Source organism: Roseobacter sp., assembly GCF_045106495.1.
GTDB lineage: Bacteria > Pseudomonadota > Alphaproteobacteria > Rhodobacterales > Rhodobacteraceae > Roseobacter.
In genome coordinates, this window is the sequence record NZ_JBGCEQ010000031.1 from 56996 (window position 1) to 139695 (window position 82700).

At 53.3% G+C, this 82700-nt stretch carries 77 protein-coding genes (1 of these 77 cut by a window edge); 42 read left to right on the plus strand and 35 right to left on the minus strand.

The genetic code is table 11. The features are described 5' to 3' along the window. Both AB8B75_RS17690 and AB8B75_RS17695 read left to right on the plus strand, forming a co-directional pair. Positions 1-1371, plus strand: partial view of an aldehyde dehydrogenase family protein gene (locus tag AB8B75_RS17690; RefSeq protein ID WP_405364134.1) — the 3' portion only. The gene continues 3 nt to the left of window position 1, outside the view; only the last 1371 of its 1374 coding nucleotides appear in the window; the start codon falls outside the window, past its left edge; it ends in the stop codon at positions 1369-1371. A 4-nt stretch (positions 1372-1375) separates the two neighbouring features. Next, entirely contained in the window at positions 1376-2539 is a 1164-nt protein-coding gene (locus AB8B75_RS17695; protein ID WP_405364135.1) for an iron-containing alcohol dehydrogenase, read from the plus strand. Here AB8B75_RS17695 and AB8B75_RS17700 read toward each other — a convergent pair. Further along, positions 2536-3285, minus strand: a complete 750-nt coding sequence (locus tag AB8B75_RS17700) for a sulfite exporter TauE/SafE family protein (protein WP_405364136.1) — start codon at positions 3283-3285, stop codon at positions 2536-2538. The genes AB8B75_RS17695 and AB8B75_RS17700 overlap by 4 nt on opposite strands. A gap of 134 nt (positions 3286-3419) precedes the next feature. Between AB8B75_RS17700 and AB8B75_RS17705 the strand changes: the two genes are divergently transcribed. Next, complete coding sequence (locus AB8B75_RS17705) at positions 3420-3821, plus strand: rhodanese-like domain-containing protein (protein ID WP_405364137.1); 402 nt, start codon at positions 3420-3422, stop codon at positions 3819-3821. Positions 3822-3860: 39 nt separating this feature from the next. Here the strand turns inward: AB8B75_RS17705 and AB8B75_RS17710 are convergent, their stop codons facing one another. After that, a complete protein-coding gene (locus AB8B75_RS17710; protein WP_405364138.1) occupies positions 3861-4958 on the minus strand; it encodes a LacI family DNA-binding transcriptional regulator in 1098 nt (365 codons plus the stop codon). Between the two features lie 196 nt (positions 4959-5154). Between AB8B75_RS17710 and AB8B75_RS17715 the strand changes: the two genes are divergently transcribed. The 5 genes from AB8B75_RS17715 (at position 5155) to AB8B75_RS17735 (ending at position 10207) form a co-directional block, all read left to right on the plus strand. Beyond that, positions 5155-6237, plus strand: a complete 1083-nt coding sequence (locus tag AB8B75_RS17715; RefSeq protein ID WP_405364139.1) for an ABC transporter ATP-binding protein — start codon at positions 5155-5157, stop codon at positions 6235-6237. Between the two features lie 33 nt (positions 6238-6270). Further along, positions 6271-7608 (plus strand): extracellular solute-binding protein, encoded by a 1338-nt coding sequence (locus AB8B75_RS17720; protein WP_405364140.1) that lies wholly within the window; start codon positions 6271-6273, stop codon positions 7606-7608. A gap of 72 nt (positions 7609-7680) precedes the next feature. After that, entirely contained in the window at positions 7681-8598 is a 918-nt protein-coding gene (locus AB8B75_RS17725; protein ID WP_405364141.1) for a carbohydrate ABC transporter permease, read from the plus strand. Beyond that, the gene (locus tag AB8B75_RS17730; protein ID WP_405364142.1) at positions 8598-9470 is read left to right on the plus strand and encodes a carbohydrate ABC transporter permease; all 873 of its coding nucleotides are present in this window, start codon (positions 8598-8600) and stop codon (positions 9468-9470) included. Before AB8B75_RS17725 ends, AB8B75_RS17730 begins: the two co-directional genes overlap by 1 nt. Continuing rightward, positions 9470-10207 carry a cytochrome b561 domain-containing protein gene (locus AB8B75_RS17735; RefSeq protein WP_405364143.1) on the plus strand — a complete coding sequence of 246 codons (738 nt, stop codon included), beginning with the start codon at positions 9470-9472 and terminating at the stop codon, positions 10205-10207. Before AB8B75_RS17730 ends, AB8B75_RS17735 begins: the two co-directional genes overlap by 1 nt. On the opposite strand, the gene AB8B75_RS17740 is transcribed toward AB8B75_RS17735, so the two are convergent. Beyond that, a complete protein-coding gene (locus AB8B75_RS17740; RefSeq protein ID WP_405364144.1) occupies positions 10181-10597 on the minus strand; it encodes a heme-binding protein in 417 nt (138 codons plus the stop codon). The two genes, AB8B75_RS17735 and AB8B75_RS17740, sit on opposite strands and share 27 nt — an antisense overlap. Before the next feature lie 194 nt (positions 10598-10791). On the opposite strand from AB8B75_RS17740, the gene AB8B75_RS17745 reads away from it, so the two are divergent. Then, complete coding sequence (locus AB8B75_RS17745; RefSeq protein WP_405364145.1) at positions 10792-12165, plus strand: endonuclease/exonuclease/phosphatase family protein; 1374 nt, start codon at positions 10792-10794, stop codon at positions 12163-12165. A gap of 338 nt (positions 12166-12503) precedes the next feature. Beyond that, positions 12504-12932, plus strand: a complete 429-nt coding sequence (locus AB8B75_RS17750) for a response regulator (RefSeq protein ID WP_405364146.1) — start codon at positions 12504-12506, stop codon at positions 12930-12932. Between the two features lie 222 nt (positions 12933-13154). Here the strand turns inward: AB8B75_RS17750 and AB8B75_RS17755 are convergent, their stop codons facing one another. Then, the gene (locus AB8B75_RS17755) at positions 13155-14150 is read right to left on the minus strand and encodes a glutathione S-transferase family protein (protein ID WP_405364213.1); all 996 of its coding nucleotides are present in this window, start codon (positions 14148-14150) and stop codon (positions 13155-13157) included. A gap of 213 nt (positions 14151-14363) precedes the next feature. After that, positions 14364-15278 (minus strand): hydrogen peroxide-inducible genes activator, encoded by a 915-nt coding sequence (locus AB8B75_RS17760; protein WP_405364147.1) that lies wholly within the window; start codon positions 15276-15278, stop codon positions 14364-14366. A gap of 107 nt (positions 15279-15385) precedes the next feature. Between AB8B75_RS17760 and katG the strand changes: the two genes are divergently transcribed. Together katG and AB8B75_RS17770 are read left to right on the plus strand one after the other, a co-directional pair. Further along, positions 15386-17563, plus strand: coding sequence for a catalase/peroxidase HPI (gene katG / locus AB8B75_RS17765; RefSeq protein WP_405364148.1), 2178 nt, complete (start codon positions 15386-15388; stop codon positions 17561-17563). A gap of 107 nt (positions 17564-17670) precedes the next feature. Next, on the plus strand, positions 17671-18036 hold the full coding sequence (locus AB8B75_RS17770) for a DUF983 domain-containing protein (protein ID WP_405364149.1): 366 nt from the start codon (positions 17671-17673) through the stop codon (positions 18034-18036). Positions 18037-18087: 51 nt separating this feature from the next. Here the strand turns inward: AB8B75_RS17770 and AB8B75_RS17775 are convergent, their stop codons facing one another. From AB8B75_RS17775 to AB8B75_RS17795, 5 genes are all read right to left on the minus strand, one after another. Next, complete coding sequence (locus AB8B75_RS17775; RefSeq protein ID WP_405364150.1) at positions 18088-18726, minus strand: 2-hydroxychromene-2-carboxylate isomerase; 639 nt, start codon at positions 18724-18726, stop codon at positions 18088-18090. A gap of 88 nt (positions 18727-18814) precedes the next feature. After that, entirely contained in the window at positions 18815-19333 is a 519-nt protein-coding gene (locus tag AB8B75_RS17780; RefSeq protein WP_405364151.1) for an OsmC family protein, read from the minus strand. Positions 19334-19392: 59 nt separating this feature from the next. Continuing rightward, on the minus strand, positions 19393-19857 hold the full coding sequence (locus AB8B75_RS17785) for a CoA-binding protein (RefSeq protein WP_405364152.1): 465 nt from the start codon (positions 19855-19857) through the stop codon (positions 19393-19395). 2 nt (positions 19858-19859) lie between these two features. After that, positions 19860-20228, minus strand: a complete 369-nt coding sequence (locus tag AB8B75_RS17790; RefSeq protein WP_405364153.1) for a 2Fe-2S iron-sulfur cluster-binding protein — start codon at positions 20226-20228, stop codon at positions 19860-19862. Further along, the gene (locus tag AB8B75_RS17795; RefSeq protein ID WP_405364154.1) at positions 20225-21580 is read right to left on the minus strand and encodes a selenium-binding family protein; all 1356 of its coding nucleotides are present in this window, start codon (positions 21578-21580) and stop codon (positions 20225-20227) included. Before AB8B75_RS17795 ends, AB8B75_RS17790 begins: the two co-directional genes overlap by 4 nt. Before the next feature lie 72 nt (positions 21581-21652). Here AB8B75_RS17795 and AB8B75_RS17800 point away from each other — a divergent pair, with 72 nt between their 5' ends. Together AB8B75_RS17800 and AB8B75_RS17805 are read left to right on the plus strand one after the other, a co-directional pair. Continuing rightward, the gene (locus AB8B75_RS17800) at positions 21653-22423 is read left to right on the plus strand and encodes an IclR family transcriptional regulator (protein ID WP_405364155.1); all 771 of its coding nucleotides are present in this window, start codon (positions 21653-21655) and stop codon (positions 22421-22423) included. Between the two features lie 35 nt (positions 22424-22458). Then, complete coding sequence (locus AB8B75_RS17805; RefSeq protein ID WP_405364156.1) at positions 22459-22857, plus strand: rhodanese-like domain-containing protein; 399 nt, start codon at positions 22459-22461, stop codon at positions 22855-22857. 240 nt (positions 22858-23097) lie between these two features. Here AB8B75_RS17805 and AB8B75_RS17810 read toward each other — a convergent pair whose 3' ends face one another. Next, positions 23098-23865 carry a PaaX family transcriptional regulator C-terminal domain-containing protein gene (locus AB8B75_RS17810; RefSeq protein ID WP_405364157.1) on the minus strand — a complete coding sequence of 256 codons (768 nt, stop codon included), beginning with the start codon at positions 23863-23865 and terminating at the stop codon, positions 23098-23100. A gap of 38 nt (positions 23866-23903) precedes the next feature. After that, complete coding sequence (gene paaZ, locus AB8B75_RS17815; RefSeq protein ID WP_405364158.1) at positions 23904-25940, minus strand: phenylacetic acid degradation bifunctional protein PaaZ; 2037 nt, start codon at positions 25938-25940, stop codon at positions 23904-23906. 535 nt (positions 25941-26475) lie between these two features. On the opposite strand from paaZ, the gene paaI reads away from it, so the two are divergent. The 3 genes from paaI to AB8B75_RS17830 are packed head-to-tail and all read left to right on the plus strand — an operon-like array spanning position 26476 to position 28817. Further along, a complete protein-coding gene (gene paaI / locus AB8B75_RS17820) occupies positions 26476-26910 on the plus strand; it encodes a hydroxyphenylacetyl-CoA thioesterase PaaI (protein ID WP_405364159.1) in 435 nt (144 codons plus the stop codon). Next, positions 26907-28217 (plus strand): phenylacetate--CoA ligase PaaK, encoded by a 1311-nt coding sequence (gene paaK, locus AB8B75_RS17825; protein WP_405364160.1) that lies wholly within the window; start codon positions 26907-26909, stop codon positions 28215-28217. Before paaI ends, paaK begins: the two co-directional genes overlap by 4 nt. A gap of 3 nt (positions 28218-28220) precedes the next feature. Beyond that, entirely contained in the window at positions 28221-28817 is a 597-nt protein-coding gene (locus tag AB8B75_RS17830) for a TetR/AcrR family transcriptional regulator (RefSeq protein ID WP_405364161.1), read from the plus strand. A 275-nt stretch (positions 28818-29092) separates the two neighbouring features. Here AB8B75_RS17830 and AB8B75_RS17835 read toward each other — a convergent pair whose 3' ends face one another. From AB8B75_RS17835 to pcaF, 7 genes are read right to left on the minus strand one after another with little or no spacing between them, the layout of a single operon-like run. Next, positions 29093-30169 (minus strand): 2Fe-2S iron-sulfur cluster-binding protein, encoded by a 1077-nt coding sequence (locus AB8B75_RS17835; protein ID WP_405364162.1) that lies wholly within the window; start codon positions 30167-30169, stop codon positions 29093-29095. Then, positions 30148-30540 carry a hypothetical protein gene (locus AB8B75_RS17840; RefSeq protein WP_405364163.1) on the minus strand — a complete coding sequence of 131 codons (393 nt, stop codon included), beginning with the start codon at positions 30538-30540 and terminating at the stop codon, positions 30148-30150. The genes AB8B75_RS17835 and AB8B75_RS17840 overlap by 22 nt, the downstream gene beginning before the upstream one ends. Positions 30541-30554: 14 nt before the next feature. Continuing rightward, the gene (gene paaD / locus AB8B75_RS17845; RefSeq protein ID WP_405364164.1) at positions 30555-31013 is read right to left on the minus strand and encodes a 1,2-phenylacetyl-CoA epoxidase subunit PaaD; all 459 of its coding nucleotides are present in this window, start codon (positions 31011-31013) and stop codon (positions 30555-30557) included. 2 nt (positions 31014-31015) lie between these two features. Beyond that, the gene (gene paaC / locus AB8B75_RS17850) at positions 31016-31777 is read right to left on the minus strand and encodes a 1,2-phenylacetyl-CoA epoxidase subunit PaaC (RefSeq protein ID WP_405364165.1); all 762 of its coding nucleotides are present in this window, start codon (positions 31775-31777) and stop codon (positions 31016-31018) included. Then, positions 31777-32085 (minus strand): 1,2-phenylacetyl-CoA epoxidase subunit PaaB, encoded by a 309-nt coding sequence (paaB, locus tag AB8B75_RS17855; protein ID WP_405364166.1) that lies wholly within the window; start codon positions 32083-32085, stop codon positions 31777-31779. Before paaB ends, paaC begins: the two co-directional genes overlap by 1 nt. Continuing rightward, positions 32082-33059, minus strand: coding sequence for a 1,2-phenylacetyl-CoA epoxidase subunit PaaA (paaA, locus tag AB8B75_RS17860; protein WP_405364167.1), 978 nt, complete (start codon positions 33057-33059; stop codon positions 32082-32084). The genes paaB and paaA overlap by 4 nt, the downstream gene beginning before the upstream one ends. A 13-nt stretch (positions 33060-33072) precedes the next feature. Next, positions 33073-34275 (minus strand): 3-oxoadipyl-CoA thiolase, encoded by a 1203-nt coding sequence (pcaF, locus tag AB8B75_RS17865; RefSeq protein WP_405364168.1) that lies wholly within the window; start codon positions 34273-34275, stop codon positions 33073-33075. A 196-nt stretch (positions 34276-34471) separates the two neighbouring features. Between pcaF and AB8B75_RS17870 the strand changes: the two genes are divergently transcribed. The 9 genes from AB8B75_RS17870 to AB8B75_RS17910 all read left to right on the plus strand — a co-directional run bounded on the left by AB8B75_RS17870 (position 34472) and on the right by AB8B75_RS17910 (position 45596). Further along, a complete protein-coding gene (locus tag AB8B75_RS17870) occupies positions 34472-35503 on the plus strand; it encodes a TRAP transporter substrate-binding protein (protein ID WP_405364169.1) in 1032 nt (343 codons plus the stop codon). A 66-nt stretch (positions 35504-35569) separates the two neighbouring features. After that, the gene (locus tag AB8B75_RS17875; RefSeq protein ID WP_405364170.1) at positions 35570-36130 is read left to right on the plus strand and encodes a TRAP transporter small permease; all 561 of its coding nucleotides are present in this window, start codon (positions 35570-35572) and stop codon (positions 36128-36130) included. Next, on the plus strand, positions 36100-37623 hold the full coding sequence (locus AB8B75_RS17880) for a TRAP transporter large permease (protein ID WP_405364171.1): 1524 nt from the start codon (positions 36100-36102) through the stop codon (positions 37621-37623). Before AB8B75_RS17875 ends, AB8B75_RS17880 begins: the two co-directional genes overlap by 31 nt. Before the next feature lie 642 nt (positions 37624-38265). Further along, the gene (locus AB8B75_RS17885) at positions 38266-39078 is read left to right on the plus strand and encodes an alpha/beta fold hydrolase (protein ID WP_405364172.1); all 813 of its coding nucleotides are present in this window, start codon (positions 38266-38268) and stop codon (positions 39076-39078) included. Beyond that, on the plus strand, positions 39078-39479 hold the full coding sequence (locus AB8B75_RS17890) for a DUF309 domain-containing protein (RefSeq protein ID WP_405364173.1): 402 nt from the start codon (positions 39078-39080) through the stop codon (positions 39477-39479). Before AB8B75_RS17885 ends, AB8B75_RS17890 begins: the two co-directional genes overlap by 1 nt. A gap of 140 nt (positions 39480-39619) precedes the next feature. Continuing rightward, positions 39620-41281, plus strand: coding sequence for a 2,3-epoxybenzoyl-CoA dihydrolase (gene boxC / locus AB8B75_RS17895; protein ID WP_405364174.1), 1662 nt, complete (start codon positions 39620-39622; stop codon positions 41279-41281). 29 nt (positions 41282-41310) lie between these two features. Continuing rightward, positions 41311-42762, plus strand: a complete 1452-nt coding sequence (gene boxB, locus AB8B75_RS17900; RefSeq protein ID WP_405364175.1) for a benzoyl-CoA 2,3-epoxidase subunit BoxB — start codon at positions 41311-41313, stop codon at positions 42760-42762. 223 nt (positions 42763-42985) lie between these two features. Next, the gene (boxA, locus tag AB8B75_RS17905; RefSeq protein ID WP_405364176.1) at positions 42986-44176 is read left to right on the plus strand and encodes a benzoyl-CoA 2,3-epoxidase subunit BoxA; all 1191 of its coding nucleotides are present in this window, start codon (positions 42986-42988) and stop codon (positions 44174-44176) included. Between the two features lie 481 nt (positions 44177-44657). Next, entirely contained in the window at positions 44658-45596 is a 939-nt protein-coding gene (locus AB8B75_RS17910) for a helix-turn-helix transcriptional regulator (RefSeq protein WP_405364177.1), read from the plus strand. A gap of 694 nt (positions 45597-46290) precedes the next feature. Here the strand turns inward: AB8B75_RS17910 and AB8B75_RS17915 are convergent. The 3 genes from AB8B75_RS17915 to AB8B75_RS17925 form a co-directional block, all read right to left on the minus strand. Further along, positions 46291-48219: a putative bifunctional diguanylate cyclase/phosphodiesterase gene (locus AB8B75_RS17915; protein ID WP_405364178.1), complete on the minus strand. Its 1929-nt coding sequence runs from the start codon at positions 48217-48219 to the stop codon at positions 46291-46293. Between the two features lie 667 nt (positions 48220-48886). Further along, positions 48887-50227 (minus strand): aspartate aminotransferase family protein, encoded by a 1341-nt coding sequence (locus tag AB8B75_RS17920; RefSeq protein WP_405364179.1) that lies wholly within the window; start codon positions 50225-50227, stop codon positions 48887-48889. Continuing rightward, a complete protein-coding gene (locus tag AB8B75_RS17925) occupies positions 50224-50472 on the minus strand; it encodes a hypothetical protein (protein ID WP_405364180.1) in 249 nt (82 codons plus the stop codon). Before AB8B75_RS17925 ends, AB8B75_RS17920 begins: the two co-directional genes overlap by 4 nt. On the opposite strand from AB8B75_RS17925, the gene AB8B75_RS17930 reads away from it, so the two are divergent. The 5 genes from AB8B75_RS17930 to AB8B75_RS17950 all read left to right on the plus strand — a co-directional run bounded on the left by AB8B75_RS17930 (position 50472) and on the right by AB8B75_RS17950 (position 57588). After that, positions 50472-51494: a MurR/RpiR family transcriptional regulator gene (locus tag AB8B75_RS17930; RefSeq protein WP_405364181.1), complete on the plus strand. Its 1023-nt coding sequence runs from the start codon at positions 50472-50474 to the stop codon at positions 51492-51494. The genes AB8B75_RS17925 and AB8B75_RS17930 overlap by 1 nt on opposite strands. A gap of 81 nt (positions 51495-51575) precedes the next feature. Beyond that, positions 51576-52547 (plus strand): TAXI family TRAP transporter solute-binding subunit, encoded by a 972-nt coding sequence (locus AB8B75_RS17935; RefSeq protein ID WP_405364182.1) that lies wholly within the window; start codon positions 51576-51578, stop codon positions 52545-52547. 95 nt (positions 52548-52642) lie between these two features. Next, positions 52643-55288 (plus strand): TRAP transporter permease, encoded by a 2646-nt coding sequence (locus AB8B75_RS17940; protein ID WP_405364183.1) that lies wholly within the window; start codon positions 52643-52645, stop codon positions 55286-55288. Between the two features lie 12 nt (positions 55289-55300). Further along, positions 55301-55717 carry a universal stress protein gene (locus AB8B75_RS17945; RefSeq protein ID WP_405364184.1) on the plus strand — a complete coding sequence of 139 codons (417 nt, stop codon included), beginning with the start codon at positions 55301-55303 and terminating at the stop codon, positions 55715-55717. A 338-nt stretch (positions 55718-56055) separates the two neighbouring features. Continuing rightward, complete coding sequence (locus tag AB8B75_RS17950; protein WP_405364185.1) at positions 56056-57588, plus strand: cryptochrome/photolyase family protein; 1533 nt, start codon at positions 56056-56058, stop codon at positions 57586-57588. Positions 57589-57802: 214 nt separating this feature from the next. On the opposite strand, the gene AB8B75_RS17955 is transcribed toward AB8B75_RS17950, so the two are convergent. From AB8B75_RS17955 to AB8B75_RS17995, 9 genes are all read right to left on the minus strand, one after another. Continuing rightward, positions 57803-58612 (minus strand): hypothetical protein, encoded by an 810-nt coding sequence (locus tag AB8B75_RS17955; RefSeq protein WP_405364186.1) that lies wholly within the window; start codon positions 58610-58612, stop codon positions 57803-57805. Between the two features lie 107 nt (positions 58613-58719). Then, on the minus strand, positions 58720-59058 hold the full coding sequence (locus AB8B75_RS17960; RefSeq protein ID WP_405364187.1) for a c-type cytochrome: 339 nt from the start codon (positions 59056-59058) through the stop codon (positions 58720-58722). A gap of 8 nt (positions 59059-59066) precedes the next feature. Continuing rightward, entirely contained in the window at positions 59067-60722 is a 1656-nt protein-coding gene (locus AB8B75_RS17965) for a PQQ-dependent dehydrogenase, methanol/ethanol family (RefSeq protein WP_405364188.1), read from the minus strand. Between the two features lie 42 nt (positions 60723-60764). Continuing rightward, on the minus strand, positions 60765-62423 hold the full coding sequence (locus AB8B75_RS17970; protein WP_405364189.1) for an AMP-binding protein: 1659 nt from the start codon (positions 62421-62423) through the stop codon (positions 60765-60767). A 44-nt stretch (positions 62424-62467) separates the two neighbouring features. Further along, positions 62468-62749: a hypothetical protein gene (locus AB8B75_RS17975; RefSeq protein WP_405364190.1), complete on the minus strand. Its 282-nt coding sequence runs from the start codon at positions 62747-62749 to the stop codon at positions 62468-62470. A 92-nt stretch (positions 62750-62841) separates the two neighbouring features. Continuing rightward, on the minus strand, positions 62842-64479 hold the full coding sequence (locus AB8B75_RS17980; protein WP_405364191.1) for an acyl-CoA synthetase: 1638 nt from the start codon (positions 64477-64479) through the stop codon (positions 62842-62844). A gap of 14 nt (positions 64480-64493) precedes the next feature. Continuing rightward, entirely contained in the window at positions 64494-65636 is a 1143-nt protein-coding gene (locus AB8B75_RS17985) for an acyl-CoA dehydrogenase family protein (RefSeq protein ID WP_405364192.1), read from the minus strand. A 4-nt stretch (positions 65637-65640) separates the two neighbouring features. Further along, the gene (locus AB8B75_RS17990) at positions 65641-66777 is read right to left on the minus strand and encodes an acetyl-CoA C-acyltransferase (RefSeq protein WP_405364214.1); all 1137 of its coding nucleotides are present in this window, start codon (positions 66775-66777) and stop codon (positions 65641-65643) included. A gap of 20 nt (positions 66778-66797) precedes the next feature. Further along, entirely contained in the window at positions 66798-67202 is a 405-nt protein-coding gene (locus AB8B75_RS17995; protein ID WP_405364193.1) for a hypothetical protein, read from the minus strand. A 68-nt stretch (positions 67203-67270) separates the two neighbouring features. Between AB8B75_RS17995 and AB8B75_RS18000 the strand changes: the two genes are divergently transcribed. Next, entirely contained in the window at positions 67271-68263 is a 993-nt protein-coding gene (locus AB8B75_RS18000) for an AraC family transcriptional regulator (RefSeq protein ID WP_405364194.1), read from the plus strand. 135 nt (positions 68264-68398) lie between these two features. Here AB8B75_RS18000 and AB8B75_RS18005 read toward each other — a convergent pair whose 3' ends face one another. Both AB8B75_RS18005 and AB8B75_RS18010 read right to left on the minus strand, forming a co-directional pair. Next, complete coding sequence (locus AB8B75_RS18005) at positions 68399-68719, minus strand: c-type cytochrome (RefSeq protein ID WP_405364195.1); 321 nt, start codon at positions 68717-68719, stop codon at positions 68399-68401. A 56-nt stretch (positions 68720-68775) separates the two neighbouring features. Then, positions 68776-70014, minus strand: a complete 1239-nt coding sequence (locus AB8B75_RS18010) for a PQQ-dependent sugar dehydrogenase (protein WP_405364196.1) — start codon at positions 70012-70014, stop codon at positions 68776-68778. A gap of 589 nt (positions 70015-70603) precedes the next feature. Here AB8B75_RS18010 and AB8B75_RS18015 point away from each other — a divergent pair. From AB8B75_RS18015 to AB8B75_RS18055, 9 genes are all read left to right on the plus strand, one after another. After that, positions 70604-70897, plus strand: a complete 294-nt coding sequence (locus AB8B75_RS18015; RefSeq protein WP_405364197.1) for a ribbon-helix-helix domain-containing protein — start codon at positions 70604-70606, stop codon at positions 70895-70897. A gap of 109 nt (positions 70898-71006) precedes the next feature. Continuing rightward, positions 71007-71402 carry a VOC family protein gene (locus tag AB8B75_RS18020; protein WP_405364198.1) on the plus strand — a complete coding sequence of 132 codons (396 nt, stop codon included), beginning with the start codon at positions 71007-71009 and terminating at the stop codon, positions 71400-71402. 18 nt (positions 71403-71420) lie between these two features. After that, positions 71421-71945 carry a twin-arginine translocation signal domain-containing protein gene (locus AB8B75_RS18025; protein ID WP_405364199.1) on the plus strand — a complete coding sequence of 175 codons (525 nt, stop codon included), beginning with the start codon at positions 71421-71423 and terminating at the stop codon, positions 71943-71945. Between the two features lie 15 nt (positions 71946-71960). Beyond that, complete coding sequence (locus AB8B75_RS18030; RefSeq protein ID WP_405364200.1) at positions 71961-73532, plus strand: GMC family oxidoreductase; 1572 nt, start codon at positions 71961-71963, stop codon at positions 73530-73532. Positions 73533-73969: 437 nt separating this feature from the next. Next, positions 73970-75262 carry an alpha/beta hydrolase gene (locus AB8B75_RS18035; protein WP_405364201.1) on the plus strand — a complete coding sequence of 431 codons (1293 nt, stop codon included), beginning with the start codon at positions 73970-73972 and terminating at the stop codon, positions 75260-75262. A 558-nt stretch (positions 75263-75820) separates the two neighbouring features. Next, entirely contained in the window at positions 75821-75976 is a 156-nt protein-coding gene (pufB, locus tag AB8B75_RS18040; protein ID WP_405364202.1) for a light-harvesting antenna LH1, beta subunit, read from the plus strand. A 12-nt stretch (positions 75977-75988) separates the two neighbouring features. After that, positions 75989-76336 (plus strand): light-harvesting protein, encoded by a 348-nt coding sequence (locus tag AB8B75_RS18045; RefSeq protein WP_405364203.1) that lies wholly within the window; start codon positions 75989-75991, stop codon positions 76334-76336. A 106-nt stretch (positions 76337-76442) separates the two neighbouring features. Next, positions 76443-77870, plus strand: coding sequence for a PucC family protein (locus AB8B75_RS18050; RefSeq protein WP_405364204.1), 1428 nt, complete (start codon positions 76443-76445; stop codon positions 77868-77870). Next, a complete protein-coding gene (locus tag AB8B75_RS18055) occupies positions 77867-78961 on the plus strand; it encodes a PucR family transcriptional regulator (protein ID WP_405364205.1) in 1095 nt (364 codons plus the stop codon). The genes AB8B75_RS18050 and AB8B75_RS18055 overlap by 4 nt, the downstream gene beginning before the upstream one ends. A gap of 388 nt (positions 78962-79349) precedes the next feature. On the opposite strand, the gene AB8B75_RS18060 is transcribed toward AB8B75_RS18055, so the two are convergent. Further along, positions 79350-80906 carry a winged helix-turn-helix domain-containing protein gene (locus AB8B75_RS18060; protein WP_405364206.1) on the minus strand — a complete coding sequence of 519 codons (1557 nt, stop codon included), beginning with the start codon at positions 80904-80906 and terminating at the stop codon, positions 79350-79352. Positions 80907-81511: 605 nt separating this feature from the next. Further along, positions 81512-81892 carry an XRE family transcriptional regulator gene (locus AB8B75_RS18065; RefSeq protein ID WP_405364207.1) on the minus strand — a complete coding sequence of 127 codons (381 nt, stop codon included), beginning with the start codon at positions 81890-81892 and terminating at the stop codon, positions 81512-81514. Between the two features lie 82 nt (positions 81893-81974). Here AB8B75_RS18065 and AB8B75_RS18070 point away from each other — a divergent pair. Beyond that, a partial coding sequence (locus AB8B75_RS18070) for a recombinase family protein (protein WP_405364208.1) occupies positions 81975-82700 on the plus strand: 726 nt, incomplete at its 3' end.

An 82700-nucleotide genomic window follows, 5' to 3' on the forward strand; every position in this document is an offset into this window, starting at 1 on the left:
ACCATCACCTGCGTTTCTCCAATCGATGGATCGGTTTATGTCACACGGCAGACACTGAATGAATTTGAAGCCGCGCAAGCTGTGGCAAAGGGGAAGGCGGCTCAAATTGCCTGGGCGGCGCGCCCCTTGGAAGAGCGCATTGCGCTGGTGTTGCAGGCCGTGGCCAACATTGGTGCGATGAACGACGAGATCGTTCCCGAACTGGCTTGGCAAATGGGACGACCCATTCGTTACGGCGGCGAGTTTGGTGGATTTAACGAGCGCGCTCTTTACATGGCTGAAATTGCCCAAGAAGCGCTTGCGGACATCAAAGTCGAGGATAGCATTAATTTCAAAAGGCTGATCAAGCGGGTGCCGCATGGGTTGGTGCTGGTTGTTGCGCCGTGGAATTACCCGTTTATGACGGCAATAAATACAGTTGCGCCCGCTTTGATCGCGGGCAACTCAGTGTTGCTGAAACACGCCAGTCAGACACCGCTGGTGGGCGAACGTCTGGCGCAGGCTTTCGCAGATGCAGGTGTGCCCGAAGACGTGTTCCAAAACGTTTTCCTCGATCACAAAACGACGTCTGCGTTGATCGCGGACAGGGCTTTTGGCTTTGTGAATTTCACGGGGTCTGTCGCGGGGGGCAAAGCCATGGAAGCTGCGGCACAGGGGACCTTTACCGGTTTGGGGCTGGAACTCGGCGGCAAGGACCCCGGATACGTGATGGAAGACGCAGATTTGGATGCTGCGGTGGACACACTGATCGATGGGGCGATGTTCAATTCTGGCCAATGCTGTTGTGGAATCGAGAGGATTTACGTGGCGCAGAGCTTGTTTGATGGCTTTGTGGAAAAAGCAGTGAAGATCGTTGAGGGCTACAAACTCGGAGATCCGCTTGATCCAGAGACAACTTTGGGCCCGATGGCGCAGGCGAGGTTTGCCGACCTGGTCCGCAGCCAGACTGCCGATGCGGTCGCAGCCGGAGCCAAAGCGTTGATTGACCCCGCAGGTTTCCCGCGGGATGGCGGGGCCTATATGATGCCGCAGATTCTGGTCAATGTGGATCATTCCATGCGCGTGATGCGTGAAGAAAGCTTTGGGCCGGTAGTGGGTATCATGCCTGTCAAAAATGACGCGGAAGCCATTCGCCTGATGAATGACAGCGATTATGGTCTGACTGCCTCCCTTTGGACGCAGGATACGAACCGCGCAGAAGCCATAGGCGATGCGATTGAAACAGGTACGGTCTTCATGAACCGCGCCGATTATCTTGATCCGGGCTTGTGCTGGACCGGTTGCAAGGATACGGGCCGGGGTGGCGGATTATCGGTGATTGGCTACCATAATCTGACGCGTCCAAAATCATTTCATCTAAAGAAGGCCTGACCTGATGTCTCTCTCTGCTAACTGGTCCTATCCAACAGCCGTACGATTTGGCGCTGGTCGTATCTCTGAAATCGCGGAGGCCTGTGCTGCGGCCGGGATGTCCAAGCCCTTGATGGTCACGGACAAGGGTCTGGCGGACTTGCCGATCACGGGTGCAACACTTGAGCTTTTGACCGCAGCAGGTCTCGGGCGTGCGCTTTTCTCAGACGTTGACCCGAACCCGACAGAGATCAATGTCGAAGAGGGTGTTCAGGCTTTTCGAGATGGCGGGCATGACGGTGTTGTGGCCTTTGGTGGCGGGTCAGGTCTCGATCTGGGCAAAATGATCGCTTTCATGGCCGGTCAGTCCCGTCCGTTGTGGGATTTCGAAGATATCGACGATTGGTGGACGCGGGCGGATGCGGACGCGATTGCGCCCATTGTCGCCGTGCCTACAACTGCCGGAACAGGATCAGAAGTTGGACGCGCGAGCGTCATCACGAATTCGGAAACCCACGAGAAAAAGATTATCTTTCACCCCAAGTTATTGCCCGCCGTGGTGATTTGTGACGCAGAATTGACTGTTGGGATGCCGCAGATGATTACCGCTGGCACGGGTATGGATGCCTTTGCGCATTGCTTGGAAGCTTACTGTTCGCCGCATTACCACCCGATGAGCCAGGGCATCGCTCTGGAAGGTATGCGCCTGGTCAAAGACAACCTTGTCGCGGCTTATGAGGATGGCACAAACCTAAAAGCGCGCGCGCATATGATGTCTGCTGCGGCTATGGGAGCCACGGCGTTCCAAAAAGGTCTGGGCGCAATTCATGCGCTGTCCCATCCCATTGGCGCTGTGCATCATACGCATCACGGCACCACAAACGCGGTTGTGATGCAGCCGGTGCTGATGTTCAACCGCCCGAAGGTGCGAAAACACCTTGCACGCGCGGCCAATTACCTCAGCATTTCCGGCGGTTTTGACGGGTTTTACAACTTTGTCGGCGAGATAAATGCCAAATTGAACATCCCTGCAAACCTGACCGAGCTAGGCGTGACGAACCCAGATATCGGCGCGCTGGTGGCATCGGCACTGAGAGACCCAAGCTGCGGTGGCAATCCGATGAAAATGTCCGAAAAGAACACCACCGATTTGTTGGAAAGTTGTTTTGCACCGCCTGCAGGGGACTAGCTGTACCAGATCGCCCGACGGATCAAGTTGACGCCCATCAGTACGAAAATGATAAGAATGGCGTTTCGAAAGGCACCTCCCGACATTCGATTGCGCAGCACCTCGCCCGCTGAAAAACCGATCAGCGTCGGGATCAGCATTATGGCGGACGCACCCGCGAGCGGACCCGTCATAAAACCCAACTGAATATAGGCGAGGCACAGCGGCAGGCTGCCCACAAAGATCAAAAAGCCGGCTGCGCGGACAAACTCATCTTTGTCGACCTGTTTTGCAGCCAGATACATGGCGAGCGGTGCACCCCATCCGGCGGTCATGCCACCGACAATGCCGGTAAACAGACCAAAGCCCACTTGAGCTGCCGGGTCATATCGCGCAGGTAAAGGCGGTACCATGCGTTTCCAACTGACGGCGACGAAAAGCAAAATGACGGCACCAAGGACGGCCAGCAGGACACGGTCGCCGGCGTTTTGAGTCGCGAAAGTGGTCAGTGTTACCCCACCCAAAAGAACAAATGCGAAGACGGAATACCGACGTACAGTCCGCCTGAGCCCGCCTGCACGAAAAACCTGCCAAGCGTTTGACCCAATCATTGGGAACAAAACAAGAGAAATGGCGGTCCGTGGATCGAGAAACAGGGTCATGATCGCAATGGCCGCCGTGGGCATGCCGATCCCTGCCAGCCCTTTGACGGCACCTGAGAAAAGGAATGCAGCACCTGCCACGAGTAGAGTGGTTGTATAGTCCAACGGGTTCTTTCTGCGCTGAGGGTGCCGTTGCAATCTCCTATACGTGCGGCTCAAGTCAATCAAATGCCCTTTTCGTTGCCGTTGGCCATAGCCTGTGCCACCTTGAACCAACCCGCAACCGCATTGGAGCCACCATGCCCTCTTTGAAAATCAGTTCCGCGCAAATGGTGGCAGAGGCCCGCGCCCGTATCGAGGAAATAGAGACCCAGGACCTGATCGCTATGCTGGAAGATCCGAATGTGATTGTGGTCGACATCCGCGATATCCGCGAACGGCAGCGCAGCGGCTTTATCCCGGGCAGTTTTCATGCACCGCGTGGGATGATCGAGTTCTGGGTGGATCCTGATAGCCCGTATTTCAAAGAGGTTTTTGCACAAGACAAAAAATTTGTGTTTCACTGTGCATCTGGTTGGCGGTCCGCACTTACAACGGCGACGTTGCAGGACATGGGGTTTGAAGCCTCGCATCTGAAAGAGGGTTTCTCTACCTGGGAAAAGCTTGGCGGCCCGGTGACCTATTCCGAGCCCAAAGAATAGCGGATCAAGCTGTTATCATGAGCAGCCAGATTTTGAGGCTTACAAGTTCTGCAAACCCGCATCCGCCCAACGGTGAACCGACAGTGTTTGACCACCGGCTTGATCCTTAAGCCGGTCGTCATCGGTCTGGGGGCGGGTGGTTTGTCCCGGCTGCAGTTCGAGTGGCAAGACGATGCTTTGTTCTGTCGGGACGCCATTGATCCTTGCAAGTAGATTGCGCGCGCCGGTGATCCCCATCAAGCGGCGCAATGTGCGTACTGTTGTCAATTTTATTGGCAATACGGACCCTAGGTCCAACCCATTGAAACCAACGACGCCGATGTCTTCTGGTACGGAAAGACCTTGGGCCTGGCAGCACATCAAGCCGCCGAACGCCATGTGGTCATTCAAATAGCATATGATGTCTGGCGCATGTTCGGCGAGCAGGGTTTTGGTGCCTTCGAAACCGGTTACGAAGGCATTGCCCAAGAGCGGGCGGGAGGCCAAAACAGGTGTTGATCGTTGTTGCGAAAAGACATGTCGGATGCCCGCCAATCGGGCGTCAGCGCGTTTGTCATGTCCGCGGGGGGTGCTGACAAAGGCGGGCCGCTGATAGCCCATTTCAATGGCGTGCTCACCGATCAGACGGCCCGCTTCGAAATGATCAATGCCAACACAGATGTCGATTGGGTCGTCGGTATGGTCCCAGATTTCAAGAACTGGAATAGGAGAGGCTTTGAGCAGCTCGCGGGTTTCCGGGTGATGATCAGTGCCGGTCAAGATAATGGCTGCAGGCTGCCAAGACAAAAGGCGGCGTATCCAATTGAGCTCTGCCGTGCTGTCGTACTCGGTTGTATCGATCACGCTGGAATACCCTGCAGTATCGAAAGTCTGGCGCATGCCGTTCAAGATTTCTGCAAAGACATCGGCAGCAAAGGTGGGCAGTGAAATTCCGATCAGATTTGAGTTGGCTACAGCAAGAGAACGCGCGGCGCTATTGGGCATGTATTTCATTTGCCGTGCGATCTTGAGAATCTCTGCGCGCTTTTTTTCGGATACTCCTTCCACGCCGCGAATTGCACGCGAAACGCTCATGATGCTGACGTTGGCTTTTTGTGCGACATCTTCGATTTTGGTTGGCTTTGATTGTTGTGACATGCCTTCGTGTGCTTCCTACTCAATTTTTTGAAAATTCGGATTCTATATATTTTTCATGCACTAATACGCCATTGACGTTAACGTTAACGTAGTTTTCGATTTTTGTCCTTCCTGAAATTCACAGTCGGATGCACTGTTGTCCCAGTCAAGTGTGCGCCTGAATCGCGTTTTTGACTGTGCTTTTGGGGGGGGTCGCGTGCCGAAAATTATCTTTGACCAAGTTGCAAAGAGCTATGGTGCAGTCGAGGTTTTGCCGCCATTTGATTTGTCGTTGGATGATGGAGAATTCACGGTACTGGTGGGCCCTTCCGGGTGCGGGAAATCTACCACTTTGCGCATGCTCGCCGGGCTTGAAACCCTATCGGGTGGTGAGATCTATTTCGATGAAAAACCCATCAGCAGGCTCGATCCCAAGGAACGCGATCTCGCGATGGTGTTTCAGGACTACGCACTTTACCCCCACATGAACATCGCCAAAAACATGTCTTTCGCGCTGCGTTTGGCTCGGGTGTCTAAACCCGAAATCGAAGCAAAAGTTCAGCGTGTTGCTGAAATGTTGAATATAGCACATCTTTTGGACCGCAAACCGGCCGAACTGTCTGGAGGCCAGCGCCAACGCGTCGCAATGGGGCGTGCGTTGGTGCGGGACGCAGGAACATTTCTGTTTGATGAACCGCTATCAAACCTTGATGCAAAGTTGCGTGGCAAGATGCGTGCGGAACTGGCAGAAATGCGGGATACCATTGACAAAAATATGGTCTACGTGACGCATGACCAAGTCGAAGCTATGACGCTTGGCGACCGCATTGTCGTGATGAGCGACGGCTTCATTCAACAACAGGGATCGCCTGAAGAGCTGTTCAAAGCGCCTGCAAACAAGTTCGTTGCAGGCTTCATCGGGTCACCAACAATGAACTTTGTTGATGGTGAGCTTGTCGAAGAAAACGATACACTCTGGGTACGTGGTGACGGGTTTCACTTGCCGCTTGATCCTGAAACCGGCGCACGCCTTAAAAACGCTGCGGTCCGTGGCATAACGCTGGGGTTGCGCCCGTCCAGTTTCACCACCGACATGACAAAAGGCGCACCCATTGAATTGCGTGTCGTCGTCTCAGAATACCTCGGGGCGCAATCGGTGCTGGTGACACGGTGTGGCGACGCAGATGTGTTGGTCGAAACCCAAAGCGCGGCACCGGTCAAGGCGGGTATTGTGCAGACCTTCGGGGTGCTGACCAACGAACTAATGATTTTCGACAAAACGTCAGGGCTCAGGCTCTGACATCCAAGGAATAGCATCAGGGAGGACTGACAAATGCTATCACTCAAAACGATCCTGACGGGAGCCGCGGTTTCTGTCTCCTGCGCAGGCATGACGCTTGCAGACGGTCACGGCGGGCCTTATGCGCCCTACGCGGGCACCACGCTTGTGATCAACGTCCCGGCACATCCGCACTACAATGCGATGATGAAAGTGCTGCCGGAGTTCACCAAAGAAACCGGCATTGAGGTCGAAGTGGACCAGTTGCAGTACCTTAAGATGCGCGAGCGCCAGACCTTGGAGCTGACCAAGGATGAAGGCGATTATGACATGATTGCCTATGTGGTTTTCTCAAAAGCGGATTATGTCTTTGCCGACCAGTTGGAAAACCTTGCGCGTTTTTTCATGAATCCGAAACTGGCAGATCCCGCTTATGATGCGGAAGATCTGATTGACGGTTATGTGGCCAACATCGGAATTGCTGGTGGTAAGAAAGGCTACCTGCCGGGCGCCACGGGCTCTCTGTTTGGCATTCCGTTCGGGTCAGAGACCTCGGTCTTGGCCTATCGTAAGGATGTCTTTGAAAAGCACGGTATTGCCACGCCGGAAACCTATGACCAGCTTCTTGACGCGGCCTGCAAAATCCCGGAACTGGAACCAGGAATGGGTGGCATGGCGTCGCGGGCAGCCTCCGGCCACCAAGCCAGCCACGCGTTCCTGTTGCACCTGGCGCCACTGGGCGGGCGTGTATTTGACGACGCATGGGAGCCAATCATCAACAATGAGGCGGGTGTCGCCGCAGCCAACGCGCTGAAAACCATCGTTGATTGCGGACCCGAAGGCTCACAGACATTTGGTCCAGCCGAAGCTGCTGCAGCCTTCAGCCAAGGCCAGGCCGCCATGTTCATGGACTCTATTGCCTTTGCAGCAGGATTTGAGGATCCGAGTAAGTCAAAAGTGGCAGGTAACGTTGGTTATGCCCTGCATCCGGAAGGGGTGCGTCGCGGATCGCAAACAGGCGGATTTGGTATAGCCATCCCTAGGAATGCGGAAAACAAGGAAGCCGCATTCCTCTTGATGCAATGGCTGACCTCGAAAAAGGGCGATCTGATGGTTGCCATGGCAGGCGGCAACCCGTCGCGGTTCTCTACGTATGAGAATGCCGAGTTGAATGCGAAATACCCATATTCCGCAACCTTCGGTGAAGCTCTCAAACACGCAGACCCTGACTGGCGTCCAATCATCCCGACATGGGGAAAGATCAACGCGGACATCGGTACAACCATGAGCCAGGTTCTGACTGAGGGGCTGGACCCGCAGGAAGCTTTGGATGGTGTGGCCGAGCGTGCAAAAGCCATCATGGATGAAGCCGGCTACTACACCTGGCAGTAAGCGTTCCGGATCAAACACGGGTCGGGCGGCAAGATGTCGCCCGATGCCCTAAAACCCTTGGACACCAGAGTTATGCAAAGCGCGAACGTCAATCGGCTCACGCCCTATCTGTTCCTTGCTCCTGCGGCCATCATCATGGCAATCGCACTGCTCTACCCCATCGGTTACATGGTCTATGCCAGTTTTCTTGACTGGAACCCGAGCCAGCGGATCGGTGAGGCGGAGTTTGTTGGTCTGCGGAACTACGCCAACCTGCTCGGCGACGCGAGCTTTCTGGAAAGCTTCTGGGTCACAATCAAATTTGCCGCCGTCGTTGTGACGCTCGAAATGCTGCTCGGTGTTGGCCTTGCTTTGCTGCTCGACCGCAACATCCGGGGCATGTCTCTATTGCGCACATTGTTCATCCTGCCAATGATGATCGCGCCCATCGTCGTTGGTCTGATGTGGCGTTATATGTACCACCCGACCGTCGGCATTTTTAACCGCACGCTGAAGTCCATGGGGCTTGAGCCAGTGCCTTGGCTTTCGAACGGCGATTGGGCTTTTGCCTCTGTTGTGATTGCAGATGTGTGGCAGTGGACGCCCTTTATTTTCATTCTCTCACTTGCCGCCCTGCAATCGTTGCCCCAATCGGCGATGGAAGCTTCACGCATTGACGGGGCAACAGGTTGGCAGCAGGTGATCTACATCAAGCTGCCTTTGATGCTGCCGGTCCTGATCGTGACGCTGCTCTTACGCCTGATTGACGCCTTCAAAGTGCTCGAAGTCATCCTCGTATTGACCAACGGTGGCCCGGGGCTGTCCACGGAAATCCTGTCGCTGCGCATTTCGCGAACGGCTTCCGAATTCCGAGAGTTGGGAGAGGCTGCAGCAATGTCAAACTACCTGCTGATCCTGCTCATGCTGCTGACCTTCGGGATGTTCTTTTACAACAAAGCCATGGAACTCCGCGCTGCACGCTTGCGCAAAGCAGCCGAGGAGGACCTCTGATGTCTGATAAAACTTTCGAACGCCAGAACCCGGCATTTTATGCGCTTCTTGTCGCGTTGGTGGTGATGTCGGTAGGCCCGATCGTGATGATGCTAAGCACATCGCTCAAACTGAATGTCGACATCATGTCCGACGCCTCATCGTTGTTTTTCATGCCGACACTACGCAACTATGAAACCGCGCTTTGCGACTTTCTGTGGTATGAGGCGCCGCATATTGACTATTGCGACAAGACCTTTGGCCGCGCGCTGGTCAACTCACTGATAATTGCTCTTGTGTCGACCGTTCTGACGCTGGTGATTGGCTGTATGGCGGCCTACGCACTGGTAAGGTTCCGGTTCATGGGGCGCGATTCCGTGTCACTGGCAACCTTGGCGATGCGCATGGTTCCTCCTGCAGTTTTGCTGGTACCCGTTTTCGGTATTTGGACCTTCCAGTTCCAGATCGATGGTACGCGTGCCGGGATTATTCTTGTCTATGTCGCGATGAACTTGCCGTTTGTGATCTGGATTTTGCAGAGTTTTATTGTGCAGGTTCCGATCCAGCTGGAAGAGGCCGCGCGCATGGACGGCGCCGGGCCGTTTCAGGTATTTTTCCTGGTTGTACTGCCTTTGATCAAACCTGGGCTTGCAGCCGCTGCGATTTTCACTTTTCGAGTGGCCTGGAACGAATTCTTGCTGGCCAACGCGCTGGCAGATCGAAATTCCCGCACGGTGCCCGTCACCATTGTGAATTCCATGACGGAGTTTGACATCGACTGGGGGGTGATCATGGCAACAGGCATGTTGCTGGCCATTCCACCGATCATATTCACGTTTGTCGCATCGCGCCAGATTATCACTGGTATGACCGCAGGAGCGGTCAAAGGCTGATGTTGAGTTGGCTGCTTGCTCCGATGGACGTAGCGAGCGCGCATGACGTGGGATGGCATCTAAGCTGGCACGCGCGGATCATGGTGCTGGCGTGGGGTGTTCTCGCACCTCTCGGCGTTCTCATCGCCCGTTTCTTCAAGATCATGCCAGGGCAGGATTGGCCGCGCAGGCTTGATCACAATTTTTGGTGGAACACACACCGGTTTTGTCAGTACAGCGCTTGTGTTCTGATGGTGATTGGCGCGGTGATCATCTGGAACGCACCCGCCCTGACCATCAAGCCGGGGCCACATGCTTACTTCGGCTGGACCATTCTTTCACTCGCGGTCGTACAGATTTGCGGGGGCATCTTGCGCGGTACAAAAGGCGGGCCAACAGCACCGGCGCCAGATGGCACGCTGCGCGGCGATCATTTTGACATGACGCCCCGGCGGTTGGCCTTCGAATATGTCCACAAGGTGGCCGGTTACCTAGCTCTGGCTGTGTCAGTCGTCGCAATTCTGACCGGCCTGTGGCAAGCCAATGCACCGAATTGGATGTGGTTGAGCCTGTTGATCTGGTGGTCAGGCTTGACAGTTTCAGGTGTATTTATGCAAACCCGAGGCATGGCCGTGGATACCTATCAGGCGATTTGGGGCCCTGACCCTGCATTGCCAGGCAATCAACGCAAACCCATCGGAATTGGTGTGTCGCGCCGCGCGGATATGGTGTCAGATGTCGGCCCCGATGGCTCTTAAGGCGGCCGTTGCTACGGTAACATCCTGATCGCCTGTACCAGAGCCAATCCCAATACCACCCACACACTCGCCACTAACTAATATGGGCAACCCGCCGGGCAAACCGGTCATATGGCCTTCTGTAGCCATACCAATCGACTGACGAACTGCATCTGGAATGGTTGTGGTGGCTGCGCGGATCGAAGCAGCGGTCAGAGCTTTATTGTGCGCACTTTTGCGGCTGAGAAACTTTGCGCCTGTCATTCGGATCTCACCCAGAACTTCACCACTGGCATCCACGATCACGATACACTGCGGTTGCCCTTGGCTTTGTGCTTCGGCGATGGCCGCAGACAGCATCGTCATTACGGCCTCGTGCGTGAGTATTTTTGACGGCTGGATAAATGACATGACTTCAAGCTCCCGGAGCGGCATTGGTTCGACCGACATTGTGGAGGAGTTTGACGCAGGTAGGAAGAGCCCGCGCAGTGATCATCCCATGACGGAACTATCCAAAGTTGGCGATTTGCCAATTCAATCGTAGCATGTCTCAAAGAAGCGGGGCCGGGCAATGCATTCGGACCTTGTGTACAGGGGGAAGTTCGATGCCGTCTTATCGCCATTTGAGTAAACGCCATCCGGCTGGTTCGGACGCAGAGATTTTGCGCAAGCGCACGATTTCAGGGTTGCGGCGACTGCGCACAGCACTTTCCGCTCATTTTCCGCAAGACATCGACAGGATGACAACGGTTCGAATAGGCACCTGGAACATCCGCGAGTTTGGTAACACCAAGTACGGCGGCAGAGACACCTACGAGCCGCTTTACTATATGGCGGAGATTGTATCCAATTTCGACATTGTTGCCATTCAGGAAGTGCGGGGCAACATGAGTGAATTCCTCGATCTGCTGGAAATCCTGGGACCAGCCTGGGACTATCTGGCCACAGATGTCACCGATGGGCGTGCTGGAAACGGTGAACGCATGGTCTTTGCGTTTAATCGCAATCGAGTGCGTTTCAGAAACATTGCGGGTGAACTGACTTTACCGGATGGCAAAAAAATATTGGCCAGCTTTGGGGAGCGAATCCGGCTGGAAAACGGCATAGCGCTAGAGTTGCCCGATGGCACAGATCTTTCAGGTGTTTACAGGGCGCGGAGCGACAAGAAGAGCAGCGGTGCCGTTAAGCTCGCCGAGGATGTTGATATTGCCTTGCCAGCTGGCACCCGGCTCAATCTGCCCGACGGTAGCGCGCTTGCGGTAACCAGAGGGACCGAAGTAACACGACCGCCCGGCACCAGGGGCCAAGTCACGTTAGATGTGCCGCAAGGCGAAGTTGTTGGGGAAAGTTTTCGACTACGGTTTCCCGGCGCTGCCCTCGACCAAAGCTTCAAACAATTCGCGCGGACGCCTTACTTGGTAAGTTTCCAGGCGGGATGGCTCAAGATTGATCTGGCGACCGTGCATATCTATTTTGGCGATAATTCAGACGAGAAATTGCTAGAGCAACGCAAACGGGAGATCGCTGGCCTGACCGAAGCGCTGGGCAAGCGAGCGGCCAAAGACATGTCAGACAATCCCGAAAGCTCTGTGTTAACGGCCGTACTGGGGGACTTCAACATACTCAGTGCAAAACATGAGACGATGCAGGCGCTGGAAGCCAATGGCTTCGAGGTCCCGGAACAGATACGCGCCATTCCCGGGTCTAATGTCGATAAAGACAAAGCCTATGATCAGATCGCGTTTTGGGAGCCGAAACGCGCGCGGGGTTACACGCGTTTTGAAGTGCGGGGCGCGAATGTTTTCGACTTTTATGAACATGTTTATCGGCTGGATGAGCGCACCACTTACCAGCCGGACCGAAGCGAAGGGTCATATAAGACATGGAGAACCTACAAGATGAGTGACCATCTGCCTATGTGGGTTGAATTGACCAGCGACTTTTCAGATGCGTTTATCGAAGCATGTGACGCGTCCTAGCCGATTTTGGCGGTAATTCAGAATCTCGGAAGCGATTTTTTCCGCAAACCAAATCTGATCTCTGATGCATCGGAATCTCCAGTTTTTTTTTAACTTTGCTTTGATCATCGCAATCTGCAAACCAATCGTGGTGAAGGGCTAGCGTCCCCAATTGGAATGGAACAAAGGAAGGCGAAATTTTGGCGCTTTCACTTGGTGTTGAACCATTTGTCAGCAACATAGCCAAGTGACTCTTGCCAGCTTATTGACCATCTGGAGCTTGTGGAAAAATCGGTCTTTCAATCAATGAGAATTTTTTGCTAACAATAGATCATCTCTGAGTACGTGGAGGAACAGCATTGGCAAAGTTGTTGATGATGGAAGACGATGTTGTTTTCAGCTTCCGATTGAAGAACATGTTGAAATCAGCCGGGCATCAGGTCGAAGTTCGAAGTTCTGCGACGGATGCCATCGAAGAACTATTGAATGAATCCTACGATGTCCTGATCTCCGATGTCATCATCCGCGAAGACGGCAAACTTGTTCCAGATGGCGGCATAAAACTGGTTTCCTGGGTGCGCAACCATGAGGAGATGAAAACACTTCCAATCATTGTGATCACTGGATCTCATAAATATCAAGGAATGCAACACATCCTGACCACTGCCAGGCAAATCGGCGCGAATGCTGGTTTGGAAAAACCATTTGATGATGATGAAATTTTGTCTCTGATCAGTCGACTGTCCGAAACCACTGCGAACGCGCTTCACAAAAATGCGCTTCGATAGTGTTGTCGGTAAAAAAGTGCTCGCATTTGCTCGGCGGCCCCAATTCGCAATAGCTTGGTCTCAATGATGCGGCGCGATACTGTTCCATATCTCACATTCCAACAGATTGGGCGACCAGCAGTATGTCTATTTCTTCTTGGCTTGCGCGAATAAAAACCTTCAATACCGGCTTTCACCGCGATCGAATTGGGCGCTTTGTAGCAATGCCAGGCGCCGAACGGATCACACGGCAGCTGTCTCGCTCAATTTGGCGCGGTCATGTGGTTCGGCGTAGTCAATAACGGGTCCAATGGGTACAACACGTGTCGGGTTCACTGTTTCATGGCTGCCATAGTAGTGCTTTTTTATGTAGGGTATATCGACTGTCTGAGCCACGCCGGGATGCTGGAAAAGGTCGCGCAGATAGCCTGATAAATGCAGGTAGTCCGCGATGCGTTTCATGTTGCATTTGAAGTGGCTTACATAAACTGGATCGAACCGAACAAGCGTTGTGAACAAGCGCCAATCGGCTTCCGTTGGCTTTGATCCCATTATGTAGCGCCGGTTTGCCAAGCGCTCTTCGAGCCAATCAAGTGTCGCAAAAAGAGGCACAACGGCCTCCTCATAAGCGTCTTGTGTGGTGGCAAAGCCTGCCTTGTATACGCCATTGTTGACCGTGTCATAAATTCGGTCGTTTACGGCATCTATTTCGGCGCGTTCAGGTTCCGGGTAGTAGTCACCTGGATTGGCCCCGATCTCGTCAAACGCTGTGTTGAACATGCGAATGATCTCGGCTGACTCGTTCGATACGATTGATTTGGTTGTCTTGTCCCACAATACCGGCACGGTGACGCGCCCGGAATACAGCGGATCGGCTTTGGTGTAGACTTGATGAAGGAAGGCAGAACCATGCAGGTGGTCAACGGTGGCTCCATCACCTGGCGCAAACGTCCAGCCGTTTTCGCCCATGAGCCAATGCACGTTCGACACATCGATCATCGCTTCCAGCCCTTTTAGGGTGCGGAAAATCAAGGTGCGATGAGCCCACGGGCATGCCAGCGAAACATAGAGATGATACCGTCCGGCTTCCGCCTTAAAACCACCTTGCCCACTGGGCCCTGGTGCCCCGTCTGCAGTCACCCAATTGCGGAACTGCGATGGCTTGCGGACAAACCGACCGCGGCTTGACTTTGTTTCATACCATTTGTCGACCCATTTGCCATCCTGAAGAAGTCCCATGATCCGATCTCCGTTATTGGTGAGCCGCAAACTGGCGATCACATCTTCGCGCATGTCCGTCGATTTTGCCGCCGTGATCGCGCGTGCGCTGGCAATGATCGGAACACGGGGAGTGTTGCTCGAAAGATCTGGAAGCTCAAGGCTAACATCCAATGTAAAGCGCCCGGGTATCTACCGAATGCGAGGGCGCTTCCTAGACCTTCCGAACTTGGATCAAGTTTGATGCAATTGCGCGATTTTTTCATGTCCTGTCTGGCGGACAATTGCCGCAAGCTCCATGAGTTGTTTTTCCAAGGGGTTCGTTTTGCGCCAGAGCATACCGATTTGGCGTTTCGGTTTGTTGGACGTAAAGCGCGCTATCGAAACCGGAGCATTATGTGTTTCCAGTGCAACCGCAATCTCCGGGATCAAAGTTAGTCCGAGGCCCGCACTTACCATTTGGACCAACGTTGAGAGCGACGAACCTTCCATCACCAGGCTTGGATCAGAAGGGAGCACGTTGCAGAAAGACAGCGCCTGATCGCGGAAACAATGACCTTCCTCTAAAAGTAATAGCTTCATGTGTTGCAACCGGTCCGGGCTCGGAATAGGTAAGTCTGCATCCTTTTGCGACCTGACGAGCACGAATTCCTCCTCGAAGAGCGCAAACTCGCGCAAAGAGGGTTCCGAGATTGGCAAGGCTGCAATGATAAAATCAAGGCGCGATTGCAACAGGTCTTCAACAAGGGAACGGGTCACAGTCTCGCGGGGCATAAGCTCCAATGCGGGTAAGTGGTCTGACAGTCTTTGGATAATGGTCGGCAATAGGTAGGGCGCTACCGTCGGAATAACGCCCATTCGCAAACTGCCTTTGAGAGGCCCGTCGGAGGAGCGCGCAAGCTCCGAGATTTCCTCGACATCAGCGAGGACTTTGCGCGCTCGCAGCAAGAACTCCTGCCCAAGAGTTGTCAGCCGGATCTGGCGCGCCGTGCGTTCGACCAACGGCGCGCCGAGCAAACCTTCCAATTCTTTGATTTGCACGGATAAGGCCGGTTGAGAGATTGCACAATCCTCTGCCGCTCGACCAAAGTGTCCCATGCGCGCTAAAGCGTCGAAGTATCGGAAGTGTTTAAGCGTGAAGTTTATCATAACCTCAGCGTATCGCAGTTTTAAGTTTTTTCAATTGGAGTTTATCAAATTCAAGACCTATGAAGGGCATATCACCTACCAAATTTCAAACAGGAGGAGTTCCAGCGATGGATGGAAACAGAATGCCAGGACTTGGCGGATGCCCGGTTAATCACGGCGGCAATACGTCAATGGAGAAGCCGGTCACAAAGTGGTGGCCCAATGCTCTGAACCTAGACATCCTGCACCAACACGGTGCCCGCACGAATCCGATGGATGCGGATTACAACCATCGTGAGGCGGTCAAGGCGCTGGATTTCGAAGCTGTAAAGGCAGACGTGACCGCCTTGTTGACAGAAAGTCAGGATTGGTGGCCAGCGGATTGGGGCCACTATGGCGGTTTGATGATCCGCTTGGCGTGGCATTCTGCAGGGTCCTACCGGATGCAGGACGGTCGCGGCGGGGCTGGCTCCGGCAACATTCGCTTTGCGCCGCTGAATTCCTGGCCTGACAACGCGAGCCTGGATAAGGCACGCCGTCTGCTTTGGCCGGTCAAAAAGAAATATGGCAATGCGCTGAGTTGGGCCGACCTGATCATCTTGTCGGGCACCATTGCCTACGATTCGATGGGTCTAAAGACTTTCGGATTCGGGTTTGGTCGTGAAGACATTTGGGGCCCCGAAACGGACGTCTATTGGGGGTCCGAAAATGAATGGCTCGCGCCTTCCGAGAACCGTTACGAAAATCTCGACGATGCGTCCACACTCGACAACCCGCTTGCTGCGGTCCACATGGGTCTCATCTATGTGAACCCCGAAGGTGTGAACGGTCAGCCTGATCCTGCCCGCACGGCCCAGCATGTTCGCGAAACATTTGCGCGTATGGCGATGGACGACGCGGAAACCGCCGCGCTCACTTGCGGCGGTCACACCGTTGGCAAAGCACATGGTGCGCTTGACGGCGACAGCATTGGCGCTGAACCGGAAGCGGCCGGCATCGAAACTCAGGGTCTGGGTTGGACCAATCCGGATCATGCAGGTACCGCATCAAAAACTTTCACGTCAGGCATCGAAGGTGCCTGGACGAAACATCCCACCCAGTTCGACATGGGTTACTTTGACTATCTCTTTGGGTACGAATGGGAACTCACCAAATCCCCGGCAGGTGCGCATCAATGGGCACCGGTGAACATGCCTGACAGTGAAATGCCGGTGGATGCTGGTGACGGGTCTTCACCAAAAATGCCGATGATGACTGACGCGGACATGGCGATGAAAGTTGACCCGATCTACAACGAGATTTGCCAGAAGTTCATGGCAGATCCTGAGTATTTCAAGGATACATTCGCCCGCGCATGGTTCAAGCTGACCCATCGCGATATGGGACCACGTCCCAACTACTACGGCCCCGATGTGCCTGCCGAGGATCTGATCTGGCAAGACCCGATTCCCGCGGGACCTACAGGCTATGATGTTGCAGCGGTGAAAGCGAAAATCACCGATAGCGGCCTGAGCGCATCGGAACTCATTGCCACCGCTTGGGACAGTGCCCGCACTTTCCGCGGCTCAGACAAGCGCGGCGGCGCCAATGGCGCGCGCATTCGGCTGGCACCGCAGAAAGATTGGGTAGGGAATGAACCCACCCGTCTGGCAAAGGTGCTCGGCATTCTGGAACCTATCGCGGCATCGACCGGTGCTTCAATCGCCGATACAATCGTTTTGGGCGGTAATGTCGGCCTGGAGATGGCGATTAAAGCAGGTGGTCAGTCAGTTGAAGTGCCTTTCACGCCGGGCCGTGGTGATGCCGATGAAAGCATGACCGACGTGGATAGTTTTGGGGTTTTGGAGCCGGTCGCTGACGGTTTCCGCAACTGGCAAAAAGAGGCTTATTCGGTTTCTGCAGAAGAGATGATGCTGGACCGCGCGCAGCTTATGGGTCTGACCGCGGCAGAAATGACCGTTTTGCTTGGCGGAATGCGTGTCATCGGTGCCAATCACGGCGATAGCGCTTACGGCCGCTTCACAGATAGTGTTGGTGCGCTGACGCCAGACTTTTTCGTGAACCTCACGGACATGGGGCTCAGCTGGCATCCGCTGGATGATGGAACTTATGAGCTGCGGGATCGTGCGACCGGAGAGACGAAGTGGTCTGCGACCAGCGCGGATCTGGTCTTTGGCTCAAACTCGGTGCTGCGCAGCTATGCAGAGGTTTATGCGCAGGACGACAACAAAGAGAAGTTCGTACGCGATTTCGTTGTAGCTTGGACCAAGGTAATGAACGCAGATCGCTTCGATATGATTGCGTAAAAAGTTTGGTGCGGGCTGCCATCATCGTAGCCCGCACCATTTTTCCAGACACGTATCCTGGTGCTTTTTGAAAACCATCCAGCGTCCCATTTGAAAAGGGGAACCCAATGCAGCCGGAAGCGGAACGAAATACGCAACAGGCGCTTCTTCGTGGCTTTATGCTGAAATGCCCCTCTTGCGGGACGGGAAAGTCGATCCACAGATATCTGAAGGTCAAAGATCGCTGTGATCACTGCGGTCTTGAACTGCATCACGCAAGTGTGGACGACGGGCCTGCATATTTTACTCTGATGATCGTGGTGGCGCTTCTTTTCCCCCTGCTGGCGGTCATCTATACCCAATTTGATCCAGAGCCGCTTGGGGTAGCGATTTCACTGATGTCTTTTGCAACAGCGTTAGCCCTTTGGTTTTTACCTCGTGTCAAAGGCATGTTCATCGGCTTGCAATGGGCCAATCGGCTCTACGGTTTTTGAGGTCATAGGGTATCGCAGTCCCTTGTTGAAAGCGTCTTCCCTTCCAATTTGTTAATCAACGGGTGGGTTGAGCCATCGCGAAGGTTCAAAAGGCCTGTCCAGCGCACGTTCTACCAATTCAAGATGATCCTGGCCGTAAAACGGGTCACCATCGACAATATAGGTTGGTGAGCCAAAGATATTTTGGGTCCGCGCCCAATCGCAGTTATCCCGCAGCTGGCGCTGTATCTGTTCGGATGCCGCGTGCGCCAAAAGCTCTTTCGAATCATGCCCCAAGCCTGCGGCTACCGCTGCGAGCGTGTCGCGATCAGACAGGTCCGCATCGTCGCGCCAATGCGCTTGCAATAAGCCATGTGCCATTTGATCGGTTGCCTCGCCCCTGTTGCCAAGCGCTAGGATCAAACCAGAGGCGAGGCTGTAATCGGTGTCGTGATGGGTCGGTCGGTGCGATAGAATTTCTACCCCGCGGTATGCCGCCCAACGCTCGATTTCGCGGCCAAAGAAGTAGTCTACATGCGCCTGTGTGCGAGCGCGGAAGGGTTGGCTGCCTTGTGCTTCGACGACAGGCGATAGGATGATTGGCCGATGGATCAAAGTGACTGCGTTGGTCGCGCAGAGTCTTTGGAGTTGTGTCGAGCCTAAGTAGGCAAAGGCCGAATGGGCCGAGTAGACATATTCGATCACTGGCATGGCATTTTTCCTGCGGGCAATGGTGAATAACGGTTTCACGCACGTTGCAAGTTGAGCTCAATGGTTGGGGGCTTGTTCTGATGCTTTGCTAAGCCATTTCGATGCTCAGCGGTACAACGCGGCCGAGCGTATGGCCGACGGGTGATGTCGCAATTACCTTTTTGTGAAGGGCCTGCAAGGCCTCATCCGATCCATCGCTATCCATGGACACTTGCACACTGATGTCGCTGAAGCCGGCATTGCCGTCTTTCAGTCCCAGAAACGTATGTAGGTCGAGATTTCCTTCGACTTCAATTTTCATATCCTGGATCGTGATGCCTGCTGCCGTGGCGTTTGCCGCATATCCTACCGCAAGGCAATTGCCCAAAGCGCTCAAGAGTTGCTCGACTGGATTTGGCCCGGTATCCGTGCCGCCCAATTGAGCAGGTTCGTCAGATTTCGACGGTGCGAAATCGCGCACCTGAGCCTCTGACCGAAAGCCGCCATTCCAACGAACATCAGCCCGCCAGGTGGTCTTTGCGACCTGGGGTTCCGATGCAATCTTTTCGGCAAGGCTCGCCACCTTACCTATCTCAACGTTGTTCATCTGCGTGGTCACTGTTGTCATTTACTGTTCCTCCCTATTTTACCGTCAAGACAGCTACCCATGCATCGAGCTGGGACTGTTTAGATTTTCAGATCGAGCCTTGGCTTCCAGAACGGTCGGAAAAGTTCGATCTTTGGGCAGCGGTTCATGACCACTTTTAGCCCAGCCTCCTCTGCCAAAGCGGCGGCGCGTTCATCATAGACGCCGATCTGCCCCCACAGAACCTTTGCGCCTATGGCTATGGCCTGCTCCGCAATGCCATAGAGTTCTTCTTTGCGGCGAAAGACTTCAACCATGTCCACAGGTCGATCAATTTCGCTCAGCGACCGGTATACTTTCAAGCCCCGGATGTCTGTCAACGCAGGGTTCGGGTTGACGGGGATCATGTCATATCCGGTTTCATGCAATACCCGCAGAACCCCGTAACTGAATTTCGTTTTATCGGCGCTGGCACCCACCATTGCGATGGATTTCACCGACTTCAGAATATCTGCCAGATACGCGGGATCGTAGTCGAAAATGTGATCAATGTCTGCTTCGGGCATTGTCAGGTCTCTTTCGGAACGGCAATATTCGCCTTCAGTTCGTGGGGTTTCAGTGGGTCAAGAAACGGGTTGCGATAGAGCTTGTCGTGGCTTTCGACGCCAATTTCGAGCGTACAATCGGTGAGCGGACGTGCGACGCAGAGAATGACATAGCCGTTGTTGATTTGACGATTGTTGAGTGCGACCTGTCTGCGTTGATCGACTTGGCCAGCCGTCAGTTTGGCGGCACAGGTTATGCATCCACCGTACTTGCAACCGTAGGGTAAATCGACCCCTTGCGCGCGCAAACTTTCCAGTAAGGGGCGCCGCGCGTCGACCTGAAACTTGGCGTTTTCGCGGTTGGTGAGCGTTATGGTTCGGTGTTCTGTCACAACCAGATGTCACTTGTGCAATCGCCGCCCGGGTAGCGTGTCTCGTGACAGCGGCTTGGGCCATTGGGCTCTTTGCCAAAGTCGACCATGAAGTCCTTGTTGAGGCTCATGCCGCCGTTCTCCACATCGCAATCGATCATCATCATAACGCCGCCCTTCTCGCAGATCTCTGGATAGAACTGATTGTCCCATGTGGAAAAAAGCGAGGTTGTGACATAGAGGCGTTTGCCGTCGAGGCTCAGCTGGAACATCTGCGGGCCGCCGGCGACCTCGACGCCATTCACAACCGGGGCCTTGCCAAGCAGGCCACCCATGTAGACCTGACCGGTAAGAACCGGCTTGTGCGGGTCTGTGATGTCATATTGGCGCATATCACCATGTAGCCAGTTGTTGAGGTAGAGGTATTTGTCATCCATTGAGACCAGGATCGCCGACATCACGCCAGGGATTGGGATGGGCCATTCCGGGTGCGGTTCGTTGTCCACATCGATGATCTTTTCCCATTCCCATTTGCCTGCCTCGGATTTCCAGAAATGGATCACGTTTGCGCTGAGTGCAGCGCCACAAAAACCATGTGTGCTGTCGGGGTTGTGATGGAATTTCACCTCCAGCGGGATAAGGCCGTCTTCGCCAAGATACAGGCTTTCCACCGGTTCGCGTTTCTCAAAATCCCAGATGTGCAACCTGCGACCGTATTTTAGGTGCCCCACTTCTTCGAGATCGAAGCCGGGCATGAAGGTGTTGGGCGCCGCCCATTCGGAAGAGACCATTACATTGTGCCGGGGCTGGTACCAAAAATCATAACCAAAAGGGATGTCGCCCATAGAGTTTTCCCAGCGACCAATGATCTCGAAATCCTTGTTCATGTGGAGATAGCCGCCCGGCGCCTCGCCCATCGCATCGCCAAGGAAGGAAATAATGATTTCGCAGCCTAGGCAATGTACCGTGTGTGGGCCTGACAGATTGGCCTTGGCCTTGATCTCGGCGCCATCAATTACTTTGTACAGGCGCGGTGCACGCGGGTTGCTGGCTGTGTCGATTACGTGGATGTTGTTTGAACGGACGCCTGGGACCAGTAAGTACTTGCGCGACATGGAACCGTCGTTGTGACATGACGAACAGGCGTTCCAGCCCATATGGTGCAGTTCGTCGCCAATGCCGGGCATTTCCAGGCGGTGGATTACCTGACTGTAGGTGCCGCTGTCCGGGTCTGCATCCACCGTGGCCAAATAGTCAGGCTTTTGAATGCCGGTGCCGGTGTAAATCGCAATCGAATAGAGCAATCTCTCTCGTGGCGCTTTGATTGCTTCTGCGGGGCTTGCGTAGCCCGGACCGCAGCATGTTTCCGCCATTGAGTCTATCGCCCTCCCGCAGTATGTATTTTATTACTTTGCGATAATAATGTTCTTACGGAAAGAGAAAAAGTGTACTTAGAACGCCTTTTGTCAATTGTAGAGGTTGTTGCCGGGTTAGGGGGCTCAGCTGCAATGACGGTGTCGGAGATTGCCGAAGCGACCGGTGTACCCAAGCCCAGCCTCTACCGGCAGGTGAACGATCTGGTGGAAGCAGGTTTGCTGGAACCGCGCGAGAATGGGCGCTATGGGATTGGTATGCGCGCCCGACGTTTATCAGATCAGTTTGTCTCGCCGGACGACGTTAAGCGTCTGGCCTTGCCGTTGCTGAAAAAGGCCGCGCGCGAGATCGGTGTTGCTTTTTTCCTGGCGCGTCTCCGCGGAGCGTCGGTCGATGTCATCCACGCTGAGGTGCCCGTTACTGGCGTCTCCTATCTTCATCCGGGTATCGGCGCGCGACCGTTGCATGCCTGTTCATGCGGCAAGGCAATCGCCGCATTTTGCGAAGGCCACGCATTGACCCAAGTACTTTCTGGCCGTTTGCGGGCTTTTACGGATCATACCAAGACGGACTTAGGGAACATCAGGGATGAATTCCTAACCATACGGGCCCAAGGCTATGCAGAGTGCGTCGAGGAACTGGAACAAGGGATTTGCTCCGTCGCGGCACCGATAAAACGTGCGGACCAACCGGTGGAGTACAGCATTGGCGCCACAGGAACGTTACGCGTGTTCACGCCGTCATTCCGAGCATCGTTGGGTAGTAATCTGGTCGCGGTATGTTCAGAAATGAGCTATCTTTTAGAAGACCAGGACGTTGGCGCAGCGCATCGAGCTGGCTGAGTGGTAAAATTGAACTTCAATACTGGAAACAAACAATGCCTCAAAACATTACAAAAGGCTCAAAGGAGATCGTAAAAGCCGCTCTTGCGGTCGTGCCAGCGATCAACGTGGAAGACGCAGCCAAACTAGTAGGATCTGAAGATCACGTCTTTGTCGATCTGCGCGACGGAACCGAGCAAGTCAAAACAGGCGTGATTCCAGGCGCTATCGCGTCGTCTCGCGGCATGATGGAATTTCACATTGATCCTGAAAGCCCGGCGCACAATCCGGCATTCAACCAGGATAAAACCTATGTTTTCTACTGTGCTTCTGGTGGTCGTTCAGCGCTTGCCGCTGCCGTAGCAATCGATATGGGTCTGACACCAGTTGTCAATTTATCCGGGGGCGTTGCGGCTTGGTCCAAAGCAGGCGGTGATCTGGTGCCGCTTGGGTGAGCAAATCGTCTCAATATTGTTGTTTTGGATGGGGCGTGTGATGCACCATCGACGAGGGTCACTATGACGAAAGTGGCTTACTGGGCGTAAAAATGCCGCCCGAAAGGCTCGAAGAATTGACGGATCACTCTGTGAAGTATGGATCGTGGAGAGGTCGAAAGCCTTTATAGGCGACTGGGATCGTCATTGGGTAGCAGATGCTCACGATGAATCTTACTACCGCGTTCTCCAGGCTGGCCACTAGATCTCGCTTGGGTTGTTTAGGCGGGACAGGTCCGGAGACCCAAGGCAGGCGAGGCAGTGATGCGCCGACCTTTCTGCCTCCATGCCACGCCAATGGGTCGGGAAAAGATGGCGGGGCAACGGCGGTATGCGCAGCGCGACGCGCCGCCACGTATGGACAACAAGAACCCGCATGACAACGATGGACAGGGCCCTTGTTAAGGGGCTTTTTTCCAGACGATTTTCAAGCAAACCCAATTGATGTGCAACAAGATTGGTCTGTTCGATGAATTCCGGAACAAACAGTTTCTCCAACATCCAAATGGGCAGTTCGTCGCAGGCCTTCAAGCGCTTTTGGAAATGGTCAGGATCCATTGTAAGTTGAGATGTGATCGTCAAATTCGTAGCGACCGAATAGCCTTCAACGCCATCACCGGCGCGATGCATCGCGATCCAGGCTGTTTCCGGCAATTCAATCGATTGATAAATTCGCGGGCTTGCAGCGATTGTTTCGCGCCGCCCTAGTTCGGTCAGCTTGTAGATACTGTTGCGACCTTGCCGTTCGTTTTGGAGCCAACCGTCTTTGCGCAAACGATGCAACGCCACGCGAATGGCTTCGGGTTTGACTCCGATTGCCGAAAGAATCTTGTTCAGGGTTTGTGTAGATACCTGGTCCTCATTACTTTGCGCGAGGTCGCCATATAGCGAAACAAGAAGCGACCAGACACGCGGAGGCTGATCATTGGTAAGCAATGAAATCAAATGTTTGAGGTCTGCATCTGCCATAGCAAGTTGTTTAGGGGCCGCCGCAGGAAATGCCAAGATCAGCGGGAATAGGCATTCATTGTCAGCAGCTCGTATTCCGCAACTGTTTCATCGGCCTGATTGGTCAGCGTCGCATGCCAACGTATCTCGCCATAGTCTTGGTTACGCGGTGTCTTCTTCTTGACTGTGAGACGCACTTTTATGCTGTCGCCTGCTTCAACGGGCTTCATGAAGCGCAGATTTTCAAGGCCGGTGTTGGCGAGCACCGGGCCTTCATTCGGTTCGACGAACATGCCCGCTGCGAAGGAGATCAAGAGGTATCCATGGGCAACACGGCCCGGGAAAAACGGGTTTCGCGCCGCGGCCTGTTGATCCATGTGAGCATAGAACTTGTCGCCGGTGAAATGGGCAAATGTCTCAATGTCCTCGGTTGTGATCTGACGCGCGGCGGTTCGGATGGTTTCGCCGATGGCAAGCTCATGGAAGGTGCGGGTGAACGGGTGCGCGGGCCCCTTGATCTCGGTCGCACCGGGCACCCATTTTTGACCGATTGCTGCGATGATGTCAGGGCTGCCCTGAATTGCAGTCCGCTGCATGTAGTGCATCACACCGCGAATCCCGCCCAATTCCTCGCCACCGCCAGCACGACCAGGGCCTCCATGCACCATATGGGGTAACGGGGAGCCGTGACCGGTAGCGTCTTTCATACTGTCGCGGTTATTGAAATAAAGCCGTCCGTGGAAAGAGCCCGCGCCGATAGCAATCGCGCGCGCCACAGCAGGGTCATGGGTGAAAACAGATGCCACAAGCGAACCTGCGCCGCGGTTCACAGTTCGGATCGCATGATCCAGATCGCGGTAACCCATTACAGTGGAAACCGGACCAAAGGCTTCAGTTTCATGAATGCGGGTAGCCTCGTCTGGATTTGCGCAGTGGAACAGCATTGGCGGCAGGAAAGCACCTTTCTCCTTGTCGGCGCCGCTCACTTCGAAGTTGTCCGGGTCACCAAACACGCGCTTGGCTTCTGTCCCAATGATCCGGGCCTTTTCCAGCACATCTCTCTTTTGGGCGTTCGAAACCAGCGCACCCATTTGGGTTCCGTCCGCCTGCGGGTCACCGATGACGGTTTTGGACAGTTTGGCCTTCAAGGCCTCAAGCACGGTGTCAACTTGCGCCTGTGGTGCCAGGATACGGCGAATGGCGGTACATTTTTGGCCTGCTTTTGTCGTTATTTCGCGGACGACTTCCTTGATGAAAATCTCAAATTCAGTCGTGCCAGGTATTGCGTCCGGTCCCAGAACTGAAGCGTTCAAACTGTCTTGTTCTGCTGTGAAGCGGACCGCGTTCTTCTGGATATGCAAGGCCGAACGCAATTTCAACGCCGTGTCAGCGGATCCGGTGAAGCTGACCACGTCCTGACAGGTCAGCTGATCCAGCGTGTTGCCGAGACCGCCCGAAACCAGTTGCAAGGTACCTTCGGGAAGATGGCCACTTTCGATCATTACTCTTACAGCCAGCTCCGTAACGTAGCAGGTCGAGGTCGCGGGTTTGACAATAGCCGGAACGCCAGCAAGCAAGGTAGGGGCCAGCTTTTCGAGCATGCCCCAAACCGGGAAATTGAACGCATTGATATGGACCGCAGCCCCTTGTAGCGGCGTGCAGATATGCTGACCCAAGAAGTTCCCGCCCTTTGACAGAACTTCGACATCACCTTCGAGGTACAAATGTGCGTCAGGTAACTCGCGACGACCTTTGGAGGCGAAGACAAACATGGTGCCGATGCCACCGTCGACGTCGATCATGTGATCGGATTGCGTAGCGCCCGTAGCAAAGCTTAGATTGTAGAGTTGCTGTTTCTGCTCAGTCAGACAAAGCGCCAATGCTTTGATCATACGCGCGCGGTCATGGAAGGTCATCGCACGCAGGGCAGGGCCGCCTGTGTTACGGGCGTAGTCAAGCATTGCAGCGGTATCAAGCGCGTCGTTGCCTGCGCGTGCCATCACCCGTCCGGTGGCGGCATTTTCGATGTCGCGAGCTCCCTTGCCGGGCGCAACCCAGTTTCCGTTTACAAAACTGCGCACGTCCAGAACGCCCATGAACATATCCTCTCGGGAGATTCGTGTTAACAAGTAATATATTGACCGTCCGGTCGGTTTATGCAAGCCTTGCCGCATGCCGATGATACCAACCTGACCCGTGCAAAAAATGCATGCGCAAGACCGCGAACACTGGACGAAAACTATGCTGCACTTTCGAGGCTGCCTGAGCTGCATAGAAAACAGGATACATCTTGCTCGACGTTCGAATTCGGAAATAGCCCGAGGTTTCTGGATGAGGGTTCACCGTTGACCGGGCGCGAACGGGACCATTGCAATGGTCTGGATTCAAGCCGTCGCCATCGTTTGAAGCGGCACTACTTGCTCAACCTGAGAAAAACGGTGCGCGCACTTCACGTGCCTTTGATCCAATCGGGAGTTCGTCTGATCGTCCTCGTCACTAATGCCAGGCGCCCCGGAAATGCACTGAAATGGCGCCGAATTCAAATGAATGGCTTGAAGTGCGAAGCGACGGGCACATGAGCGGGAAAGCGGACTTTCTGAAAGACTGCACAGGCTTTCAAGGGGTAGCGGGATGACGCCAAAAGAAAGGGCTAAGGCTTCTGCGGTGGCTATGTGGGCGGGTGATGGCGCATCCAATTGGATGGGCATGTCTATGGTAGAGGTCGACGAGGGCCGTGCAATTCTGCAGCTAACGGTCGAGCAACACCACTGCAACGGGCACGGTATCTGTCATGGCGGAGTGACTTTTTCTTTGGCCGACAGCGCCTTTGCCTTTGCTTGCAACAGCCGCAATCAGGCGACGGTTGCGCAGCACAATACCATCACTTACATCGCGCCCAGCCGCCTTGGCGACACACTGACTGCAACGGCATGCGAAGTATCTCTGATCGGACGCAACGGGGTCTATGATGTCCAAGTCATCAATCAGGATGGCACGGTAACTGCGGAATTCCGTGGCTTGTCTCGCGCCATCCAAGGCACGCTTTTTGACGAGGTAGACCCATGAAAGATCTGAGCCCAAAACCTGGAGAGCTTGATCCGATTGAAACCGCCAGCCGAGACGAGATCATAGCTCTGCAGATTCGGCGGATGAAATGGTCGGTGCGCCATGCCTATGACAACGTGCCGATGTATCAGGCCCGATTTGATGCCTGTGGCGTCCACCCGGACGATTTGAAAGATCTTAAGGATCTCGCCAAATTTCCGTTCACCTACAAAGATGACCTGCGCAACAATTATCCTTTCGGCCTGCGCGCCGTACCGAAAGACCAGATCGTGCGGCTTCATGCGTCGTCGGGGACCACGGGCAAGCCTACAGTGGTGGTCTACACGGCAAATGATATTGACGTTTGGGCCGACACTCTGGCCCGGTCGTTGCGCGCTTCTGGTTTGCGCAAAGGTGATGTGGTGCACAATGCTTATGGCTATGGCCTGTTCACAGGAGGGCTTGGCGCGCATTACGGCATCGAACGGCTGGGTGCAACGGTCGTACCAATGGGGGGTGGGCAAACCGAAAAGCAAGTAAGTTTGATCACTGATTTTCAGGCTGACGGCATCATGGTGACCCCATCCTATGTGTTCAATATTCTGGAAGAATACCGCAAACAGGGAATGGATCCGCGAGAGTCATCGCTCAAAGTCGGGGTTTTTGGTGCAGAGCCCTGGACCAACGCGATGCGACATGAGATTGAAGCGGCCTTCGACATGCACGCCGTTGATATCTATGGTCTCTCGGAAGTTATGGGGCCGGGTGTGGCCAACGAATGCGTTGAAACCAAAGACGGCCTGCACGTCTGGGAAGATCATTACTACCCCGAGATCATCGATCCGGTGACGGGTGAAGTTCTGGAAGACGGCTCAGAGGGCGAACTGGTTTTCACGACGCTGACCAAAGAAGGCATGCCGATGATACGTTATCGAACTCGCGATCTAACGCGTCTGCTGCCGGGCACCGCGCGTAGTTTGCGTCGAATGGAAAAGATCACCGGGCGCACGGACGACATGATCATTCTGCGTGGCGTAAATGTGTTTCCCACTCAAATTGAAGAGCAGGTCATGGCCACAGATGGTCTGGCGCCCTATTTCCAGATCGAGCTCTATAAGTCAGGTCCGATGGATGCCATGCGCGTGTTGGTCGAGGCGAACCCCGGTGCGACCAGCGATTCAAGCCGACGACATGCGCAAGACGCACTGAGCAAACGGATCAAGGACAAGGTCGGTGTAAGCGCTGAAGTGCGGGTATCTGATCCCGGCGGAGTTGCCCGGAGTGCGGGTAAGGCCGTCCGGGTTATCGACAAGCGAGCGGAAGGGTAGAATTTGGCGCGCACGATCGCAAAGGATTACGATGAAAAACGGGTTCGAATACTAAAAACGGCAGCCAGTGTCTTTGCACGTGAAGGTTTTGCACGCGCCTCGATGAACCAGATTGCCAAGGAATGCGGTATCTCCAAAGCAAACATTTATCACTACTATGATGGCAAAGATGCGCTGTTGTTCGATATTCTTGAAACCTATTTGTCCGAGTTGCGCGACAGGGTCTGCAATCTGCATCTGGGTGGTATCAGCGCGCAGGAAAAACTCCACCGGATCGTTTTCGAAGCGCTGCTCGCCTATGAGGGTATGGACAACGAGCACAAGATCCAGACGGAAGGCATTCCGCTTCTACCGCCCCAACAACAGGATGTTTTACGCGGTTATCAGCGCGATATGGTGAACCTCTTATCAAATGTTTTGAAAGAGAATGCACCTCGTGTTTTTGAAGGCGATAAGGCAAAACTACGGGCGGCGACGATGTCGATTTTTGGCATGCTCAATTGGTTCTACATGTGGAACAGCAAATCCGACAAGCTTGCGCGTGAAAGCTATTCGGAGCTAGTTGCCAAAATGACTTTGAACGGGATCAAAGGGCTTTAGCCCTTACGTCATTGGTGACCATGGCTATGCTGCGTTCGCGATTCAGCGCGCAAATGAGGCCAGCGGAAGCTTGTCGAAAAACGCTATTGCGTCGGTTAGTACGGTCTTCAGCGAATGGGCTCGAGAACTGATAAGGGATGCATCCGGGATGGTTTTACCGCCCTGGAGGGTTCCTTCAGGAATGGGTCGATTGCGCTGCTCACCTTGAATTTAAGAGTGGTTCTCCGACAGATGTGCGGAGAAATTGCATGAAAACAGAGGTGGTGAACTAGCCGTCAGTGCCCGCCACCGTCATAATCGATCGCAACCTTGTCGGTCAGCGCGAAGGATTGACAAGCCAGGATGAAGCCCTGCTCGACTTCATAGTCCTCCAGCGCGTGGTTCGCGGCCATCTCGACCCGGCCCTCTTTGATCCGGCACATACACGTAGAGCAAACACCTGCTTTACAGGCAAAAGGCGCATCGAGCGCGTTTTCCAACACTGCCTCCAGAATTGATGTGTTCTTGTCGGCTGTGAGAGAACGCTTAGCGCCGTCAATTATAACGGTGAGCTCGTAAGTATGGTGTGCGACGTCGCGAGCGGTGCCATTTGCTGGCCTTGCTAACTTACCAGGCTGACCGCTGGCAAAAAGCTCGAACTTGATCTGCTCCTTGTCAAGACCATGAGCTTTCAAAGCCGCAGAAATGCCAAGCATCATCGGTTCGGGCCCGCAGATGAACGCGGTGTCTACCGAGGTCACGTCGACCCATTGTTTGAAAAGCTCGGCGCATTTTTCTTCCGTCACCCGGCCCGTGAATAGGTCGATGTCCTGGCTGTCCTGCTCCAGCACATGGATCACCGCCAGTCGCCCCATATAGTCGTTCTTGAGATCCTCAAGCTCTTCGCGAAACATGATCGTGTTCACGCCCCGGTTGGCATATATTAGCGTAAACGAGCTGCCCGGTTCTTCTGCCAGAACGGTGCGCAGGATTGATAGGACCGGCGTGATACCTGAGCCACCCGCAAAACCGAGGTAGTTCTTGGCTTTACTCGGTTCGATTGCAGCGTGAAAATTGCCGGCCGGCCGCATTGCTTCGAGTGTTTGACCAACGGTCAATTCGGTATTTGCCCAGGTTGAGAAGGCGCCGCCATCCACGCGTTTGATCCCGACTTGTAGGTGGGGCGCACCGCGTTCTACGCAAATCGAGTAGGATCGGCGGATTTCTGTGCCGTCGAAGTCACGCCGGAAAGTCAGGTACTGACCGTGGGTGAAGTCGAAATCCGCACCAGTACCGGGTTGAAGCGTGACAACGACCGCATCCTTGATCGTCTTTTCAATGCCTGTAACGGTCAGTTCATGAAAGCGCGCCAAAACGTTTCTCCATTTTGTTCAAGCATGACGGAACAATTTTGACGTGATGCAACAACGCCATCGGGCAGCTGGGCAGGCTGAAGTTGGTTCGTGCAACCCTTGCTCAACAGGTTCTTTTCGTCGGTCGCGTCTGGTGACATCTTTTCGGTCACCATCAAAAGGGCAGTTTCTGACATGTTGTCGTCAACTTCGCTGGCCGCAACCGCACCAAAGAAGGGCACTGGCGCGCCAATTTGGATATACGGGACCAGATAGCCCACGATGATTGCATCTTGCTGAGCAACTTTCTTTAACAGACCGGTATCGCGCGTTGCTGTCGCTTTGGACGTCGCATCGACAGCAGCTTGCAGGCTGGCGGGTGCATCAAACACGTGCTGTTCCCCACTTAGATACATTTGAAGTAGTCAAAGGGCTCCAGACAGGCGTTGCAGCGCCAGTGGGCCTTGCAGGGTGTCGAACCAAATTGGCTTACAAGCGAGACGTTCCTGTCATGGCATTGCGGACAGCGCTCAGGTCCTCCGGTAATTCGAGGCGGGGCAATGCCATATTCTTCAAGCTTGGCGCGCCCTTTGTCGGAAAGCCAATCGGTTGTCCAGGGCGGAGAAATCTGGGTCTTGATGCGAATATCATTCAAGCCCCGATCACGTAGTGCCGTCTCGATGTCCATGGATATGACACGCGTGGCTGGACAGCCGGAATAAGTCGGAGTTACTGCAACTTCCAGCGTATCCTGATCCCATGCCAGATTGCGCACGATGCCCAGATCCACGACTGAGATTACGGGGATTTCAGGGTCTGGTACGGCATCAAGCCAGGTCCAGATATCGTCGACATCGGGTTTCATCGCTACCAGCTCAAGCCTGGGTAGGCGCGCTGCAGATATTGCATTTGCGACAGCATGTGACCCAGGTGTTCCGTGTGTCTAAAGCCGTTCTTGCCGCCCTTGTGGGCAAATTCGTTTGCGGGCTGGGTCAAAGTCGCTTTGCCAAAAACCTGCGCGTATTTCGCAAAACAATCATCTCTCAACTGCGAAGGTAGAGGGGCGATTCCCTCTTCCTCGACGGCGATGTCCGCCTCATCGTCATGATACATCTCGCCTACGTAGGTCCAAAGCGCATCCAACGCCGATTGCATTCGGTCGTGGCTTTCCTGTGTTCCATCACCAAGGGCGATTACCATCTCGGAGGAGCGGGTAAGATGGTATTGAACTTCCTTGATGGATTTGGCGGCGATCTCGCTGACTTGCGTGTTTGACGAAGACTGCAACTGATCCAATTGGGCGAGATGCCAGGTATCGAACAGGAACTGACGCATCATCGTATGGCCGAAGTCCACGTTGGGACGCTCGACCAGCAAAATGTTCCGGAAATCGATTGCATCGCGGAGCATTGCCAAATCGTCGGCACTCCGGTTCTCGCCTTCGACCTCGCCTGCGAGACCCAGCCACATTTGGGTCTGGCCAATCAAGTCAAGCGCGATATTTGCCAGTGCTATGTCTTCTTCCAGTGCGGGGGCCAGGCCACACCATTCACTGATACGATGACCCAACACCAAGGTGTTGTCGCCCGTGCGACACAAGAACGCGAAGATTTCGTTTTGAGGACCCATCACATCGCTCCTACATCATCTGGAATGTCGAAATAGGTGGGATGCCGGTAGACTTTGGACTGCGACGGTTCATACATCGGACCCTTGTCGGAGGGCGATGATGCTGTGATTTGAGCTGTTGGTAGAACCCAAATGCTCACCCCTTCGTTACGGCGAGTGTAAACATCGCGCGCATTCAGGATTGCCATCTCGGCATTCGCAGCATGGAGCGAGCCCACATGGCGGTGCGCCATCCCGTGTTGACCACGGATGAACACTTCCCAAAGCGGCCATTCACGGCGGGGCGGGGTCTTGGCTTGATCGCTCATTCGGCTGCAACCTTTCGTGCTGCTGTTTTCTCGGCATGGGCCATCAACCCATCACGGACCCATGCTCCCTCATCCCAGGCCTTGTTGCGTGCGGCCATACGGTCGGCGTTGCACGGGCCATTGCCTTGGATAACGTCGTAGAATTCCTGCCAGTCGGGTTGCGAATAGTCATAACCATCCTTTTCCTCATTCCAGGTCAGGTCTTCATCCGGCACAGACAATCCCAGGTATTCAGCTTGCGGGACGGTTGCATCGACGAATTTCTGTCGCAGCTCATCATTGGTGTTCATCTTGATTTTCCAGCGCATGGATTGCGTGGAATGTACTGAATCTTTGTCCGATGGGCCGAACATCATTAATGCGGGATACCAAAATCGGTTGAGCGCATCCTGCGCCATTTTCTTTTGAGAAGGCGCGCCCTTCGACATCTTCATCATAATGTCGAAGCCCTGACGCTGATGAAAGCTCTCCTCTTTGCAGACTCGGATCATCGCGCGGGAGTACGGCCCAAAGGACGTGCGCTGCAATGGCACCTGGTTCATGATCGCGGCGCCATCGACCAGCCAACCCACCGCGCCCATATCAGCCCAGGTGAGCGTCGGGTAATTGAAGATCGAGCTGTATTTCATGCGGCCATCGAGCAGCATTTCGGTCAGTTCATCGCGGCTGACGCCAAGGGTTTCGGCAGCGCAATAGAGGTATAGGCCATGCCCTGCCTCGTCTTGGATCTTGGCCAACAAGATTGCCTTGCGCTCCAACGTGGGCGCGCGGCTTAACCAGTTACCTTCTGGCAGCTGGCCGACGATTTCGGAATGAGCATGCTGCCCGATCTGGCGGATCAGAGTTTTGCGATAGCCCGCAGGCATCCAGTCTTTCGGCTCAATTTTTTCGCCAGCATCGATGCGTGCCTGAAAGGCGGCGAGCTTTTCGGGGTCTTCCTGTGTTGCTTCGGTTTCAACCATTTGGGCATACATGGCTTGTTCTCCTTTAAACGCGTTCCAGGATAAGTGCAGTACCCTGACCGACGCCCACACACATGGTGCACAGCGCATAGCGACCTTTGGTCCGCTGCAACTGATAAGCGGCTGTCAGTACAAGCCGCGCGCCGGACATGCCAAGCGGGTGGCCCATGGCAATCGCGCCGCCATTGGGGTTCACATGGGGCGCATCATCGGCGACACCCAAGCGCCGCAATGTCGCGAGGGCTTGGCTCGCAAAGGCCTCGTTAAGCTCGATCACGTCCATCTGATCAATCGTAAGGCCTGCTCTTTTCAAGACTTTCTCACTGGCCGGAGCAGGCCCTATGCCCATTACGCGGGGTGCGACGCCGACGGATGACATGGCAATGATCCGTGCCATGGGTGCCAAGTTACTGGCTTTGGCTGCTTGTTCCGAGACAATCAACAAGGCGGCAGCCCCGTCGTTGACGCCGGACGCGTTGCCAGCGGTAACGCTCAGGTCAGGGCCATTGATGCCTTTCAGTTTGTTAAGTTTTTCAACTGTGGTGCCCGGGCGCGGGTGTTCATCACCTGCGACGATAATCGGATCACCCTTGCGTTGAGGTACAGAGACGGGGACGATTTCGTCCGTAAAACTTCCGGCTTGCTGGGCGGCAAACCAGCGGTCTTGACTGCGAACGGCAAAGGCATCCTGGTCAACACGGCTGATCGCATCTTCCTCAGCCACATTGTCTGCAGTCTGCGGCATGGAGTCGATGCCGTATTGCGCCTCCATTATTGGGTTCACGAAGCGCCAGCCAATGGTCGTATCATAGAGGGCGTTGGCGCGGTCAAAAGCGCTGTTGGCCTTTGGCATGACAAATGGGGCGCGGCTCATGCTTTCAACGCCGCCTGCAATGGTGACGTCACAATCGCCTGCTTTTATGCTCCGAGCAGCGACACCCACAGCGTCCATTCCACTGGCGCAAAGGCGGTTTACAGTCATAGCTGGAACGGTTTCCGGCAAGCCAGCCAACAAGGCTGCCATACGCGCAACGTTCCGATTATCTTCGCCGGCTTGGTTGGCCGAACCAAAGATTACCTCGTCGATGAGCGATAGGTCCAAAGTCGGATTGCGTTCGACTAAGGCTGCGATCGGTAAAGCTGCCAAGTCGTCTGTGCGGATAGAGGACAAAGCGCCGCCATATCGGCCAATGGGCGTTCGGACACCATCGCATATCAGGGCTTGCACCATGTTCTCCCTAAATTAATCGACCGATCGGTCGATATATGATAACCATAATTCTCACAATAATAGGTTACAGTATGATCATCTGCAAGAAAATGTGTAACTTATGAAAAAAGTGGCGCCGAAGTATAAATGCCTTTGCACTATTATGCAAATCATGCAATATAACGCATAACTAAAGAAGAATGGGAGGAATAATATGATTAATCGAAGGACGCTGATGTACGCCTTGAGTGCCGCCGCGGTCGCAATTGCCGAACCTGCTGCTGCTCAAGAGTTCGAGTTCAACTTGCAAAGTTTCTTACCTGCGCAAGCTACGATTCCCTCAAAGATCGTTGATGTCTGGGCTGATAAGATCGAAGCCGATTCGGAAGGCCGGATCAAGATCAATCGTTACGCATCGATGCAACTTGGTGGCAAGCCGCCTGAATTGCTGGATCAGGTCATTGATGGCGTTACGGATATGACTTGGAACGTGATCGGATATACACCAGGGCGCTTCCCGTCCACCGAAGTGTTTGAACTTCCATTTCTGGTGAACGATGCCAAGCCCGCGTCGGCAGCTTTCTGGACGATGCTGGAAGAAGATATCGCAGAGCGCGAGTTCTCTGACGTCAAGGTTCTGGGCGGCTGGGTTCATGGTCCTGGCGTGATTCACACAAACAAAGAAGTCACGTCACCGTCTGATTTCAACGGCATGAAAATCCGAGGCGCATCCCGTCAGGTAAACACCTTGTTGAGCACGTTGGGTGCTACACCAGTAGGAATGCCCGTGCCTGCCGTTCCAGAAGCTTTGTCCAAAGGCGTTATCGATGGCACCACGATCCCTTGGGAAGTGACTAAGGCGCTAAAGGTTCCCGAGTTGGTCGAGAACCATACCGAGTTCACCGGGCCGATGATGTATACGGTTACCTTTGTGCTGGCCATGAACAAAGGAAAATACGAAGCGCTTCCGGATGATCTCAAGGCGGTCATCGACGAACATTCCGGCATGGCGTTCTCAGTCTTTGCCGGTGAAGTTCAGCAAGCCTACGACGAGCCCGCGCGTGAGATCGCATTGGATCGTGGTAACAACGTTGTCACGCTCGACGCAACACAATCCCAAGCATGGGCAGATGCCGCGCAGCCGGTGTATAAGTCCTGGATTGCCGAAATGAACGAAAACGGCATTGACGGACAGGCGCTGATTGACCGTGCCAAGGCTTTGATGGCAGAAAACTCCGGCTTGTAATTTGATATGGCGCGTCCTGACTGCTAGGGCGTGCCTCCCATGACATGCACGTGTAAGGGAACAGCGGTGCACACTCTAATCGTCCGTCTGGCGCATGTTATGGCTCATTTGGGCGGTCTCGTCCTTTGCCTGTTGATCTTATTGACGTGTCTTTCCATTTCCGGCCGCGTTTTGAATGGTGTTCTACATGGCTGGGTCGAAACACTTGCGCCCGGCTTTGCCGGGTGGGCACTAAATCTTGGAATTGGGCCAATCAACGGCGATTTCGAGATCGTTGAAGCGGGTGTGGCTTTTGCCATCTTTGCTTTCCTGCCGCTTTGCCAATTGACGTCTGGCCATGCGGTTGTGGACGTGTTTACCACGAATCTTTCACCTCGCGTGAACAGGATCTTGCGCATGGTGACAGAGGTGGTCTTTGCGTCAGTGCTGATACTGATTGCGGTTCAGCTTTTTGCCGGGATGCAGTCGAAGTTCAGGTTCGGCGAAAACACCTTCATTCTGCAGTTTCCGGTCTGGTGGGGGTATGCCGCCAGTTTGTTTGCATCCGTCGCCGCGGTCATTGTGGGCGTCTACATGGCGGTCCAGCGCATACGCGAATGCGCGCATGGCAGGGATCTGCTTCCGTGAGTGATTTTGCCATTGGTGTGCTGTCTTTTCCGGCGCTGCTGGCGTTGATTTTTGTTCGGGTGCCCATCGGTCTTGCCATGTTTCTCTCGGGTGTTGTCGGCATCGTTCTGGTGACCGGAAACCTGAACATACCGCTGGGCCGTTTGAAGTCCGAAACCTACACGACGTTTTCCAGCTACTCGCTGTCCATCGTGCCAATGTTTCTGCTGATGGGGTATTTCGCAACGCTGGGCGGTATGTCGACCGCGCTCTTCAAAGCCGCAGAAGGTTTTCTGGGTCACCGAAAAGGCGGCGTTGCCATGGCGGCCGTAGGTGCCTGCGCCGGTTTCGGCGCCATTTGTGGATCTTCACTCGCAACGGCGGCTACCATGGGTCGCGTGGCGTTGCCGGAACTGAAACGCTACGGTTACGCAGGTGGATTTTCTACCGCGACACTTGCAGCTGGTGGTACGCTGGGTATCCTTATCCCGCCATCTGTAGTGCTTGTGATCTACGCAATTCTGACCGAACAGAACATCGCAAAATTGTTCCTCGCGGCCTTCATCCCGGGCATTCTGGCAGCGCTTGGATATGTGATGGCCATTTCGATCTATGTAAGGATCTTTCCGGAAAGCGCAGGCACACGGGATGCAATCCCCTACCGCGAACGGTTTCAATTGTTGTTTGACGTTTGGCCTGTGCTTTTGGTGTTCGCGCTGGTGGTGGGCGGCATTTACGCTGGCTGGTTCACGCCCACCGAGGGCGCGTCGATTGGTGCAGCAGGCACAGGTTTGATTGCGTTCTTTAATGGAGGCCTGACGTGGAATACCCTAAAGGAAAGTTTCACCTCCACGGCAAAATCAACTGCGATGATCTTTTTCATCGTGCTGGGTGCCGGGATATACAATGGCTTTTTGGCGCTCACCAATGTCCCGCAAGAGCTGGCAGACTACGTTCTGGGTCAAGGTTTTAGCCCTTGGATGGTTCTATCCCTGATCTTGGTTTTCTATCTGTTGCTTGGCTGCGTTATGGACAGCTTGAGCATGATATTATTGACAATCCCAATCTTCTTTCCGGTCATTTCGGTTTTGGATTTCGGTCTTGTCGATTTGATTGCAATGCAACATGACGCTGCACGCGAGGCGCTTGCTTCCGCGACTGATCTCGCCCCTGACCTTCGTTCCGAGATCGATGCTTTGATTGCGACAGGATCAGAGATCAGCCGGGATCTTCAGAAAGAAATTGGCATACGTGTGACGCAAGGCATGGCCGATCGTATTGCCTTGGAGAGAACAGCGATCTGGTTTGGTATCCTCGTATTGATCGTTGTAGAGGTTGGTCTGATTACACCGCCCGTCGGGATGAACCTTTTCGTAATTAATGCGATGGATCCGAAAACCCCCATGGTCGATACGTATAAGGCGGTGCTGTTCTTTGTGGGTTCTGACCTGATCCGGGTTGTGATCCTTGTGCTCTTCCCAGCAATTACATTGTTTTTGATCCCCTTTGGTTGACGTCGCTGCGTTGCAGTTAGTGTTCATTCAATTTGCGCAAAGAACGCTCGGGTAACACTTGGATTTGCGAAAGTTAATCGACGCCAGAAGAACGAGCGGATTGCCAGGGCGCTGATTGAATTCAAAGCACTCTGCATTGTCTTGCGACGAATATTGCCGAACACCGGCTTGGTGCGACACGCGAAATTAAGCTGTTGCTCGACGTCGGTGGAAGGTTTCGGGCTTTTCTAGGTTTTCCGGAGCTTTGGCATTTGAAAGCGACCTCATCAAAATTCATTGGTAATTTCAACCAAGCAGTAACACCGTGCAATTGAGTGTTGACCTTGTGCCAGAGCACGAGGCACGAAAAGCAAATGGCCAGGCTGTTCTAACATCTAATCGGGTGCCTCAGCGCTTCATATGTCGAACTTGTAAGTGCTGTTGTCCGGCGCCCGAAGAACGCATTTTTCCAAAACAGGTTGCCGGACAATTTTGATAGCCAGCCGTGCCAGCATCTCGAATTGACCGGCTTATGCGTCGGGCCGTGTTTGACAGATTTTGGCGGAATGAATTTGTTAAATCGCTCACAAGGCATAAAGTGGTGCAATATTTGCAAAAGACACCGAACCGAAAAGACCACCATTCAAAACGGAAAGGCACGGTATGAGTTGGGTAAATTTGGACCGCGTTGAAGCCGATGGCGTTCTGCTAGAATGTGCCACCTTTGGTCCTCCGCCGGGCGATGCGCCGACACTGGTGCTTTTGCACGAAGGATTGGGCTGCATCGCGCTGTGGCGCTCATTTCCAGATGCACTGGTCGAGAAGACGGGATGCGGCGTGTTTGTTTACTCACGGGCTGGTTATGGCCAGTCTGATCCCGCTCTTTTGCCGCGTCCACTGGACTACATGACGCGCGAAGCGATCGAAGAATTGCCCAAAGTGTTGAATGCGGCTGCGATTGGGCGATGTATACTGGTGGGGCATTCGGATGGCGCAACAATCGCTGCGATTTACGCCGGATCGGCTGTGGACGCGCGGGTGCGTGGACTGGTTTTGATGGCGCCTCATTTTTTCACCGAAAAAGTCGGGCTGGCCGAAATCGAAAAAACGCGAGAGCTCTTCAGGGTGAGCGAGCTTGAAGAAAGTATGGCGAAGTATCACCGCGACGCAAAGGCGACATTCCGAGGTTGGACTGACGTTTGGCTGGACTCGGAATTTAAGGATTGGGACGTCAGTGACGTCATCGATTACTTGCGCATCCCAACTCTGGTGATCCAGGGCAAAAACGACCAATATGGGACCACCGCGCAGGTTGAGGAGGTTGCAAACCGCATCTATGCCCCTTGTGATATCGAAATGCTGCCCGATTGTAAGCATTCACCGCATCTTGATCAGCCGAACGTGACCACGTGCTTGATTGCAGGGTTCGCGCAGCGTCTACAGCGGATCGAAAATGAAGTCGTCACAGTTGTATGATGCCCAGCTGGCGGCCGCCCCATGCCTATGTGCCGCGCAAGACGCCCCGCCATCCAGAAGAGCTGTTTGACGACATCAAAGCAACGGCGGACAGGATAGAGCTTTCAGACATTGTGACCTGTCAGGCATGGAAGTCGGGATTGGACTTTTTGGCGGACGGTTACTTTTGGGAAGCCCATGAAGTGCTTGAGGCGGTTTGGTTGGCTTGTCCGCCGAATGCGCCCGAAAAACTGATGGTGCAAGCGGTCATTCAAACCGCAAATGCGAAACTGAAGAAGGTCATGGGCCGGGAAAAGGCCTGTCAGCGGTTAAAGGATGAGGCCCGGAGGCTGAGTCGTGAAGCAGTGTTGCGCGCCAGGAGCCCGGTTCTTGGAATAAACTCCTTAGATGATGTTATATAATGCATAAACTTAGTCGATAATTCTGAAAAAGTTGCCATACAGGGCGTAGTGTGATGCAGTGTAGCGAAATAGTGCAAAAGATAACTGTGCCAATCTCCACTGAGGCAATACATTTGCCAATGTGATCGCAAAGGGCTGCCATGACCAAGGCCATCGACTTTCAAACGGACCCATCCCGCTACCGTCACTGGCGTGTCTCATATGATGGGGCGATTGCAAATCTGATTATGGATGTTGATGAGGATGGGGGTCTCTTTGAGGGGTATCAGCTCAAGCTGAACAGCTACGACCTCGGCGTTGATATCGAGCTTGCCGATATCGTGCAGCGGATGCGCTTTGAGCATCCCGAGGTGAAAGTCGTGGTCATTCAGTCAGGTAAAGAGAGAGTATTCTGTGCTGGAGCAAATATTCGCATGCTTGGTAGCGCGTCACACAGTCATAAAGTGAACTTCTGCAAGTTCACGAACGAGACGCGCAACACTTTCGAAGCCGCTGAACAAGATAGTGGTCAGAAATACATGGCTGCGATCAAGGGGTCTTGTGCCGGCGGTGGCTATGAGCTTGCTCTTGCGTGCAATCATATCTTGTTGACTGACGACTCTGCTTCATCGGTCGCTCTTCCAGAAGCGCCGCTTCTTGCCGTCCTTCCAGGGACAGGTGGTCTGACACGTGTCACTGACAAACGCAAAGTCCGTCGCGACCTTGCGGATGTTTTTTGTTCGGTTGAGGAGGGCGTTAAAGGCAAACGCGCCGTTCAATGGCGACTGGTGGATGAGGTGGTGCCTAACTCCAGGTTCGACCAGGTGGTTCAACAGCGCGCAAAGGAATTCGCCGAAGTTTCGTGCAAAGCCGATGAAGCAATAGGAATTGAACTTGGCCCACTCAGTAAAACGGCCAACGAAGACGGATCCCTTACCTACTCGCTCGTAGAAGTCCTGATTGATCGTAATGCACGAAAAGCAACGATCACTCTGGCGGGGCCAGATGTCGCGGCGCCTGTTGATATGGATGCCTTGGCGGCGCAGGGTGATCAGGCCTATTTGCTGCGCCTCGCGCGGGAATTGGATGACGCTATTTTACATCTGCGATTTAATGAAATGGACGTTGGGCTGTTGGTTTTCCGCACGCAGGGCGATGATGAAGCTGTCTTGGCCCATGATGATGTGTTGTGCAACAACACGGATCACTGGTTGGCCAATGAGGTGCTGGCCTACTGGAAACGCCTGCTCAAGCGTATCGACGTGACTTCGCGGTCAATGGTGGCCTTGGTCGAGCACGGGTCATGCTTTGCGGGTATCCTGGCCGAATTGTTATGGTCGGTAGATCGCACCTATATGATGGAAGATGAGTTCGAAGGCGACAATCGCCCAACTGCTGCTGTGACCGTTTCAAAAACGAACTTCGGCATGATGCCAATGGGAAATGGGCTCACACGGCTTGAGACGCGCTTTTTGGGTACGCCAGACGCCGTGGATGCATCGGAGGCGAAGATCGGCGAACGTCTCGAAGCCGAAGAGTGCGACGCGCTCGGGCTAGTGACCATGATCCTCGACGATACCGATTGGGATGATGAAATCCGTATCTTCATGGAAGAGCGCGCCTCCTTCAGCCCGGACGCCATGACTGGGATGGAAGCGAACCTGCGCTTTGCCGGCCCCGAGACAATGGAGACACGTATCTTTGGACGCCTTACGGCTTGGCAGAACTGGATTTTCAATCGCCCGAACGCGGTTGGGCCCAAGGGTGCTCTGCAGCGTTATGGCACCGGTATGCGTGGTGAGTACAACATGGAGCGGGTCTGACCTGCTCCATAAATTTCGGAGGAGTAAACATGCTTGACCTCATCAATGTGAGCTACGACACGCAAATCCCCAACAATGTGGGGTTGAGCGAAGACCGAAAAGTCTTGAAGGCACTGGAAAAATGGCACCCCGGTTACATTGATTGGTGGAACAAACTGATCCCCCAGAATTTCCAGGACAGCATGGTGTATTTGCGGACTGCCGTCAGCGTGGATCCCAAAGGGTGGGCAAAATTTGACTATGTGAAAATGCCGGAATATCGCTGGGGTATATTACTGGCTCCACAGGCGGAAGACCGGATTATTCCGATGGGTGAGCATAAAGGCGAGAAAGCATGGCAAGAAGTGCCGGGTGAATACCGCAACATGCTCAAACGCTTGATCGTCATTCAGGGTGACACCGAGCCAGGGTCCGTTGAACAGCAGCGCTTTCTCGGTCTGACTGCGCCGTCTCTATACGATATGCGCAACCTTTTTCAGGTCAATGTCGAAGAGGGCCGCCACCTTTGGGCTATGGTTTATCTGCTTCAGAAGTACTTCGGTAAAGATGGCCGTGAAGAAGCAGATGACATGCTTGTTCGCTCATCCGGTTCAGAGGACGCGCCGCGAATGCTCGGGGCCTTCAATGAAGAGACACCCGATTGGTTGTCATTTTTCATGTTCACCTACTTCACCGACCGCGACGGCAAGATGCAGTTGGAGAGCCTTGCGCAATCGGGGTTTGACCCGCTGAGCCGTACTTGCAGATTCATGCTGACTGAAGAAGCGCACCATATGTTTGTGGGCGAAACAGGCGTCAGCCGTGTGATCCAGCGGACCTGTGAGGCGATGAACGAGGCGGGTATCACAGATCCTTATGAAATAGGAAAAGTTCGTGATCTGGGCGTGATTGACCTGCCGACGATCCAGAAAAAACTAAACCTTCACTATTCCCTTTCGCTTGATCTGTTCGGTCAGGAAGTTTCGACCAACGCGGCCAATGCCTTTAATGCAGGTATCAAAGGCCGCTACATGGAGAACAGGATCGATGACGATCACCAGCTGCAAAGCGACAACTATATCGTCAAGAATATCGTTGGAGGTACGATCGTGGATGAAGAGGTCCCGGCCCTGACAGCGATCAACATGCGATTGCGTGACGACTATGTACGCGATGCTTCTGGTGGAATTGGCCGTTGGAACAAGATCGTTCAGAAGGCCGGGATTGAGTTCAAACTGGCTCTACCGCATGAGGCCTTCCACCGACAGATTGGTGTCTTCTCGGCGATCCAGGCCAACCCGGAAGGGGATATCATCCCTCAAGAAAGCTGGGACGCCAAGGTTGAAAACTGGCTGCCAACCAAAGAAGACGGCGCTTACATTGAGTCGCTCATGGTAGCTTGTTATGAGCCCGGTAAGTACGCAGGCTGGATTGCGCCGCCAAGAGTTGGCATCGACAACCAACCGGGCGAGTTCGAATACGTGAAGCTGCATATGGCATAGGCCGTGCAGGCGCCTGGTACCTGCTTGTCTAGTCATGTTGTGAATTCGGAGGAGTCGATGTGAAATCTGCAACCATCATCCTGAAAACGGTTCAGAATCTGCGTGTTGAGGGTGGTTTGCCTCCCGCAAAAACATGTATTGATTGCCCCGGATGCCAAGGTATCTGCGCCGCTCTAATAGACGTCTTTACCCTTCCTGATGTTATACTCCGAAAGGAGGCATGATGAACAAGCCGCGCAAACAGCACCTAATCGATCCAGAGGTCTGCATCCGCTGTTACACTTGCGAGATGACCTGCCCTGAAAACGCCATCGAACATGACGATAACAATGTCGTGGTCAATGCGGATCTTTGCAACTTCTGCATGGACTGTATCCCGGTTTGCCCCACAGGTTCGATTGATGAATGGCGGGTTGTCAGAGATCCTTACTCGCTTGAAGATCAATATGGTTGGGAGGAACTGCCGGAGCAGGGCGTCATTGCGGACGATGCCGGCGATACCAACGTAGAAGCGCTGGAAGATGCCATGGCAACGTTGCTGGCGGATGCCCACAAGGGGGCAGGCGGAAAGACCAAGGCGCCGGCGACGGCCGCAAAACCTACTGTCAACTTATACAACCTTGGTAAGCCCGTCGAGGCGACGGTCCGGGGTAATTTCAAGCTGACTGACGCGGGCGCAGATATAGATGTGCGCCACATCATTCTAGATTTCCAAGGTCATCCAATGCCCGTTTTGGAAGGTCAGTCCATCGGCATCATACCACCTGGTACAGATGTGGATGGTAACGCCCGCTTGCCGCGTCTTTACTCGATTTCCAGTCCGCGCGATGGCGAGCGGTCCGGATACAACAACGTCTCATTGACAGTAAAGCGCGAAGAGAGAGGGATATGTTCGAACTACGTTTGCGATCTGGACAAGGGCGATACGGTAAAGGTCACGGGCCCGTTTGGCGCTACGTTCTTGCTTCCGGAGGATCATGAGGCGCGGATCATGATGATCTGCACTGGCACAGGATCAGCACCCATGCGGGCCTTCACCATGCGGCGGCAACGGGCAGTCGGCGAAAAGAACGGCGGAATGGTGATGTTTTTCGGAGCACGCACACCCGAAACTTTGCCCTATCACGGTCCATTGAAAAGGGTACCTGAAACACTTTTGAAGCAACATCTCGTTTTTAGCAGGGTTGAAGGCGCCGCCAAAGAATACGTTCAGGATCGCATGTTGATCGAACGGAAGGAGGTCGCCCGCTTGCTCCAAGATCCAAAAGGCTATGTTTACATCTGCGGGTTGCGCGGAATGGAGACGGGTGTCGATCAAGCCTTTCAAACCATCGCAGACGATTTCGGGGGCGACTGGGTGTCGATGCGCGACACCATGCGCGAAGATGGGCGGTATCACGTCGAAACCTACTGAGACAGCGGTGTTGAGAGCTTCAGTGTACCAGCACTCTTTCGCTGTCACCTGAGAGTTGGTTCGGTTAGACAACGCTTCTGTCACGAGCTGCCTCTTTTAGGCTGGAGGCGATCCTCGCTTTCAAAAAATCCAACTTTGGGAACGGTTGGTACTGGCCAGTGTTGAAGCTAGGGCCTTTGTAAGACTTGAAATTGCTTCAGGCCCTTTGTGGCTGTCCGTTCTGTGGTGTTTGGCATCCATAGATAGTGAGCCGTAAAACTGCAGCTTCCGACGACAGAAAAATTTTGAATGGCCTGTTATTGGAGAAAACAACTAGTTTCGCTCGCTACCTGTCGCCCATCGAGCACAACCGCACCGGCGGCGATTTGGTTCGTTATGTAGCGTCGCCTACTAAGCATTCGTTCTGGTAGGGTTCTGTGTTCTTTTCTTTTCTGTCAAAGACACTATTGTGCATTATTATACATAAGGGGTCTTTGAAACCATGTCCGAAGTAGTTCGTTTTGGAGGTCGCGCGACCAAGCCAGACATGGTATCCGAGATGGACGAGCGCGTTGCAAATTTGTTGATACAAGTCGGAGAACGCGTTCGCGCCGCACGCGAACGCAAGCGAATTTCACGCAGAATTTTGTCCGAAATTTCCGGCGTTTCGCCTCGATATCTTGCGCAATTGGAAGCGGGCGCAGGCAATATTTCCATCGGACTTCTCACTCGTGTGGCCCACGCGCTTGATATGAAAATCGAGTGGTTTGTCGGAACGGAAAACCCGTGGACGTCAGAAGTCCTGCGCGTCGCTGATCTTTTCTCGGTTGCGGATCAAAACACACGCGCCAAAGTTCTGCACATGTTAAGTGTGAAACCTGCATCTGTCGGCAAATCAGAGCGGGTTTGTTTGATTGGCCTTCGTGGCGCCGGAAAATCAACCCTTGGTGCACTGGCAGCAGATCGATTACAGGTGCCTTTTCTTGAACTAAACAAAGAAATTTCCCACTACGGTGGCATGCCAGTCGACGAAATTATCGCTCTTTACGGTCAGGAAGGATACCGCAAACTGGAAGCAGGTTCTTTGGACCGGGTGGTTGCAAACTATGATCGCATGATTTTGGCTGTTGCAGGTGGCATTGTTGCCGAGCCCGAAACCTACAATAAGCTGCTGTCGCAATTCCATACGATTTGGATAAAGACTAGTCCACAAGAACACATGGATCGAGTGCTTGCGCAGGGGGATGAACGACCCATGGCCGGAAACGCGGATGCTATGGATCAATTGCGCGCCATTCTCAGAAGTCGAGAGGCACTTTATGCAAAAGCGGATGCAGAATTGGACACGTCCCAGCAAACCCAGGACGAGTCCTTGGAAAGGCTTATCGCCATTGTTTCAATACGAGGCTTTGTCTCACAAAATCCAAAAACTCGTATTTGAACTATACTGCAAAACAAGGGCGATAGCGCAAAATAGAGTTGCTTGAGAGCTGCCAAGTCTTTGGGCGAAAACACTAAGTCTTCCGTCAACTTGGAAATCCGCCTTTAATCGCGATTTGGCAGGTTTTTCGTTCAAGGCTTTCTGACGTGCTGGATTATGTAGACGCCGAAACTGCTTCGACACCCGTGGAGTTTCCTGGATCAAAACGTACCTTTGCCGTGGGCGTCTGGGTACTTGGCGCGAAGTCTGCCGAATTAAAACTGCCGGAAGTGAACTTGGATCGGCAAACACTTTCTGGCGGTAATGCTACGCTACAAGCAACGTTTTGCATAAAAAAGTCCACGCCTTGGCAGTGTGTCGAAGGGATAACCGAATTTGGGTTTCCAGTGAGGATTTGTGAGACGTATGCTGTGTCTAGGCCAAATTTTTCTCACCCTCTGCTTGTTCTGGCCGTATCTGGGTGAGAATTCGTTTTGCTTTGTAATTTGTCTAGATTTAGCAGTCCGAAAAAAGGGTCGATGATAGCTTGTCTGACATCTGAGAGAAATCGTATCTCCGTTAGAATGCGGCGTGGATTTTAAATGCGTAGGACTCGTTTGCGCGTACGTGAAAGTTTTGGAACCGAAGTTCTAAACATGTCGTCTCTTGTTTTCCAGCCAATCATTGGCGGTTGGAAAGACCAGAAATTTGACCGTCAGCCGGCTTTGGCAGTCCCTTCGACGATTTCTGAACCATGTTTTTGCAATGTGCTTAAAGGCTCGGGTCTACCATGCAGGTATCCTTGCAACACATCACATCCCAAAGTGGAAAGAAGCTGGGATTGCTCATGCGTTTCTACGCCTTCCGCGGTAATTTTCATGCCAAGTCGCGCGCCGAGCATCACGACAGTCTCGATGATTTCACGGGAGCGTTCAGGATTTTCGTCGAGTGCTGCGACAAATGAGCGGTCAATCTTGAGCCGATCAAACCCGTACTTCCAAAGATAACTCAAACTGGAGAAGCCGGTTCCAAAATCATCCATTGCAATTGCGACACCCATTTCCCTGAGCGTGTCGATCTGCATCTCAATCAACGGGCTGTCTTCCAGTAAAAGCGATTCCGTGATCTCCAGTTCAAGACGCTCGGTCGGGAAGCCTGTTTCCTGCACTGCATTTCGCACGATATTTACGAGTTCGCCGCTCTGGAATTGATTTGATGACAGATTGACGGCCAGCGTCGTTTCTTCGTGCATATCCATCATATCCCGCATGGAGGTACGCATCACCCACGTTCCGATCTCGTCGATCAGACCGAGTTCTTCGGCCAAAGGAATGAACACGCAAGGCGAGATTGGTGTTCCGTCAACATGACTCAGTCGCAGCAACGCTTCGTAGCCAATGACTTCACAAGACTTGCCATCTACCAAAGGCTGATAGTGGATTTTAAAATCAGACGTTTGCGTGGCGTCGCGCAGTCTTTTTTCCAATGCGTGGCGCTCGCGAAGCTCTTCCCCCATTTCCGCTCCATAAACCGCAAAGTCATTTCGGCCCGCGGACTTGACGTGATACAAAGCGGCGTCGGCGTTGCTAAGCACACGTTCCAGTGTTTCGCCTTTTTCAACTACAGCAAGTCCAGCACTCAGGGAGCCATTGAGTTTCACATTCAAGATATCCGTTTGTGCAGAAAAATCCCTCAATATCGCGCGCACCCTCAGCGCTGCTGCTTCTAAGTCGATATCTGAAAATGAAATAACAAATTCGTCGCCGCCAAATCTGGCCAAAAGATCATCAGACCGACAGTTTTTGCGCAAAACCTGAGAGGTATGAACCAAAACTGCGTCGCCTACAGCATGACCGTAGGTGTCATTTACAGTCTTGAACCGATCCAAGTCGATGTAACAAACCACAGACAGACCGCCTTGCTCCAACAGTCGTTCGGACTGTTCAACGAATTCGCGACGGTTGAGCAAGCCGGTCAGGGGGTCGAAATGAGCAAGGAATTCCGCTGCTTTTCGCGAGCGATCAGAAACAATGCGTTGGAGCAGGAAAGCGCCAGCTGGAATCGCGAACAGCAAGGCACAAAAAGTTGTCAGCATGACACCAAAATTTTTGAAACTGTCGACGAAGTAGGATCGCGTTGAAGTCTGATCCACATAGACTTCCACCACCCCTTTTACCGTGCCATCCGAGCTCAGCAGTGGAATATAAGCTTCGGCGTATATGTCCGGGCGATCGGGTTTTTGTGATCCATCATATACGTCCACAATCGGCTTTCCTGTTCGCGCGACCTGCGAAGGTTCAGGGTCAACCAAATCTGAAAGGCCGCCTGGCCCTGAAATATTTGCGTCGTCGGACACCAGAGACAGCCTACCGTCCGCCGTAAAAAGTTTGAATCTGAAGATATCGCCCACGTTGCGGATTTCACGAATGATGCGCTGCTGTTGATCAGTCGGAATCCCGGTTGCGACCAGTGTGTCAAGATCTGGGACACGGGATGCCATGAAGTCCCCCCAGTTTTCTGCTTTGTCGACTGCCTCGCGGACCACCGCGCGTTCGACAGCATGGTTCAGACCTCGGACTGCAATGACGGAGATAGCTCCGAGCGCAAGAATCCCAACCAATATGAATTTGAAATATAGGTTCATCAATAACACTCCCTCGTCAGAAGTCGTTGTATTGAAAGCACTCTAAAATAATCTAAACCAGACGCGGGTGTTACCGAAGAATTTCCACTCAGTGTATAAAAAAATTAGCCGCAATTGACATAAAACTTCGCGGAGATCTTCTACAAATGGCAATATCTATCGGGTCCTCTTTCGCCTTGGTAAGCTCCAAGAAAGTGCGGATTTATGGATTTTACCGCCGAGCTCTGGCGCGCAACACAAAAGACGAAGTCGTAAGGAAGGATCGAGTGGAATGAGGTGACTGTTTCCTGAAGATCGACGGACGAGCAGCAAAACAACGCTTTTTCAAGCCGAATACTCTGTGGAAACTCTCAGCCTTTTTTGCGATACTTTTTGAATCTCTCAAGTGGAATTCCGGCGACCACTCCCCTAGTTGCGAATTGGGCATGTTGAAACAGATGGCACTATCTAGCTTCCAATTTGTTGCGCGCCACAGCCCAAAATCGCGCTATGAACCTAGCCTGGAAATCGCATGCCAAATGGCCAAGCCATGGTCTTGGGCGGTGTTGCTTGCTTTGTGGCCCATATTTCACACGTTCAAAGCTAGGGTTTTCCGTGACGCAGGAGGGTTATTCACGACTCTGCAAACAGCCCACAACGCGGGTTTGCCGTCTTTAATGCGACCGAACTAATAACTCCGTCCGGTACCCGACAATACGGAGAAGAATGTTGCTTCGAGTTTTTCAACCAATTCACTGGAGTGTTGTTCAGAAAACGTGAATGCCGGAGCCAGCAAAACATGATCACCTGTTTTTCCGTCCCGTGTTCCGCTCATCGGGTAGCAAATGAGACCTGCTTCAAAAGCAGCTTTCTTGACCTTGGCCGCAATCCCAAGGCCTGGTTCAAAAGGCGTTTTGGTTTCCCGGTCTTTTACGATCTCAAGGCCAATGAACATGCCACGCCCTCGGATGTCACCAATGTATGGATTTTGCCCAAATGCACCGTTGAGCGCAGCAAAGAGCTGGGCTGAACGTGTGTTTGCAGCTTTCAGCAACTTTCGATCCAGAATGGCATTCACCACCGCTAATCCGGCGGCACATGCCACGGGATGTGCAAGATATGTGTGACCATGTTGGAAAAACCCAGTCCCTGAGCCAATCGTGTCATAGATCGTTTTGGAGCACAGCATCGCGCCAATGGGTTGATATCCGGCACCTAGGCCTTTTGCGATGCACAAAATATCCGGCGAGATACCTTCGGCGTCGCAAGCGAACAAATGACCGGTGCGACCCATTCCGCACATGACTTCATCGAGGATTAAAAGAACGCCATAGGTGTCGCAGATATTCCGAATACGCTTGAAATACCCTTCGACCGCAGGCACGGCGCCCATCGTTGCCCCGACAACGGGTTCTGCGACAAAGGCCATAACCTTGTCAGGTCCGAGCCGTAGTATCTCATCCTCAAGCTCTTGCGCCGCGCGTTGGCCGTAGTCGACGGCGGTCTCATCCGCCTTCCGGTCCACGTATTCATAGCAGGGCGAAATGTGGGTTACATCAATAAGAATGGGTTCGAATTGCGCGCGCCGCCATTGGTTTCCGCCAACGGCCAAAGCGCCGAGTGTGTTGCCGTGATAGCTTTGGCGCCGCGCGATAATGTGGCGGCGTTGAGGCTCGCCGTTTTCGACATGGAATTGGCGGGCAAGCTTAATTGCGGCTTCGACGGCTTCTGAACCTCCGGACACAAAATACACGCGGTCCAAACCGGCGGGCGCATGTTTGATCAACAGATCAGCCAATTCTTCCGCAGGCGCGCTGGTGAAAAAACCAGTGTGCGCAAAGGCTAGTGCCTCTGTTTGTTGTTTGATGGCTTCAATGATCTGCACGTCACCGTGCCCCAAACAAGAGACCGCTGCACCGCCCGATCCGTCAAGGTAATGTTTGCCGTCTTCACCAATGATATAGCAGCCTTCGCTTGCAACCGCCTTTATCGGTGGTGCGTTGATTTGGCGGGGGAATACATGGCTCATGATAAGACCTGACTGAATCCAAGACCTGTTTTGACTGCCGCTTCCCAGAAAGGTTTAAACAGTGATTTCGTTGGAAATTTTGCCGCCTGATGCAACGTGGTTGTTACAAGTTCTACAGACGTATCCCTCTTGCGATGCACGGCGACATGCAGGCAAATTATTGCGAACGCAGTTTGAGCAACGAAGACAGCAAAGTGATGGTCCTCGATGAGCACCTGGCCCTTGGGAGTAGCATTCAATTTCAATGGGCCATCCCGCAGATTTCTCCAAGACTGTACCGCGATTAACGCATGCCCAATTCATTCACTGCGAATTACGTTGGAAGTCAATCGCCTCAGAAAATAACGTATGTTATTTATGCGTGAAGGAGCCGATTCGTATGGACCCAACGTTAAAAGCAGAAACGACGGCTGCGCTTAAACAGAGTATTCCGCAGTATTCTCCACAAATGAAAAGGGCTGCGAAATACATTGTCGATCAACCAGCGGCCTTTGGTTTGGACCCCATTCGCGAAACGGCGCGAAAGGCGCAGGTGAGTACATATACCTTTGTAAAAATAGCAAAAAATCTTGGTTTTTCTAGTTATGAGGAGCTAAGACAGCCTTTTCGACACGCTCTTTTGTCTTCGACAGACGTGCAATCGGACGCGGACTGGCTGCAAGATTTGCGCGCGCAGCCAGAATTTGGTCCGGTTTATGCCAATGCTGCGCAAAATGCCGTGGCTATCGTCGCGCGGTCATTGGAACGACAGCAATTGCACGAGCTTGAACAGATCGCGGACATGCTCTTTTCAGCAAATTCCGTATATCTGACGGCTGTGCGGTCCAGCTATGCTATTGCTTACTACTTGCACTATGTGGGCCGCATGGCGCTACCGCAGTTGCAACTGATCCCGCGTCATCGCAACAGTGCGATCGATGATCTCAATGATGCGACTGACCGCGATGTCCTGATCGCGATCACTGTGACGCCTTATTCTCGCGAAACCATCGAAGCCTGCGCTTTTGCCAAGAAGAAAGGCGTTAAGCTTCTCTTAATAACTGATTCAGAGGTGGTTTCGCCGGAACTGGTCCCGGAGCATACAGTGGTAGCTTCAGTACTCAGCACGCACAACTTTGGCTGTTTGTCGGGTATGATGGCCGTGGTCGACCTTCTTATCGCTTTCCTGATGAAACGTGGTGGCGCCGCCGCGCATGACCGAATCAAATCCTATGAAAAAGTCCGGATTGAAAGTAACGCCTACTGGGTCAAGCAAGAAAAACATTAGTTTTTACGTGACATCCTGAGAAACTTCTAAGACCTTCTCGCGTAGGAGGCGCATCAATGCGTCCAGTCAAGGGAGTTATCCATGAAAAAGACCAACCTGGTTGGCGGCATGATTGCCGCAGTAACAATTGCATTTGGCAGCGCTGCCACAGCGCAAGATCAGCAGTTCATTTCCATCGGGACAGGCGGCGTAACGGGCGTTTACTATCCCACTGGAGGTGCGATCTGCCGATTGGTCAATCGCGACCGCAAAGAACACGGCATCCGTTGTGCAGTCGAATCCACTGGCGGATCGGTATACAACATCAATACCATCAAAGCCGGAGAGCTTGAGTTTGGTGTAGCCCAGTCCGATTGGCAGTACCACGCTTTTAACGGCACATCCAAGTTTGAAGAAAACCCGTTCCCCGATGTGCGCGCGATGTTCTCCGTTCACCCGGAGCCTTTCACCCTGATCGTACGGGCCGGCAGTGGCATTTCGTCGTTCGAAGATCTGGCTGGCAAGCGCGTAAATGTAGGCAACCCGGGTTCTGGTCAGCGCGCGACCATGGAAGTCGTCATGGACGCCTATGGCATGACAATGGACAGCTTTGCGCTCGCAACCGAGTATAAAGGGTCTGAAATGGCCAAGCAGATCTGCGACGACAATATCGACGCTATGATCTACACAATTGGTCACCCCGCAGCGGCGATCAAAGAAGCCTCCACAACATGTGATGTGCAACTTGTTTCTGTCTCCGGCGATGCAATCGATGCGCTGGTCGCAGAAAACCCATATTACCGCGTCGCAACAATTCCGGGTGGCATGTACGCAGGCACAGATGAAGACACGACAACATTTGGTGTTGGTGCGACGTTTGTAACATCCGCAGATGTTTCGGACGATGTGGCTTATGTTGTTGCCAAGGCGGTTCTGTCCAATCTGGATGACTTCCGCGGCTTGCACCCAGCATTTGCGAACCTTGATGCATCACAGATGATCAGCGATGGGCTGTCGGCACCCCTGCATCCTGGTGCGGAGCGAGCCTACAAAGAGCTGGGTCTGATGGAATAATCGGCATCCCGTGATGTCTTGAAAAATCGACGCCAGCGTACCCAAGCGGTGCGCTGGCGTTTTTGACTAGGTGAATTGCGACCCGGGGGCACGGAATGAACGACACCACATCCAGATCAGCAGAAGACATGGTGGCCGAGGCCGACACAGGTGCGCGTAACGCCGGACCTTTTGCGGCCAACCTCATATTCGGACTGTGCATCGCATGGTCGATTTTCCAGCTATACATCGCCTCAAAAGTCCCCGGCGTTCTGGCTCAAGCCACAGGCATCAGCGGTTTCGCCAACATCGTGGCGCAAGCCCGATTTGTGCACCTTGCTTTTGCGATTGCGCTGGCAACACTTGCTTTTCCAATGTTCGGCCACCGAAACCGCATCCCATGGTATGATTGGGTTTTGGTCCTGTTGGGTGTGGGTGCCTGTCTTTATCTGGTGGTGTTCCGGTTCGAAATTGCCGACCGCCCCGGACTCTGGAGTGCGTCTGACATCGTGATGTCAGCCATAGGTATGTCGGTTTTGATGGTTGCGGTCTTCCGATCTCTCGGCTTGCCTCTCGTCATTATTGCCTCTGCATTTCTCGCGCTTGCATTCTTTGGCGGATACTCCGCTTGGATTGGCAGCATCACCAACTACGGCGGCGCATCTTTCAGCAAGGCAATGGGCCACTATTGGATGCAAACCGAGGGGGTCTTTGGTGTCGCGTTGGGCGTGTCCACCTCCATGATCTTTTTATTCGTGTTGTTTGGCGCCCTGCTGGAAAAAGCGGGAGGCGGGAACTGGTTCATCAAAGTCGCGATCGCGCTGTTGGGCGCTTTACGTGGCGGACCGGCGAAGGCCGCTGTTTTGTCATCGATGATGACGGGTATGATTTCGGGCTCCTCGATTGCTAACACAGTGACCACAGGTACGTTTACCATTCCGCTGATGAAGCGGATCGGTTTTTCGGCAGAAAAGGCCGGCGCTGTGGAAGTCGCCTCATCAACCAATGGCCAGTTGACCCCGCCCGTGATGGGGGCGGCGGCCTTTCTCATGGTGGAATACGTCAACATTCCCTACATCGAAGTCGTCAAGCACGCCTTCTTGCCTGCTGTGATTTCCTATATCGCGCTGCTCTACATCGTACACTTGGAAAGCTTGAAGCTGGGGCTTCAGGGATTGAAGAAGCCAGGGCGACACATTGGTGTTGTAATGATCATGATCCTGTTTCTCACAGGCTTCTTTACGATGGCCGCCTTGACCATGTTGGTAATCGGTTTCCGTGCCGTGCTAGAACCCTTTATGCCGGGCGCCACAATCTATCCTGCGCTGGCTTTGCTTGCTGTGGCGTATCTTGTGCTGCTGTTTGTGGCATCGCGTTTCCCCGATGTGGTACCTGATGATCCAAACTCCCAAGTCGTGGAAGCACCGCGCTTGACCCCAACGTTTTGGGGCGGCGCGTACTATGCATTGCCGATCTTTGTGCTTGTCTGGAACCTGATGGTACGGACCGATACACTCGATCGACTGTCGCCCGCGCTTTCTGCATTCTGGGCGACCATTGTCATGATCATTGTGGCTCTGACGCACCGGCCTATAAAACAGATGATGCGGGGGGCAACCCACCGGCATCTTGCAGCATCACCCACTGGCAATACCTTCGGCACAGCCGTCCGAGATTTTGTGGCCGGACTGGAAAGTGGCGCGCGCAACATGATCGGCATCGGTGTCGCGACGGGTGCTGCTGGTATCATCGTCGGCACGATTTCTCTGACGGGTGCACACCAAATCATTGGTCAAGTAATTGAGGCCATCGCCGGGGGCAACCTGATCATATTGCTTCTGCTGGTTGCGGTCCTGTCCTTGATCCTTGGTATGGGTTTGCCAACAACCGCCAATTATATCGTTGTGTCGTCCCTTATGGCACCGGTTATCGTCAGCGTGGGTGCCCAGTCCGGGTTGATCGTGCCGCTGATCGCGGTCCACCTCTTTGTTTTCTATTTTGGTATCCTGGCCGATGACACGCCACCCGTGGGACTGGCCGCTTACGCGGCCGCGGCGATTTCGCGCGGCGACCCGATTAAGACGGGCATCGTAGGCTTCAGCTATGACATCAGAACCGCCTTGTTGCCATTCATGTTCATCTTCAACACGGATCTGCTACTGATCGACGTAGGGCCTGGCAAAGCCGTTATGGTCTTCTTCATCTCGCTGATCGCCATGCTTGTCTTTGCTGCCGTCACCCAAGGTTACTTCATCGCCAAGACGCGCAAGTGGGAAGCCGTCGTTATGATGCTTGTTGTGTTCATGCTGTTCCGACCAGACTTTTTCCTGGACCAATGGCAGGATAAATACACTGAAACGACCGGACCCGCTGCACTAACCGCTCTCGAAGAATTACCGATTGGAGCGACCGCACGGCTGCGCATATCTGCCCCAGATTTCGATACTGGCATCGTCGGCACGACGACTGTGACTTTGACGCCAGAAGCGGAGGGCAGTGGTTCAGAGCGGCTGGACGCTGTTGGTCTGACGGTGATCGAAGACGGTGATATTCTCACGTTGGATGAACCCTTTCCAGGGACGCCCTATTTCGATCAATTGGCAAATGACTACGATTTCTATGGTGATGAACCTGCACAGATTGAAGCCGTTGCCATTGAGAACGAGCGCATGGCAAAGGAAATCTTCTTCATCCCTGCACTGCTTCTTCTCCTCATGATCGTTGCAATCCAACGCCCACGCGCAACACAACCTGCATTCTAACGGGAGTTTCGAATGTTTAAGAAAGTCCTGATCCCTGTCGACACATCTGTCAGCGATGACACGCAGCATCTGTTGCAAGCGGCAAAATATTTGACGGAGAACTGGTCATGTGAACGCCATGTCATCACCGTCATTCCTGACTTTGGAATGCCTATTGTCGGCTCATTCTTTGACGACAATTTTGAGGCAGAAAACCGAAAGTCGGTTGAAACGGCACTGGCAGAAGCAATTGTATCGTCAGGCATTGAGGCCGAGCAGAGTGTTCTGTCGGGAAAGGTCTACGACTGTGTCATCGCACATGCATCCAGGCTTGATGCTGATCTGATCATCATCGGTGCGCATCAACCGGAACTACGTGAGTATTTGCTTGGTTCAAACGCCGCGCGCGTGGTTAGGCATTCAAATAGATCAGTGCTTGTTTTGCGTTAATTGGAACGATCCCAACCCACCGGATTTGTTGTGTGTTCGCTTAGGTCACGATCGCCGTTTCTTCTGGCGTTGGTTTCTTGGCCTAGGGACGTACCAAACGCTTCTCCCCACGCTCTGGTTTGATCATCGTTGGAATGCAGCGATTTCTTTACGGGTTGTAGATCAGATGTGCGGAAACATGAGCGGCTTGACGACCAAAGCACCTTGCAAGTGGGCCCCGTGGATACGGCGTCTAATCCAAACTAAAGAATAACACGTATACTGATAAATTGCTGCTAAGAAGACGCCGACGCATTATCTTGAACGCGTGCTTTTTTAGTCATTTGATTGGGTTGCCGATGAAACTGCGTTTGGTTCTTGCAGATCAACTCAACAAAAGTATTACATCGCTCCGTGATCTTGAGGTACACGACGTAATCTTGATGGCTGAGGTGCGTTCCGAAGCGACCTATGTGAAGCATCATAAAAAGAAGATCGCTTTTCTTTTTTCTGCCATGCGCCACTTTGCCCAAGACTTGATCTCCGAAGGGGCGAACGTCGAGTATGTGTTCTATGACACACCCGACAATTCTGGATCATTGTTTGGTGAGGTGCAGCGGGTGGTAGAGTCGCATAAGATCGACAAAGTTGTTGTCACTTCGCCCGGGGAACATCGACTGCTATCAGAGATGCAAGGCTGGTCCAAACAGTTGGATATTCCCGTCGAGATACTGAACGATGACCGTTTTCTTTCCAGCGTAAATGAGTTTGCCGATTGGGCCAAAGGGCGCAAACAGCTTAGAATGGAATTTTTCTATCGCGAAATGCGGCGCAAGTACTCGGTTTTGATGGAACCCGAAGGTCCAACCGGAGGAGAATGGAATTACGACGCCAAAAACCGAAAGCCACCGAAGGAAGGCTTAACCATACCGCCGCCGTTTTGCGCCGAACCGGATATAGTCACACGTGACGTAATGGCCTTGGTCGACCGAGAGTTCGCTGATCACTTTGGTGATCTGGAACCGTTTCACTATGGGGTCACTCGGGGCGATGCACTGGCTGCCTTGGATATGTTCATCGAGACGCGCCTTGCCTGTTTTGGAGATTATCAGGATGCGATGATCCAAGGCGAAGCTTGGATGTATCACAGTCACATCGCTCTCTACCTGAATTGTGGGCTGCTGGAGCCACTGGAGTGCGTCCAAAAAGCAGAGGCAGCCTACCGACAGGGCGACGTGCCCCTAAATTCTGCGGAGGGCTTCATACGCCAAATAATTGGCTGGCGGGAATTTGTACGCGGAATTTACTGGCTCAAGATGCCGTCATATAAAGACTCAAATTATCTTGAGGCTCATCGCGCCCTGCCAGAGTTCTATTGGACTGCCGAAACCAACATGAATTGTCTTCGACAGTCCATTTTGGAGACGAAGCAAAACGCTTATGCCCACCATATCCAACGTCTGATGGTTCTGGGTAATTTTGCGCTGTTGGCTGGTCTCAGACCGGATCAGGTTAATGAATGGTATCTATTGGTGTACGCCGATGCGTATGAGTGGGTTGAGCTGCCCAACGTAAGCGGCATGGTTTTGTTTGCGGATGGTGGGTTGTTGGCGTCAAAACCCTATGCTGCTAGCGGTTCGTACATCAAGAAAATGTCCAACTACTGCGACAACTGCGCTTACAAGGTGGCTGCCAAGAATGGTTCCAAGGCCTGCCCCTTTAACTATCTCTACTGGGATTTCGTCGATCGCAACTCAGAAAAATTGCGAGGCAACCCGCGTATGGGTTTTGTGTTTGGAACGCTTGATCGGATGAGCCAAGACAAGCGGCTAGCTATCAAGGATGACACCAGTCGGTTCTTCAGCGCTTTGAAAAGTGGGGACACAGTTTAGGATCTCCATTTTCTCGGCGTTTCGTATGGATCGCTTATGCTTACCAGGACTTGTTATGTCGCTATTGGATTGCCGAGTTGGTGCGCAATTAGTGCAAAATTGAAAAGTTGTTTGTTGGCTTAGGCCCGCCCGCAGTCCAACAAAGTAGATACCTGCAGGTGAATGTTCGATTTTGCTATCAAGTCAAATTTGAGACTACATTTCCAACTACTTGCTATTGGTCACCGGCGGATAAAAGGCTTTGCAGAGTAAGGGACCTTTGCGGCCCGGCAAAACCCGGTTTTTTGTAAGTCACGCCTTCATGGCGAGCAAAATCAGCGAATGCGTTTGCCTCGTGCAACTGGTTGATTTGGGAATCAATAGCCGCCGCCAAAACCGAATTTCTTTCGAGCAGTGCGATACCGATATCCATGCCAATAGGATGACGCCAGTTGGCAAGCTCGAGAGTGCTGATTTGGTTGTGTTTTTTGTGGCTGTCATATGCGGCTACGTCGACGATTGCCACGTCGGCTATGCCGGTTTCGAGGTTCCACAGAAACCGGGGACCGGGGTTAAAGGTTTGCGCGACGGCTGCGATGTCGGGGGCATTGACCAGCAGGATAGCTCCAGACATTGTATTTTGCTGGTACGCCACTTTGCGCCCCATCAGGCTGTTCAGCCCTTTTGGCTCCTGTGTGTCTGTGGTGTACACCAGTCCAATTTCGGCCCTCATGTATGGTTGCGTTACGGTAATCGGTTCCAGCTGGACGTGGGGCAGGTGAGCGGCAACGGAACGCTGCGTCTCGGCGTCGATGGTTTCGGGCATGCCTAGCCATCGGGGCAACGGACCTGTTTCGGCAATTGATGCGCCAATGGCTGGCACATATAGCGGGTGAGAGGGGGCCATGTCGCACAGCCCATAAGCGAGCAGAGCATATATCTCCTGAACCGGGTCGTTTTCTTCGCCCAATTCGTTTTCAAACCAGACGGTTTTCAATGGTAGATTCAATCCCTCTGCGATCGCTTCGCTGACCTTGAAGTCCATCCCGGTACCACCATCCGAACGCAAACCGGAAATGGCACCGGCATTGCGTGCAAGGCAAGCAGTCAGATGACCAGGATTGACGAGGCTCTCAGGATCAATCGTTTGGCTCAGTTTTTTTTTGAGCCTTCGGGAAAAGGTTCTGAGCCGCCACGCGTGGCGACATAAACCCAAAGGGCGTCCATTTCTTCGGGGTAAATAACATCACCCCAAGCGGGCATTGCCCCCCGGCCAGACTGAACGCTGCTATAGAAGCGCTCTTTTTCATCCACAGGGAAGCGTCGCAGGTCGTAGGATGAGGTCCCGGGGTTCACCATATCCTTGCCATGGCATTTGGAACAAAAGAACTCGTATGCCTCCAGGCCCGCTTCAAATTGCGGATGGGGGTCCTCGCCAAAAGCCGGCCCTAAAGAAAGGGCCAGCGCAAAAAGGGAGATCAAGGTGCGCATACTTTTCCTCACTGCGGCAGTGCGAAGGTCCAGACAGACCCACCTGCAGGTGTATCGGCAAGACGCTCATCACCTGAAAAGAGAGGATAGACACCGCCGGACCCATTGAGGATCGAGACATACTGCATACCGTTCATTTCCCAGGTTACGGGCTGTCCAATGATGCCGGACCCTGTGTTGAAGGACCACAGTGGAGCACCACTTTCCGCGTCAAAGGCTTCGAACTCGCCAGTTTGCGCGCCCGTGAACACAACACCGCCACCTGTTGAAAGCACACCGGCAGTGCGCGGGATATCGCTGGGCGCTGTCCATTTGGCCTTACCCGTCATTGGATCAATGGCGCGCAGATCACCACGCGGACCATCCGGCCATTCCCAGGTGAACTCCGCCCCGAAATAGAAGACACCTGCGCGATACTTTGGTTCAACCGCCTTATAGTTCATACCCACGTTGAAAGTATTCACGAACACTGTGTTCAGGTCTGGATGGTAAGACACCGGAGACCAGTTTTTACCCCCAAAAGCAGAAGGCCAAAATTGCGTGGGTTCGCCCGAGATGGCTTTTTGATAAACATCAGTATGAACAGGACGACCGGTTGCAAGATCGATCTTTTCAGCCCAGTTCAATTTGTCCACAAAAGGGTTGGCCGCGATCAGTTCACCATTGGTGCGATCGATCACGTAGTAAAACCCGTTTCGGTTGGCCTGCATCATGACTTTGCGACCATCCAATTCAGCCAAGACCAATTCATTGGTGCCGTCATGATCGAATGGATCATTGGGCGAGAATTGATAGTGCCACTGGATTTCGCCATTTTTCGGGTTCATGGCGACCACTGAAGAGGTGTAAAGGTTGTCACCGGGACGCAATTGCGCATTCCATGATGCGGCGTTGCCGACACCCCAGTAAACCAGATTGAGGTCCGGATCATAAGATCCGGTAAGCCAAGCGGGGCCACCGCCGCGTTCCCAGGCATCACCTTCTGGCCAGGTTTCGCTGCCCGGCTGTCCTGGTTCCGGGATGGTATAGGTACGCCAAAGCCGCTCGCCGGTTTTCGGATCATAGCCTTCGATATAGCCGCGGATTCCATACTCACCGCCCGAGATGCCGACTATCAAAACACCGTCCGCCACTAAGGGTGTAACGGTAAAAGAGTAACCCTGTTTGTAATCAATGGATTTCGTGCGCCACAATTCTTTACCAGTGGCAGCATCAATGGCAATGATATGGGCATCCAGCGTGGTGCGAAACAATACTCCATCCAGCATCGCAACACCTCGATTAACAATGCCGCAGCACGCGACGCGCGGTGCTTCTGCCGGATAATCAACGGATGATTTCCATAATTGTTTTCCCGTGGCTGCATCCAGGGCAAATGTTGAGGAATGCGTTGTCGCGTACATGACGCCATCCTTGATCAGGGGAAAACTTTCCTGACCGCGTGTGTCACCAAGGCTGTATGCCCAAACTGGGGTTAAGTCCGACACATTTTCAGTGGTGATCTGATCCAGTGCGCTAAACCGTTTCTGATCATATCCCATTCCGTAAACAAGCACATCGCCTGGCGTGGATGCATCTGCGGCAAGGTCGTCTTCGGATTGCGCGGATGCAAACGTCGCCATACCGATCGCCGTGACAACGGCGGCTGTGAATAGTGACTTCATTGTCTTTCCTCCCTGAAAGATATTCCGTTCGGTCTTTGTATGCTATGCGGCCGTCGTTTTTTGCCTCAATTCTTCCTCTGTTTGTTGCCGCATAATAAACTTTTGTGGCTTGCCGGTGACCGTCATTGGCAAGCTGGCCTTCATCATGATGTGTTTGGGTATTTTGTAGTGAGCAATTTGTTCGACACAGTATGCTTTCACTGCCTCCGGCATCAATTCGGGTTCTGACGGCACAATCCACGCGCAGACAACCTCGCCTAGCGTTTCATCCGGGATGCCAAAAACCTGTACCTGTGCGATGCCGGGATGGGTAAAGAGGAAATCCTCAATTTCGCGAGGATAAACGTTCTCTCCACCTCGAATGATCATATCTTTGACGCGACCTGTGATATCGCAATATCCCCCGGCGTCGATGATCGCCAGATCGCCAGTGTTCATCCAGCCGTCTCGAATTGCCTCCGCTGTTCGCTCGGCGTCGCCCCAATAGCCTTGCATGACAGAATAGCCGCGGGTCAACAATTCGCCTTGCTGACCTATAGGCAAGGTCGCGCCATCTGCACCGACAACCTTGCATTCCACATGAGGGTGAATGCGACCTACTGTACTGACGCGCTTGTCCAGAGGATCGTCCACATCCGATTGGAACGAGACTGGCGATGTTTCGGTCATTCCATATGCGATGGTGACTTCGGTCATGTTCATCTTGGCCTGCACTTTTTTCATGACTTCAATAGGGCATGACGCACCGGCCATGATGCCGGTGCGCAGATGGCTCAGATCGAAGGTTTCAAAATCAGGCAGCCCAAACTCAGCTACAAACATTGTGGGAACACCATACAGTGCCGTACAGCATTCATCAGCCACGGCATGCAAGGTCTCAGATGGGTCGAAACCTTCGCCGGGCACAATCATGGTGGCGCCTTTGGTGATACAGCCCAATGTTCCCATGACCATGCCAAAGCAATGATAAAATGGGACAGGTATGCACAAGCGGTCGTTCTCGGAGAAACGCATGGTTGCCGTGACATTTGCCGCGTTGTTGAGAATGTTGCGATGCGTCAGGCAAGCACCTTTCGGACTGCCAGTGGTACCTGACGTGAACTGAATGTTGATTGGGTCGTTGTTTGACAGCTTTGCTGTCAGAGCATCCAGCTGGGATTTATTGATTGCTTTGCCGTCAGTCATAACCTCGGCAAATGCAATCATGCCCTCCGGTGCGTCGTCGCCAATTACTAAGATGTAGCTAAGGGCTGCCAAGTCAGGTGCGCAGTCTTGCAGCATCTTGACGTATTTTGACGATTTGAAAGACCGCGCCGTGACCAGTGCCTTGCACCCGGACAGAGTAAGCGCATGTGTCAACTCATGCTTTCGATAGGCTGGATTGATGCAGACCAAGATTGCACCGATGCGCGCCGTGGCAAATTGGGTCAAGAGCCATTCACTGCGGTTGGGTGACCAGATGCCGACGCGGTCGCCAGCGGTAACACCAAGCCGCAACAGGCCACCCGCCAGGCGATCCACCTCAGTTGCAAAAGTAGAATAGGTCCAGCGTATTCCTTCGGCTAAAAACACTGCGGCTTCGCGGTCAGGGAAACGAGATGCGGTGTCCGCCAACATCTGGGGGATCGTAGCTTCGATTAATGGTTGATCGGTACAGCCACACACATGTGACAAGCCAGATTGTGGCAAACGATGTTCCATCTTTTTTCCCCCTTTGTTGATGCCATAACTTTCGGGTGCAACTGTCATTTCGTTACATTCAGACCGTGTGCGTGACGCGGATCACCCGCACTTGCCAGCGATCCGCCACCCATTTCCGTGCCAAGCTCTTCGTTTTCGGTTACGATCGTCGCACGCTCCATCGGAAAATCCCCGATACCAAGTTTCGCAAAACACCGGAGCTCTGTGAGAGTTTTTAGCGCACATTTGAGCATGATCAGATGGACTGGTAATCGAGCCGGATCGACCATATCGGGCCAGTTGCCGGAAGGGACCACCTGGCTTTTTGTCGAAATTTTTGAACCCATGGTATCTCTCTAATCGCCATCTTTGGCATTGTAGTACCCGCAACAGCCTCACAAACATGCTCTCAATTCTTGACACTCAAAAAAACGCGTGTTCATCCCTTTTGTGCCTGCCTGAGTTCTACGCGCCTGATTTTGCCTGAGATGGTCTTCGGCAGAGCGTCAACAAATTCGATCTCGCGCGGGTACTTATAGGGCGCAGTCACCCTCTTGCAGAAATCCTGAATTTCGTGAGCCAGCGCGTCGTTGCCTTCAACACCTTCGGCCAGAATGATATAGGCTTTGACCAATTGCCCGCGCGTCTCGTCAGGCACGCCGACCACCGCGCTTTCCATAACGCAGTCATGTTCGAGTAGCGCGCTTTCCACCTCAAAGGGGCTAATCCGATACCCGGCAGAAGAAATCAGGTCATCGGACCGTCCGACGAACCACAGGTATCCATCAGCATCGCGCGACGCGGTGTCGCCCGTATAGTACCAGCCGTTGCGGAAAGCCTCTTTTACCAACGTTCCGTCTCGCAGATAACCGTGGAACAGTCCGGCAGGCCATGGGTCCGAAATCCTAATTGCGATATGACCAATCTCGTTGTCAGGCAGCACATTTCCGTTGTCATCCACAATATCGATATCATAGCCCGGCACCGGTTTGCCCATGGATCCGTTGCGTGTCTCAATGTCGGGGAAGTTTCCAACAATGTTGATTGTTTCTGTCTGACCATAGCCGTCTGCAATCGTGGTGCCTGTGTGGGTTTTCCAATAGCGGATAACTTCCGGGTTCAGCGGTTCACCGGCGCCGAGACACCTGCGCAGAGTCGACAGATCATAGCGCGCCAGGTCTTGCTGCGCGAACAGACGATAGACCGTGGGTGGGGCACAGAATGTGGTCACACCAATCTCGCCAATGGCCTGCAAATGGGCTTCGACATCCATACCCGGCGCATCATAAAGTACCGTTGTGCATCCCATCAGCATTTGCGGGAAAAGCATTCCCCAGGCGGCTTTGGCCCATCCGGTATCCGTCAGTGTCCAATGCACATCGCTTTCGCGCAGATCCATCCAAAAGAGCGCAGTCGCTGCATGGGCAAGCGCATAGCCAAAGTCGCGCGGCACCATCTTTGGCAGGGCCGTGGTGCCGGAGGTGAAATAGATCATCATCGTATCTGAAGACGCCAAAGGAGCCATGGAATCGCGGGTTAGAAACCCATCCTCAACCACACAGAGCGCTTCAAACGAAAGCCAATCGCGCGCGGCTTCTCCCACAACGATCAGATGTTTCAGCGTGGGGCATTCGCTACGGATTGCGTCGACCTTTTCCACATGTAGGGGCGAGACAATCACCGCCTTGGCGCCTGCCTGATTGATCCGGTAGGCGATATCTTTCGCGGTGAGCAGGTTTGTACCAGGCATTGATATCACGCCCGCTTTCATGCAACCGAACAACACCTTGTGCCATGCCGGTTGGCGTCCGATCAGCACACATGCCGCATCGCCTTGCTTGAGTCCCAGCCGCAACAGTGCTTGCGCAAATTTCGCTGAATCCGCAGCTAGTTCGCTGTACGAAATCGGGGTTTTGGTCCCGGCGACCACATCGATTGCCAGCAAGGCGTTTTTGTCGGCTTCACGTCCGCGCGCATCCAGAATGTCGTAGGCAAAGTTGAAATGCTCCGGAATTTCAATCCGGTAGTTTTGCCTCGCGACCTCATAATTGCGGTCAATGTGGTCAAATGTGATCATGTTGATCTTTCCCGCTAACCAGCGTCCCGCATGAGGTCGCGAGCAATGACCAATTTCTGAATTTCGCTTGTGCCCTCATAGATCTGGCAGATCCTTACATCGCGGTAGATACGCTCGACGGGATAGTCTTTCAGATAGCCGTAGCCACCCATGATCTGGATCGCGCTTGAACAGACCCGTTCGGCCATTTCCGATGCGAAAAGCTTTGCCATCGAAGCTTCTTTCAAGCAGGGCAAGCCTTCATCCTTGCAGTTGGCGGCCAAGCGGACCAACTGGCGCGCGGCTTCAACTTCGGTCGCCATCTCGGCCAGTTTGAACGAAACGCCTTGTTGGTTCGCGATAGGCCCACCAAAGGCGTGCCGTTGCGCGGCATAATCGCGGGCCAGTTCCAGCGACTTACGCGCCATTCCGACTGCTTGCGACGCAATTCCAATGCGTCCGCCTTCTAGATTGGCGAGCGCGATTTTGTACCCTTCGCCTTCTTCGCCCAACAGGTTTTCAGCGGGTACCATCATATCAGTGAAACTCAACTGACAGGTGTCCGACGCATTGATGCCCAACTTTTCTTCGACGCGTACCACCTCGTAGCCGGGTGTATCGGTTTCAACGATGAAGGCGCTGATGCCTTTTTTCCCGGCGCCTTTATCCGTTACGGCAAAGACGATGATCAGACCTGCATTCTTGCCGGAGGTAATGAACTGCTTGGCGCCGTTCAGCACGTAGTATTCGCCATCCCGAACTGCGGTCGTTCGCAAGTTTGCTGCATCTGATCCTGCTTGCGGTTCGGTCAGGGCAAAGCCGCCGATCCACTCCCCACTCGCAAGTTTGGGTAGATATGTCTGTTTTTGTGTGTCCGTCCCATACTTCGCGATAGGAACACAGGCGACAGACGAGTGGACCGATAGGATCGTGGAACACGCGCCATCACTGGCGGCAATTTCCTCGATCACGGTTGCGTAGCTCACGTTATCGCTGTCCATACCGCCGTATGCCTCTGGCACCAACATCCCGAGGAAGCCTAGTGCTCCCATTTCGGTCAGCTCTGCACGCGGAAAACGGCTTTCTCGATCTCGGTCTTCGGCCCCGGGCCAAAGCCTCTCCTGAGCGAACTGTCGCGCCATGCCCTGGATGGCTAACTGGATATCATCGAGGCTCATCTTACTACTCCATCAATTCCAACGCCACCGCCGTGGCTTCACCGCCGCCTATGCAGATCGTCGCCAAGCCACGCTTAACGTCGTGGGCGCGCATTGCGTTGAGCAGTGATACCATAATCCGTGCGCCTGATGCACCAATAGGGTGGCCCAAAGCACAGGCACCGCCATGCACATTAGTCGCTTCATGCGGCAATCCAAGTGATCTGATCGCAGCCAGCGCAACCACGGCGAAGGCTTCATTTACTTCAAACAATCCGTAATCGCCAAGAGTGGTACCGGTTCGTTCCAGCAGTTTTTCAACTGCGCCAATGGGGGCGATCGGAAAATTGTCGGGCGTCATGCCGTGGCTCGCATGACCTGTCATCGTGGCAATTGGCTGTAGTCCTTTAGCTTCGGCAACGCTAGCGCGGGTCAATACCATCGCCGCGGCGCCGTCCGAAATGGAGGATGCATTGGCCGCCGTCACGGTACCATCCTTGGCAAAGACTGGGCGCAAACTGGCAATCTTGTCCCGCTTGGCATTGCGGGGCTGTTCATCGCTGTCGATGCGCACCGAGTCGCGCTGTCTCACCACATCGACCGGCGCGATTTCTCTTGCCAATGTCCCGTTGACCTGAGCGGCAAGCGCCCGATCGAGCGAAGCGATGGCATACTCATCTTGAGCCTCTCGCGTGAATTGATAGTCGCTCGCGCAACGCTCCGCAAAGACACCCATCAAGGCTCCTTTTTCATACACGTCTTCCAGACCGTCTAGGAACATGTGATCCTTGACCTCCGCATGGCCCATGCGCAGCCCTTCGCGCACACGCGGCATTAGGTAGGGCGCATTTGACATGCTTTCAGTCCCGCCAATCAAGGCCATATCGATGTTACCAGCCATCAGCCCATCATAAGCCATCATCGCCGCCTTCATCCCAGAGCCGCACATCTTGTTTATGGTCGTGGCGACGGCACTCTCAGGCAACCCGGCGCCGAGAGCGATCTGTCTGGCGGGCGCCTGGCCCTGACCCGCACTCAGGACATTGCCAAAAACGACCTCGTCCACGTTGGCAATGCCTGCTTCTGCCAAGGCCGCCCGGGCGGCCACCACCCCAAGCTCTGCAGCAGTCACACCTGACAACTCGCCTCCGAGCCCGCCCATCGGGGTGCGCTTGGCGCCAGCTATGACAATCGGATCGGACAATGTGATCTCCTAATGGCGTCCATGCAAAGCGCACCGGTCAATCGGATGCGCATGCAGTTCAAGGTGGTGGCTTTGAGAAAATGCATTGGCAACGCGCGGTAGGTCCGCAGATCCCGAACAAGTTGTGGGACGTGGATAAGCGGCTTTAAATGTAATGTGTTCCGGATCCAGAAGCGCCGCCAGGACAGGTGTTTCGAATGCTCGTGGCACATTTCAGGCGCTTTTTGTGCTTTGATTTGATGTGTTGTGCGCGCGGCATCCAAGACAAACGACATGCGCGACGTAACGGCCGAGAAACAATCGTACGCAGAAATGCGCTCGATGCTCGCTTGGCCAAGTTCCGGTGCGGCCCCGACCACAATGAACGCAGATGTTTTGCTCATCCTGTCCTCCCTGACCGTGATCTTAGGGCTTGAAATTATTGCGCGCAGTGTCAGTTTACCTCAGAATAATGACACAAAATGCCACTCCAGTAATTGCACGAGTCTTTGTTGATGAAGTGTTAGAATGCGGACACCGGGCCGAAATCGACATTCCCTGTGTCATGGCAGATCTCCATCTGTCTCACGAAGATCTCGATCACCTTTCGCCAGAACGTTTTGCCGGGCTTTGGCTGGAAATGTCTGCACGGATGGGGGACGAGTTCTTTCATCTTGGGCAGCGCCCTATGGCACCAGGAAGCTTCACACTCATGGGCCATGCAGTGCGGGGTGCACGTACATTCGAGATTGCGTTGCGCAGAGCCCTGCGATTTTTGAAAGTTGTGATAGGCGAACCTTTCGGAACACTTGATGTGAGCGACAACACCTGCATTGTTCGACTGACTGAAAACGAAGGGTCGCGATCTGCATTCGCCTATCGCACGTTCTTTTTGATCCTGCATGGTTTGAATTGCTGGTTAGTCCGAGAGCGCATTCCTATTTTAAGCATTCAGTTTCCTTGCCTCGAACCCTCTGCTGCGAACGATTACGAGGATTTTTTTGGCAAACCCGTTGTATTTGGCGCAGATCAGGCATCTATCTCATTTCAGGCAAAATATCTCAAACGGCCGGTAAATCGCAGCGAAGAAGAGCTGAAGGTATTTTTACGCACCACACCAGAAACTTTTCTGCGAGGTTATCGCCCGGTTCTTAGTGTGAAGCGGCGGGTTCTAGACATTTGTAAGAACAATGGTTTCGCCGCGTGGCCGTCGACGGAAGGTATCGCTGCGCACCTTGGCATGTCAAAGTCGAGCTTGCATCGGCGACTTGGCGAAGAGGGTCAGTCTGTTCGATCCATCAAAGAAGAATTGCGCCGATCCCAAACGGCTTACCTACTCAAGTATTCTGACATGGCGATCAGCGATATTGCGCAATCAGTGGGTTACTCGGAAGCCTCCGCCTTTCACCGTGCGTTTCGGAAATGGTATGCGACTACGCCGAGCCAAATGCGCAAAGAGCGCTAGCTTACGCTTACACTTTCGGTCGTGTCCAAGGGGCAGTTTTTGTACAACTACACCTCCATTTCACAACGACGGCTGCTCCTGCAACTGATTGTTGAAATCTTCGCCCTGCGCATAGTCACGGGCCATATTTGTCACCTATTCTGGCACTGTTACGGTTACATCAAAAGACGCGTACCATGCGGCCAAGTCCTTGATATCATCGTCGCTTAGGTCTTGTACGATGAGAGACATACGACGATCTTCTCGAGCGCCATCCCGAAAATCCTTTAGGCTTTTTTCCAAATAGAAGGCAGATTGCCCCGCTAGATTGGCAACTTCGGGGTCGCTGGCGATCCCCGCTTTCCCATGGCAAACAGAACATTTGCGCGCAAGTTTTCTTCCATTCTCAGCGTCGACTGCCAAAACTGGGTCGGCTAGCAATGCAATCATGGCGAATGCCGCAACAAAAAATCTCATATAGAATGACTCCGGTTGAGGAGGTCGCCTACAGATTTGCAGGCGACCATAGTCGTTTATTCGGAATAGCTAATCCGGTAGACGGCATTCGCAAAATCGTCTGAAACCAGGATAGATCCGTCCTTCATCTGGACCACATCCACCGGGCGGCCATCGTATTCGCCGTTTTCGTCGATCCAACCTTCGGCAAAGGGTTCAGTGGATGCATTGCCCTCGTCGTCAATGAAGGTAACCATGACCCTGGCGCCAACTGGGGTTGTCCTGTTCCATGAGCCATGCTGGGCCGAGAAGATGGCATTCTTGTATTTGGCCGGGAACATGTTTCCGGTATAGAAACTCATCCCAAGGTCTGCAGCATGCGCGATGGTTTCCACAGCGGGATGCACAACTTCAACAGGTACTTCTTGGCCTGCGTATTCATTGGTGCGCACCGTGCCACCGCCGAACCAAGGATGCCCAAAGTGTTGACCCGCTTCGGTTTGGCGGTTGATTTCTCCTGGCGGAATATCGTCGCCCATGCCGTCAACCTGATTGTCGGTCCACCAAAGTTCACCAGTCACTGGATGAAAATCGTGCCCAACCGAGTTGCGCACACCGTATGTGTAGACTTCTCGGTTCTGGCCGTCCCTGTCCATGCGGATGATCCCACCAATCCCGGTTTCGTTATACAAGTCCAGTTTTTCGGCGGGGGCCACATTGAAGGGTTGCCCAAGCGAGATGTACAACTTGTCATCGGGGCCAACTTTTATCACGCGGGCCGTGTGGTTGTAGCTTTCTTCCTCAACCGGGATCAATTCGCCCTGTGGGACAATCGGCACCGCCACAACGTCTGGGCTTTCGTGGAAAAACTCGGCGGCAGGGTAGAGCATTACGCGGTTTCGTTCAGCAATGTAGAGAAAACCGTCTTTGGTGAAGGCCACACCATTTGGGACGTCAAACTCCAACGAGGGTGCAAAGTCTTTGACTTCATCCGCTACCCGGTCGCGATCGCGGTCCATGACCGCCCAGACTTTGGTCTTTTTTGTACCAACAAAAAGCACAGTCCCTTGCGGTGCCATCGCCATGTGGCGTGCATCCGGGACCAAGGCATAGAGGTCGATTTTGAAGCCTTCAGGTAGTGTAATACCTTCCAGAACCCGTCGGATGTTGTCCGCTTGTGGCCCGGTTTGGTCCACAAAGGTGTGTTCTTTAGTTCCTGTGACTTTGAATGCGCCCAGCTTTTCCAGGTTCGTTTGTGCATATGCCGATCCGGCAATTAAAGCCAAAGCCGCCGATGCGGAAAGCAGATATTTCATTGTAGTTCCTCCCATATTAAGTGACCGCGCGACTTTTGCCGCGCGACCTTGGTTTAAGACCTCCGAGCGATTAACTCAAAAGGTCGTCTTGTTGATGTGTCCAGCAAAGTGGTCTGCGAGACGAATATCCAGTAAGACATTCGTAGTGGTTGGTCGGACGGTCGGTGCAATGGAGAGATGTCACGCACCCAAGATGTCAGCCTCCGCGATCCGGTGATTTCGCCCATACAAATGGATTGGTTCAAAACTAGAGTCGCTTCTCTGAAAGTTGGCCCCAAGTTAAAGGAGCGATAGAAAGCAGACGTGCCAATCCAAGTTTCTGTCTAAATCGCATGATAATTTGCGAATTGATTGATTTACGGAACACCCCGCAGTTCCAATTTTCAACTGGCATTAAAAAAGTAAGCGCGACTGCATCACTATTTTCTGCTAGTTCAAGGCCTCGATCAAAGTTCAATACCCAGTCTTTGTGATCCCCATCCAGCGTAAGTTTCTGAAATCATTACGATCGAGTTTACGGCGTGGATTCAAAAGATGTGCATGGTGTGGAAATCTGATGTAAATTGGGCCATGAATTGGGAGGATAAACATGTGTGAGATATTTGCGGGCCAGGATCCCGAACGGTATGCGGGCAGTACTCGGCGGATACGTATCAACGGCCAGAGTACAAGCATCAGGCTTGAAAATGCGTTTTGGCAGGTGATTGATCAGATCGCCGAAAGTGACGGTTCAAGCACACCCATCTTTATTTCCAAACTGCACTCCGAGGTGCTGGAAATACGCGGGGAACCAGTGAATTTCACCTCTTTGTTGCGTTGTGCCTGTCTGAAGTTCATTGAAATTTCCGCGCAGGATGCACGATCAAAAATCGCCGCAGAATGAAAAAACAGCGTTCTACGCGCCAAATTTGGCGAACGTAGTAAGAGGCTACTACCCGCACCCCAAAGCTTCGCCCTTAGCTTGATCTTGTCACAAAGTGAAGGAGGAGGCTTTGGCTAAAGCAATTCATTCCATGATCCGTGTTTTGGATGAAGCTCGATCCGTTTCGTTTTACGAGACGGCATTCGGGCTTAAAGTCGCGGACCGTCTGGATTTCGAAGCTTTTACACTCGTCTATCTAAGCAACGAGGAAAGCAGCTTCGAACTGGAACTGACCATCAATAAAGACCAGACCGAAGCCTATGAACTCGGCAACGGGTACGGGCATCTGGCAGTTTCTGTGGACAATCTTGACGCTGAGCATGCGCGATTTGAGGTGGAAGGACTTTCTCCTCGCAAGCTTGTGGAATTTGCGCCGGATGGAAAGCTGGTTGGGCGCTTTTTCTTTGTCGCCGACCCGGATGGTTACGAGATTGAGGTGCTCGAACGCTCTGGTCGTTTTCAATAAAATCCAAGGGAGGAAAAAATGGAGAAGACAATTAGTCTGCAACGGCTAACGCGACGCCAATTGCTGTCGGGTGCAACCGCAGCAGGGACGTCTTTCGTGATTGGTGCAGGTTTCATCGCGGCGCCAAATGCGGCATGGGCGATGGAGACTGTCGCCCTGAAACCGGAAACTTTTGCCACTCTCGTGCAGATGGCGCGAGACATCTATCCACATGACAAGGTTGGTGACGAATACTATGTCGCCGCCGTCAAGGGATATGACACTGCCGATGCGGCAGAGGGCATCGAAGCGGGGATAGCTGCCGTGAATGCAGCGGCACAAGGAAAGGGCTTTAACGGCTATCTCGACGCGGGATGGGAGCGTGATCGTGTCGATATCTTGCGCGGAATGGAAGACAGCGCGTTCTTCCAGCAAATCCGCGGCGGTCTGGTCACCGGGCTTTACAACCAAAAGGCGGTTTGGCCGATCTTCGGGTACGAAGGCGCGTCTTATGAGTTCGGCGGCTACATCGAACGCGGCTTTAACGACATCAACTGGCTTTAAAGGGGGGATGGCACCATGACGGCACCATTTGATCTCACCGACGACAGCGTTGTTGTCATAATTGGAACTGGCGCGGGCGGAGGCGTATTGGCCAACGAATTGGCGCAAAAAGGCGTGAGCGTTGTTGCATTGGAAGCAGGCGGGCGACATCTGCCGGAGGATTTCGTCAATGACGAATGGGGTAGTTTTGGCCAGTTGGCCTGGCTTGATCCACGCACGACATCCGGTGATTGGCGTGTTGCAAAAGATTTCTCGGGCCTGCCTGCATGGATTGTAAAATCCGTCGGTGGTACGACACAACACTGGGCCGGGGCGAGCCTGCGGTTCCAAGAACACGAATGGAAGGCGGCAACGAACTACGGTAATGTGCAGGGTGCATCGCTTCTCGACTGGCCAATTGATGCTGCCGAGATGGATCCCTGGTACACGAAAGCCGAAGACAAGCTTGGCGTGACCCGCACCGGGGATCGTCCTGGATTGCCCGGTAACAACAATTATCTTGTTTTTGAAAAGGGCGCCAAGGCGCTTGGCTACGAGCAAGTCCACACTGGGCGCATGGCGATCAACTCGGATGAAAATCGCGACAGACAGATGTGCCAGCAAACCGGGTTTTGCTTCCAAGGCTGCAAGTGGGGTGCAAAGTGGTCAGCGGGCTATGTTGATATTCCCCAAGGCGAAGCGACCGGAAACCTTGAAGTCCGTTCTCAAGCGCATGTTGCGCGTATTCTGCATGATGACGCGGGGAAGGTCACAGGCGTCGAATACTTCGACAAGGATGGCAATCTGCAAATGCAGAAGGCGCGCGTGGTATGTGTTGCCGGCAATTCCTTTGAAAGCCCACGCCTTTTGATGAATTCTGCATCGTCGATGTTCCCTGATGGTCTGGCCAACAGCTCCGGTCAAGTGGGCCGCAACTATATGCGTCACATGACAGGGTCGGTTTACGCAGTCTTTGACCAACCGGTTAAGATGTGGCGTGGTACCACAATGGCAGGGATTATTCAGGACGAATCCCGTCATGACCCAAGTCGCGGGTTTGTGGGCGGGTATGAACTTGAAACGCTCGCCCTTGGGCTGCCTTTCATGGCTGCTTTCCTCGATCCGGGTGCATGGGGCCGCGAGTTCACATCGGCGCTGGATTCCTATGAAAACATGGCCGGTATGTGGATAGTGGGCGAAGATATGCCTCAGGAAACTAACCGGGTCACCTTGAACCATGAGGTCAAGGATCAGTATGGTCTACCTGTGGCCAATGTTCATTTCGATGACCACCCTAATGACATTGCCATGCGCAACCACGCCTATCAGCAGGGAACTGCAGTTTATGATGCTGTGGGGGCAACGCGGGTCTTTCCAACACCTCCATACCCTTCGACCCATAACCTGGGCACCAATCGTATGTCCGAAAACGCGCGTGATGGAGTTGTGAACAAATGGGGGCAAACCCATGACATCGCCAACCTGTTCATATCGGATGGGTCACAATTCACAACGGGCGCTGCAGAAAACCCGACGCTTACGATCGTGGCGCTTGCGATACGACAAGCTGACCGTCTTGCTCAAGAACTGAGTGCGGGCAATCTGTAAAATTGGTTTTCAGCGCCCGTTTCACGCGGGCGCTGATATCATTTACATTGCGCAACTTTTAGCTTGAAGTTGAGTGTTCTGCTGTGGTGCGACCAAACTTATGCACATGTGAGCAAGCCATTTTAGTGTTCTTGCGCTGGGCGCTTCAGGAAGCGAAGGAAATTGCGAAAAGCGAACCGTATCCACCGCGAGTGGAGAAACACTCCAAAAACATTTTTGGCCGATAAGTACTAATAATAGTCTGCCATTTGTTCCTCAGGCTGGTCGCGTCGCAATACTCCGTCTGTGATTGTAAAACACGACAACATCGAATGGCCCTGCGGGATTTCGGGCTAGCGACCAATAGTCCCTGAATCAGGCGATCCTTTGGTTTACAGGCAATCATACACATTTTCACAAATTGGATTGCCGATACGCCACCAACCATTTGTCCCGAATTGCCAGTCTATTTTTTTCAGCACTTTTTTGGGTGCGATGACTTTGTTTCTGTCCAAGCTGTTCGGTCTTTTTCGTCGCAGTTGCTGCAACATGGTTATTCACTATTACTCTTTTGTAAGAGTCGCATTGCGCTGGACGATTTACATGCGATTTGTCGAAGGAAGCCAATTGCTCATCTAGTTTTTCTTAGGAATGTGATATTGCTGAAACTGTTCTTGATTGTGGTCGTGTTTGTCGCCGGATGCTCCGTTCCTCCAGAACTGGTTGGAATAGACAACCCGGACATTCCGGCTGCTAAAGTCGAGAACGCCAAGCTAAAGAAAATATTCTTGGCTACGACTCGCCAGGCAACGGAAGCTGTTGGTGCCTTTTATTCCGATCAGCGCGCGCCGGAGCTCGGGTTGGCGTCGGTGCAAGTTTCGATTCCGCCCTCGCATGTTGTTGGGGAGTTGGAACGACCCAAAAGGCTCCCCCCTGATCCAAGAACCGAGTTCGCGATCATTGAGCCGACGGTCTACGCAACAGATGACGCCTTTGTTGCTTCTATTGACGAAGCATTGGCGGCGTTGCCGAAAGGAGACAGAAGTATTCTCTTTTTCGTCCACGGCTACAATAACACGACCAGCGATGCACTTCTTCGTCTTGCGCAGTTCGCTGAAGACAGCGGGTTTCGCGGGGTTCCAGTGCTGTTTGATTGGGCTTCTGCTGCAAGCGTTTCACGCTACGTGTATGATTTGAATAGCGCTCTTATCGCACGTCCAAAAATCCCTGAAATCAGCTCGATACTTGCACGCACCAAAGCGGAACAATACGATATCTTTGCGCACTCAATGGGTGCTTTTCTGACGATGGAAGCGATCAAGGATTCGGTTCTGGCCGGTCAATTCGATGAAGCTGATCGGTTGAAGTCGATCATACTGGCTTCCCCGGACATCGACATTGATCTGTTCCGCGCTCAGCTGGAACAGATTGACGGCAGGGTTGAACGTATCGCCGTTCTGTTTTCTGAAGACGACAGTGCCTTACGAATTTCTCGCCGCATCGCAGGTGGTGTCCCGCGAGTTGGTGCGTCTGATATCGATGCCCTTGCTGATCTGGGAGTAGTGGCGATTGACTTGTCAGAGGTCGACAACTCCAGTTCCGGAAGTCATTCGAAGTTTGCAGGTTCTCCGGAAATTGTTCAGCTAATTGGCAGCGGACTTAATCAAAACAAGCGTTTTGACCGCTTTCAAAACAAGACGCAATTGGAGAACCTAATTGCCGGGTTGCCCATAAAAGTCGCTTTTGATTGAAAATCCTGTCGCCGGGTTTTCGGCACCTCTTGTGCAGTTAGTCCGACAGCGCCGAGGTTGAATCGACACCATTTTTCAATGCAGTGACTGGGATTAGACGCCGATGACACGCTCGGGCGGCTTTTGCGGATCACCAATGCCACGCGCGATTTTCAACTTCAAAACGCTCAACTCTGCTCGCGTTGTTCCGCGGCTGTGGTTCGAATGGACTAGGTTCTCATAGGAGAACGCAAAATGCGCTTTTTGGCGCGACGGGCCTAAGGATCAGCAGGTGTTGCTTGCCGTCCACCGCTCGCGCCATGGTTTACTGTCACCCAATTATGCTCGCGGCGCAGTGTAGTCTTTCTTCTTTTTTAACATCGCCAATCGCAACAGGGGAGTGGCTATAACCTAAGTGTAAGGTAAAATTGACAGTTGTCTGTGTACATAAATTCTGACAGTATAAAGGAATCGACCGTATTGTTCCGCGGTGCGGTTGTGGATCTAAGAATAAAGGTGTGGCTCGTCTCCGCGTGACCGCCCTTCTGGTCCTAACACCAACCATGGAGGAAACTGGACATGTCCGATGATCCAGAAAAGGTTTGGCCGACTGGTCTTACCTTAAAAGAAGCAGAGGAAGTTCATAGCTACCTCATCGACGGCACGCGTGTGTTCGGTCTCATCGCGCTGCTGGCACACATTCTTGTGGCGTTTACAACGCCTTGGCTAGGCTAAGGAGGTGACGTTATGAACAATGCAAAAATGTGGCTTGTGGTATCCCCATCAGTGGGTGTGCCAATCTTCTTAGGAGCAGTTGCCGTTGGATCGTTCGCGGTCCACGTCGCGGTCCTGAGCAACACGTCTTGGGTTTCCGACTTTTTGTCTGGAAAAGAGCTCGGTTCTGGCGAAGAGATGGCTGCCAGCCAAATCACACCGAACGCTGAAACTTCAAAGGCGGCCTATGTTATTGATCAAGGTAACGATGGGCGAGAGCTCACTGTTTACTTTGCTGATGGAACTACGGCAAAGGCGGTTCTTAAAAACGAAGCAATATTGGCGTCTGCAGCGCCGCCACCCAAGATCGCGACCGATTGAGCGATCCTCTGCCCTGGGCGGTTTCGCCCGTGGGCAATCCTCCGGACAACTCTAGACCGCCCTTCTCTTTTGGGCGGTCTTCCGGACCGAAAAATCGAGATGAGGCATGCCAAACTATCGCGACTTTGCGCTGCGCAAGCTGGCTTCGGTAGCACCCCGCTACTTACCCTTCGCGGATGTTGCGACCGACGAAGTGCCTTTGTCGCGGCTCCTCCGATTGTCCCTTTTTCAAGTCACAGTCGGGATGGCCCTTGTCCTGCTCATGGGCACGTTGAACCGTGTCATGATCGTAGAACTTAATGTTTCTGCCGCACTTGTCGCCGGAATGCTGGCTTTACCTCTCTTGTTTGCGCCGTTTCGCGCCCTGATCGGTTTCAAATCCGATACCTACCGATCCGCGCTGGGTTGGCGCCGCGTTCCTTACATTTGGAAAGGGACGATGTACCAGTTTGGCGGCTTCGCAATCATGCCGTTCGCACTGTTGACCTTATCGGGATATGGCGAGGCAGTTGATGCGCCGCGTTGGATCGGTTTGTCGTCGGCAGCGCTTGCATTCCTGATGGTGGGTGCGGGACTGCACATCGTGCAGACGGTTGGCCTCGCGCTTGCCACAGATCTTGTCAACGAAGAAGATCAGCCGAAGGTTGTCGGTCTAATGTATGTCATGCTGCTTCTCGGCATGTTTTTTAGCGCGATGATCTACGGGGCACTGCTGTCAAACTACACACCAGGCCGCCTCATTCAGGTGATTCAAGGTTCTGCGGTTGTAACTGTGGCACTGAATTTGCTGGCGCTATGGAAGCAAGAAGCGCGCGACCGAAACGTAGCGCGACAAATGGAAATGGCGCCCCGGTCTCGGTTCAAAGATGCATGGGGGCGGCTTATGGCACAGCCAGGGGCAGTGCGCCTGTTGGTTCTGATCGGCCTTGGCACCTTCGGTTTCGGCATGGCAGATGTTTTGCTTGAGCCCTATGGCGGTCAAGTGCTCGGCCTATCTGTCGGGCAGACGACAAAGCTCACAGCACTGTTGGCCTGTGGTACCTTGGTCGGGTTTGGCATCGCGTCCCGTAATCTGTCGCAGGGAGGCATTCCTTTGCGTCTCGCGGCCTTTGGTGCGTTGATTGGTCTTCCCGGGTTCGCAGCAATCATCTTGTCATCCGAAGTGGTGGAAGTGTCGCTTTTCCTGGCCGGGACATTTGCCACTGGTCTGGGTGCAGGACTTTTTGGACACGCAACGCTTACTGCGACCATACGAAATGCTCCTTCCGATCAAATCGGATTGTCGCTGGGTATGTGGGGTGCTGTTCAGGCAACCTGTGCGGGCTTGGGCATAGCGCTCGCGGGGATTGTGCGTGACATACTGGTCGTAACTCCAACATTTGCGGGACTTCGGGTCAGCACGCCCTACAATATTGTTTTTCTAATCGAGATGGCATTTCTGGCATCGGCCATAATCATCGTCATCCCAATCCTGCTGCGCAGCGCTCGGTCAGGCGACGCACGCACGCAACCCAAACCGGTGGAGGCTCCATGACACAAATCATAACGCGCTACTTCGAAAGTGCCGATCAGGCCAAAAGCGTCTACCGGGAGCTTGTTACCATTCGTCGGTTTTCGCCGCGCATCCTTTCGCTTTATTCGGCAAAGGACGGGCTGGCATACCAGTTGGCAAAATCCCAAATCGATCCCGAAACGGCAAAGCACTACGAGGGTCTCGTTGCCAAAACTGGTTCGGTGTTGCTGGTCCGCGCCGGATATAAACCGCTGTCAGTGGCGCAAACCTTTCGCGACGTTACCGCCGAAATGGGGGCCGCTGATCTTGGTGATCTGGTGGAAGAAGTTCGCGTTTCGGACAAGAAGGCACGGGGTCTCAGCGTTTTGCAGGACCATCCTCACATATTGGCGCGACCTATCGACAGCACCAATGTCAACACTCATATGGCGGACTGGCCGATCCCTCTGATCAACCGCCGCAAGCCGTTTCGGGGGAGTGTAATTGAACCGCATGGGCGCATGGCAAGCTGGCCCATCGCCCTTTTGCTGCCAGGGAACAAGCGCTATGGACGCTTTCCCTTCGATTTTCTCATACCCGGCCACAAGTTCATGGCGAAGTTTCCCTTCGACCACCTCGTGCCTGGCCACAAGTTCATGGCGAAGTTTCCCTTCGGTCATATCGTTCCTGGCCACAAGTTCATGGCGAATTTCCCCTTCGGTCATATCGTGCCCGGGCACAAATTCATGGCCAAGTTTCCGTTCGGACATTTGGTGCCTGGCCATCGACACATGGCCAACTGGCCATTCCCGCATCTCATCGATGGAAAGACCGGGACGAATGCGCTGATGCCGGGCGGGCCTCGCATGGCGAATTTCCCGATTTCCCTGCTCAGTGGCCGGAAACCCTTTGATCAATCGATCTTTGGACGGCACGCTCGGATGGCGAATTTCCCGCTGCCTCTGATTAGTCGTCGCGTTCCGTTTTCGGAGTCGGCTTTCCCACGTCATGCGCGTATGGCGGACGTCATTCTACCATTGATCTTGCGGGACTCGAGTACTGCGTCTCCATCGGCCGGATCAGGATTTTCGTTATCCAAGTTTCTGAACTTTCCGACGATCCTCCGACGCTAGCAAGCGCATTATCTAAAAAGGCGCAGCGTCGTGAACCGCGTTTTCTTGACGCGCGGATGTCCAAGTTGGAACAACCTATGTTGCAAGAAACGGCAGTGCCTGTGTGTCGTATGCGCTACTGTGTGCTCTTTGGATACAACGTGCGCGGACGATTCCTGCGTAGAAAATTCTTCGGTTTGACTTTTCCCGTTCCGGCGAAGAATTCTGTGTGGCGAGACTTGATGATTTGTCCAACCCTGTTTGTGGACCACTTTCGAGCAATTTTTTGGTGATACATTTGGACCTTTTCTTGCCGCAAGGATCTGTTTGATTGTGGTTTGTAGGTCGCGATTGCTCTTGCATGCCTGGAATTTTAGAGCTTGATCTGTCGTGCCTGGGGCGGAACCACTTACTTTGGCAAGGAAATTCCATTGTTACGCGCAGCGTTGTTTAGTGCGGACTTCTCAAGTAGCTCATGAGGCGCCGCTTCGACGGTAAGGGGCTCGATTCCGCTCAAGAAATGCCGCGCGGTTTCAGGATTAGGCATCATGTTGGTCGCATATGAGGTAGGCGAGAACTTTGGAAATCGACGAAGTAGCTCGGCATATGCGCTGCGTGCAGCATCAAAATGTTCCAGCACAAATAGTGACATCGCGCTGAAAAGCAGGCTTGGTAAGGTTGTGGGTGCTGCCTTGGCAGCGACGATGCTGCGGGTGAAATCGCCTGTGAAATAAGCAGCTCGGCATTCCACCATTCGGTACCATTCCGGAGGCGTCGGACTGAGGCGCAGCGCTTCGTCAATCAACGCGACGGCTTCTTCGAAGCGTGCCAGATGCAGGATGAACGCAATGGAACAGTAGCTTAGCGTGTCTGGTTGCCTGCTACCCAGATCAGCGGCTCTGAGAAGCGTGTCCTGCACTACTGATGGATTGGGATGTTCCCAATAAAGGTCTGCCGACCATGCCAGGATATGAGGATCTCTCGGGTTCAGCGCGAGGCTCTTGCGACGTGCGAATTCAGCCTCGCGAAAGGCCGTATCGGGATCGAGGTCAGGATCAAAAAAGAAATTTACCAGCCCACGCAGGATCGTGGCGCGCATATGCCACCCGCGCGCAAACGTGGGATCTAGGGCGATTGCGCGATCAGCATGTTCCAGTCCTTGCCTCCAATCTTCCAGCGTCACCTCGTGTTCGCATTTCACCGACATCAGATACTCTTCGTAAGCCGAAAAACTGCCGGCCGGTTTGCGTTCGACCGACGTGAGAACGGCGTCATGCACGATGCCTCGGAACCGACCGATTTCCGCACTGATGCGCGTGGCAATTTCGGCTGTGACCGTTGGCAAATCACTCAAGGGACGATTAAATCTGTCGGTGCAGACAATTCTCTCATCCGCTCCTTTCACTACTTGGACTAACACGCTTACATGCTCGTCACCTAAGGTGATCGCTGTCACAACGCGAAAATCGGCTTGTATCGTGACATCAGGTTCACTTGGCTGTCGCGTCCGTCCGAGGACAGTGAGGTCGGAGTAACGCGCCAGCTCAAGCCTGATTTCCTGCTGAAGCGGTCGAGCCAGATCGCGCCAACACCCTTCGCCGCCGAAGATCTCAGGCGGTTCCACCGACACGCGCGGCAACTGAACAGGTTCAGCGGGCATTCCTGCCGAACCGATGGATACGCCTCCTAGAAAGCGAACCCCTTTGCCTCGGATGGTTTCGATATAACGCGGGCTTTTGGCGTCATCGCCGAGTGCATGTCTGATGTCGAAGATGTATTCTCGAACCAGATCCGGAGTCACCGAAATGTCGCGCCACACATGTGCCAGTATGTCATCTCGCGCGACAACTTCACCTCGACGGGAAACAAGATACTCCAGTACGGCTGCGGCCTTTTTGGTCAACGCGACGCAGTCCCCTTCTGACCGCAATCGGCACTCATGTGGATTGAATTCCCAATTTTTCATCTGGCGCGCACGCTTACTCTGTTTGTATCGAGGATTAACGAATTCCAATAATCAATTTGTTTGCGAGCGATCCTAACCCAGTGGAGAGATCCTTTCTACAGCCGAAATCGATGAGGGAAGATTCCGTAAATGCGCAAGTTTGAACACTGAGGTTAGAGAAGATGTATTGCTATGTCAGAGTTGCTTCGGTTCAGACCAAACTGGCGCGCTATAACTTGAAGGGACTCTTTCTTTCGCCGCCGAGATTCGCAGACCCGGACCATTCTAAAGGACGTCGCTACAGCGGTATCCCGTTCAATGGCCCCAGCGGTGTGCTTGCGTATGCATTTTCTCCCAAAAAAGTGGCAGGTATTTACTTGACGATACATTGTTGATGCCAAGTTTGAAAAATTGCGCTTTCAGTCTTCGCGGCAAGGGTCAGCAAGTGGTTCTCAACCCACCCATGACCACAAAGAACAAATCGTGGAGCGACACATAGTATTCGTTAACAGGATATCGGCGCGACGATTTCAAATAGGTATTATGGAGGCTGACGCAGCATCTTTGCCATTTGCGACGCGTAAGATTTCCATGCAGCGCAACAATCCAGAACTCTAGATCGGCTGTTATTCTGTCATTTGGTCGCCTTCGATGCTGCAGATCGCATCCAAATTCTCAAGAACCTTTGCCAGCTCTCTTTTAACGTTCGCGAGGCGTTCAGTCGTCATTGCTTCTTTGCGCCCAGCCAGTTCCAAAACAACGGCCAGCACGGTATCTGAATGTCTCATCAGTTCGATCAGGTACTCTGCGCTCGGTCCGTATGAACCAGAAATCCAATTCTTCGTTGTTCGCTCACTAGCTCCGGTCCACCGCATGGTGGCCTTTGCTGCCTGCCCCGCGCCGCAAAGCTCTTGAGACAACGCAGTGCTAATGGCTTGTCGGTATTCCGACGCAGAAACACGTCCTACATTTTCTCGATGAAACGAACTGCCCTTCTTATGCAACATGTTTCCATCCCTCTCTCGTTAAGAATGAAGAAGGATTCGCAAAGACTTCGCACAGTTTTGCGAATTTGAGAGACGGAGGGCCGTGTCATTGAGTTGGCCAGATAACGACCTTAGAAAAAACAACGCTCGCAACGCAGCGCAATATGTTCGTATGTCGACGGAGCATCAGCGGTACTCGACTGAAAATCAGGCGGAAGCGATCCAGCAATATGCCGATGAACGCGGCTACCAGATCATTCGAACCTATTCCGATGCCGGAAAGAGCGGTCTACGTATTCAAGGCCGGGCTGGTCTCACCCAACTGATTGAAGATATTGAAGTTGGGCAAACGGGATTCAAGACCGTGCTGGTCTACGACGTCAGTCGCTGGGGTCGATTCCAGGATGCTGATGAAAGCGCCTATTATGAGTATATCTGCAAGCGGGCGGGCATTTCGGTCGTATATTGTGCTGAGCAGTTTGAAAATGATGGCAGTCCGGTTTCCACCATCGTCAAGGGTATCAAACGGGCGATGGCTGGCGAATACAGTCGCGAGCTGTCTCAAAAGGTCTTCGCCGGGCAATGCCGCCTTATTGAATTGGGCTATCGGCAAGGTGGCGTGCCGGGTTTCGGTCTGAGACGGATGCTGATTGACGAGGAAGGCAACAGAAAAGGTATTTTATCGCGCGGCGAGCAGAAGAGTATCCAAACGGATCGCGTACTGCTTGTCCCCGGACCTGACCACGAGATCGCTGTTGTGAACCAGATTTTCCGTTGTTTCGTTCGTGATGGTCAATCTGAGGCCGAGATCGCTGCCAATCTGAACGCA

Bases quoted from the DNA above. Each gene is read 5' to 3' on its own strand.
- AB8B75_RS17910 (WP_405364177.1), top strand. From the start codon at position 44,658: ATGTCCGAAGTAGTTCGTTTTGGAGGTCGCGCGACCAAGCCAGACATG.
- AB8B75_RS17730 (WP_405364142.1), top strand. From the start codon at position 8,598: ATGTCTGATAAAACTTTCGAACGCCAGAACCCGGCATTTTATGCGCTT.
- AB8B75_RS17975 (WP_405364190.1), bottom strand. From the start codon at position 62,749: ATGGGTTCAAAAATTTCGACAAAAAGCCAGGTGGTCCCTTCCGGCAAC.
- AB8B75_RS18055 (WP_405364205.1), top strand. From the start codon at position 77,867: ATGACACAAATCATAACGCGCTACTTCGAAAGTGCCGATCAGGCCAAA.
- AB8B75_RS17935 (WP_405364182.1), top strand. From the start codon at position 51,576: ATGAAAAAGACCAACCTGGTTGGCGGCATGATTGCCGCAGTAACAATT.
- AB8B75_RS17965 (WP_405364188.1), bottom strand. From the start codon at position 60,722: ATGAAGTCACTATTCACAGCCGCCGTTGTCACGGCGATCGGTATGGCG.
- AB8B75_RS17720 (WP_405364140.1), top strand. From the start codon at position 6,271: ATGCTATCACTCAAAACGATCCTGACGGGAGCCGCGGTTTCTGTCTCC.
- AB8B75_RS17995 (WP_405364193.1), bottom strand. From the start codon at position 67,202: ATGAGCAAAACATCTGCGTTCATTGTGGTCGGGGCCGCACCGGAACTT.
- pufB (WP_405364202.1), top strand. From the start codon at position 75,821: ATGTCCGATGATCCAGAAAAGGTTTGGCCGACTGGTCTTACCTTAAAA.
- AB8B75_RS17930 (WP_405364181.1), top strand. From the start codon at position 50,472: ATGGGCCATCCCGCAGATTTCTCCAAGACTGTACCGCGATTAACGCAT.
- boxB (WP_405364175.1), top strand. From the start codon at position 41,311: ATGCTTGACCTCATCAATGTGAGCTACGACACGCAAATCCCCAACAAT.
- AB8B75_RS17735 (WP_405364143.1), top strand. From the start codon at position 9,470: ATGTTGAGTTGGCTGCTTGCTCCGATGGACGTAGCGAGCGCGCATGAC.
- AB8B75_RS18045 (WP_405364203.1), top strand. From the start codon at position 75,989: ATGAACAATGCAAAAATGTGGCTTGTGGTATCCCCATCAGTGGGTGTG.
- paaI (WP_405364159.1), top strand. From the start codon at position 26,476: ATGACGCCAAAAGAAAGGGCTAAGGCTTCTGCGGTGGCTATGTGGGCG.
- AB8B75_RS18000 (WP_405364194.1), top strand. From the start codon at position 67,271: ATGACACAAAATGCCACTCCAGTAATTGCACGAGTCTTTGTTGATGAA.
- AB8B75_RS17945 (WP_405364184.1), top strand. From the start codon at position 55,301: ATGTTTAAGAAAGTCCTGATCCCTGTCGACACATCTGTCAGCGATGAC.
- AB8B75_RS17760 (WP_405364147.1), bottom strand. From the start codon at position 15,278: ATGATAAACTTCACGCTTAAACACTTCCGATACTTCGACGCTTTAGCG.
- AB8B75_RS17985 (WP_405364192.1), bottom strand. From the start codon at position 65,636: ATGAGCCTCGATGATATCCAGTTAGCCATCCAGGGCATGGCGCGACAG.
- AB8B75_RS17915 (WP_405364178.1), bottom strand. From the start codon at position 48,219: ATGAACCTATATTTCAAATTCATATTGGTTGGGATTCTTGCGCTCGGA.
- AB8B75_RS17970 (WP_405364189.1), bottom strand. From the start codon at position 62,423: ATGGAACATCGTTTGCCACAATCTGGCTTGTCACATGTGTGTGGCTGT.
- AB8B75_RS17725 (WP_405364141.1), top strand. From the start codon at position 7,681: ATGCAAAGCGCGAACGTCAATCGGCTCACGCCCTATCTGTTCCTTGCT.
- AB8B75_RS17870 (WP_405364169.1), top strand. From the start codon at position 34,472: ATGATTAATCGAAGGACGCTGATGTACGCCTTGAGTGCCGCCGCGGTC.
- AB8B75_RS18010 (WP_405364196.1), bottom strand. From the start codon at position 70,014: ATGAAATATCTGCTTTCCGCATCGGCGGCTTTGGCTTTAATTGCCGGA.
- AB8B75_RS17740 (WP_405364144.1), bottom strand. From the start codon at position 10,597: ATGTCATTTATCCAGCCGTCAAAAATACTCACGCACGAGGCCGTAATG.
- AB8B75_RS17980 (WP_405364191.1), bottom strand. From the start codon at position 64,479: ATGATCACATTTGACCACATTGACCGCAATTATGAGGTCGCGAGGCAA.
- AB8B75_RS17890 (WP_405364173.1), top strand. From the start codon at position 39,078: ATGCCCAGCTGGCGGCCGCCCCATGCCTATGTGCCGCGCAAGACGCCC.
- AB8B75_RS17920 (WP_405364179.1), bottom strand. From the start codon at position 50,227: ATGAGCCATGTATTCCCCCGCCAAATCAACGCACCACCGATAAAGGCG.
- AB8B75_RS17940 (WP_405364183.1), top strand. From the start codon at position 52,643: ATGAACGACACCACATCCAGATCAGCAGAAGACATGGTGGCCGAGGCC.
- paaB (WP_405364166.1), bottom strand. From the start codon at position 32,085: ATGAGCGATCAAGCCAAGACCCCGCCCCGCCGTGAATGGCCGCTTTGG.
- AB8B75_RS17705 (WP_405364137.1), top strand. From the start codon at position 3,420: ATGCCCTCTTTGAAAATCAGTTCCGCGCAAATGGTGGCAGAGGCCCGC.
- katG (WP_405364148.1), top strand. From the start codon at position 15,386: ATGGATGGAAACAGAATGCCAGGACTTGGCGGATGCCCGGTTAATCAC.
- AB8B75_RS17810 (WP_405364157.1), bottom strand. From the start codon at position 23,865: ATGGCAGATGCAGACCTCAAACATTTGATTTCATTGCTTACCAATGAT.
- AB8B75_RS17695 (WP_405364135.1), top strand. From the start codon at position 1,376: ATGTCTCTCTCTGCTAACTGGTCCTATCCAACAGCCGTACGATTTGGC.
- AB8B75_RS17950 (WP_405364185.1), top strand. From the start codon at position 56,056: ATGAAACTGCGTTTGGTTCTTGCAGATCAACTCAACAAAAGTATTACA.
- AB8B75_RS18060 (WP_405364206.1), bottom strand. From the start codon at position 80,906: ATGAAAAATTGGGAATTCAATCCACATGAGTGCCGATTGCGGTCAGAA.
- AB8B75_RS18065 (WP_405364207.1), bottom strand. From the start codon at position 81,892: ATGTTGCATAAGAAGGGCAGTTCGTTTCATCGAGAAAATGTAGGACGT.
- AB8B75_RS17755 (WP_405364213.1), bottom strand. From the start codon at position 14,150: ATGGGACTTCTTCAGGATGGCAAATGGGTCGACAAATGGTATGAAACA.
- paaD (WP_405364164.1), bottom strand. From the start codon at position 31,013: ATGAAACCCGATGTCGACGATATCTGGACCTGGCTTGATGCCGTACCA.
- paaZ (WP_405364158.1), bottom strand. From the start codon at position 25,940: ATGGGCGTTCTGGACGTGCGCAGTTTTGTAAACGGAAACTGGGTTGCG.
- AB8B75_RS17805 (WP_405364156.1), top strand. From the start codon at position 22,459: ATGCCTCAAAACATTACAAAAGGCTCAAAGGAGATCGTAAAAGCCGCT.
- AB8B75_RS17795 (WP_405364154.1), bottom strand. From the start codon at position 21,580: ATGGCGGAAACATGCTGCGGTCCGGGCTACGCAAGCCCCGCAGAAGCA.
- AB8B75_RS18015 (WP_405364197.1), top strand. From the start codon at position 70,604: ATGTGTGAGATATTTGCGGGCCAGGATCCCGAACGGTATGCGGGCAGT.
- AB8B75_RS17955 (WP_405364186.1), bottom strand. From the start codon at position 58,612: ATGGACTTCAAGGTCAGCGAAGCGATCGCAGAGGGATTGAATCTACCA.
- AB8B75_RS18025 (WP_405364199.1), top strand. From the start codon at position 71,421: ATGGAGAAGACAATTAGTCTGCAACGGCTAACGCGACGCCAATTGCTG.
- AB8B75_RS17770 (WP_405364149.1), top strand. From the start codon at position 17,671: ATGCAGCCGGAAGCGGAACGAAATACGCAACAGGCGCTTCTTCGTGGC.
- paaC (WP_405364165.1), bottom strand. From the start codon at position 31,777: ATGGGTCCTCAAAACGAAATCTTCGCGTTCTTGTGTCGCACGGGCGAC.
- AB8B75_RS17990 (WP_405364214.1), bottom strand. From the start codon at position 66,777: ATGGGCGGGCTCGGAGGCGAGTTGTCAGGTGTGACTGCTGCAGAGCTT.
- AB8B75_RS18005 (WP_405364195.1), bottom strand. From the start codon at position 68,719: ATGAGATTTTTTGTTGCGGCATTCGCCATGATTGCATTGCTAGCCGAC.
- AB8B75_RS17880 (WP_405364171.1), top strand. From the start codon at position 36,100: ATGCGCGCATGGCAGGGATCTGCTTCCGTGAGTGATTTTGCCATTGGT.
- paaA (WP_405364167.1), bottom strand. From the start codon at position 33,059: ATGTATGCCCAAATGGTTGAAACCGAAGCAACACAGGAAGACCCCGAA.
- AB8B75_RS17785 (WP_405364152.1), bottom strand. From the start codon at position 19,857: ATGCCCGAAGCAGACATTGATCACATTTTCGACTACGATCCCGCGTAT.
- boxA (WP_405364176.1), top strand. From the start codon at position 42,986: ATGAACAAGCCGCGCAAACAGCACCTAATCGATCCAGAGGTCTGCATC.
- AB8B75_RS17710 (WP_405364138.1), bottom strand. From the start codon at position 4,958: ATGTCACAACAATCAAAGCCAACCAAAATCGAAGATGTCGCACAAAAA.
- AB8B75_RS18050 (WP_405364204.1), top strand. From the start codon at position 76,443: ATGCCAAACTATCGCGACTTTGCGCTGCGCAAGCTGGCTTCGGTAGCA.
- AB8B75_RS17745 (WP_405364145.1), top strand. From the start codon at position 10,792: ATGCCGTCTTATCGCCATTTGAGTAAACGCCATCCGGCTGGTTCGGAC.
- AB8B75_RS17775 (WP_405364150.1), bottom strand. From the start codon at position 18,726: ATGCCAGTGATCGAATATGTCTACTCGGCCCATTCGGCCTTTGCCTAC.
- paaK (WP_405364160.1), top strand. From the start codon at position 26,907: ATGAAAGATCTGAGCCCAAAACCTGGAGAGCTTGATCCGATTGAAACC.
- AB8B75_RS17780 (WP_405364151.1), bottom strand. From the start codon at position 19,333: ATGACAACAGTGACCACGCAGATGAACAACGTTGAGATAGGTAAGGTG.
- boxC (WP_405364174.1), top strand. From the start codon at position 39,620: ATGACCAAGGCCATCGACTTTCAAACGGACCCATCCCGCTACCGTCAC.
- AB8B75_RS18030 (WP_405364200.1), top strand. From the start codon at position 71,961: ATGACGGCACCATTTGATCTCACCGACGACAGCGTTGTTGTCATAATT.
- AB8B75_RS17885 (WP_405364172.1), top strand. From the start codon at position 38,266: ATGAGTTGGGTAAATTTGGACCGCGTTGAAGCCGATGGCGTTCTGCTA.
- AB8B75_RS17960 (WP_405364187.1), bottom strand. From the start codon at position 59,058: ATGCGCACCTTGATCTCCCTTTTTGCGCTGGCCCTTTCTTTAGGGCCG.